At 72.6% G+C, this 113,110-nt stretch carries 113 protein-coding genes (1 of these 113 cut by a window edge); 61 read left to right on the forward strand and 52 right to left on the reverse strand.

What is annotated here, in order from left to right; genetic code table 11:
- The first annotated feature begins 7 nt into the window (after positions 1–7).
- Positions 8–3,016 carry a bifunctional [glutamine synthetase] adenylyltransferase/[glutamine synthetase]-adenylyl-L-tyrosine phosphorylase gene (locus CTE05_RS02185; protein ID WP_443092660.1) on the forward strand — a complete coding sequence of 1,003 codons (3,009 nt, stop codon included), beginning with the start codon at positions 8–10 and terminating at the stop codon, positions 3,014–3,016.
- On the opposite strand, the gene CTE05_RS02190 is transcribed toward CTE05_RS02185, so the two are convergent.
- Entirely contained in the window at positions 3,007–4,167 is a 1,161-nt protein-coding gene (locus tag CTE05_RS02190) for an AI-2E family transporter (RefSeq protein ID WP_246123203.1), read from the reverse strand. The two genes, CTE05_RS02185 and CTE05_RS02190, sit on opposite strands and share 10 nt — an antisense overlap.
- 225 nt (positions 4,168–4,392) lie before the next feature.
- Here CTE05_RS02190 and CTE05_RS02195 point away from each other — a divergent pair, with 225 nt between their 5' ends.
- A complete protein-coding gene (locus CTE05_RS02195; protein WP_246123204.1) occupies positions 4,393–5,994 on the forward strand; it encodes a hypothetical protein in 1,602 nt (533 codons plus the stop codon).
- A gap of 7 nt (positions 5,995–6,001) precedes the next feature.
- On the opposite strand, the gene CTE05_RS02200 is transcribed toward CTE05_RS02195, so the two are convergent.
- Both CTE05_RS02200 and CTE05_RS02205 read right to left on the reverse strand, forming a co-directional pair.
- On the reverse strand, positions 6,002–7,546 hold the full coding sequence (locus CTE05_RS02200; protein WP_246123205.1) for a DUF4153 domain-containing protein: 1,545 nt from the start codon (positions 7,544–7,546) through the stop codon (positions 6,002–6,004).
- 118 nt (positions 7,547–7,664) lie between these two features.
- The gene (locus CTE05_RS02205; RefSeq protein WP_146844493.1) at positions 7,665–9,647 is read right to left on the reverse strand and encodes a pectate lyase family protein; all 1,983 of its coding nucleotides are present in this window, start codon (positions 9,645–9,647) and stop codon (positions 7,665–7,667) included.
- A 104-nt stretch (positions 9,648–9,751) separates the two neighbouring features.
- Between CTE05_RS02205 and CTE05_RS02210 the strand changes: the two genes are divergently transcribed.
- Positions 9,752–10,294 carry an NUDIX domain-containing protein gene (locus tag CTE05_RS02210; RefSeq protein ID WP_146844494.1) on the forward strand — a complete coding sequence of 181 codons (543 nt, stop codon included), beginning with the start codon at positions 9,752–9,754 and terminating at the stop codon, positions 10,292–10,294.
- A 7-nt stretch (positions 10,295–10,301) separates the two neighbouring features.
- On the opposite strand, the gene CTE05_RS02215 is transcribed toward CTE05_RS02210, so the two are convergent.
- From CTE05_RS02215 to glnA, 4 genes are all read right to left on the reverse strand, one after another.
- Positions 10,302–11,069, reverse strand: a complete 768-nt coding sequence (locus CTE05_RS02215; protein WP_146844495.1) for a hypothetical protein — start codon at positions 11,067–11,069, stop codon at positions 10,302–10,304.
- A gap of 65 nt (positions 11,070–11,134) precedes the next feature.
- A complete protein-coding gene (locus CTE05_RS02220) occupies positions 11,135–11,344 on the reverse strand; it encodes a chemotaxis protein CheW (RefSeq protein WP_146844496.1) in 210 nt (69 codons plus the stop codon).
- Positions 11,345–11,479: 135 nt separating this feature from the next.
- Entirely contained in the window at positions 11,480–13,336 is a 1,857-nt protein-coding gene (locus tag CTE05_RS02225; protein ID WP_146844497.1) for a carboxypeptidase-like regulatory domain-containing protein, read from the reverse strand.
- Between the two features lie 266 nt (positions 13,337–13,602).
- Positions 13,603–15,027: a type I glutamate--ammonia ligase gene (gene glnA / locus CTE05_RS02230; RefSeq protein WP_146844498.1), complete on the reverse strand. Its 1,425-nt coding sequence runs from the start codon at positions 15,025–15,027 to the stop codon at positions 13,603–13,605.
- A gap of 264 nt (positions 15,028–15,291) precedes the next feature.
- Here glnA and CTE05_RS02235 point away from each other — a divergent pair, with 264 nt between their 5' ends.
- Positions 15,292–15,792 (forward strand): RDD family protein, encoded by a 501-nt coding sequence (locus CTE05_RS02235; RefSeq protein WP_246123206.1) that lies wholly within the window; start codon positions 15,292–15,294, stop codon positions 15,790–15,792.
- 15 nt (positions 15,793–15,807) lie between these two features.
- On the opposite strand, the gene CTE05_RS02240 is transcribed toward CTE05_RS02235, so the two are convergent.
- The 4 genes from CTE05_RS02240 to CTE05_RS02255 are packed head-to-tail and all read right to left on the reverse strand — an operon-like array spanning position 15,808 to position 18,767.
- Complete coding sequence (locus CTE05_RS02240) at positions 15,808–16,524, reverse strand: DUF4191 domain-containing protein (protein ID WP_146844500.1); 717 nt, start codon at positions 16,522–16,524, stop codon at positions 15,808–15,810.
- A gap of 40 nt (positions 16,525–16,564) precedes the next feature.
- Positions 16,565–17,566: a lipoyl synthase gene (gene lipA, locus CTE05_RS02245; protein WP_146844501.1), complete on the reverse strand. Its 1,002-nt coding sequence runs from the start codon at positions 17,564–17,566 to the stop codon at positions 16,565–16,567.
- A gap of 51 nt (positions 17,567–17,617) precedes the next feature.
- Complete coding sequence (gene lipB / locus CTE05_RS02250) at positions 17,618–18,280, reverse strand: lipoyl(octanoyl) transferase LipB (RefSeq protein WP_146844502.1); 663 nt, start codon at positions 18,278–18,280, stop codon at positions 17,618–17,620.
- Positions 18,281–18,290: 10 nt separating this feature from the next.
- On the reverse strand, positions 18,291–18,767 hold the full coding sequence (locus CTE05_RS02255; protein ID WP_146844503.1) for a MarR family winged helix-turn-helix transcriptional regulator: 477 nt from the start codon (positions 18,765–18,767) through the stop codon (positions 18,291–18,293).
- Between the two features lie 50 nt (positions 18,768–18,817).
- On the opposite strand from CTE05_RS02255, the gene CTE05_RS02260 reads away from it, so the two are divergent.
- Genes CTE05_RS02260 through CTE05_RS02270 form a run of 3 tightly spaced genes read left to right on the forward strand, consistent with a single transcriptional unit; the run spans position 18,818 to position 23,452 of the window.
- Positions 18,818–21,088, forward strand: coding sequence for an MMPL family transporter (locus CTE05_RS02260; protein ID WP_246123207.1), 2,271 nt, complete (start codon positions 18,818–18,820; stop codon positions 21,086–21,088).
- A 5-nt stretch (positions 21,089–21,093) separates the two neighbouring features.
- Positions 21,094–22,119, forward strand: coding sequence for a Gfo/Idh/MocA family protein (locus CTE05_RS02265; protein WP_146844505.1), 1,026 nt, complete (start codon positions 21,094–21,096; stop codon positions 22,117–22,119).
- Positions 22,120–22,174: 55 nt separating this feature from the next.
- Positions 22,175–23,452 carry a serine/threonine-protein kinase gene (locus tag CTE05_RS02270; protein ID WP_146844506.1) on the forward strand — a complete coding sequence of 426 codons (1,278 nt, stop codon included), beginning with the start codon at positions 22,175–22,177 and terminating at the stop codon, positions 23,450–23,452.
- A gap of 2 nt (positions 23,453–23,454) precedes the next feature.
- Here the strand turns inward: CTE05_RS02270 and CTE05_RS02275 are convergent, their stop codons facing one another.
- The 3 genes from CTE05_RS02275 to lpdA form a co-directional block, all read right to left on the reverse strand.
- The gene (locus CTE05_RS02275) at positions 23,455–24,345 is read right to left on the reverse strand and encodes a TIGR01777 family oxidoreductase (RefSeq protein WP_146844507.1); all 891 of its coding nucleotides are present in this window, start codon (positions 24,343–24,345) and stop codon (positions 23,455–23,457) included.
- A gap of 108 nt (positions 24,346–24,453) precedes the next feature.
- Positions 24,454–26,310, reverse strand: coding sequence for a 2-oxoglutarate dehydrogenase, E2 component, dihydrolipoamide succinyltransferase (gene sucB, locus CTE05_RS02280; RefSeq protein ID WP_146844508.1), 1,857 nt, complete (start codon positions 26,308–26,310; stop codon positions 24,454–24,456).
- Between the two features lie 30 nt (positions 26,311–26,340).
- Positions 26,341–27,726 (reverse strand): dihydrolipoyl dehydrogenase, encoded by a 1,386-nt coding sequence (gene lpdA, locus CTE05_RS02285; protein ID WP_146844509.1) that lies wholly within the window; start codon positions 27,724–27,726, stop codon positions 26,341–26,343.
- A 202-nt stretch (positions 27,727–27,928) separates the two neighbouring features.
- On the opposite strand from lpdA, the gene CTE05_RS02290 reads away from it, so the two are divergent.
- Positions 27,929–28,267, forward strand: coding sequence for an oxidoreductase (locus tag CTE05_RS02290; protein ID WP_146844510.1), 339 nt, complete (start codon positions 27,929–27,931; stop codon positions 28,265–28,267).
- A 6-nt stretch (positions 28,268–28,273) separates the two neighbouring features.
- Here the strand turns inward: CTE05_RS02290 and CTE05_RS02295 are convergent, their stop codons facing one another.
- Positions 28,274–29,758 (reverse strand): leucyl aminopeptidase, encoded by a 1,485-nt coding sequence (locus CTE05_RS02295; RefSeq protein WP_146844511.1) that lies wholly within the window; start codon positions 29,756–29,758, stop codon positions 28,274–28,276.
- Positions 29,759–29,829: 71 nt separating this feature from the next.
- On the opposite strand from CTE05_RS02295, the gene CTE05_RS02300 reads away from it, so the two are divergent.
- Genes CTE05_RS02300 through CTE05_RS02315 form a run of 4 tightly spaced genes read left to right on the forward strand, consistent with a single transcriptional unit; the run spans position 29,830 to position 31,887 of the window.
- Positions 29,830–30,189, forward strand: coding sequence for a hypothetical protein (locus CTE05_RS02300; protein WP_146844512.1), 360 nt, complete (start codon positions 29,830–29,832; stop codon positions 30,187–30,189).
- A complete protein-coding gene (locus CTE05_RS02305) occupies positions 30,186–30,605 on the forward strand; it encodes a hypothetical protein (protein WP_146844513.1) in 420 nt (139 codons plus the stop codon). The genes CTE05_RS02300 and CTE05_RS02305 overlap by 4 nt, the downstream gene beginning before the upstream one ends.
- A gap of 5 nt (positions 30,606–30,610) precedes the next feature.
- On the forward strand, positions 30,611–31,675 hold the full coding sequence (locus tag CTE05_RS02310; RefSeq protein WP_146844514.1) for a quinone-dependent dihydroorotate dehydrogenase: 1,065 nt from the start codon (positions 30,611–30,613) through the stop codon (positions 31,673–31,675).
- The gene (locus CTE05_RS02315; protein ID WP_146844515.1) at positions 31,675–31,887 is read left to right on the forward strand and encodes a hypothetical protein; all 213 of its coding nucleotides are present in this window, start codon (positions 31,675–31,677) and stop codon (positions 31,885–31,887) included. The genes CTE05_RS02310 and CTE05_RS02315 overlap by 1 nt, the downstream gene beginning before the upstream one ends.
- A 3-nt stretch (positions 31,888–31,890) precedes the next feature.
- On the opposite strand, the gene yczR is transcribed toward CTE05_RS02315, so the two are convergent.
- Entirely contained in the window at positions 31,891–33,351 is a 1,461-nt protein-coding gene (gene yczR / locus CTE05_RS02320) for a MocR-like transcription factor YczR (RefSeq protein WP_146844516.1), read from the reverse strand.
- A 63-nt stretch (positions 33,352–33,414) separates the two neighbouring features.
- On the opposite strand from yczR, the gene CTE05_RS20110 reads away from it, so the two are divergent.
- Both CTE05_RS20110 and yczE read left to right on the forward strand, forming a co-directional pair.
- Positions 33,415–33,561: a hypothetical protein gene (locus CTE05_RS20110; RefSeq protein ID WP_186814706.1), complete on the forward strand. Its 147-nt coding sequence runs from the start codon at positions 33,415–33,417 to the stop codon at positions 33,559–33,561.
- A 32-nt stretch (positions 33,562–33,593) separates the two neighbouring features.
- The gene (yczE, locus tag CTE05_RS02325; protein WP_443092659.1) at positions 33,594–34,226 is read left to right on the forward strand and encodes a membrane protein YczE; all 633 of its coding nucleotides are present in this window, start codon (positions 33,594–33,596) and stop codon (positions 34,224–34,226) included.
- Positions 34,227–34,262: 36 nt separating this feature from the next.
- On the opposite strand, the gene CTE05_RS02330 is transcribed toward yczE, so the two are convergent.
- Together CTE05_RS02330 and CTE05_RS02335 are read right to left on the reverse strand one after the other, a co-directional pair.
- A complete protein-coding gene (locus CTE05_RS02330; RefSeq protein WP_146844517.1) occupies positions 34,263–35,273 on the reverse strand; it encodes an aldo/keto reductase family protein in 1,011 nt (336 codons plus the stop codon).
- 21 nt (positions 35,274–35,294) lie between these two features.
- Positions 35,295–35,876 carry a DUF3043 domain-containing protein gene (locus CTE05_RS02335; protein ID WP_146844518.1) on the reverse strand — a complete coding sequence of 194 codons (582 nt, stop codon included), beginning with the start codon at positions 35,874–35,876 and terminating at the stop codon, positions 35,295–35,297.
- 32 nt (positions 35,877–35,908) lie between these two features.
- On the opposite strand from CTE05_RS02335, the gene CTE05_RS02340 reads away from it, so the two are divergent.
- Entirely contained in the window at positions 35,909–37,291 is a 1,383-nt protein-coding gene (locus tag CTE05_RS02340) for a dipeptidase (RefSeq protein ID WP_146844519.1), read from the forward strand.
- Here CTE05_RS02340 and CTE05_RS20115 read toward each other — a convergent pair.
- The 5 genes from CTE05_RS20115 to nadA all read right to left on the reverse strand — a co-directional run bounded on the left by CTE05_RS20115 (position 37,288) and on the right by nadA (position 40,199).
- Positions 37,288–37,455, reverse strand: a complete 168-nt coding sequence (locus CTE05_RS20115; protein WP_186814707.1) for a hypothetical protein — start codon at positions 37,453–37,455, stop codon at positions 37,288–37,290. The genes CTE05_RS02340 and CTE05_RS20115 overlap by 4 nt on opposite strands.
- A gap of 72 nt (positions 37,456–37,527) precedes the next feature.
- Positions 37,528–38,070, reverse strand: a complete 543-nt coding sequence (locus CTE05_RS02345) for an acyl-CoA thioesterase (protein WP_146844520.1) — start codon at positions 38,068–38,070, stop codon at positions 37,528–37,530.
- Positions 38,071–38,080: 10 nt separating this feature from the next.
- On the reverse strand, positions 38,081–38,410 hold the full coding sequence (locus CTE05_RS02350; RefSeq protein ID WP_146844521.1) for an antibiotic biosynthesis monooxygenase family protein: 330 nt from the start codon (positions 38,408–38,410) through the stop codon (positions 38,081–38,083).
- Positions 38,407–39,006 (reverse strand): DJ-1/PfpI family protein, encoded by a 600-nt coding sequence (locus CTE05_RS02355; RefSeq protein ID WP_146844522.1) that lies wholly within the window; start codon positions 39,004–39,006, stop codon positions 38,407–38,409. The genes CTE05_RS02350 and CTE05_RS02355 overlap by 4 nt, the downstream gene beginning before the upstream one ends.
- Positions 39,007–39,008: 2 nt before the next feature.
- Positions 39,009–40,199: a quinolinate synthase NadA gene (gene nadA / locus CTE05_RS02360; RefSeq protein WP_146844523.1), complete on the reverse strand. Its 1,191-nt coding sequence runs from the start codon at positions 40,197–40,199 to the stop codon at positions 39,009–39,011.
- A gap of 63 nt (positions 40,200–40,262) precedes the next feature.
- On the opposite strand from nadA, the gene CTE05_RS02365 reads away from it, so the two are divergent.
- Positions 40,263–41,444 carry a glycerate kinase family protein gene (locus tag CTE05_RS02365; protein WP_186814708.1) on the forward strand — a complete coding sequence of 394 codons (1,182 nt, stop codon included), beginning with the start codon at positions 40,263–40,265 and terminating at the stop codon, positions 41,442–41,444.
- Between the two features lie 111 nt (positions 41,445–41,555).
- Positions 41,556–41,918 (forward strand): iron-sulfur cluster insertion protein ErpA, encoded by a 363-nt coding sequence (gene erpA, locus CTE05_RS02370; protein ID WP_056026956.1) that lies wholly within the window; start codon positions 41,556–41,558, stop codon positions 41,916–41,918.
- A 48-nt stretch (positions 41,919–41,966) separates the two neighbouring features.
- On the opposite strand, the gene CTE05_RS02375 is transcribed toward erpA, so the two are convergent.
- Both CTE05_RS02375 and CTE05_RS02380 read right to left on the reverse strand, forming a co-directional pair.
- The gene (locus CTE05_RS02375) at positions 41,967–42,188 is read right to left on the reverse strand and encodes a sulfurtransferase TusA family protein (protein WP_246123208.1); all 222 of its coding nucleotides are present in this window, start codon (positions 42,186–42,188) and stop codon (positions 41,967–41,969) included.
- Positions 42,185–43,378 (reverse strand): cysteine desulfurase family protein, encoded by a 1,194-nt coding sequence (locus CTE05_RS02380; RefSeq protein WP_371863344.1) that lies wholly within the window; start codon positions 43,376–43,378, stop codon positions 42,185–42,187. Before CTE05_RS02380 ends, CTE05_RS02375 begins: the two co-directional genes overlap by 4 nt.
- Positions 43,379–43,624: 246 nt before the next feature.
- Between CTE05_RS02380 and ctaC the strand changes: the two genes are divergently transcribed.
- The 5 genes from ctaC to CTE05_RS02405 all read left to right on the forward strand — a co-directional run bounded on the left by ctaC (position 43,625) and on the right by CTE05_RS02405 (position 47,562).
- Entirely contained in the window at positions 43,625–44,506 is an 882-nt protein-coding gene (gene ctaC / locus CTE05_RS02385) for an aa3-type cytochrome oxidase subunit II (RefSeq protein WP_146844525.1), read from the forward strand.
- Positions 44,506–46,314 (forward strand): aa3-type cytochrome oxidase subunit I, encoded by a 1,809-nt coding sequence (gene ctaD / locus CTE05_RS02390; RefSeq protein WP_146844526.1) that lies wholly within the window; start codon positions 44,506–44,508, stop codon positions 46,312–46,314. The genes ctaC and ctaD overlap by 1 nt, the downstream gene beginning before the upstream one ends.
- Positions 46,311–46,709 (forward strand): cytochrome c oxidase subunit 4, encoded by a 399-nt coding sequence (locus CTE05_RS02395; protein WP_146844527.1) that lies wholly within the window; start codon positions 46,311–46,313, stop codon positions 46,707–46,709. The genes ctaD and CTE05_RS02395 overlap by 4 nt, the downstream gene beginning before the upstream one ends.
- Positions 46,710–46,780: 71 nt before the next feature.
- On the forward strand, positions 46,781–47,179 hold the full coding sequence (locus tag CTE05_RS02400) for an META domain-containing protein (RefSeq protein ID WP_146844528.1): 399 nt from the start codon (positions 46,781–46,783) through the stop codon (positions 47,177–47,179).
- Positions 47,176–47,562 (forward strand): META domain-containing protein, encoded by a 387-nt coding sequence (locus tag CTE05_RS02405; RefSeq protein ID WP_246123209.1) that lies wholly within the window; start codon positions 47,176–47,178, stop codon positions 47,560–47,562. The genes CTE05_RS02400 and CTE05_RS02405 overlap by 4 nt, the downstream gene beginning before the upstream one ends.
- Positions 47,563–47,621: 59 nt before the next feature.
- On the opposite strand, the gene CTE05_RS02410 is transcribed toward CTE05_RS02405, so the two are convergent.
- The 5 genes from CTE05_RS02410 to ctaE form a co-directional block, all read right to left on the reverse strand.
- Positions 47,622–48,248, reverse strand: coding sequence for a superoxide dismutase (locus CTE05_RS02410; protein WP_146844529.1), 627 nt, complete (start codon positions 48,246–48,248; stop codon positions 47,622–47,624).
- Between the two features lie 123 nt (positions 48,249–48,371).
- On the reverse strand, positions 48,372–50,108 hold the full coding sequence (qcrB, locus tag CTE05_RS02415; RefSeq protein ID WP_146844530.1) for a cytochrome bc1 complex cytochrome b subunit: 1,737 nt from the start codon (positions 50,106–50,108) through the stop codon (positions 48,372–48,374).
- Positions 50,105–51,145, reverse strand: a complete 1,041-nt coding sequence (gene qcrA, locus CTE05_RS02420; RefSeq protein ID WP_146844531.1) for a cytochrome bc1 complex Rieske iron-sulfur subunit — start codon at positions 51,143–51,145, stop codon at positions 50,105–50,107. The genes qcrB and qcrA overlap by 4 nt, the downstream gene beginning before the upstream one ends.
- Entirely contained in the window at positions 51,142–51,927 is a 786-nt protein-coding gene (gene qcrC / locus CTE05_RS02425; RefSeq protein WP_146844532.1) for a cytochrome bc1 complex diheme cytochrome c subunit, read from the reverse strand. The genes qcrA and qcrC overlap by 4 nt, the downstream gene beginning before the upstream one ends.
- Before the next feature lie 69 nt (positions 51,928–51,996).
- Complete coding sequence (gene ctaE, locus CTE05_RS02430; RefSeq protein ID WP_146844781.1) at positions 51,997–52,644, reverse strand: aa3-type cytochrome oxidase subunit III; 648 nt, start codon at positions 52,642–52,644, stop codon at positions 51,997–51,999.
- 299 nt (positions 52,645–52,943) lie between these two features.
- Between ctaE and CTE05_RS02435 the strand changes: the two genes are divergently transcribed.
- Together CTE05_RS02435 and trpD are read left to right on the forward strand one after the other, a co-directional pair.
- Positions 52,944–53,378 (forward strand): response regulator transcription factor, encoded by a 435-nt coding sequence (locus CTE05_RS02435; protein WP_146844533.1) that lies wholly within the window; start codon positions 52,944–52,946, stop codon positions 53,376–53,378.
- Complete coding sequence (gene trpD / locus CTE05_RS02440) at positions 53,375–54,442, forward strand: anthranilate phosphoribosyltransferase (protein ID WP_146844534.1); 1,068 nt, start codon at positions 53,375–53,377, stop codon at positions 54,440–54,442. The genes CTE05_RS02435 and trpD overlap by 4 nt, the downstream gene beginning before the upstream one ends.
- Positions 54,443–54,451: 9 nt before the next feature.
- On the opposite strand, the gene CTE05_RS02445 is transcribed toward trpD, so the two are convergent.
- Together CTE05_RS02445 and CTE05_RS02450 are read right to left on the reverse strand one after the other, a co-directional pair.
- Positions 54,452–54,733, reverse strand: a complete 282-nt coding sequence (locus CTE05_RS02445; protein ID WP_146844535.1) for an Lrp/AsnC family transcriptional regulator — start codon at positions 54,731–54,733, stop codon at positions 54,452–54,454.
- Between the two features lie 8 nt (positions 54,734–54,741).
- Positions 54,742–56,667 carry a DEDD exonuclease domain-containing protein gene (locus CTE05_RS02450; RefSeq protein WP_146844536.1) on the reverse strand — a complete coding sequence of 642 codons (1,926 nt, stop codon included), beginning with the start codon at positions 56,665–56,667 and terminating at the stop codon, positions 54,742–54,744.
- A 101-nt stretch (positions 56,668–56,768) separates the two neighbouring features.
- On the opposite strand from CTE05_RS02450, the gene CTE05_RS02455 reads away from it, so the two are divergent.
- From CTE05_RS02455 to CTE05_RS02470, 4 genes are all read left to right on the forward strand, one after another.
- On the forward strand, positions 56,769–57,710 hold the full coding sequence (locus CTE05_RS02455) for a LysR family transcriptional regulator (protein WP_246123210.1): 942 nt from the start codon (positions 56,769–56,771) through the stop codon (positions 57,708–57,710).
- A 103-nt stretch (positions 57,711–57,813) separates the two neighbouring features.
- Positions 57,814–59,307, forward strand: a complete 1,494-nt coding sequence (locus CTE05_RS02460; protein WP_146844537.1) for a S1 family peptidase — start codon at positions 57,814–57,816, stop codon at positions 59,305–59,307.
- 88 nt (positions 59,308–59,395) lie between these two features.
- On the forward strand, positions 59,396–60,685 hold the full coding sequence (locus CTE05_RS02465) for an NYN domain-containing protein (protein ID WP_146844538.1): 1,290 nt from the start codon (positions 59,396–59,398) through the stop codon (positions 60,683–60,685).
- A gap of 36 nt (positions 60,686–60,721) precedes the next feature.
- Positions 60,722–60,940, forward strand: coding sequence for a hypothetical protein (locus CTE05_RS02470; RefSeq protein ID WP_146844539.1), 219 nt, complete (start codon positions 60,722–60,724; stop codon positions 60,938–60,940).
- 4 nt (positions 60,941–60,944) lie between these two features.
- Here CTE05_RS02470 and CTE05_RS02475 read toward each other — a convergent pair whose 3' ends face one another.
- A complete protein-coding gene (locus tag CTE05_RS02475; RefSeq protein ID WP_146844540.1) occupies positions 60,945–62,759 on the reverse strand; it encodes an AMP-dependent synthetase/ligase in 1,815 nt (604 codons plus the stop codon).
- A gap of 209 nt (positions 62,760–62,968) precedes the next feature.
- Here CTE05_RS02475 and CTE05_RS02480 point away from each other — a divergent pair, with 209 nt between their 5' ends.
- A complete protein-coding gene (locus tag CTE05_RS02480; protein WP_146844541.1) occupies positions 62,969–63,916 on the forward strand; it encodes an ROK family glucokinase in 948 nt (315 codons plus the stop codon).
- A gap of 36 nt (positions 63,917–63,952) precedes the next feature.
- Here the strand turns inward: CTE05_RS02480 and CTE05_RS20120 are convergent, their stop codons facing one another.
- Positions 63,953–64,579, reverse strand: a complete 627-nt coding sequence (locus tag CTE05_RS20120; RefSeq protein ID WP_186814709.1) for a hypothetical protein — start codon at positions 64,577–64,579, stop codon at positions 63,953–63,955.
- A gap of 133 nt (positions 64,580–64,712) precedes the next feature.
- Between CTE05_RS20120 and CTE05_RS02490 the strand changes: the two genes are divergently transcribed.
- From CTE05_RS02490 to CTE05_RS02500, 3 genes are all read left to right on the forward strand, one after another.
- Positions 64,713–65,513, forward strand: a complete 801-nt coding sequence (locus CTE05_RS02490; RefSeq protein ID WP_235523116.1) for a lysophospholipid acyltransferase family protein — start codon at positions 64,713–64,715, stop codon at positions 65,511–65,513.
- A 79-nt stretch (positions 65,514–65,592) separates the two neighbouring features.
- A complete protein-coding gene (locus tag CTE05_RS02495) occupies positions 65,593–66,813 on the forward strand; it encodes a pyrophosphate--fructose-6-phosphate 1-phosphotransferase (RefSeq protein ID WP_146844542.1) in 1,221 nt (406 codons plus the stop codon).
- The gene (locus CTE05_RS02500) at positions 66,810–68,162 is read left to right on the forward strand and encodes a class II 3-deoxy-7-phosphoheptulonate synthase (RefSeq protein ID WP_146844543.1); all 1,353 of its coding nucleotides are present in this window, start codon (positions 66,810–66,812) and stop codon (positions 68,160–68,162) included. Before CTE05_RS02495 ends, CTE05_RS02500 begins: the two co-directional genes overlap by 4 nt.
- Positions 68,163–68,216: 54 nt before the next feature.
- Here the strand turns inward: CTE05_RS02500 and pknB are convergent, their stop codons facing one another.
- Both pknB and CTE05_RS02510 read right to left on the reverse strand, forming a co-directional pair.
- Positions 68,217–70,232, reverse strand: a complete 2,016-nt coding sequence (pknB, locus tag CTE05_RS02505) for a Stk1 family PASTA domain-containing Ser/Thr kinase (protein WP_146844544.1) — start codon at positions 70,230–70,232, stop codon at positions 68,217–68,219.
- A 48-nt stretch (positions 70,233–70,280) separates the two neighbouring features.
- Entirely contained in the window at positions 70,281–71,426 is a 1,146-nt protein-coding gene (locus CTE05_RS02510) for a LysM peptidoglycan-binding domain-containing protein (protein ID WP_146844545.1), read from the reverse strand.
- Positions 71,427–71,570: 144 nt separating this feature from the next.
- Between CTE05_RS02510 and CTE05_RS02515 the strand changes: the two genes are divergently transcribed.
- A complete protein-coding gene (locus CTE05_RS02515) occupies positions 71,571–71,984 on the forward strand; it encodes an Rv2175c family DNA-binding protein (RefSeq protein ID WP_146844546.1) in 414 nt (137 codons plus the stop codon).
- 9 nt (positions 71,985–71,993) lie between these two features.
- On the opposite strand, the gene CTE05_RS02520 is transcribed toward CTE05_RS02515, so the two are convergent.
- Together CTE05_RS02520 and CTE05_RS02525 are read right to left on the reverse strand one after the other, a co-directional pair.
- Positions 71,994–73,115 (reverse strand): polyprenyl synthetase family protein, encoded by a 1,122-nt coding sequence (locus CTE05_RS02520; protein ID WP_146844547.1) that lies wholly within the window; start codon positions 73,113–73,115, stop codon positions 71,994–71,996.
- A gap of 9 nt (positions 73,116–73,124) precedes the next feature.
- A complete protein-coding gene (locus tag CTE05_RS02525; RefSeq protein WP_146844548.1) occupies positions 73,125–73,679 on the reverse strand; it encodes a hypothetical protein in 555 nt (184 codons plus the stop codon).
- A gap of 142 nt (positions 73,680–73,821) precedes the next feature.
- On the opposite strand from CTE05_RS02525, the gene CTE05_RS02530 reads away from it, so the two are divergent.
- The 7 genes from CTE05_RS02530 to CTE05_RS02555 all read left to right on the forward strand — a co-directional run bounded on the left by CTE05_RS02530 (position 73,822) and on the right by CTE05_RS02555 (position 78,664).
- Positions 73,822–74,925 (forward strand): DUF4192 domain-containing protein, encoded by a 1,104-nt coding sequence (locus tag CTE05_RS02530; protein ID WP_246123211.1) that lies wholly within the window; start codon positions 73,822–73,824, stop codon positions 74,923–74,925.
- A 96-nt stretch (positions 74,926–75,021) separates the two neighbouring features.
- Positions 75,022–75,417, forward strand: a complete 396-nt coding sequence (locus CTE05_RS02535; protein WP_146844550.1) for a universal stress protein — start codon at positions 75,022–75,024, stop codon at positions 75,415–75,417.
- Between the two features lie 229 nt (positions 75,418–75,646).
- The gene (locus CTE05_RS02540) at positions 75,647–77,236 is read left to right on the forward strand and encodes an RNA polymerase sigma factor (protein WP_146844551.1); all 1,590 of its coding nucleotides are present in this window, start codon (positions 75,647–75,649) and stop codon (positions 77,234–77,236) included.
- Positions 77,237–77,381: 145 nt separating this feature from the next.
- The gene (locus CTE05_RS20540) at positions 77,382–77,558 is read left to right on the forward strand and encodes a hypothetical protein (RefSeq protein WP_246123212.1); all 177 of its coding nucleotides are present in this window, start codon (positions 77,382–77,384) and stop codon (positions 77,556–77,558) included.
- Entirely contained in the window at positions 77,555–77,908 is a 354-nt protein-coding gene (locus CTE05_RS20545) for an ArsR/SmtB family transcription factor (protein ID WP_246123213.1), read from the forward strand. The genes CTE05_RS20540 and CTE05_RS20545 overlap by 4 nt, the downstream gene beginning before the upstream one ends.
- Entirely contained in the window at positions 77,895–78,389 is a 495-nt protein-coding gene (locus CTE05_RS02550) for an SRPBCC domain-containing protein (protein WP_246123214.1), read from the forward strand. Before CTE05_RS20545 ends, CTE05_RS02550 begins: the two co-directional genes overlap by 14 nt.
- On the forward strand, positions 78,386–78,664 hold the full coding sequence (locus tag CTE05_RS02555) for a YciI family protein (RefSeq protein ID WP_222595395.1): 279 nt from the start codon (positions 78,386–78,388) through the stop codon (positions 78,662–78,664). The genes CTE05_RS02550 and CTE05_RS02555 overlap by 4 nt, the downstream gene beginning before the upstream one ends.
- A 3-nt stretch (positions 78,665–78,667) precedes the next feature.
- Here CTE05_RS02555 and CTE05_RS02560 read toward each other — a convergent pair whose 3' ends face one another.
- Positions 78,668–79,033 carry a PH domain-containing protein gene (locus CTE05_RS02560; protein WP_146844554.1) on the reverse strand — a complete coding sequence of 122 codons (366 nt, stop codon included), beginning with the start codon at positions 79,031–79,033 and terminating at the stop codon, positions 78,668–78,670.
- 104 nt (positions 79,034–79,137) lie between these two features.
- Complete coding sequence (locus tag CTE05_RS02565; RefSeq protein ID WP_146844555.1) at positions 79,138–79,347, reverse strand: DUF7455 domain-containing protein; 210 nt, start codon at positions 79,345–79,347, stop codon at positions 79,138–79,140.
- A gap of 161 nt (positions 79,348–79,508) precedes the next feature.
- Between CTE05_RS02565 and CTE05_RS02570 the strand changes: the two genes are divergently transcribed.
- From CTE05_RS02570 to CTE05_RS02580, 3 genes are all read left to right on the forward strand, one after another.
- Positions 79,509–81,635 carry a DNA gyrase/topoisomerase IV subunit B gene (locus CTE05_RS02570; protein WP_146844556.1) on the forward strand — a complete coding sequence of 709 codons (2,127 nt, stop codon included), beginning with the start codon at positions 79,509–79,511 and terminating at the stop codon, positions 81,633–81,635.
- Between the two features lie 49 nt (positions 81,636–81,684).
- On the forward strand, positions 81,685–82,716 hold the full coding sequence (locus CTE05_RS02575; protein ID WP_146844557.1) for a GNAT family N-acetyltransferase: 1,032 nt from the start codon (positions 81,685–81,687) through the stop codon (positions 82,714–82,716).
- A 106-nt stretch (positions 82,717–82,822) separates the two neighbouring features.
- Positions 82,823–83,569 carry a lysoplasmalogenase family protein gene (locus tag CTE05_RS02580; protein ID WP_146844558.1) on the forward strand — a complete coding sequence of 249 codons (747 nt, stop codon included), beginning with the start codon at positions 82,823–82,825 and terminating at the stop codon, positions 83,567–83,569.
- Positions 83,570–83,572: 3 nt separating this feature from the next.
- Here CTE05_RS02580 and CTE05_RS02585 read toward each other — a convergent pair whose 3' ends face one another.
- Positions 83,573–86,047, reverse strand: coding sequence for a DNA gyrase/topoisomerase IV subunit A (locus CTE05_RS02585; protein ID WP_146844559.1), 2,475 nt, complete (start codon positions 86,045–86,047; stop codon positions 83,573–83,575).
- A 105-nt stretch (positions 86,048–86,152) separates the two neighbouring features.
- On the opposite strand from CTE05_RS02585, the gene CTE05_RS02590 reads away from it, so the two are divergent.
- From CTE05_RS02590 to CTE05_RS02605, 4 genes are read left to right on the forward strand one after another with little or no spacing between them, the layout of a single operon-like run.
- Positions 86,153–88,879 (forward strand): GNAT family N-acetyltransferase, encoded by a 2,727-nt coding sequence (locus CTE05_RS02590; RefSeq protein WP_146844560.1) that lies wholly within the window; start codon positions 86,153–86,155, stop codon positions 88,877–88,879.
- Between the two features lie 49 nt (positions 88,880–88,928).
- Positions 88,929–89,504: a DUF5998 family protein gene (locus CTE05_RS02595; RefSeq protein ID WP_146844561.1), complete on the forward strand. Its 576-nt coding sequence runs from the start codon at positions 88,929–88,931 to the stop codon at positions 89,502–89,504.
- Positions 89,505–89,542: 38 nt separating this feature from the next.
- Complete coding sequence (locus tag CTE05_RS02600; protein WP_246123215.1) at positions 89,543–90,697, forward strand: alkaline phosphatase family protein; 1,155 nt, start codon at positions 89,543–89,545, stop codon at positions 90,695–90,697.
- Entirely contained in the window at positions 90,697–91,356 is a 660-nt protein-coding gene (locus tag CTE05_RS02605; protein WP_146844563.1) for a thymidine kinase, read from the forward strand. Before CTE05_RS02600 ends, CTE05_RS02605 begins: the two co-directional genes overlap by 1 nt.
- 7 nt (positions 91,357–91,363) lie before the next feature.
- On the opposite strand, the gene sepH is transcribed toward CTE05_RS02605, so the two are convergent.
- Positions 91,364–92,392 carry a septation protein SepH gene (gene sepH, locus CTE05_RS02610; protein ID WP_146844564.1) on the reverse strand — a complete coding sequence of 343 codons (1,029 nt, stop codon included), beginning with the start codon at positions 92,390–92,392 and terminating at the stop codon, positions 91,364–91,366.
- Positions 92,393–92,466: 74 nt separating this feature from the next.
- Here sepH and CTE05_RS02615 point away from each other — a divergent pair, with 74 nt between their 5' ends.
- The 3 genes from CTE05_RS02615 (at position 92,467) to CTE05_RS02625 (ending at position 94,504) form a co-directional block, all read left to right on the forward strand.
- Entirely contained in the window at positions 92,467–93,174 is a 708-nt protein-coding gene (locus CTE05_RS02615) for a trimeric intracellular cation channel family protein (RefSeq protein ID WP_307724276.1), read from the forward strand.
- Positions 93,175–93,197: 23 nt separating this feature from the next.
- Positions 93,198–94,043, forward strand: a complete 846-nt coding sequence (locus CTE05_RS02620; RefSeq protein WP_146844565.1) for an inositol monophosphatase family protein — start codon at positions 93,198–93,200, stop codon at positions 94,041–94,043.
- A gap of 161 nt (positions 94,044–94,204) precedes the next feature.
- A complete protein-coding gene (locus CTE05_RS02625; protein ID WP_056090713.1) occupies positions 94,205–94,504 on the forward strand; it encodes a DUF4193 domain-containing protein in 300 nt (99 codons plus the stop codon).
- Between the two features lie 66 nt (positions 94,505–94,570).
- Here CTE05_RS02625 and CTE05_RS02630 read toward each other — a convergent pair whose 3' ends face one another.
- Complete coding sequence (locus CTE05_RS02630; protein ID WP_146844566.1) at positions 94,571–95,050, reverse strand: DUF3093 domain-containing protein; 480 nt, start codon at positions 95,048–95,050, stop codon at positions 94,571–94,573.
- A gap of 38 nt (positions 95,051–95,088) precedes the next feature.
- Here CTE05_RS02630 and dut point away from each other — a divergent pair, with 38 nt between their 5' ends.
- The 4 genes from dut to CTE05_RS02650 all read left to right on the forward strand — a co-directional run bounded on the left by dut (position 95,089) and on the right by CTE05_RS02650 (position 97,498).
- Positions 95,089–95,559, forward strand: a complete 471-nt coding sequence (gene dut / locus CTE05_RS02635; RefSeq protein WP_146844567.1) for a dUTP diphosphatase — start codon at positions 95,089–95,091, stop codon at positions 95,557–95,559.
- Positions 95,560–95,623: 64 nt separating this feature from the next.
- Positions 95,624–96,382, forward strand: a complete 759-nt coding sequence (locus CTE05_RS02640; RefSeq protein ID WP_246123216.1) for a DUF3710 domain-containing protein — start codon at positions 95,624–95,626, stop codon at positions 96,380–96,382.
- Positions 96,379–96,747, forward strand: a complete 369-nt coding sequence (locus CTE05_RS02645; protein WP_146844569.1) for an OB-fold nucleic acid binding domain-containing protein — start codon at positions 96,379–96,381, stop codon at positions 96,745–96,747. The genes CTE05_RS02640 and CTE05_RS02645 overlap by 4 nt, the downstream gene beginning before the upstream one ends.
- Positions 96,740–97,498 (forward strand): DUF3159 domain-containing protein, encoded by a 759-nt coding sequence (locus CTE05_RS02650; protein WP_246123217.1) that lies wholly within the window; start codon positions 96,740–96,742, stop codon positions 97,496–97,498. The genes CTE05_RS02645 and CTE05_RS02650 overlap by 8 nt, the downstream gene beginning before the upstream one ends.
- Here the strand turns inward: CTE05_RS02650 and CTE05_RS02655 are convergent.
- Both CTE05_RS02655 and CTE05_RS02660 read right to left on the reverse strand, forming a co-directional pair.
- Positions 97,431–98,105, reverse strand: a complete 675-nt coding sequence (locus tag CTE05_RS02655; protein WP_146844570.1) for a potassium channel family protein — start codon at positions 98,103–98,105, stop codon at positions 97,431–97,433. The two genes, CTE05_RS02650 and CTE05_RS02655, sit on opposite strands and share 68 nt — an antisense overlap.
- A complete protein-coding gene (locus tag CTE05_RS02660; protein ID WP_146844786.1) occupies positions 98,102–98,752 on the reverse strand; it encodes a potassium channel family protein in 651 nt (216 codons plus the stop codon). Before CTE05_RS02660 ends, CTE05_RS02655 begins: the two co-directional genes overlap by 4 nt.
- A 101-nt stretch (positions 98,753–98,853) precedes the next feature.
- Here CTE05_RS02660 and CTE05_RS02665 point away from each other — a divergent pair, with 101 nt between their 5' ends.
- From CTE05_RS02665 to CTE05_RS02695, 7 genes are all read left to right on the forward strand, one after another.
- Complete coding sequence (locus CTE05_RS02665) at positions 98,854–100,857, forward strand: APC family permease (protein WP_146844571.1); 2,004 nt, start codon at positions 98,854–98,856, stop codon at positions 100,855–100,857.
- Entirely contained in the window at positions 100,847–102,115 is a 1,269-nt protein-coding gene (locus CTE05_RS02670) for a class I SAM-dependent RNA methyltransferase (RefSeq protein ID WP_246123218.1), read from the forward strand. The genes CTE05_RS02665 and CTE05_RS02670 overlap by 11 nt, the downstream gene beginning before the upstream one ends.
- 102 nt (positions 102,116–102,217) lie before the next feature.
- Complete coding sequence (locus CTE05_RS02675) at positions 102,218–102,388, forward strand: translation initiation factor 2 (protein WP_146844572.1); 171 nt, start codon at positions 102,218–102,220, stop codon at positions 102,386–102,388.
- A gap of 200 nt (positions 102,389–102,588) precedes the next feature.
- Positions 102,589–105,333 carry an aconitate hydratase AcnA gene (acnA, locus tag CTE05_RS02680; RefSeq protein WP_146844573.1) on the forward strand — a complete coding sequence of 915 codons (2,745 nt, stop codon included), beginning with the start codon at positions 102,589–102,591 and terminating at the stop codon, positions 105,331–105,333.
- A 124-nt stretch (positions 105,334–105,457) separates the two neighbouring features.
- A complete protein-coding gene (locus CTE05_RS02685; RefSeq protein WP_146844574.1) occupies positions 105,458–106,144 on the forward strand; it encodes a hypothetical protein in 687 nt (228 codons plus the stop codon).
- Complete coding sequence (locus CTE05_RS02690) at positions 106,141–106,782, forward strand: hypothetical protein (protein ID WP_146844575.1); 642 nt, start codon at positions 106,141–106,143, stop codon at positions 106,780–106,782. Before CTE05_RS02685 ends, CTE05_RS02690 begins: the two co-directional genes overlap by 4 nt.
- Positions 106,779–107,432, forward strand: a complete 654-nt coding sequence (locus CTE05_RS02695) for a hypothetical protein (protein WP_146844576.1) — start codon at positions 106,779–106,781, stop codon at positions 107,430–107,432. The genes CTE05_RS02690 and CTE05_RS02695 overlap by 4 nt, the downstream gene beginning before the upstream one ends.
- Here the strand turns inward: CTE05_RS02695 and CTE05_RS02700 are convergent.
- The 7 genes in view from CTE05_RS02700 to CTE05_RS02730 are tightly spaced (at most 43 nt apart) and all read right to left on the reverse strand, a layout consistent with a single transcriptional unit that may run on beyond the window.
- Entirely contained in the window at positions 107,429–108,745 is a 1,317-nt protein-coding gene (locus CTE05_RS02700) for a hypothetical protein (RefSeq protein ID WP_146844577.1), read from the reverse strand. The genes CTE05_RS02695 and CTE05_RS02700 overlap by 4 nt on opposite strands.
- A 43-nt stretch (positions 108,746–108,788) precedes the next feature.
- The gene (locus CTE05_RS02705) at positions 108,789–109,688 is read right to left on the reverse strand and encodes an arginase family protein (RefSeq protein WP_146844578.1); all 900 of its coding nucleotides are present in this window, start codon (positions 109,686–109,688) and stop codon (positions 108,789–108,791) included.
- Between the two features lie 29 nt (positions 109,689–109,717).
- Entirely contained in the window at positions 109,718–110,134 is a 417-nt protein-coding gene (locus CTE05_RS02710) for a DUF1801 domain-containing protein (RefSeq protein WP_146844579.1), read from the reverse strand.
- A 20-nt stretch (positions 110,135–110,154) separates the two neighbouring features.
- Positions 110,155–111,024 (reverse strand): aminoglycoside phosphotransferase family protein, encoded by an 870-nt coding sequence (locus tag CTE05_RS02715; RefSeq protein WP_146844580.1) that lies wholly within the window; start codon positions 111,022–111,024, stop codon positions 110,155–110,157.
- Position 111,025: 1 nt separating this feature from the next.
- Complete coding sequence (locus CTE05_RS02720; RefSeq protein ID WP_146844581.1) at positions 111,026–111,712, reverse strand: NUDIX hydrolase; 687 nt, start codon at positions 111,710–111,712, stop codon at positions 111,026–111,028.
- Positions 111,709–112,401, reverse strand: coding sequence for a type 1 glutamine amidotransferase (locus CTE05_RS02725; protein WP_146844582.1), 693 nt, complete (start codon positions 112,399–112,401; stop codon positions 111,709–111,711). The genes CTE05_RS02720 and CTE05_RS02725 overlap by 4 nt, the downstream gene beginning before the upstream one ends.
- A gap of 5 nt (positions 112,402–112,406) precedes the next feature.
- Positions 112,407–113,110, reverse strand: partial view of a GuaB1 family IMP dehydrogenase-related protein gene (locus CTE05_RS02730; RefSeq protein WP_146844583.1) — the final stretch only. Its footprint extends 751 nt past the window's final position; 704 of the gene's 1,455 nt are visible here — the last part of the coding sequence; its start codon lies off the right edge, out of view; it ends in the stop codon at positions 112,407–112,409.

Below are 113,110 nucleotides of genomic sequence, written 5' to 3' on the forward strand. Positions count from 1 at the left end.
CTCGTCGCTGGCCGGTCGGCTGACCCGCGTCGGGGTGTCCGACGCGGGCCGAGCCGAGCGGCTGCTCGCGGACGCCGCCCTCCTGCAGGTGGTCGAGGCACCTGCCGACCTGCTGATCCCGCCCCTGGCCGACGTCGCCGACCCCGACCAGGCACTGCTGGCGCTCGCGAAGCTCGCCGGAGCGGTCGTCGGGGACCCCGGGCTGCTGGAGCTGCTGCGCGGCATCCTCGAGGAGGACGGTGCGCCGCGCGCGCGGCTGCTCGCCGTCGTCGGCGCGTCCGTCGCCCTCGGGGACACGCTGGTCGCGCACCCCGACACGCTGCGGGTGCTCGTCGACGACGTGCCAGGAACGGGCGTCCCCGTCGCCGAGGTCCGGGCCGAGCTCCTCGCGGCGGTCGGCGCCGACCCGGAGGCGGAGGTCCCGGTGGCGACGCTCGGCGGAGCGCCGGGGACGGACGCGATGCGGTTGGCCTACCGGACCCGGCTCCTGCGGATCGCGGCCACCGACCTCACGAGCACCGACCCCCTGAGCCGCCTCCCGGGGGTCGCGGCCGCGCTCGCGGACCTCGCGGGTGCCGCGCTGGAGTCGGCGCTCGCGCTCGCCCGCGCCGATCTCGACGACCACGGTCTCGGTGTCCGGCTCGCGGTGATCGGCATGGGCAAGGGCGGCGGGCGCGAGCTCAACTACGTCAGCGACGTGGACGTCATCTACGTGGCCGAGCCGGTCGACGGGGTCGACGAGGCCGAGGCGCTCGCCGCGGCGTCGCGGCTCGCGGCGGGCCTCGCGCGGGTGTGCTCGACGCCGTCGGGCGAGCCGGCGCTGTGGCCGGTCGACGCGGCCCTGCGCCCCGAGGGCAAGGACGGGCCGCTGGTCCGCACGATCGCGAGCCACAAGGTGTACTACGAGCGCTGGGCCAAGACGTGGGAGTTCCAGGCGCTGCTCAAGGCGCGGCCGCTGGCGGGCGACGAGGCGCTCGGGCTGGAGTACGTCGCGATGACGCAGCCGTTCGTGTGGAGCGCGGTGACGCGCGAGCACTTCGTGGAGGACTCGCAGGCCATGCGCCGACGGGTCGAGGGGCACGTGCCCGCCGCGGAGGCGGACCGGCAGCTCAAGCTCGGGGTCGGCGGCCTGCGGGACGTGGAGTTCACGGTCCAGCTCCTCCAGCTGGTGCACGGGCGGGCGGACGAGTCGATCCGCAGCTCGAGCACGCTGACGGCGCTCGCCGCGCTCGCCGCCGGCGGGTACGTCGGGCGCAACCATGCGGCACAGCTGGCTGTCTGCTACCGCCTCCTGCGCGTGCTGGAGCACCGGATCCAGCTCCACCGGCTGCGCCGCACGCACCTCCTGCCTACGGCGGAGCAGGACCTGCGCCGGCTCGCACGCTCGATCGGCATGCGCGCCGAGGGTGCCGAGGGGCTGCTCGAACGCTGGCGAGCCACCCGCCGCGAGGTGCGCGGACTGCACGAGGAGCTCTTCTACCGACCGCTGCTGCCCGCGACCGCGCAGCTGTCCACCGCGGAGGCGAGCCTCGCCCCGGAGGCCGCCAAGGCCCGGCTCTCGGCCATCGGCTACACCGACCCGGCCGGCGCCATGCGCCACATCGCGGCGCTGACCGAGGGGGTGTCCCGACGCGCGTCGATCCAGCGGCAGCTGCTCCCGGTGATGCTCGGATGGTTCGCGGACGGCGCCGACCCCGACGGTGGCCTGCTGGCGTTCCGTCGGCTGTCCGACGAGCTGGGCACCACCCACTGGTACCTCAAGCTGCTCCGGGACTCCGGCACCGCGGCCCGCCGGCTCGCGCAGGTGCTGTCGACGTCGCGCTACGTCGCGGACGCCCTCACGAGGTCGCCAGAGTCGGTCACGTGGCTGGCCGACGACGCCGACCTCGTGCCCCGCACCTTCGAGCGCCTCACCGCCGAGGCGGACGCGATCCTCACGCGGTCCGACGAGCCGGTGCCGGCGGTCACCGCCCTGCGCGGGCTGCGGCGCCGGGAGCTGGCGCGGACCGCCGCCGCCGACGTGCTCGGCGTCGTCACCGGGGAGCGGGCGTCGCGGAGCCTGAGCGTCGCGGCGGACGTCGTCCTGGTCGGTGCCCTGCGCGTGTCGGAGTGGGAGGCGCGTGCGGACAAGGGCCTGGAGACGAGCCCGACGCGGCTGCTCGTCGTCGCGATGGGCCGGTGGGGCGGTGGGGAGATGGGCTACTCCTCCGACGCCGACGTGCTCTTCGTGCACGACCCCGTCGAGGGCGCGGACCCGCAGGCGGCGCAGGAGTTCGCGCTCCACGTGGCGACGAAGCTGCGCACGCTGCTGGGGACCGTCGGGCCGGAACCGACACTGGAGGTCGACGCCGACCTGCGTCCGGAGGGGCGCAACGGGCCCCTCGCGCGGTCGTTCGACTCCTATGCCGAGTACTACGAGCGCTGGTCCTCGCCGTGGGAGAGCCAGGCGCTGCTGCGGGCCCGCCCCGTGGCCGGCGACGACGAGCTCGGGATGCGGTTCCTGCGGCTGATCGACCCGTTGCGCTACCCGGCCGGGGGCGTCGAGCCGGCGGTCGAGCGGGAGGTGCGCCGCATCAAGGCGCGGGTCGAGTCCGAGCGGCTGCCGCGAGGCGTGGAGCCGGCCCGGCACCTCAAGCTGGGCCGCGGTGGCATCGCCGACGTCGAGTGGACCGTCCAGCTCCTCCAGCTCCAGCACGCCTACGAGGTGCCCGAGCTGCGGACCACCGCCACGCTCGCCGCGCTCGACGCCGCCACCGCGGCCGGCCTCCTCGACGCCGACGACGCGCGGGTGCTGAGCGAGGCGTGGCTCCTGGCGAGCCGGTTGCGGGACGCGAACGTGCTGTGGAGCGGACGCGGGGGAGCGCATGCGGACGTCCTGCCGCACGACCGGCAGGCGCTCGCGGGGCTGGCACGTGTCGTCGGGTATCCCGCGGGGTCCGGCGGGGAGCTCGAGCAGGACTACCTGCGGGCCGCGCGGCGGGCGCGTGCCGTCGTCGAGCGCGTCTTCTACGGCTGACCGGCCGGGCGGTCCGGCGGGCTGTCGTGCTCGTCCTCGTCCTCGTCCTCCGGCACGTCCACCCAGCCGCGCTTCCGTCGCATCTCCTGCTCGTCCTCGCGGAGCAGCTCGTCGTCGACGAGGTCGTGCCGGCGGACGTACGTCGAGGAGACGGCCTGGATCGTCGCGGCGACCGGCAGGGCGAGGAACGCCCCGATCGGGCCGAAGACGGCACCGAACGCGATCACCGCGAGGAACGAGATCGCCGGGTTGATCTCGAGCGACCGTGCCGACACCTTGGGGGAGAAGATCAGGTTCTCCACCTGCTGGTAGCCGAGGATGAACGCCAGCGTGAGCAGGCCCTTGACGGGATCGACGGCGAGCGCCACCGCGATGGGCAGCGCGCCTCCGATGTAGGTGCCGATGGTGGGCACGAACTGCGACACCACACCCGTGAACGCCGCGAGGGGCAGGGCGTACGGGATCCCGAGGATCGTCAGGAAGATGAACGTGAAGACGGTCGACAGGGCTGCGAGCACGATGCGCGAGTTGATGAAGTCGGCGACCTTCTCCTGCGACACCTCCCACAGGCGCAGCACCTCGCGCTGCCGGGCGGGGGCGAGGAGCCGGCAGATCGCCGCCCGGAGCTTCGGGCCGGCGCTCGCCATGTAGTACACGACCAGCAGGATGGCGCTGGCGGTGAACAGCCCGCCGAGGATCGTCGACCCGAGGCCGATCAGGCCCGGCGCCAGCTGCTGCCAGTTCTCGCTCAGCCCGGCGAGCAGGTCGTCGGCCTCCGGCATCTCCACGGGGAACCGCTGCGTGACCCAGTCGACGAGCTGCTCGTAGTACTCGGGCAGCGACTGGACGAGCTCGATGACCTGCGTGACGAACAGCCCCCCGAACAGCGCGATCACCGCGAGGATGCCCACCAGCGAGGTGATCATCACCAGGCCCGTGGCGCGCGTGCGCCGCAGGCCGCGGGCCACCAGCCAGCGGATCGGCGGCTCCATCGCCAGTGCCAGGAACCACGAGATCACCACGATGAAGATGACGTTGCCCAGCAGCGACAGCGCTCGCCACGTCGCGAGCCCGAGGAACACCGCGATCCCGGTCATCAGCAGCGCGCGGGGGAGCCACTCCGGGGGCTTGCGGGGATCGCGGCGAACCACGCCCGTCGTGCGTGTCGCAGGGCTGTCGGACATCGGTTTCCCCCGTGCGGGCGGGCGAGCGGGCTCGCGGGCGGCGTTCGTCTCGGGAGGCACCGTACCGGTCGCCGTGGCGCGCCGCCGGGCTCCCGCGCCGTGCCGGTGGGAGCCCGCCTCTCGCGCTCTGAGCAGCGCAACTGCCATGCTCGGCGGGTACCTGCATGTCGGACATGTCGGGAGGGCACTGTCGTGGTCGAGAACAAGCCGTCGCCCCGCAAGCCGCGCCGTACCGGCGCCGAGCCGCCGGACCCGTCGGCGGCGGCCACGGCCGACGAGCCGACCGAGACGCCCGACACGTCGTCGCCCTACGTGACCCCGGACGACCAGACCCCGGACGACACGGGGCCGTCGGACGCGGTGGAGGCGCAGGACGACCGGACCGACCCGAACGACACCGAGGAGATCCCGACGAGCATCGACGTCGAGGTGCCCGCCTCGTCGCCGACGGAGGACCGTGCCGTCCTGCTGGCGCGCCTCCAGCTCCTCGAGACGGAGAACGCGCGCCTGCGCGCGGCCGCGACCGTCCCGCCGCCTGCGCCCGCAGCGCCGCGTCCCCGCCGCAAGGTGGGCCGCTCGACGGCCGCCGTGGTCCTGATCCTGATCGGTGCGCTGCTCGCTCCGGTGGCGGTGGTGGGCAGCTGGGCGCGCGGGCTGGTGGTGGACACGGACCGGTACGTCGACACGGTGGCGCCGATCGCGGAGGACCCGCTGGTGCAGTCGGCCGTGGCGAACCGGATCACGCTCGCGGTCGTGGACGCGCTGAACGTCGAGCAGCTGACCACGCAGGCGACCGACGCGGTGGCGGGGCTGGACCTGCCGCCCCTGGTCGGTCAGGCGGTCACCTCCCTGCAGGCGCCGCTGCAGGAGGCGATCACCGGGTTCATCCGCAAGAACGTCACCAGGATCGTCAGCTCGGACGCGTTCGAGAACACCTGGGAACAGGCCAACCGGGCCGCGCACGAGCAGATCGTGGCCACTCTGCGCGGGGACCCGGACGCCCTGGCGCAGATCAGCGACAGCGGACAGCTCACGCTCGACATCACGCCGATCATCGAGGAGGTCAAGACGTCCCTGGCAGCGGCGGGCTTCACGCTGGTCGAGCGGATCCCGACCATCACCGTGACCTTCCCGATCGCGTCCAGCGCCGACCTCGTGCGGCTGCAGAGCGCGTACCGGCTGATCGACATCGTCGGCGGGCTGCTGCCGTACCTGTCGCTGGCGCTGCTCGCCGCTGGCGTCCTGGCCGCCCAGCACCGGTCGCGGGCGCTGGTCGTGGCAGGGCTGTCGCTGGCCGGGGCGATGCTGCTGCTCGGCGTCGGCCTGGCCGTCGGCAGGTCGGTGTACGCGAGCTCACTGCCACCCGAGGTGCAGCGCGTCGACACCGCCGTGTCGATCTACGACCAGTTCGTCTCCCTGCTGCGCATCCAGCTGCGGGTCGCCCTGGTGCTCGGTCTGCTCCTGGCGGTCATCGCGTTCGTCGCGGGCGGCACGACGGCGGCCCGGCAGCTGCGCGCGTCGGCCTCACGGGCGTCGGCGTCGCTGCGGTCCGCGGGCGACCGCCGCGGCATCAGCACCGGACCGGTCGGGGTGTGGCTCGACCAGCAGCGCACCCTCGTGCGCGTCGTGGTGATCTCCCTGGCCGCCCTCGCGCTCGTGCTCGCCGACCGGCTCACGCCCACGTATGTGATCGCAGTGTTCGTCGTCGCCCTGCTGGTCCTCGGCCTGGCGACCCTGGCCGCCCGACCGCGCGACGCCACGACCGTGGACGAGGAGGACGCCGTCCTCGTCTGACCGCGGCTCACCGGTCGGACGTGCACCACCGGTCGCTGTCGGGCTGCTCGGTCGCCAGGACCTGGGCGGCGCGCTCCCGGCCGAGGTTCCAGTCAGCGATGCCCGTGGACGTCGCGACGGCGGCCGTCGCGAGCAGGCAGCGGCGCAGCGCCGGCTCGCCCTCGATCTGGTCGAACGCCGGGACGGCGTCCGCGGACAACCCCGCGAGGTAGTCCGCGTCCAACGTCGACTCCAGGTCGGCCGTGGTGTTGTGGCGGACGATCTGCGCGTCCGGGTTGACCAGCGCGAGGCCGAGCATCGCGACGCCCACCACTTGGAGCACGGCCCGCGGCAGCCAGGCGCCGCGCCACCGGACTCCCGCGACGAGCAGCAGGACGAAGATCGCGGCGAGCGCGATCTCCGTGACGGACACGACGATCCTGAGCCGGGTGAGCCCGAACGCCTCGACGTACAGGTCCATCCGGCGCAGGGCGGACGCGACGACGCCCAGGGTGCCCACGCACAGGGTGCCGAGCGCCAACCGGGACATCAGCAGGTCTCTCGGGGTCTCGCGGGGCGCCCGTCGCGCGGCGACCGCGACGACGACGAGGGTGAGGACGGTGACGGCCACGAGCTGGGCGAAGCCCTCCCGTGCGTACTCGGCGTACGTGAGGCCCTCGGTCTCCAGCACGTGCCGGTGCCCGCCGAGCAGGGCGCCGACCTGGACCAGCACGAACAGCAGGACCAGCGTGTCGAGGGCGAGCACCGGGAGGAGCCACTCCCCGCGCTTCGCGGCCGGACGCGGTGCCAGCCGGGCGTCGGACCAGCTGGGCGGCGCGAGCGCGAGGTGCGCGAGAGCCGCCGCGACGACGGCCGCCAGCACGCCGACCACGACCTGGCCGGGCACGAGCTCCGCGTCGACGCGTGGCATGAGCCGGGCGAAGACGCGGTCGGAGCTGGCGAACAGGAACCCGAACACCAGGAGCAGTCCCACGGTGATCGCGACGCTGCGCAGCGCGACCAGCAGCTGCCCGCGACGCGAGCCGCTGAGGGTCTCCACGCCCTTGGCGACCCACGGCATCGCCCGGACGGTGCCCGCAGCCCACGTCAACGGTGCGAGCACGGCGGCCGGTGCCGACCGGGCCGACGTCACCGCGACGACGCCGGTCCACGCGGCCACGAGCGCGCACAGGACGACGACCCAGCCCGCGTCGCGCACGGCGACGACGGCGAAGAGCGCGATCGACAGCGCAGCGGTGACCAGGTCGTTCACGTCGCGTCGACGGAAGAGCGCCGGGGCGGCCGCCGCCCACACGACGAGGCCGATCAGCGCGGCGCCGAGTCCCGGCCGGTGACCGACGAGCAGGACGCCACCGAGGACGCCGACCACGGCGCACAGGACCAGCGTGCTGGTCGCGACAGGCTGTCGCCGCCCGGCCCAGAACGCGACCAGGACGCGTGCGAGCCGCCCCGCCTCACGGGGGACGGGAACGCCGCGGCCCGCCACCCAGGAGGGTGGCGGGCCGGGGAGTGCAGTGGTGTCAGAGGGTGTCGGTGCTCCGCTGTCGCTCATGGACGACACGCTAGGCATCGCCCATCTCTGCACGTCAGCGACTTGGGCGAGGGTCCGGTGCACGTTGTGTGCAGTGGCGACGAGACCCTCCACAACTGGCTCCCAGCGCGCGCACAGGTCAGCGCCGCACCGTCACCACGCGTTCAGCGGTGGGGGTGCTCCCGGCGTCGTTGCTGAGCACCGCGACGAACCGGTACGTGCCCGGCTCGAGGCCGGTCACGACGGTCCGGACGGTCTGACGCCGTGGGGTCGCAGCCACGAGCTCCTGCTCGTCGACCAGCACCCCGTCGCGGTAGAGCGCGTAGTGCGTCGCGTTGGTGCCCCACCAGAGACTGGTGGTGACCGTGAACGAGCCGTCACCGTCGCGGTTGTCGTCCGACAGGACCGCGACAGCGGGCGACGCGTCCTTGACGACGACGGTGTGGGGGCGCGAGGTGCTCGTGCCGTACGGGTTGAGCAGCTCGACGACGTAGGTGTAGGTCCCGTTCACCTTGCCGGTGACCGGGAACCGCACCGTCTGGCGCCGCGGCGTCGTGCCGGTGAGCCACTCGGCGTCGACGAGCGCGCCGTTCTCGTAGAGCTTCGCGACCGTGGCGTTCTGGCCCCAGTAGAGGTTCGCGGTGACCGTGTAGGACCCGTCGAACAGCCCCGTTCCCTGGCCGTTGTCGTCGGAGAGCACCGCGACGCCGGGTGCGGCGGTGGCCACCGGGGTTCCCGAGGAGAGCACTCCCGCGCCTGCCGAGGCTCGCACGAGGGCGGGGACGTCCTCGACCGGGTCGAGCGTGTAGTCGTAGACGTCGGCGGGGCTCCATCGCGCTGTCGGAGCGAGCGGCACGGGTGCCGTCGCGTTGAACGCCGCGAGGAGGTCGGTCGGCTCACCGTTCACGGTCGAGCCGGTCTCGAACAGCTGGGTGCCGGCCCAGCGCGTGATGATGCGTCCGGGGTCGACGCCCGGCGCGAGCTCGAACGCGTTGTTCTCGGCGTAGATGCTCGACTCGATACCGGCGCCCCAGTAGTACTGGAACAGCCCCTCCTGGGTCTGCGTGTACAGGTTGTCGTAGAGGTGCACGTCGCCGAACCGCACGCGCGGTGCCCGCTGGCCGATGTCGACCCAGTGGTTGTGGTGCAGCGTCACCCTGTGCTGGCCGCGGTCCTGGAGCCGGGAGTCCGACGAGCCGATGAGCTCGGTCTTGTCGTGGTTCTCGAGCCTGTTGTAGCTCACCGTCACCAGGTCGGAGCCGTGCGTGATGTCGAGCAGGCCGTCGTGCGTCTCGAACGGCCGGCCGAACACCACCGGCAGCGCCGAGTGCGGGTGTGCGCCGTCGTGGAACGTGTTGTGGTCCACCCACACGCTCGTCGACGTCCACACCGAGACGTTGTCGTAGGCGGAGTTCCAGTTGCCGACGGCCGTGTCGGTCGGGTCCCACACCGGGAAGCAGTCGTACGCGTCGGCGATCGTCAGGTTCCGCACGATGACGTTGTGCGCGTCGCGGATCCGCACGCTGGCGCCCACGATCGCCGCGTCGTCGCCGACACCGACCAGCGTGACGTTGGAGCCGACGTGCTGCAGCGTCGTCGCCGCCTGCACGGCCGCCGCGGCGATGCGGGCAGTCTCGAGGGGTCCGCTGGGCCTGACCTTGCCCCACGGCCCGGCCGGGTCGTAGTACGCGATGTAGTCGGCCATGCGGAACGGCTTCCCGGTGTCGGACACCGTGACCTGCCGGGCGAAGTCGTCGCAGGTCGCCGGGTCGAAGGCGGTGATGGTGCCCGTGACGTAGATGATGCGGGGAACCGTGTTCGTCCGTGCGTCCGTCTGGCTGCCGCCGGGCTTGCCGGCGAGGGCGTCGCGCAGCTCCTGCCAGGTGTCGACGACGTACACCTGGGAGGGATCGGCAGCGGCGCCTCCGGTGGTGCCGGTGGCGACCGTCGGCTTGCCGTCGGGGACGGTCGGTCCCTCATAGGAGGCCCACCCGTCGCCGGGCGGGAGGACCTCGCGACCGAGGTCGACGGCAGGGGGCGGGGGAGCGGCGCTCGCGGCCGTGGAGGGGAGCAGCAGGGCTCCTGCGGCGAGCGTGACGACGAGGGTGTGACGAGCTCTCATGAGACGTCCTTGTCTCCGACAGGTGGGTGAGAAACCGGTTTCCGTACCGTGTCACAGAATGTCCGGTAAGCGCAATCCCTGGGATCGTCTGGCAGGCTGCCGTCATGACGCTCTGGCGCACGCGCAGCTCGACGACCGTGTACGAGAACCCGTGGATCAGGGTCCGGGAGGACGCGGTTGACCGCCCCGACGGCAGCGCCGGCATCTACGGCGTGGTGGAGGTCCGCAACCCGGCGGTCTTCGTCGTGCCCGTGACCGCCGACGACGAGGTGGTGCTCGTCGAGGTGGACCGCTACACCACCGGTGTGTCGCTCGAGGTCCCCGCAGGCGGGTCCGACGGTGAGGACCTGCTGCTCGCAGCGCAGCGCGAGCTGCGCGAGGAGACCGGTCTCGTCGCGGACGCCTGGGAGCACGTCGGGTCGATGTTCGCGCTCAACGGGATCAGCGACGCGCCGGAGCACGTGTACCTCGCGCGCGGCCTGCGTCCCTCGGACGAACCCGCCGAGCACGCCGTCGAAGGCATCACCGCGGTCCGGACCGTCTCGTGGAGCGACGTCGTGGCGATGGTCGCGGACGGCACGATCACCGACGGCGAGACGGTCGCCGCGCTCATGTACGCGGCGATCGCCCTGCGCCGGATCGCCTGACCCCGCGTCAGGGCTGCGGTGTCACGGTCCAGGCGCCGTCGGTGCGGATGGCGAAGATGCCCGGCATCGGCAGGTCCACCACCTCGGTGAACGCCTCGTCGTCGCCGAACAGCGACTGGTCGCCGACACCGAAGAAGCGGCCGGAGAAGTCGTCGTCCGGCCCCGCCGGTGCCCAGGTCACCTCGGCGTGGGCGCCCTCGTCCGCCAGGCGCAGCACGGTGGACCCGGTGCCGCTCTGCGGCCCGGTCGTGCTCGGGAGGTCGTTCCAGCTCTCGAACCGGAGCGACCAGGGACCGTCCGCCTGCAACCACACCGACTGCTCGGGCGCGCTGCCCTCGAACACGTCCATGAGGTACGACCCGGCGAGCGGTCCGGCGCCCTCGTCGTACGGGGTCATCCGACCCGGTCCCGTCAGGACGGTGGGCACCGTGCCCGCGGTGCACGAGGCGCAGTCGAGGGCGATGACGACGGCGAACTCACCACCTCGGGTGTAGGTCACCGCCGCGCTGCCGACACCCGTGGCCTGTGCCGGCACCCCTTCCGCGACGACCCCAGCGGTGACGACCTGCCCAGGGGCAGCCGTCGGGCGCCCCGAGTCGACCGTGACCGACGGGGTCGGCGTGGCGGCCTCCGGCGTCGGGGCCGGCGCTGCGCTCGTCGACGCGGTGGCCGTCTGGTCAGGGGCGTCGCCCGGCCCGCAGGCCGTGACGAGGAGCAGGACGGGGACGGACGCCGCGAGTGCCAGTGCCGGACGACGGGTGCGCGAAGAGGTCATGCCGTCACCCTGCCGGTCGGTCGAGACGCGTGTGCCGCATGTCGCTGTGACGTGCGGCACCCCGGTCAGACGACGAGGCTGAGCACCGACCCGATCAGCGCGGCCATCACCAGCCCGGCCACGGCCCAGGCGAGCATGCTCCCCGCGAGGTACACCGAGAAGCGCGTGTGCTCACCGCTCGACTCGCCCCAGACGGGTGCGGGCGCCCACCGCACCGTCTCGACGAGACGACGGACACGGTCGCGCGAGGTGGTGGACGGGTGGACGGTGGACATGATCGCTCCTGGTGGGTGCGGACGGGCAGAGCCGGGGGTTGCCGGTACCACCATCGTCACACCGCCGGGGCCGCGCGCGGACGGGCCTTTGGTCCTGCTCGGGGCGCCCGGTGCACCCGGACGCCCCGAGCGGTGTCAGTGGCAGTACAGCCGCTGCAGTGTCTGCCCCGTGTCGAGGTACCGACGCGTCACCCAGCCCAGGTTGACGGCATAGGCGCACGCCGGGTCCATGGACACGTCGATCGGGACGCCGCCCGTGCTCGTGCCGTTGTGCGGGCCCGAGGCGCCGCCCCGGAACGTGTAGTCCCCCGGCGTGAACGCTGCCGACGGCGTCTCCGGTGGCAGGTGGCCCGCCGTACCGTTGCTGGTGATCGACACCGAGAAGTTCCTCAGGTGCGGGTGGTCCACCGTGTAGAGCAGGTGGACCGTGGTCGCGCTGGACAGCGGGTTGCACTCGTTCAGCCGCAGCTCCTCGAGGTCCAGCGTGGCGATGACCGCCGAGTTGTCGAAGATGATCGCGTCGAGCTGGTCGGTGTGGGTCGTGGCGTTGGTGACCGCGTCCCGCACCTCGAAGCCCATCCGGTAGCGGCGGACGGGTTCCTGCTCGGCCGTCGGGAGGGTCTCTCCCGCCTGCTGGATCGGCAGACCACCAGGCTTCTTCGGTGGGTGCAGCGCCGTGAACGCTGCCGTGTTGAGCTCCAGCAGGTCGAACGTGCGCAGGAAGTTCGACCCGCTCACGTTGACCACCGCGGTCGAGCCCGGCGGGTTGAACATCGGCACGGTGACCGGCAGGCCGGCGACCTGCACGAAGCCGTCGGCGTCGAGGTCCGCTGCGGACACGACGACCGCCGACGACTGCGCCTGGCCGTTTCCGTCGGTGTAGAACACGTACCCGACGTGCGTGCCGACGACCTGCGTCGTCACCGGTGCCAGGCTCGCCGGGGCGACCGTCGGCGGGTTCGCGGGATCCTCCGTGCCGCCGGTCCAGGTGTACTCGCCCACCAGGAACCGGTACTTCAGCGGGTTCCCGGTGACGACGTCGGTGAGCGGGCAGTTGCCCTGCAGCGTCACGGTGCCCCCGAACACGTAGGCGCCGCCCGCCGGGTCGGCGTAGCCGAGCGCGTCGAACGTCGAGCCCGGCAGGCCGTTGCCGGGATGGATGTCGAACGCCTCGACCTGCTGCCAGTGCGGCACCGTCTCGGGACCGCCCACCACCTTGTCCGTGCACAGGTCCAGGCAGAAGCAGTGCCCCACGTTCTGCCGGCCCGGCTTGCGACCGTCCGCCTGCGTCTCGGTGATGATCGGCTGCCCGGCGAGCTCCACCGTCGCGTAGACGTCCGGACCCTCGGTGAGCTCGACGTTCACGTACGGCGAGAACGGCGTGCGTCGGAAGTCCGACGCGAGGTACGTGAGGACGTAGTGACCCGTCCCGTCCGTCGTCGCGGTGCCGAGCGGGTCGTCCTGCAACCAGTCGGCGTCGAACGCCGTGACGACCGCCCCCGGGATCGGGGTCTTGGTGTCGCACGTGGTGATGCGGCCGCTGATCGTCCAGATGCCGAACAGCGCCAGGATGTGGCACCAGAACCGGTTCGGGATCGCGTACTCCCAGACCGCGACGACGTTCTTCCTGGTCTGCCGCCAGCGCGGCTGGAGCGTGGTCACGGCGAACTGGCGTGGCTTCGCGGCCGGGTCCTGCCGTGGCCGTGGCGCCTTCTCGACGTACAGGTCGAGGTCCAGCGGACCGCCGTCGTACTCCTTGTCGTCGATCGTCAGGACGTACGCCCCCGAGTCGTCGACGCGGGTCACCGCGACAGGGGCTCCCGTGCGCTCGCCCTCGGCGACCTCGTGGAACGTCTCCTTGTCGGCCGCGACCGCCTGCTCGGTGGCACGGTCGCCGGTCGAGCGGTAGGCGCGCAGCTCCAGCCCGGCCAGCGGCTCCCGCACGTCGTGACACAGCGTTCCCCACAGGGATCCGCGGATCTCGTATGCCATGGTCTTCTGCCCCCTGATGAGTGCAGGCACCTCGGTGTGCCCGCGTGCTGAGAGGAGCAGGGGCGGTCGGGGGGAGATACGTCCCGCACCGATCGCGGACAGCTCCGCGAGGGCGGCGCGAGCCGGTCAGCCAGGCGATCGCGCTCGAACCCTCGCCGTCGCCACGTTCCTCGGCCGAACGTGCGGCACCCCCGCCGCCACGAGGGCGACGGGGGTGCCGTCACTGCAGGTCACCGCCTCACGGGAGCAGCCGCGAGGCGGGACGATCACACGTCGTAGTACAGCTCGAACTCGTGCGGGTGCGGGCGCAGACGGATCGGGTCGACCTCGGCGTTGCGCTTGTAGTCGATCCACGTCGCGATCAGGTCGGGCGTGAAGACGTTGCCCGCCGTGAGGAAGTCGTGGTCGGCCTCGAGGTGGTCGAGCACCTCGCCGAGCGAGCCGGGCACCTGCTGGATCTGGGCGTGCTCCTCGGGGGGCAGCTCGTACAGGTCCTTGTCCACCGGGTCCGGCGGCTCGATCCGGTTCTGGATGCCGTCGATGCCGGCCATGAGCATGGCCGCGAACGCCAGGTACGGGTTCGACGACGGGTCCGGCACGCGGAACTCGATGCGCTTGGCCTTCGGGTTCGAACCGGTGACCGGGATGCGGATGCACGCGGAGCGGTTGCGGGCCGAGTAGACCAGGTTGACGGGCGCCTCGAAGCCGGGGACCAGGCGGTGGTAGGAGTTCACCGTCGGGTTGGTGAAGGCCAGCAGCGACGGGGCGTGCTTGAGCAGACCGCCGATGTACCAGCGCGCGACGTCGGACAGGCCGCCGTAGCCCTTCTCGTCGAAGAACAGCGGCTCGCCGTCCTTCCAGAGGGACTGGTGGACGTGCATGCCGGAGCCGTTGTCACCGAAGAGCGGCTTCGGCATGAAGGTCGCCGTCTTGCCGTTCTCGTGCGCCACGTTCTTCACGACGTACTTGAAGAGCATGACCTTGTCGCCGGAGATGGCGAGCTTGTCGAAGCGGTAGTTGATCTCCTGCTGGCCGGCGGTGCCGACCTCGTGGTGGGCGCGCTCGACACCGAGGCCGAGGGCGTCCAGCTGCAGGCTGATCTGGTCACGGATGTCGGAGAACCCGTCGACCGGGGGCACGGGGAAGTAGCCGCCCTTGTAGGGGATCTTGTGGCCGAGGTTGCCGCCCTCCTCCTCGCGGCCGGTGTTCCAGGCCGCCTCGAAGGAGTCGATGGAGTAGAACGACTCGTTCTGCTTCGTGTGGAAGCGGACGTCGTCGAAGATGTAGAACTCGGCCTCGGGGGCGAAGAAGGCCGTGTCCGCGATGCCCGTCGACTTCAGGTACGCCTCGGCCTTCGCGGCGACCTGACGCGGGTCGCGGCTGTAGGGCTCGTCGGTGTACGGGTCCACGATGTGGAAGTTGATGTTCAGCGTCTTCTCGACCCGGAACGGGTCCAGGTACGCGGTGCTGATGTCGGGGATGAGCTTCATGTCCGACTCGTGGATCGCCTGGAAGCCGCGGATCGAGGACCCGTCGAACATCTGGCCGTCGGTGAAGAAGTCCAGCTCCAGCGAGTAGGCCGGGACGTTGAAGTGCTGCATCGTGCCGGGCAGGTCACAGAACCGGACGTCGACGAACTTCACGTCCTCGCTCTTGATGAACGCCAGGACTTCCTCTGGCTTGCTGAACATCCGCTGCTCCTCGGTCGGTGGTACCCGTGGGGTCGGGCAAGGCGAGGCTACGAGCGCCTGGTTTCTCTGTCGTGTACCAAGTGTTTCGACAGCGTTACGGGGCCGTCCCTCGTGTAACGAATGATGACCCTATGCCCCTGGGGGAGGGCGCGGGCGGGGGTCTCACGAGCGGACGGCGAGAGGCCTCGTCGCGGTCTCACCGTACGGAGGGCTCGTGGCGGGGACGTTTCCGAGGCGTTGCCGTCCGTCGCCTACCCTTGCCGGGTGGCAGATCGTGGAGACCTCAGCTCGTGGCTCGGCGGCGGACCCGCACCGGATCCCGGCAGCAGCCGCGGTCGACGGCTCGGGCTCCCCGACGAGGGCCCCGGATCGCTGGCGCCGCTGGGGCGACGGGTCGTGGCGCTGGCCATCGACTGGATCGCGTGCCTGGCCATCTCCGGAGCGTTCTTCGCGAGCGTGCCGGACGCGTTCCTGCTGGGCCGGGGCAACCCGCTGGCGACCCTGGGGATCTTCGCCCTGGAGAACGTGCTCCTGGTGGGCTCGCTCGGTCACACCCTCGGGCATCGGCTGCTCGGCCTGCGGGTCCGCCGCGTGTTCCCCGGTCAGGCGCGGGCGGAGGCCGGCTGGGCGACGATGGCGCCGGGGTTCCTCAGCGCCCTGGCCCGCACGGTGCTCCTGTGCCTCGTGATCCCGGCGGTCGTGTGGGACTCGGACGGGCGGGGGCTGCACGACCGCGTGGCCGGGACGGCGATCGTCCGGCGGTGACGGCCCGTACGTCGGTCAGCGGCCGCGCATGCCCTTGCGGTCGGGGCGTGCACGCATGGGGTCGACGCCCTTCGGCACCGGCAGCCTGACGCCACCGAGCGCCGTCAGGCGCTTGTTGACCTCGGCGACCTCCTGCTTGGTCAGCTTCGGGCGCAGCTTCTGCACGGCACGCGGCAGCTTGCGCAGCGGCACCTGGCCGTCGCCGTCGCCGACCTGGATGAGCGTGATCGGCGCCCCGGAGATGACGCGGGCGGTGCGCTTGCGCTCCGACTCGAGGAGCTTCGCGATGCGGGGCGCCGGACCCTCGCCGACGAGGACGACGCCCGGACGACCGACACCCCGGAAGACGAGGTCCTGCGAGCGGGGGTCGATGGCGACCGGCTCCTGGGTGAACGTCCAGCCGCGCCGGATGGTCCCCAGGGCGGCGTACGCGGCACCGGGCTGGCCCTCGATCTGCGTGTACGCGGCCGTCTCGGCGCGACGGGCGAGGACGAACATCGCGGCGAGCAGCGCGAACGGGATGCTGAGCAGCAGGACGTAGACCAGCGTGTTGACCAGGAACCCGATGACGACGCCCAGCGCGATGATGCCGAAGAACACCGCCAGGATGATCCAGGTGACCGCCGGATCGTTCTTCCGGGTCATCTGGTACGCCTGCCACACCTGGTGGTACCAGCGGGTCTTCTTCACCTTGGGCGTCGGTGCAGCGTCGGAGGTCTTGTCGCGGGCCATGGGCCCGAAGTCTACCGACGGATCGGCGCGGTCCTGACCCTCAGCGGGCGAGCAGGCTCGCGGCTTCCTGGCGCGACGTCGTCGGCTCCGCGAGGTGCGCGAGCGCCTCGGGGATCGGCCGGCCGTAGCGGCGCATGGCCTGGCCCCAGAGCCGCCCGGCGCGGTACGACGACCGGACCAGAGGACCGCTCATGACGCCCAGGAACCCGAGACGCTCGGCCTCGGCCGACAGCTCGACGAACTCCTCCGGACGCACCCAGCGGGACACGGGGTGGTGGCGCACGGACGGGCGCAGGTACTGCGTGATCGTGATGAGGTCGCAGCCGGCCTCGTGCAGCTCGGCGAGCGCCTCGACGACCTCCCCGGTGGTCTCGCCCATGCCGAGGATGAGGTTCGACTTGGTGACGAGCCCCTGCTCGTGCGCCCGGGTGATCACCGACAGCGACCGGTCGTACCGGAATCCGGGGCGGATCGTCTTGAAGATGCGCGGGACGGTCTCCAGGTTGTGGGCGAGCACCTCGGGCTGCGACGAGAAGACCTCGTCCAGCAGCTCGGGCGTCGCGTTGAAGTCGGGGATCAGCAGCTCGACGCCGGTCCCGGGGTTGACCGCGTGGATCTGGCGGACGGTCTCGGCGTAGAGCCACGCACCGCCGTCGGGCAGGTCGTCGCGGGCCACGCCGGTCACGGTGGAGTACTTCAGGCCCATCGCCTGCACGGACGCGGCGACGCGGCGGGGCTCGTCGGCGTCGAAGGCCGCGGGCTTGCCCGTGTCGATCTGGCAGAAGTCGCACCGCCGCGTGCACTGGTCGCCGCCGATGAGGAACGTCGCCTCGCGGTCTTCCCAGCACTCGAAGATGTTGGGGCAGCCCGCTTCCTCGCACACCGTGTTCAGGCCCTCGCGCTTCACCAGGCCCTTGAGCTCGGTGTACTCGGGGCCCATCGTCGCGCGCGTGCGGATCCACTCCGGCTTGCGCTCGATGGGGGTCTCGGCGTTGCGCGCCTCGATGCGGAGCATGCGTCGGCCATCGGCTGCGATCGTCACGTCGGTCAGACTAACCCGCCGTCACGGTCTGGGCTGCGGGGGAGTCGCGCGTCACACCGCGACGACGGGACGCGCGTCGAGGATCGGTACCAGCGTCTCGACCAGGTGGCCGCGGATCAGGGGGAGCACCTCGGCGATCGTCACGCGCCGACCGGTCTCCACCGAGAGCGAGGTGACGTCGGCGTCGTCGATCCCGCACGGGACGATGCGGTCGAACGCCGTCAGGTCGGGCTCGCAGTTCAGCGCGAACCCGTGCATGGTGACGCCGCGCGAGACGCGGACGCCGATGGCGGCGACCTTGCGCTCGCGCCGGTCGTCGTCGGCGGCGAACCACACGCCGCTGCGCCCGTCCACGCGGATCGCGGTCAGGCCCAGGTCGGCGCAGGTCCGGATGAGGGCTTCCTCCAGGACGCGCACGTAGCGGACGACGTCGACGGGCGTGCCCAGCTTGACGATGGGGTAGCCGACGAGCTGACCGGGGCCGTGCCACGTGATGCGGCCGCCGCGGTCCACGTCGACGACGGGGGTACCGTCGACGGGGCGGTCCCACGTCGCCGTGCGCTTGCCGGCCGTGTACACGTCCTCGTGCTCGCACAGCAGGACGGTGTCCTCGCGCGTGCCGTCGACGACCGTGGCGTGCACCTCGCGCTGGAGCTGCCAGGTGGGCTCGTAGGGGAGCAGGCGTGCACCGAGGTCGAGCTCGTCGAACCGCATGCCCGTCAGGCTAACCCTGCGCGGCGGGAGAGTCGTCCGGCTGCGGTTCGCCTGCGACGACGGCGAGCAGCCGGCGCAGCTGCTCGGTCTCCTCGGGAGTCAGCCCGCGCGTCACCATCGTCTCGGCGAGCTCGCGGTCGGACGCGACGAAGAAGGTGGAGCGGCCAGCATCCGTGATGGTGATCACGTGCCGGCGCCGGTCGTCGTCGTGAGGCGTCCGGGTGACGTAGCCGCTGCGCTCCATGCGGGCCAGCACGCGGCTCATCGTCTGCTCGGTGACACCGCTGGCGGCTGCCAGCTCGCGCTGGGACATGGGCGCCCGCAAGAGGTGGGCGAGGACCGCCTGGCTGGCGTGGTTCAGGTCCCACGCGGCGAGGTGGGCGTTCCAGTCGCGCTCGACGCGGCGCGCGGCCGAGGACAGGAGCCGACCCACCGGCCAGTGTGCCGGGTCGGGGGAGGCGGGATCGAGCCGGCTCTCCTCGTCCACGCTCCCGCCTCCGTTTGCTGTTTCGACGAACAGCCCCAATGATACTCAGCATGCTGAGTAATCGCCGGTCCACCGTTCTCCGCGCCGTGCTCGTCGGCGTCGCCCTGGTCGTGTGGCTCGGAATCGGGTCGGTCGGCGGGATGGCGCAGGGCAAGCTGTCGCAGGTCCAGACGAACGACGCGTCCGCGTTCCTGCCGTCGTCGGCCGAGTCCACCCGGGCCGCCGAGGAGAGCAAGGGCTTCGTCGACACCGAGACCCTACCCGCGCTCGTGGTGCTCCAGCCCGCCGACGGGAGCGACGTCACCCCCGACCAGCTGGCCGCCGTGCAGGACTGGGCGGAGGCGTTCCCCGACGAGGCGCTGCCGCCCGGGAACGACGGGACGTGGTCCGACTACCTCGTCGGCGAGGTGGCGGTCGTGCCGTCCGAGGACGGCGAGGCCGTGCTGGTCGCCTACTCGCTCGACGGTGCGACGGCCGACGAGCTGCTCGCTGGCGAGGAGGGCGTCACCGAGTCGTTCGTGACGGCGCTGCGGGAGTCGCTGGAGTCCGAGCTCGGCGCCACCGCCACGTCCGCCGGCGAGCTCGGGCTCCAGGCGTGGGTGACGGGCCCCGCCGGGTTCGTCGCGGACCTCGTCACCGCGTTCGGGGGGATCGACGGCGTCCTGCTGCTCGTCGCCCTGGGTGCCGTCCTGCTGATCCTCGTGCTCGTCTACCGCTCACCGTTCCTGCCGTTCGTCGTGATCCTCACGGCGGTCTTCGCGCTCAGCCTGGCCGGCCTGGTCGTCTACAACCTCGCCGCGAACGGGACCCTCGTGCTCAACGGGCAGTCCCAGGGCATCCTGTCGATCCTCGTGGTCGGTGCGTCGGTGGACTACGCGCTGCTCCTCGTCGCGCGCTACCGGGAGGAGCTCGCGCACGTGGCGCACCCGGCGGACGCCATGAAGCGCGCGCTGCGGGCCTGCGTCGAGCCGATCGCCGCCAGCGCGGGCACCGTCATCGCCGGTGTCCTGTGCCTCCTGCTGTCGGACCTCGGCTCCAACCGCAGCCTCGGCCCGGTCGCCGCGATCGGTATCGCCTCCGCGCTGCTCGGTGCGCTCACGCTGCTGCCCGCGCTGCTGCTCGTCTTCGGCAAGCGGTCGCGCATCCTGTTCTGGCCGCGCGCGCCCCGGCCGACCCCCGTCGTCGCGCACGCGACCGACCACGCGCACGTCGACACGACCGTCGAGCCCGACCCCGCCGACGGCACAGGGCTGTGGCCGCGGCTCGCCCGGTTCGTCGGCCGCAGGGCCAGGCCGGTGTGGATCGTCACCGCGCTCGCCCTGGCCGTCGGTGCGGCCTTCCTGCCCACCCTGAACGCGTCCGGGACCAACCAGGTCGACATCTTCCTGACGGACGTGGACGCGGTCGCCGGTGAGGAGGTGCTCGCCGAGCACTTCCCGGCCGGTTCCGTGCAGCCCGCGATCCTCATCGTCGACGAGGCCGACGTCGACGCCGTCACGGCCGCGGCCGAGGGCGTCGACGGAGTCGAGTCCGTGACGCCGTACACCGGTGCCCCGGCCGGCACAGCCGACGACGCCCCGCCGGTCGTGGTCGACGGACGCGTCCGTCTCGACGTCGCGACCACCGCCTCGGCCGACACCCAGGCCGCCGTCGAGACCGTCGAGGACCTGCGCACGGCCGTGACCGAGGTGAGCCCGACCGCGGTCGTCGGTGGTGCCGCCGCCGAGACGCTCGACACCAACCGCGCCAGCGAGCGGGACCTGCGCGTCATCGTCCCGGTCGTGCTCCTCGTCATCGGCGTGATCCTGATGTTCCTCCTGCGGTCGATCGCCGCTGCCGCGCTCCTGCTCGCCGCCAACGTGCTCTCGTTCGCCGCCGCGCTGGGCGTCTCGGCGATCGTCTTCAACCATGTCCTCGGCTTCGCCGGTGCCGACCCCGTCGTCCCGCTGTTCGCGTTCGTGTTCCTCGTCGCCCTCGGGGTCGACTACTCGATCTTCCTCATGACCCGGGTCCGCGAGGAGTCGCTGAAGATCGGGACGCGCGCGGGGGTGGTCCGCGGGCTGGCCGTGACCGGCGGCGTGATCACCTCCGCGGGCGTGGTGCTCGCCGTCACGTTCGCCGCGCTCGGGGTCATCCCGCTGCTGTTCCTCGCGCAGATCGCGTTCATCGTCGCGTTCGGCGTGCTGCTCGACACGCTCGTGGTGCGCAGCCTGCTCGTCCCGGCACTCGTGCACGACCTGGGGCGCCGGACGTGGTGGCCCAGCGCCCTGTCCCGGCACCAGGAGCACGGGCTGCACAAGGTCGCACCCGACCTAGAGTGAGGCGCATGGAGGCGCTGCGGGTCGGGCTGGTCGGGTACGGGGGAGCGGGCCGGGGGATCCATGCCCGGTTGCTGCGGGAGGCCGGTCAGCGGGTGACCGTCGTGGTCACCCGCAGCCGGGCGCAGCAGGTCGAGGCCGACTGGCCGGGCGCGCGAGTCGTCCCCGACGTGGACGCGCTGCTCGCGCACGCCGACGAGCTCGACCTCGTCGTCATCGCCAGCCCGACCGGGGAGCACGTCGTGCACGTCCTGGCGTCGCTCGACGCCGGGCTGCACGTGCTCGTCGACAAGCCCCTGGCGACCACCGCCGACGACGCGGAGCGGTTGGCGTCGCGCGCCGACGGGCGCCTGACGGTGTTCCAGAACCGCCGCTGGGATCCCGAGCAGCTGACCCTGCTCGGGCTGCTCGCGAGCGGGGAGCTGGGCACCGTGCACCGGTTCGAGCGGCGGTGGGAGAGGTTCCGGCCCGTGCCGCAGGACCGGTGGAAGGAGAACGACCCGGACTCGGGCGGCCTCCTGCTCGACCTCGGCGCCCACCTCGTCGACTCCGCGGTCCAGCTGTTCGGGCCCGTCACACAGGTCTACGCGGAGCTGCACGCCCGCACCACGCCCGCCGTCGACGACGTCTTCCTCGCGCTCGTGCACGCCGGCAACGGCGTCGTCAGCCACCTGCAGGCCGGCGCGGTCGTGGGCGCTCCCGGCCCGCGCACGCGCGTGCTCGGCGACGGCGGCGCCTACCTCGTGACGAGCTTCGAGGGCGAGCCGACCCCGTTCGCCGCACTGGACGACGCGTACGAGGAGACCCGCCGGCCGGGCGAGCCCGTGCACGAGGGCTGGCTCGTCCGGGGGGCGGACCGGCAGCCGGTGCCGCAGGCGCGCGGCGGACACGTCGACCTCTATCGCGCGGTCGTGCGGTGGGTCGTCGACGGGGGGCCGCCGCCGGTCGACCCGGTCGACGCGGCGCGGACCGCTCGGGTCCTCGACGCGGCCCTCGTGTCGGCCGCGGAGCGACGGGTGGTCGTGCTGCCCTGACCGGGGCTGTGGACGGCCGACGACGGGCCCGCGCCGACCGGGCTTGGATGTCCCGATGGACAGGTTCGTGGTGCCGACCGACGTCGAGACCGCTCTCGTGGACGCAGGCTTCCACCCCGTCGACGTCGCGGGGTCGGGGTGGCTCGCCGTCGCACTGGACGGGTCCGACCGGCGGCTCGAGCTGCACGTCGTCCCCGCCCTCGCCGACGCCGGGACCTCCGCGCGCGCCGCCCGGCTCCGCGCGGTCCGGCACGAGCACCTGCCGCAGGTCCTCGACGTCGTCGAGCTGTCGTCCGGCCGGCTGGGGCTGGTCGTCGAGCACGTCGACGGGTCGTCCCTCGCACAGATCCGCTCCGCACGGGCGCCCCTGGCCGACGGCGAGGCCGCCACGGTGGCGATACCCGTGGCCGGTGCCCTCGACGCGCTGCGTGACGCCGGTCTGTCCCACGGCGCCGTGAGCGCGTCGACGATCGTGGTCCGGCCCGACGGCCGGCCGGTGCTGACGGACCTGCGCGGAGCCTTGGGCGGCGCGGCCGACGTCGAGGCGGACGTGCGCCACCTGGTCGCCACCGTGCTGGACCAGATGCCCGGCGCGGACGTGCACCTGGTGTGCGACCAGCCGGAGCGGGGGAGCCTGCGGGAGGCTCTCACCGAGCTGCTGACCGTGCCCGGCCTGGACGCCCGCCGCGTGGTCGACGCCTGCTACGACGCAGCGGACCCCGAACCGGTCCGGATCCCCGACGCCGGCGCCCGGGCGTCCTCGGCGCTGACGGCCATGGCCCGTGACGGCGCACTCCTCCGCGTGCAGGGCACGACCCGTCGGCAGGACCGGGAACGTCGCCGTCGGCACGCGGCCCGTGCCGGCGTGGGCCTGGTGACCGCCGTGCTGGTGCTGGGGGCCGCGTTCGGAGCCTGGCGCCTCCTCGACCGGACCGCTCCGCTCCCCGTGGCCGACGACCCGGTCCAGGCCGCCGTCCAGCTCAGCCAGGTGCGGGCGCAGATCCTCGGATCGGGAGACGGGTCTCGTCTCGGGACGGTCGACGTCGCCGACGGTCCTGCGTTCGTGGCGGACGCCCGGCTGCTCGCGGGACTGGACGGCTCCCGCGTCGACGGGCTCACGGTCGACGTGCAGGACGCCTGGCTCGTCGAGGAGGACGGCAGTCGCGGTGACACGACGGACGTGGCCGTGACGTCCGCGATGTCCGCGCACTCCCGGGTGCCGGCCGACGGTGGAGCCGCGGTCCCGGTCGCGGCCTCCGAGGCGCGGACCGTGGTGCTCGGCCTGCGGTGGACCGACGACGGCTGGCGGGTCTGGGACGTCGTCGAACCCTGACGTCAGTCGCGGTGCGCGACCCACTCCGCGGCGCTCTCCAGGTCCGCGTGGACCGGCGAGAAGCCGCTGGCGTCGAGCGCGGCCGGGATCGCGCGGATCGACCCGAGCACCTCCGACGAGAAGTCGCCGAGCACGAGGCGCAGCGCGAACGCGGGCACGGGTACGACGGCGGGCCGGTGCATCGCCCTCGCGAGCGCCGCGACCACCTCGGCGTTGCGCGCCGGGGCGGTCACCAGGTTGACCGGGCCGTGGACCGGGGCGGTGAGCAGGTGCTCGACGGCTCGGACGTGGTCGAGCAGCGTGATCCACGGCCAGAACTGCCGACCGGACCCGAGCCGTCCCCCGACGCCCAGCCGGATCAGCGGCAGCAGCGGACCGAGAGCGCCACCACCCTGGCCCAGCACGATGCCGGTCCGCAGGTGGACCACCCGCACGCCGGCGTCCTGCGCGGGAGCGGTCGCGGCCTCCCAGTGCCGGACGACGTTCGCGAAGAACGTGGTGCCGAGCGGCTCGTGCTCGTCCAGCACGTCCTCGCCGCGGGAGCCGTACGCCCCGATCCCCGACGCCTGGAGCAGCACCTGCGGCCCGTCGTCCAGCGCCGCGAGCGTCCGGGAGAGCAGACCGGTCGTGTTCACCCGGGACGCGAGGACCTGACGCTTGCGCGCGGTCGTGAGCGGTCGGGAGCCGGGGTTGACCCCCGCGAGGTTGATGACGGCGTCCGCGCCGGCGACGGCACCGGGGTCGAGGCGCCCGGCGTCGGGGTCCCAGGAGATCTGGTCCGGGCCCTGCGCGGGACCGCGGACCAGCAGGCGGACGTCGTGCCCCCCAGCACGCAGGCGAGGGACGAGCGTGGACCCGATGAAGCCGTGCGACCCGGCGATGACGACCTGCATGGCGCTCACCCTACGGTCGCCCCGCACAACCGGCCCGGTGGGCGGACGCACGACGGCCCGGCCCCTCGCCGGGGAACCGGGCCGTCGTGGTGCGTCAGGTGTTGCGGGTCAGAGACCGACCTCGGACTCGAACGCGCCCTCCTCGATGCGGTTCTTGACCGCGCTGAGGTAGCGCGACGCGTCGGCGCCGTCGACCAGCCGGTGGTCGTACGACAGCGACAGGTAGCACATCGACCGGATGGCGATGACCTCGGCGCCGTCGGCGTCCTGGATGACGACGGGACGCTTGACGATGGCGCCGGTGCCGAGGATCGCGGACGTGCCGCCCGGGACGATCGGGGTGTCGATGATCGCGCCGCCGGAGCCCGTGTTGGTCACCGTGAAGGTGGCCCCGCTGAGCTCGTCGGGCGTGACCTTGTTCTGGCGCGTGCGGCCGGCCAGGTCGACGATCTTGCGCGAGATGCCGGCCAGGTTCAGGTCGCCCGCGTCGCGGATGACCGGGACGAGGAGACCCTTCTCGGTGTCGACCGCGATGCCGACGTTCTCCTGGGCGTGGTACGTGATCTGGTTGCCCTCGAGCACGCCGTTGATCTTCGGGAACGCCTTGAGCGCCTCGACGGCGGCCAGCACGAAGAACGGCAGGAACGTGAGGTTGACGCCCTCGCGTGCCTTGAAGTCCTCCTTGGCCCTGGCGCGCAGCCGGGCGACCCGGGTCACGTCGACCTCGACGACGGTGGTGAGCTGCGCCTGCGAGTGGAGGGCGTCGACCATCCGCTCGGCGATGATCTGGCGCAGCCGGCTGGCCTTCTCCGTCGTGCCCCGCAGCGGCGAGACGGCCGGGACGGAGGCGGCGGGCTTGGCGGCCGCGGCCGGCGCCGCTGCAGCGGGCTGGGCCTTGGCGGCCTCGGCGGCAGCCTTCTCGGCCTCAGCCTTGGCCGCGGCGTCGAGGACGTCCTCCTTGCGGATCCGGCCGCCCACCCCGGTGCCTACGAGGGACGACACGTCGACGCCCTTCTCGGCCGCGAGCTTGCGGACGAGGGGAGTCAGGTACGTGCCCGAGACCGCGGCGGACGCGGCCGGGGCCGCGGCGGGTGCAGCCGGTGCAGCCACCGCCGGGACCGGTGCGGGCGTCGGGGTCGCGGGGACCGGTGCAGGCGCGGCCGGGGCTGGCTCCTGCTCGGCCGACGGCTCGGGCGCGCTCGCCGGCTCAGGCTCGGGCGACTTCTCCGGCTCCGGAGCCTTCTCCTCGGCCGGTGCCGACTCCTGCGGGGCGGCGGCCGCGGGGGCCGATCCCGAGCCGATGACGGCGAGCACCGCACCGACCTCGACGGTCTCGTCCTCCTGGACGAGGATCTGCTGCAGGGTGCCCGCGAACGGCGACGGGATCTCGGTGTCGACCTTGTCCGTCGAGATCTCCAGCAGCGGCTCATCGACCGCGACCTCGTCGCCGACGGCCTTGAGCCAGCGCGTGACGGTGCCCTCGGTGACGGACTCGCCCAGGGCGGGGAGCGTCACGTTCTCGCTCGCGCCACCCTGCTCGGAGGCAGCCGCAGCGGGAGCCGCCGCGGGCTCCTCGTGCTCCTCGACCGGCTGCTGGGCGGGAGCGGCCTCGGCGGCCGGCTCCTCGGCGGGCGCCTGCTCGGCGGCAGGCTCCGGCGCGGGCTCGGCCTGGGCCTCAGCCTCGGCCGGGGCGGCCTCCGCCGCCGGCTCCTGCGAGGACGAACCCTCGCCGGAGCCGATGACGGCGAGCGTGGCGCCGACCTCGACGGTCTCGTCCTCCTGGACGAGGATCTGCTCGAGCACGCCGGCGAACGGCGACGGGATCTCGGTGTCGACCTTGTCGGTCGAGATCTCGAGCAGCGGCTCGTCGACCTCCACCGTGTCGCCCACGTTCTTCAGCCAGCGGGTGACGGTCCCCTCGGTGACGGACTCACCGAGTGCGGGCAGCTGCACGTTGTCGGACATGACCGCTCGTGTCTCCTTCGAATCGTGAGGTCAGTTGTGGGCGTGCAACGGCTTGCCGGCGAGCGCGAGGTGCGCCTCCCCGAGGGCCTCGTTCTGCGTGGGGTGGGCGTGGACGAGGGAGGCGACGTCCTCGGGGTAGGCCTCCCAGTTCACGATGAGCTGTCCCTCGCCGATGAGCTCGCCGACGCGCGCGCCGATCATGTGGACGCCGACGACGGGGCCGTCCTTCTGCCGGACGAGCTTGATGAAGCCCTGCGTCCCGAGGATCTGGCTCTTGCCGTTGCCGCCCAGGTTGTACTCGAGCGTCTCGACGGCGTCGGCCCCGTGGACCTCCTTGGCGCGCGCCTCCGTGAGACCGACCGAGGCGACCTCGGGGTCGGAGTACGTCACGCGCGGGATGCCCGACTCGACGATCGCGGCGGGCTTGAGCCCGGCGATCTCCTCGGCGACGAAGATGCCCTGCGCGAACCCGCGGTGCGCGAGCTGCAGGCCGGGGACGATGTCGCCGACCGCGTAGACGTTGCCCACGCCGGTGTGCAGGCGCTCGTCGGTGATGACGAACCCGCGGTCGAGCGTGATGCCCTGCTCCTCGAAGCCGACACCGGAGGTCCGGGGCCCGCGGCCCACCGCGACGAGCAGGAGGTCGGCGTCGAACGTCTTGCCGTCCTCGAGCGAGACGTGCACGCCGTTGTCGTCCTGCGTGACGCCGGAGAACCGGACGCCGACGTTGAAGTTGATGCCGCGCTTGCGGAACGCGCGCTCGAACGCCTTCGACAGCGCTTCGTCCTCGTTGGGGACCAGGTGGGGGAGCGCCTCGATGATCGTGACGTCCGCGCCGAACGACTTCCAGACGGAGGCGAACTCGGAGCCGATGACGCCGCCGCCGAGGATGATCGCCGACTTGGGCACCCAGTCGAGCTGCAGCGCCTGGTCGGACGTGATCACGCGGCCGCCGATCTCCAGACCGGGCAGCGAGCGCGCGTACGAACCGGTGGCGATGATGACGTGCCCGCCGGTGACGCGCTCGCCGTTGACCTCGACGGTGTCGGGAGCGACGAGCTTGCCGAAGCCCTCGAAGACGGTGATCTTGCGGGACTTGATGAGTCCCTGCAGGCCCTTGTAGAGGCGGCCGATCACCGTGGACTTGTACTCGTTCACACCGTTCATGTCGATGTGGTCGAGGCTCGTGTGGACGCCGAAGTGGGCGCCGTCACGGGCGTTGTCCGCCAGCTCGGCGGCGTGCAGCAGGGCCTTGGTCGGGATGCACCCGTAGTGCAGGCAGGTGCCGCCCACCTTGTCGGCCTCGATGAGGGCGACGGTCTTGCCCAGCTGTGCGGCGCGCAGCGCAGCCGCGTAGCCGCCGCTGCCTCCGCCCAGGACGACGATGTCGAAAGCGGTGCCGTTCGTGTCGGCCACGTGCAGACTCCTCATACGCAGACTTGGTGGTCTCGAGCTCGCCGACCATCCTGTCATCCCCACAGGCATGGAACGACCCGGACGACGCGCGCGACCATGTGACACTCAGAACAGTCGTCCCATGACTGCTGTTCCGTCTCCTGCATCACGTCGAGATCAAGCACCCGCAGATCGACAGGTTCGCAGGTTACCCTCGTGCGCCATGGGCCTGTTCTCACGCCGCAAGCCGGCCGCCACCGACGCGCCGACGGACCGGGACGCGCGCGAGGCCACGGTCGCCCACCTGAAGGACTTCGTCGCCACCCGGGTCGGGGTCGAGGCCTACGTCGAGCCGCAGACCAACTCCACCCCGACGACGATGATGCTCGTCGCCACGGACGGCGAGTGGACGCGACGCCGGGTGCCGGACCCGAAGACCGCCTGGGAGCTGGCCCGGGACATGGGCATCCCCGTGTACGACGTGCAGCGGACCGGCTACCCGCAGCGCGTCCGGGACTGGAACTCGCGCCAGCGGCTCGCGCGCAAGCGCAAGCACGCCTAGCGCTGCCTACGCGGTCGGCGCCCGGCCCTCGAGCAGGGCCAGCAGCGTCCGCACCCCGACCCCGGTGCCGCCCACCGGCGTGTAGCCGTGCGCGGTCCGCTCGTTGTAGGCGGGTCCGGCGATGTCGAGGTGCGCCCACGGCGTCTGCCCGACGAACTCCTGCAGGAAGATCCCCGCGGTGAGCATGCCGCCGAACCGGTCGCCGATGTTCGCGAGGTCCGCGACCTTCGACTTCAGGCCCGCGCGCAGGTCGGCGGGCAGCGGCATGGGCCAGAACTGCTCGCCGCTGACCTCGGCGGCGGTGACGACCTCGCCGCGCACGTCGTCCGTGCCCATCACGGCGGAGACGCGGTGCCCGAGCGCGACGAGCTGGGCGCCGGTCAGGGTGGCGATGTCGAGGACGACGTCGGGCTTCTCCTCGATCGCCGCGACGAGCCCGTCGGCCATGACGAGCCGGCCCTCGGCGTCGGTGTTCAGCACCTCGACGGTCTTCCCGCCGCGGATCGTCAGCACGTCCGACGGGCGCTGGGCGGTCCCGGACGGCATGTTCTCCGCGAGGCACAGCCAGCCGGTGACCGCGACGGGCAGCCCGAGGCGGGCGGCGGCGACGACCGTGTGCAGCACGGCGGCGGCGCCGGCCATGTCGGACTTCATCGCCTCCATCCCGGCGGCCGGCTTGATCGAGATCCCGCCGGAGTCGAACGTGATGCCCTTGCCGACGAGGGCGACCTTCGCCTGGGGACGCGACGGTGTGTAGGAGACCTTGACGAGGCGCGGCCCGCGGACCGAGCCCTGGCCCACGCCGATCAGGCCGCCGTAGCCGCCGGCGGCGAGCGCCTTGTCGTCGAGCACCGTGACCTTGAGCCCCTTGGCGCCGGAGTCCTTGACGGCGGCCTTCGCGGCCTCGGCGAACGCGGCGGGGTAGAGGTCGTTCGGGGCGGCGTTCACCAGGTCGCGCGTGCCGTGCACCGCAGCGGCGACGACCTCGGCGCGGGCGACGGCTGCCAGGGCGGTGCGGTCCTTCGGGTGCGCGGTGACGATCTGGATCGCGGCGACGGGTGCCTGCTTGGCGGCCTCGGAGGCGCGGTAGCGGGTGTAGGAGTACGCGCCGAGGAGCGCGCCCTCCGCGACGGCCGCGACCGACTCGACGTCGTCGGCGGGCAGCGCCAGCCCGACGCTCGCGGTGCCGGCGAGCTCGCGGGTCGCTGCGCCCGCGGCGCGCCGCAGCGTCTCGGCGGAGACCTTGTCGGCCGGTCCGATGCCGGTGAGCACGAGGATCGTGGCGCTTAGCCCGGTGCCGGGGAGCCGTCGGACCTCGTCGGCCGCCCCGGTGACGCCGAGCGCGGCGGCGTCGGCCAGCTGGGCGCGCAGCTCCTTGGGGAGCCGCTCGAGCCCGAGGACGGCCGGCGCGCCGTCGTGCTGGGCGACCGCGACGACGAGGGCGTCGACGGCGAGGCGGGCAGGGTCGTGGGAGGTCAGCGAGACGGTCACGCGTCGATGATAGGCACGGGCGCTGTCGTGCCGGTCGGCTCTGTCGCGCTGCGCCGGTACGGTGGGGCATCGTGATCGTCCCCCTCGCGCTGCTCGTCGGCGCCCTGTGCCTGGCGCTCGGCGCGTGGGCCGCCTGGTTCGTCGTCCGGGACCGCGCCGTGGTGCTGCGACAGCTGTGGGGTGCTGCCGTCATCGAGGGCGTGCTCGTCCTGCAGGCCGCCATCGCCGGCATCCTCGCCGCGACCGGCTCGCCCGACGTCGACGGCGTCCTGCTGTGGGGCTACGTCCTCACCCAGGCGCTCGTCCTGCCGATCGCTGCCGCGTGGGCGTTCGCCGAGCGCACCCGGTGGAGCTCGGTGGTCCTGCTCGTCGCGGCGGTGACGGTCGCGTTCCTCGAGTTCCGACTGCTCCAGATCTGGGGGACCGTATGAGCGACCGACGGACGGGGAGCGGCCCCGGTCGCCTCCTGGTGGCGGTGTACGGGATCCTCGCGCTCGCTGCGACGGCCCGCGGGATCTACCAGGTGGCCACCAAGCTCGACGAGGCGCCGCTCGCGTACCTGCTCTCGCTGGGCGCGGGACTCGTGTACGTCGTCGCGACCGTCGCGCTGGCCACGGACCGGCGCACGCTCGCGTGGTGGGCGGTGTCCATCGAGATGCTCGGCGTGCTGACGGTGGGGGTGCTGTCGCTGGTCGACGTGGGGGACTTCCCCGACGAGACGGTGTGGTCGGCGTTCGGGCAGGGGTACGGCTACGTCCCGCTCGTGCTGCCGTTCCTGGGCCTGGTGTGGCTGTGGCGCACGGGGCGGACACCCGCCGTGCCGCCGGCGTCGGACGACCTAGGGTGAAGAACGTGTACCGACTGCTGTTCGACCTCGTGTTCCGACGCATGGACCCGGAGCGCGCGCACGAGGTCGCGTTCCGGCTCATCCGCGTCGTCGCCCAGGTCCCGCTCCTGCGCGGCGCCGTGCACCGGGTCTTCCGGGCCTCCGACGAGGGCGGGGTGGAGGTCTGGGGTCGACGGTTCCCCTCGCGGTTCGGGCTGGCGGCCGGTTTCGACAAGAACGCGGTCGGGGTGGCCGGTCTGACGATGCTCGGCTTCGGCTTCGTGGAGGTGGGCACGGTCACCGCGCACCCGCAGCCGGGCAACGAGCCGCCGCGGCTCTGGCGCGTCCTGGAGCAGCGGGCGCTGCGCAACCGGATGGGCTTCAACAACGAGGGCTCGGCGGCGGTGGCGGACCGGCTGCGGCGGCTGCGCGCGACCCCGGCGGGCCGGCGGCTCGTCGTCGGCGTCAACATCGGCAAGACCAAGGTGACCCCGGCGGAGCACGCGCCGGCGGACTACGCGACGAGCGCGGGCCGGCTCGCCCCCTACGCCGACTACCTGGTCGTGAACGTGTCGTCGCCGAACACCCCGGGTCTGCGCGACCTGCAGTCGGTCGAGGCGCTGCGCCCGATCCTGGAGGCCACCCGGGTCTCGGCGGACGAGGCGACCGCGGCGGCCGGTCTCGCTCCGGTGCCGTTGCTGGTCAAGATCGCCCCCGACCTGTCGGACGACGACGTGGACGCTGTGGCCGAGCTCGCCGCCGAGCTGGGACTCGACGGGATCGTGGCGGTCAACACCACCATCGGGCACGACCTCGGGCCGGGCGGGCTGTCCGGCCCGCCGGTGCTCGCGCGCGGTCTCGACGTGGTCGCGCGGCTGCGCAACCAGCTGGGTCCCGATGCGGTGATCATCGGCGTCGGCGGCATCACGACCCCCGCCGACGCCCGCGAGTACCTGGCCGTCGGCGCGACGCTCGTGCAGGGCTACACGGGCCTGGTCTACGAGGGTCCGGCGTACGCGTCGCGGATCGCCCGCGCGCTCGCGTCCGACGAGGCGCTGCGTGGTCCGGCCCGACGGAAGGCGGTCGCGTGATGGTGGTGCGCCCGCAGTGGGAGTGGCGGTTCGACGGTGCGGACGGTGCCGTGCTCGACCGGCCGGTCAGTCCGGTGTTCACGACGCAGTACGACGCCGAGCAGTGGCTCGGGGAGCACTGGCGCACGCTGGCGGCGCAGGGCGTCCAGTCTGTGGGGCTGCTGCACGAGGGCGCCCAGGCGACGCCGACCCTCACGCTGCCGCTGATCTGACCGTCACACCAGCGCGTGCACCCGGTCGGGTCCCGCGACCGGCGCGGTGACCCCGAGACCCGCCCACGCCGCCGCCAGCCCGGTCACGGCTCGGCGCAGGTCGTCGGGTGACGTCGTGTACGGCAGGCGCAGGTTCCGCTCGAAGCTCCCGTCCACCCCGAACGCGGTCCCGGGGACGACCCGGACCCCGTGCCGGCTCGAGATGGCCGCGAGCGCGCTGGACACCGGTGCCCCGAGGTCGACCCACAACGACAGTCCGCCGGCGGGCACGTCGAAGCTCCATGACGGCAGCTGGTCGAGGAGCAGGCCGACCAGCAGGTCTCGCCGTGCGCGCAGCTCGGCCCGCCGCCGGGCGAGGAGGTCGGTCGGCTGCGCGAGCAGCTCGGCCACGACCAGCTGCTCCAGCACGGCGGTCCCGATGTCGGTGTGCGCCCGTGCGGAGGCCAGGCGGGCGACCAGGTCGGGGTGGGCGCGGACCCAGCCGACGCGGAGGCCGCCCCAGTAGCTCTTCGACGCGGAGCCGATCGAGACGACGTAGGCCGACGCCGTGCCGTCGCCCGCGTACGAGCCGGGCGCCGGCCCGTCCAGCGTCAGCTCGGTGAGGACCTCGTCGCCGACGATCGCCGTGCGGTACCGCCGGGCCAGGGCGCGGACCTGGGCGCGCTCCTCGTCGTCGAGGCTGGTGCCGGTGGGGTTGCGGTGGTCGGGGATCAGGTAGACGAGCCGTGGGGACACCTGCCGCAGGGTCGACTCGAGCAGGTCGATGTCCAGACCGGAGCCACCCGACGGCACCGGGACGGGTCGGGCACCCGTGGCGCGGACGACGTCGATCGCGTGCGGGTACGTCGGGTGCTCGACGGCCACGCGGTCGCCCGGGCCGGCGTGCGCCGTGACCAGGAGGTGGATCGCCTGCTGGGCTCCGGTCGTGATGAGGACGTGGTCCGGGCTCGTGGGCGTACCGCGGCCCGTGTACCAGCGCGCGACGGCCTCGCGCAGCACCGGGAGCCCGAGGGGGGAGTAGCCCGTGCCGGACAGGTGGCGGGGGAGCGCGTCGAGCGCCGCGAGGTATGCGCCGTGCAGCGACGAGGGAGCCGACGGTGCTGCCATCGCCAGGTCGACGACGCCGGGCTCGTGCCCGACGGACTCCGCCATCGAGACGCGTGCCCCCGGGCCTGACGGGAGGGTGGTGACCGTGCCGGACCCGCGCCGGCTCACGAGGTAGCCCTCGTCGCGCAGCAGGCCGTAGGTGGCGGTCGTGGTGGTCCGCGAGACGCCGGCCGCGTCGGCGAGCTCGCGCTCGCTCGGCAGGCGGGTGCTCAGCGGGACGGTTCCGGACAGGATCGAAGCGCGGAGCGCGTCTGCGAGCGCGACGTAGGCCGGTCCCGGCCGTTGCCACGCACCTAGGACCGCGTGCAGGCGGAGCCCGCTGATGCGGCGGTCGGCGGGAAGATCCTCGGCGTTCATGAGGCCACTATGCCAGAAGTGGCTATTGGAGACGATGCCATTGAGGGGCCAGGGTTGCTGCCCATGGAGATGTGGTGGGTGATCCCGGGTGCGGTGTTCGTGGGCCTCCTCGTGCCGCTGTGGCACGTGGTCCGGCAGGACGGTCTGGGGCACCGGCTCCCGCCGCCCTCGCACGCCACGTGGTCCGACCGGACCGAGTCCCTCACGTGAGCGCCGCGGACGAGCGCACGTATGCTCGCGCGGTGCCGTCCTGGATGCGTCCCGACGCACGCCCTGTGCGCCGGGCCGTGCAGCTGCTGGTCGGCCTCGTGCTGTACGCGGCGTCGATCGCGATGCTCGTCGACGCCGGCCTGGGCAGCATGCCGTGGGACGTGCTCACGCAGGGGATCGTGCGGCGCACCGGCCTGTCGTTCGGGCTCGTCACGCTACTGGTCGGGCTGGTCGTCCTCGCGTGCTGGATCCCGCTGCGCCAGCGCCCCGGCGTCGGGACCGTCGCGAACGTCGTCGTGATCAGCGCACTCGTGGACCCGTTCCTCGCGCTGCTCGACGCCCTGCCCGACGCCCTCGGCACCCGGATCGCGCTGGCCGCCGCCGGGATCGTGCTCAACGGGCTGGCGACGGGCCTGTACGTCGGTGCGCGCCTCGGGCCTGGCCCTCGAGACGGGCTCATGACCGGTCTCGTGCACCGGACCGGCCGCTCGGTGCGACTGGTCCGCACCAGCATCGAGGTGACCGTCGTGTCGGTCGGCTGGGCCCTGGGCGGCACCGTCGGCTTCGCGACCCTCGCGTACGCCCTGGCGATCGGGCCCCTGGTGCACCTGTTCCTGCCCCGGTTGACCGTCCCGGTCGTCGTCGAGGAGCCGGTGACGGTCTGACGAGACCCGGCCCCGTCGCCGGGGCCGGGTCGTCGGTCAGCGCGCCGGGGGAGCGTTCTTCGCGGTCTCCGCCGGGTCGGACACGACGGAGTCGCCCAGGATCGTGTCGATCCGTGCGAGCAGCTCGGGCGGGATGGTGACACCGGACGCCTTGACGTTCTCGGTGACCTGCTCCGGACGCGACGCCCCGATGATGGCGGCCGCGACGTTCCGGTTCTGCAGCACCCACGCGATGGCCAGCTGGGCGAGCGAGAGGTCCAGCTCGTCGGCGACGGGCCGGAGGTCCTGCACACGCTGCAGGACGTCGGGCCGCTCCAGGAAGCGGCCGATCATGCGCGCGCCGCCCTTCTCGTCCGTGGCCCGAGACCCGGCCGGAGGCGCCTCGCCCGGCTTGTACTTGCCGGTCAGCACCCCCTGGGCGACGGGCGACCAGACGATCTGCGAGAGGCCGAGCTCCTCCGACGTCGGGACGACCTCCCCCTCGATGACCCGCCACAGCGCCGAGTACTGCGGTTGGTTCGAGATGAGCTGGATCCCGAGGTCCTGCGCGAGGGCGTGCCCCGCGCGGATCTGGTCCGCGGTCCACTCGCTGACGCCGATGTACAGGGCCTTGCCCGAGCGCACGACGTCGGCGAACGCCTGCATCGTCTCCTCGAGCGGCGTCGACTCGTCGTAGCGGTGCGCCTGGTACAGGTCGACGTAGTCGGTCTGCAGGCGCTGCAGCGAACCGTCGATGGACTCGAGGATGTGCTTGCGCGAGAGCCCCGAGTCGTTGGCGCCGCCCGGCCCGGTGGGCCAGTAGACCTTGGTGAAGATCTCGAGCGACTGGCGCCGCTCGCCCTTCAGTGCCTCGCCGAGGACGGTCTCGGCCTTCGTGTTCGCGTACACGTCCGCGGTGTCGAAGCTCGTGATGCCCGCGTCGAGCGCGGCGCGGACGCAGGCCTTCGCGGTGTCGTTCTCGACCTGCGAGCCGTGCGTGAGCCAGTTGCCGTAGGTGATCTCGGTGATCTTCAGGCCGGAGCGGCCCAGGTAGCGGTAGGAAACCATGCCCGCCACCCTACGGCGGGGTCAGACGGGTCGCTGCCCGTGCTTGACCTGCGGCTTGGGCATGCGCGACGGACGGATCTGGAACGCCCGCAGGACGCCGTACATGGCGGCCCCACGGGGGATCTGCTCGATCCCGAACTTGGCGACGAGGCGCTTCTTCAGACCACGCCACATGAGCCAGCCGTCGATGACGGCCGCGATGATGTAGACGTACAGCGCGAGGATCGCGTAGATGGCGATGGCGGTCTGCGACAGGGCGAACTGCAGCACCAGGAACACTGCAGCCACCGGCAGGAAGAACTCGCCGAGGTTCCAGCGGGCGTCGACCCAGTCGCGGACGAAGCGGCGGACGGGTCCGCGGTCCTTGGCCGGCATGTTGCGCTCGTCACCGGTCTGCATCGCCCGGTACTCGAGGTCGCGCTGCGCCTTGGCCCGCTCGCGGCTGGCCTTCTTCGTGGCAGGTGCCACGAGGGGGCGCTTGTTCGCCGCCTCGGAGACCTTCCGCTTGGGAGTCGGGCGGCCCTTGCCCGCGTCCGTGGGCGGCGGCGTGCTCTCCGACAGGGCGGGAGTCACGGGCTGGGAGTCGTTGCTGCGTCCGAACACCCCGTCAGGGTAGTCGAGTAGCGTGCTTGTCCGTGACCGACGCAGCCCCCTCCTCGTCCCTCTCCTCCGACGACCGGACGGTCGCGCTGCGCGCGCGCACCGCGGCCGCCTTCGGCGCCCTGCGCACCGACCTCGAGGCCCTCGTCCGCATCCCGAGCGTGTCCAACGCCGAGTTCGACCAGGCGCACGTCGCCGCCAGCGCGGACGCCGTCGTGGCGCTGCTGCGCGGTGCCGGTCTCGACGACGTCCAGGTCCTGTCGGTGCCGTCGGGCGCCCCTGCGGTCGTCGGTCGTCGGCCCGCTCCGGAGGGCGCACCGACGGTGCTCCTGTACGCGCACCACGACGTGCAGCCGCCCGGGGAGGACGCCGACTGGGACAGCCCGCCCTTCGAGCCGACCGAGCGTGGCGGACGCCTCTACGGGCGTGGCGCCGCGGACGACAAGGCGGGCGTGATCGCGCACGTGGGCGCGCTGCGCGTGCTCGGCGACGAGCTGGGCGTGGGCGTGACGGTGTTCATCGAGGGCGAGGAGGAGATCGGGTCGCCGACGTTCACGCAGTTCCTGCACACCTACCAGGACCTGCTGCGCGCCGACGTCATCGTCGTCGCCGACTCCTCCAACTGGGCGATCGGGGTCCCGGGACTGACCACCTCCCTGCGCGGGCTCGTGGACTGCGTGGTCGAGGTGGCCGTGCTGGAGCACGCCGTGCACTCGGGCATGTTCGGCGGTGCGATCCTCGACGCGCCCACCCTGCTGGCGCGCCTCATCACCTCGCTGCACGACGACGAGGGCGACGTCGCCGTCGCCGGCCTGGTCCAGGCGCCGGACCCCACCGTCGACTACGACGAGGCGACGTTCCGCGCCGACGCCAGCGTGCTCGACCGGGTCCGGCTCGCGGGCACCGGACCGATCACGGCCCGGCTGTGGACGCGCCCGGCGATCGGCGTCATCGGGTTCGACGCCCCGCGCGTCGCGAGCGCGTCGAACACGATCACCCCGCGCGCGTCGGCCAAGCTCTCCGTCCGGCTCGCACCCGGTCAGGACCCGGACGCCGCGATGGACGCGCTGCGGACGCACCTGCTCGCCCACGCGCCGTTCGGCGCCCACGTCACCGTGACGGACGGCGAGAAGGGCAAGCCGTTCCGGGCGCCGACCGACTCGACGGCGATGCAGGCGGCTCGGTGGGCGTTCGCGCAGTCGTGGGGGACCGATCCGGTGGACATCGGCGTCGGCGGGTCGATCCCGTTCATCGCCGACCTGCTGGAGGTCTACCCGGACGCAGCGATCCTGGTCACCGGCGTGGAGGACCCCGACGGACGGGCGCACGGCGCCAACGAGTCTGTGCACCTGGGCGAGCTGGAGAAGGTCGTCCTCGCCGAGGCGCTGCTGCTCGAGCGCCTGGCGTCGGGCAGCTAGAGGTCGGTCGCGAGCTCCCGCGCCCCGGCCAGCGCCGCAGCACCCGCCACCCGGTCGTCGACGGCCAGCGGGAGCGCCTCGAGCCGGTCGAGCGTGGCCCGGGCGGCGGCGTCGTCCAGACGCACCTGCAGCTCGGCGAGGAGGGCGAGAGCCGCGAGCCGCACGGTCAGCGGCGTGGAGTCGTCCGCGCGGCGTTCCGCGCCGGGCGCGGGCCATGACCCCGTCCGACCAGCGCGTCAGACGGCGGGTTGGTCCCGGTGCGCGACGCCGACGGCCTCGGCCCACGCCCGCACGTCGGCCGGAAGCTCGGGTGACGGCCCGTCGTGCGTCCCCAGCAGGTCGATGACGGCCGGGGCCGGGACGCGGGAGCCGTCACGGGAGAGGAACCTGCCGGCGATCACGCCGCGGGCGACGTGCTCACCGCTGCGCGTGAAGGTCTGCTCGAGGTACGCGCAGCGCGGGTCCCAGCCGAGCAGCCGCGTGGTGATCTCGAACCGCTGGCCGAGGGTCAGCGACCGGCGGTAGGACATCGTCGACGAGGCGACGACCGGATACCAGCCCCGCTCGTTCAGCAGGGAGAACGCGCCGAGGTCGGCGAGGTAGTTGCTCCGCGCGACGTCCATCATCTGCAGGTACACGCCGTTGTTCACGTGCCGGTAGAAGTCGAGGTCGCCGAGGCGGACCCGCATCCGGGTGACCGACGGGTCGAGCACACCCCGGCCAGGCACGGCGCGACGGGGGCGGGTCGTGGCCAGCGCGAGCTGGATCATCCGGGTCATTCCGGCGATGTTACTCGCGAGTAGGTTCGACCGGAACCGGTACGAAGTGCTCGACGAGGGGGAACGGCTCGTAGAACCGGTGCAGGAGGTCCCGCCAGCGCACGTACTGCGGTGACGTGCGGAACCCCACCTCGTGCGCCTCGACCGAGTCCCACCCGATCAGCAGCAGGTACGTCCCCGGCTGCTCGACGCCGCGCGAGACGCGGATGCCGCGGAAGCCCGGGATGCTCGACACGAGAGGCACCGCCTCGGTCATCGCCGCCTCGAACGCGTCCTGCTCACCCGCGCGCACCGGCAGGAGGGCGTGCTCGAGCACGGGGGCGTCGAGCGGACCGCTCATACGGGCGGCTCGGGGTCGTACTGGATGCCCCTGCGGACCCCGCGGGCCGCGTCCACCGACTCCAGCCGGGCCACGAGGTGCAGCGCCATGTCGATCCCCGCGGACACCCCGGACGACGTGACGATGTCGCCGTCGTCGACGAACCGCGCCTCCGTGTCCGCCAGGACGCTCGGCTCCAGCACGGCCAGCTCGTCGAAAGCCTGCCAGTGGGTGGTCGCCGGGCGCCCGGAGAGCAGCCCCGCGGCCGCGAAGACGAGCGCGCCCGTGCAGACGCTGGTCATCAGCGGGGTCGTGGCGCGCAGCGTGCGCACCCACTCGAGGTGGGCCGGGTCGCGCAGCAGCGCGCGTGTGCCGAAGCCCCCCGGGTAGACCAGGACGTGCAGCGGGCCGACCTCGTCGGCGCTCGTGTCGGGGACGAGGCGGAGCCCCTTGGCGCACCGGATCCCGTTGCCGTCGAGCGAGAACGTCACGACCTCGGGACGCAGCTCCGAGTGCCGGGACCAGGCCGCGAGGACCTCGTAGGGGCCGACGACGTCGAGCTCCTCGGCGTCGTCGAAGACGAAGATGCCCACCCGCAGGTGGTGCCCGGTCGACATCCTCAGTACCCCGGCAGCGCGAGCATCTGGTCGAGCGCCACGCGCGCCCAGTTTGCGTCGTCGGCGTCCACGACGATCCGGTTCACCGGCCGCCCCGCGACCAGGGACTCCATCGCCCACACCAGGTGCGGCAGGTCGATGCGGTTCATGGTCGAGCAGAAGCACACCGTCGAGTCGAGGTAGTGGATGTTCTTGTCCGGGTGCGCGGCCGCGAGCCGGCGGACCAGGTTGAGCTCGGTGCCGACGGCCCAGGAGCTGCCCGGTGCGGCGGCGTCGAGCGCCTTGACGATGTACTCCGTCGAGCCCACGAGGTCGGCCGCGAGGACCACCTCGTGCTGGCACTCCGGGTGCACGATGACGGTCACGTCGGGGACGGCCGCGCGGATGTCGGTGACGTTGCGGACCGAGAACCGGCCGTGCACCGAGCAGTGGCCGCGCCACAGGATCATGCGCGCGTCCCGGAGCTGCGCGGTGGTCAGACCGCCGCCGGGCTTGCGCGGGTCGAACACCACGCAGTCGTCGAGCGACATGCCCAGCTGCTGGACGGCGGTGTTGCGACCGAGGTGCTGGTCCGGCATGAAGAGGACCTTGCCGGTGCCCCCGAGGCCGCCCACCTTGTCGAACGCCCACCGCAGCGCCACGTGCGCGTTGGACGAGGTGCAGATGGTGCCCCCGTGCCGGCCGGTGAACGCCTTGATCGACGCCGCGGAGTTCATGTACGTCACGGGCACGGTCGACTCCGCGACACCCGCGTCCACCAGCACGTCCCACGCGTCCTCGACCTGGTCGATCGCGGCCATGTCCGCCATGGAGCAGCCCGCGGCGAGGTCCGGCAGGATCACCTGCTGGTGGTCGGAGGTGAGGATGTCGGCGGACTCGGCCATGAAGTGCACGCCGCAGAACAGGATGAACTCGGCCTCGGGCCGTGCGGCCGCCTCCCGCGCGAGCTTGAAGGAGTCACCGGTGACGTCGGCGAACTCGATGACCTCGTCGCGCTGGTAGTGGTGTCCCAGGACGAACGCGCGGGACCCGAGGGCGGCACGGGCGGCCCGGGCGCGCTCCACGAGGTCAGGGTCGCTCGGTGCGGGCAGGCCGCCGACGCACTCGACGCCACGCTCGGAGGCCAGGTCGACACCGCGGCCCAGCAGCAGGAGGGCCGACGGGGCAGGCTCGGAGAAGGTGCTCGCGCTCACGCGGCGATCCTCGCACACGGGCGGCTGCACGATCTCGGCGTCAGACCGTGCCACGATGCGGCCGTGCGCGTGCTCATCGCCCCCGACAGCTTCGGCTCGAGCCTGACGGCCGCCGAGGCCGCCGAGACCATCGCCGGAGCCTGGCGGGCGACCGCACCGGACGACGAGGTGACCGCGCGACCGCTCTCGGACGGCGGCCCCGGCTTCGTCGCGACGCTGCAGTCGGCCCTCGGCGGTGAGCTCCTGCCCGTGACCGTCGCGTCGCCCGTCGGGACGCCCGTCCCTGCCGTGGTCCTCCTCGTGGGGACGACCGCGTTCGTCGAGTCGGCCCAGGCCGTCGGCCTCCCGCTCGTCCCGGAGGAGCTGCGCGATCCCACCCGCACCTCGAGCCGGGGCGTGGGGGAGCTGGTCGCCGCCGCACTCGGCACCGGTGCGCGCCGCATCGTCGTCGGTCTCGGGGGCTCGGCGACCAACGACGCCGGCGCGGGCGCCCTGGTGGGCCTGGCCCGCGCTCTCGGGCTGCCGGGACCGGCGGACGTCCTCGGTGCCGGCGGCGGGGCGCTCGGCGACGTGACCCCCGACGACCTGGACGGGCTGCGGGCACTGCGTGACCGGCTGCGCGGCGTGGAGCTCGTCGTCGCGACCGACGTCGACGTCCCGTTGCTGGGCCTGCACGGCGCGAGCGCCGGGTTCGCCGCCCAGAAGGGAGCAACGCCTGAGCAGGCGCAGGACCTCGAGCGGGCGCTCGGACACTTCGCGCACGCCGCCACCGCGGCCCTCGGCGACGCGGTGCGGCCGGACCTGCTCGCCGGCGCACGGGCGTCGTCGACGGCGTCCCGGCTCACGGCCGCACCCGGCGCGGGCGCGGCCGGGGGGCTCGGCTTCGGTCTCGCCCTGCTCGGGGCCCGGCTCGTGCCGGGCTCGGTGTTCGTGGCGGACGCCGTCGGGCTGGGGGACCTGATCGCCGACCACGACGTCGTCGTCACCGGCGAGGGCCGGTTCGACTGGCAGTCCCTGCACGGGAAGGTCGTCTCCGAAGTGGCGTCCCGCGCGCTCGCCCACGCGGTCCCGACCGTCGTCGTCGCGGGGGAGGTGCTGGTCGGTCGTCGCGAGCTGTCCGCCGCGGGGATCACGGCCGCCTACGCGGTGAGCGAGAGCCCCGAGCAGGTGGTCGCCGCGCTCGCCGCGCCCGCGCCGACCCTCGCCGCGCGCGTCACCCGCGTAGCGAGAACCTGGTCACGTTGACCGGAGGTCCGGCGTCGGGGTCGTACCCTGGACGGGAACAACCTCGCGTTCGGTGCTGTTGCCGAGGTTGACGCACCAGATCTGCTGTCCAGCGAGCACCCAGGAGAGACCATGAGCGAGACCACCGCGACGCAGAACGCGACCGAGACGCACGGCGTCCTCCTCACCGACTTCGCCGCCTCGAAGGTTCGCAGCCTGCTCGAGCAGGAGGGCCGCGACGACCTGCGTCTGCGCGTCGCCGTCCAGCCCGGTGGTTGCTCCGGCCTGATCTACCAGCTCTACTTCGACGAGCGGGTCCTCGACGGCGACGTCGTCAAGGACTACGACGGCGTCGAGGTCGTGGTGGACCGCATGAGCGTCCCGTACCTCGACGGCGCCACGATCGACTTCGCGGACTCGATCGAGAAGCAGGGCTTCACCATCGACAACCCCAACGCCGGCAGCGCCTGCGCGTGCGGTGGCTCGTTCAGCTGATCTGAGCCGACGACGAAGGCCCGGCTCCCCACGGGGGCCGGGCCTTCGTCATGCGTGCGTCCGCACGGTCAGCGCGTGCACGCCGTCCTGCTCGGTCGCGCCGACCATCTCGTGCCCGCGCATGCGCGCCCACGCGGGCACGTCGTGGACGGCGGCCGGATCGGTGGCCAGCACGGTGAGCTCGGTCCCGGGCGGGACGCCGGCGGCGGCCCGCGCCAGGCGGATCACGGGTGCCGGGCAGCGCAGCCCTCGCGCGTCGACGGTCGTCACAGCCCGCCGACCCCCCACGCCTGCCGGACGTCGGCGACGATGCCGGGCAGCTCTTCCAGGAATCGGTCGACGTCCTGTGCTGTCGTGCCGCGGGGGAGCGCCAAGCGGATGTTCCCGTGGGTCAGCGCCCCCATCGCAGCAAGGACGTGGCTCGGCTCCAGCGCGCTCGACGTGCAGGCCGACCCCGAGCCGACGGCGAACCCGCGCTCGTCGAGCGCGGTCAGGAGGGCCTCTCCCTCGACGTACAGGCACGAGAAGGTCAGCACGTGGGGGAGCCGGTCGACGGGGTGACCGACCACGTCGACGTCCGGGACGTCGGCCGAGACCCGCGTGCGGACGGTGTCGACGAGCCGGCGACGGGCGGCGTCGTCGGCGGACCTCGTCGCGACCGCCACCTGGAGCGCGACCGCCGCCGCCAGGGCAGCGGGCACGCTGACGCCGCCCGGGAACCACCGGTCCTCGTCCTCGGGCCAGTCGGGGGAGCGACGGACCCCGGACCGTGACACGAGGACGCCGAGACCGCCGGGCCCGCCCCAGTCGCCGGCGTCCGCCGCGAGCAGGTCCCAGGCGTCGCCGACGTCCAGGTGCCCGAGGCTCGCGCCCGCGTCCACCAGCAGGGGGACACCCGCGGACCGTGCCGCGTCGTGCACCGAGGCGACGGGCTGCAGGGTGCCCACCTCGCCGTTGGCGTGCTGCAGCGCGGCGAGCGCCACGCCCGGACGCGCGAGCGCGGCGGAGAACTCGTCGGGGTCGACCCGGCCGTCCCCGTCGACCCCGACGGTCTGGCGGTCACCCGCGAAGTCGGCCGCGTTGAGCACCGCCGCGCGCTCGACGGCACCGACGACGACCTGCGTCCCGACCCGGCGACGCCCCCGGACGACCGACCGGACGGCACCGTGCAGCGCCGCGGTGTGCGACGGGGCCAGGTCGACCTCCTGCGTCCGCGCGCCGACCGACGCGGCGATCGCCTCGCGCGCACCGTCGAGCAGCATCCGCGCCCGCCGGCCCTCGGCGTGCAGGCGCCGGGGGTCGGCCCAGCCCTGGTCGAGCGCCTCGAGGAACGCCGTCCGGGCCTCGGGCAGCAGCGGCGCCCGTCCGCCGGCGTCGAGAACCACGCGACGGGCAGTGGCGTGCGTCACAGGGGGCGCCGCCGGGCTGTCGGTGGGATCGCGGTCGGACGGGCTGCTCACGGGGGCACCGTAACCCCGCAGAGCCGCGACCAGGCGCGGGACCACCGGGATCCGCCCCGGCGCGGTCGTCGGGTCTCGTGAAGGTGACGCGGTGTGATGGTGCTGACACGGTGTCGTCAACGGGTGTCGTCAGCACGAAAGGATCTGGACGGCGCGCTAGGCTGCACAGGTCGAGGACGAAGGTCCCGCACGGTGCCCTTCTGCAATGCAGGGGTGTCGACGGGACGCGAGTGAGAGGTCCCCCCGTTGCACCCGGACACCCCCCGTCGCACGCGGCGACCAGCCGCGTTGCTGGCCGGTCTGCTTGGCGTCGTCGCCGTCGCACTCAGCGGTTGTTCCGCAGAGGTGCAGCGCGGCTGGCTCCCCGGCAACTCCGACGCCGAGATCACGGACCAGACAGGTCGCATCACCAACCTGTGGGTCGGCTCCTGGATCGCCGCGCTCATCGTCGGCATCATCACCTGGGGTCTGATCCTGTGGTGCGTCGCGGTCTACCGGAAGCGCAAGGGCGACGACACCCTCCCGGTGCAGCTGCGGTACCACGTGCCCCTCGAGGTCATGTACGTGATCCTGCCGATCATCATGGTCGGGGTGCTCTTCTACTACACCAACCGTGACACCTCCGCGATCGTCGCCACCGACGCCGAGGCGGACCTCCACGTGCAAGTCATCGGCAAGCAGTGGAGCTGGGACTTCAACTACCTCGACGACGACGCGTACGACACCGGCCAGCACGCGCAGGACGTCGGCTCCGCCGGCACCGGCGTGCTCCGTGACCAGGTCACGCTGTACCTGCCGGTCGACGAGCGGGTCGAGTTCACGCTCGACTCCCGCGACGTCATCCACTCGTTCTGGGTCCCCGCGTTCCTCTTCAAGATGGACATGATCCCGGGCAAGACGAACACGTTCCAGGTGACGCCGACCGAAGAGGGCGAGTACCTGGGCAAGTGCGCCGAGCTCTGCGGCGAGTACCACTCGTCGATGCTGTTCAACGTGAAGGTGGTGTCGCGCGAGGAGTACGACGCACACATCGAGGAGCTCAAGGCCAAGGGCCAGGAAGGCTCGCTCGGTCTCGAGTACAGCCGCCAGCAGGTCCTGGACGAGGCTCCGAAGGAAGGCGAGAACTGATGGCCGCCGTCGCGGAGCACATCCCCGGGCTGGCGCCCTCGCGCCAGACCCTCGGTCGCACGGTGATCAAGTGGATCACCTCGACCGACCACAAGACGATCGGCTACCTGTACCTGATCACGTCGTTCGTCTGGTTCGCCATCGGCGGCATCCTGGCCCTGCTCATCCGCGCCGAGCTCTTCGCTCCCGGCATGGACGTCTTCCAGTCCCGCGAGCAGTACAACCAGGCGTTCACCATGCACGGCACGATCATGCTGCTGCTGTTCGCCACCCCGCTGTTCGCCGGCTTCGCCAACGTGATCATGCCGTTGCAGATCGGCGCGCCCGACGTGGCGTTCCCGCGGCTCAACATGCTCGCGTACTGGATGTTCTTCTTCGGCGGCTCGATCGCCGGGGCCGGGTTCTTCACGCCCCAGGGCGCCGCGTCGTTCGGCTGGTTCGCCTACGCGCCTCTGTCGAACACCGTCTACTCGCCGGGTCTCGGCGGTGACCTGTGGGTCTTCGGGCTCGCGCTCGCCGGATTCGGCACCATCCTCGGCGCCGTCAACTTCATCACGACGATCGTCACCATGCGCGCGCCCGGCATGACGATGTTCCGGATGCCGATCTTCACCTGGAACACCCTGGTGACGTCGCTCCTGGTGCTCATGGCGTTCCCGCCGCTGGCCGCCGCGCTGTTCGCCCTCGGCGCCGACCGGCGCCTCGGGGCCCAGGTCTTCAACCCCGAGAACGGGGGCGCCATCCTGTGGCAGCACCTGTTCTGGTTCTTCGGGCACCCCGAGGTCTACATCATCGCCCTGCCGTTCTTCGGCATCGTCACCGAGATCCTGCCGGTGTTCAGCCGCAAGCCGATCTTCGGCTACAAGGGTCTGGTGTACGCGACGATCGCGATCGCGGCCCTGTCCGTGACCGTGTGGGCGCACCACATGTACGTCACCGGCTCGGTGCTCCTGCCGTTCTTCGCCTTCATGACGATGCTCATCGCCGTGCCGACCGGTGTGAAGTTCTTCAACTGGATCGGCACGATGTGGCGCGGCAAGCTCACGTTCGAGACGCCGATGCTCTGGACCATCGGCTTCCTCGTCACGTTCCTGTTCGGTGGCCTGACGGGCATCATCCTGTCCAGCCCGGCGCTCGACTTCCCCCTGTCGGACTCCTACTTCGTCGTGGCGCACTTCCACTACGTCGTCTTCGGCACCGTGGTCTTCGCGATGTTCGCGGGCTTCTACTTCTGGTGGCCCAAGATGACGGGCCGGATGCTCGACGAGAAGCTGGGCAAGATCCACTTCTGGCTGCTGTTCATCGGCTTCCACACCACGTTCCTCATCCAGCACTGGCTGGGCGTCAAGGGCATGCCGCGCCGGTACGCGGACTACTCGCCCGACGACGGCTTCACGTGGATGAACCAGCTCTCCACCGTCGGCGCGGTCATCCTCGCCGCCTCGACGCTGCCGTTCCTCTGGAACGTCTACACGACGTGGCGCAACGCACCCCTCGTCACGGTCGACGACCCGTGGGGCTACGGCGCGTCGCTCGAGTGGGCCACCAGCTGCCCGCCGCCGCGGCACAACTTCACGTCGCTCCCGCGGATCCGGTCCGAGCGCCCGGCGTTCGACCTGCACCACCCCGAGGTCGCCGCGATGGACCACGTCGAACCCAACCCCGGGCCGCTGGACTGGGAGGCGGACCGCCGTGGCGAGAGCGAGGTCGCCGTCGACCGCGTCGTCAACGACAAGGGTGAGCCGGAGCAGTCGTCCGCGACGATCGTCGACGACACCCCGCGCACCGACGAGGAGGGCACCCGATGAAGCTCGAGACGAAGCTCTTCCTCTACGGCGTCCTCTTCTTCGTCCCCGTCGGACTGATCTACGCGGCCTGGAGCGGGGGCGAGGCTGTCGGCACCGTCGGGATCCCGCTCGTCGGGGGTCTCGTCGGCATGATCGGCGCCTACTTCGCCCTCCTGTCGCGCCGCATCGACGACCGTCCCGAGGACGACCCGCTGGGCGAGATCGAGCAGGGCGCCGGCGACCAGGGCGTGTTCAGCCCGTGGAGCTGGTGGCCGCTGGTGCTCGGGATCGCCGGCGCGGTCACGTTCGCCGGTCTCGCGATCGGCTGGTGGCTGTCGTACATCGGCATCGCTGTCGGCGTCATCGGGCTCGTCGGCTGGGTGTTCGAGTTCTCCCGCGGACAGCACGCGCACTGACGACCTGCCCGAGAAGGCCCTCACCGTGGCGGTGGGGGCCTTCTCGCGTCCTCTGCGCTAGCGTCGGCGGTATGAGGCATTCGCGTCGTCCTGCGGCCCGTTCCTTGGCTCTCGTCGTCGTCGCGGGTGGGGTGCTCGCGGGGTGCGCGAGCACCTCCGGGTCCGGCGCCACGCTGTCCGACTCCGACGTCGCCGGCGAGTGGTCGCAGGTCGACGCAGAACCGCGGGTCTACCTCGAGCTCGGCGAGGACGGTGCGCTCACCGGAAGCGACGGCTGCAACCAGCTCAGCGGGACGTGGCAGGTCGACGGCACCGAGGTCGACTTCAGCGAGCTGGCTGCGACGATGATGGCGTGCGACGACGTCGACACGTGGCTCTCCGGCGCCGAGTCGGCCACGATCGACGGCAGCGAGATGACCGTGCTCGGCGAGGGCGACCAGGAAATCGGGACCTTGGAGAAGTCTGAGTGAAGCGACACCGGAGGGCCACGGCGTTGGTCATGCTGACGCTCGCGGGCGCGGCCCTGGGGGCGTGCGCGGACGGCTCCCCGAGCAGCGCCTCCGTCGACGACGTGGCCGGGATCTGGGGCATGCAGGACACCGAGGGGATCGCCTCGCTCGAGCTGGCCGAGGACGGCACCGCCACCGGGACCGACGGGTGCAACCGGATGACGGGCACCTGGGAGCAGAACGGCACCCAGGTGGCCTTCGGGGAGTGGGCGACGACGCGGATGGCGTGCCAGAGCGTCGACACCTGGCTCTCGCTCGCCGTGAAGGCCACCGTCGAGGGCGAGAACCTGGTCTTCGCCGACGAGAACGGCATCGAGATCGGGACGCTGCAGCCGAACTCCTGACCCCTGACATGCCTGAGGGCCGCCCCCCATGAGGAGACGGCCCTCAGGCACGCAGACGGTCAGACGGGGACGATGAGTCCCGCAGTCTGCGTCCGTGCGCGGTCGAAGCGCGCGGCCGCGTCAGCCCAGTTGACGATGTTCCACCACGCCTTGACGTAGTCCGCCTTGACGTTGACGTAGTCGAGGTAGAAGGCGTGCTCCCACATGTCGAGGACGACGACGGGGACCAGGCCGAGCGCGATGTTGCTCTGCTGGTCGTACAGCTGCACGATCACGAGCTTCTGACCGATGGAGTCCCACGCGAGGATCGACCAGCCGGAGCCCTGGATGCCGATCGCGTTGGCGGCGAAGTGCTTCTGGAAGGCCTCGAACGAGCCGAAGAACTCGTCGACCGCGGCACCCAGCTCACCGGTCGGCTTGTCGCCGCCGTCCGGGGAGAGGTTCTGCCAGAACACGGAGTGGTTGACGTGACCGCCGAGGTTGAACGCGAGGTTCTTCTCGTGCAGGTTCACGGCGGCGAAGTCGTCGGCCGCGCGAGCGGCGGCGAGCTTCTCGAGCGCGGTGTTGGCGCCGGTCACGTACGCGGCGTGGTGCTTGTCATGGTGCAGCTCCATGATCCGGCCCGAGATGTGCGGCTCGAGCGCCGCGTAGTCGTAGGGCAGATCCGGAAGCGAGTAGTCAGCCATGCGTGAGTACACCTCTCCTGCGTCGGTTCTGGGACCACGTGTCGCGGTCCGCTCTGTACAGAGGAACGGGCGGCCCGCCGTTACGGCGAGCCGCCCGACTCCACGGTCAACTCTTGTCCAGGATCAGCGATTCCGCCCGTCGAGGGCCGTCTCATCCTGCGGATCCACCAGGTGCTGGCCGCCGCCCACGGCTCCGGTCAGCTGGGCCGGGGCCGGCTCACCGGCGGGCGCGATCGCGTCGTGCTGGCCGTGCGAGTGCGACGCGGCCAGCTCGGCGGGCGTCACGGGCTCGATGCGGTCCTCGTAGAACGTCTGCGAGAGCCGCTGGCGCATCCGGTCGAGCCGGTAGCCCTTGCGACGGACACCGCGCGAGTCCTCCGCCGGCTCGATCTCCAGCGGGCGGATCGCGTCGTGCTGCACCCGCAGCCAGCGCTCGTGGGCGTCCAGCGGCTTGTGCACCTCGATGTACTCACCGTTGGCGAACCGCACGATGCGGCCCGTCTCGTGACCGTGCAGGACCAGCTCGCGGTCCTTGCGCTGCAGGCCGAGGCAGATGCGCTTGGTCACCCAGAACGCGAACCAGGGGCCGACGAAGATCAGGACCCGGAACGCCCACGTGATGTCGTTGAGCGACATGTGGAAGTGCGTGGCGATCAGGTCGTTGGAACCCGCGAGCACGAGGATGAAGAACGCCGTCAGGATCGAGACGCCGAAGGCGGTCCGGAACGGGCGGTTGCGGGGGCGGTCCAGGACGTGGTGCTCCCGCTTGTCGCCGGTCGCGAACGCCTCGATGAACGGGTACGCCGCCAGCAGTGTGAACAGGATCCCCGGAACGACCATCGCCGGGATGATGACGTTGAGCGACAGCGTGTAGTGGCCGATGACGACCTCGGTGAACCCTGGCATGAGGCGCAGGGATCCCTCGAGGAAGAGCATGTACCAGTCCGGTTGGGCGCCCGCCGAGATCGGTGAGGGATCGTACGGGCCGTAGTTCCACACCGGGTTGATCGACATCGTCGCCGCCATGAGCGCGATGACGCCGAAGACGGTGAAGAAGTAGCCGCCGGCCTTCGCCACGTAGATCGGGAAGAGCGGGTAGCCGACGACGTTCTTGTCCGACCGGCCCGAGCCCGGGTACTGCGTGTGCTTGTGCAGCACCACGAAGAACAGGTGCAGGCCGATGAGCGCCAGGATGATGCCCGGGACCAGCAGGATGTGCACCGTGAACAGGCGGGGGATCAGGTCCTGGCCCGGGAACTCGCCGCCGAAGATGAAGTACGACGTGTAGCTGCCGATGATCGGGACGGCCTTCACGACTCCGTCGGTGATCCGCAGCCCGTTGCCCGACAGGACGTCGTCCGGGAGCGAGTAGCCCGAGAAGCCCGCCGCCAGGCCGAGGATGAGCAGCAGGAAGCCGACGACCCAGTTGACCTCGCGCGGCTTGCGGAACGCGCCCGTGAAGAACACGCGCATCATGTGCGTGACGATCGCGGCCATGAAGATCAGCGCGGCCCAGTGGTGGATCTGCCGCATGAGCAGACCACCGCGCACCTCGAACGACAGCCGGAGCGTCGAGGCGAACGCCTCGGACATCTCGACGCCGTTCATGGCGGCCCAGGGGCCCTCGTAGTGGACCTCGGTCATGCTCGGTACGAAGAAGATCGTCAGGAACACGCCGGAGATGAGGATCGTGATGAAGCTGAACAGCGCGATCTCACCGAGGAGGAAGGACCAGTGGTCCGGGAAGATCTTGCGCGCGAACGTCTTGACGAACGTCCCGATGCCGGTGCGCTGGTCGAGGTAGTCCGCGGTACCGCCGGCGATCTTCTCGACGGGGGTCGGGGTGGCTGTGGTCGTCATCGGGCCAGACGCTCCCAGTAGCTCGGGCCGACGGGCTCGGTGAAGTCGCTCTGCGCGATCAGGTAGCCCTCGTCATCGACAGTGATCGGCAGCTGCGGCAGGGGCCGCTTCGCCGGTCCGAACACGACCTTCGCTCCGTCCGCCACGTCGAACGTCGACTGGTGGCACGGGCACAGGAGGTGATGGGTCTGCTGCTCGTACAGCGCGACCGGACAACCCACGTGGGTGCAGATCTTCGAGTATGCGACGATCCCGTCGTAGGACCAACCCTTGCGGTCCTCGGCCTCGGTGAGGTCGGCGGGGTCGAGACGGACGAGCAGGACGACGGCCTTGGCCTTCTCGTCGAGCGGGTGCTCCGCCTCGTGCAGGTCCTCCGGGATGACGTGGAAGACCGAGCCGATGGTGACGTCGGCGGCCTTGATCGGCCGGCCTGTCGGGTCCGTCGCGAGCTTGGTGCCCTTGCGCCACATCGTGTGCCGGAACTTGGAGACGTTCCAGTCGTCGCCGATGTTGCCGACGAACGGCACGACGATCGCGAGCGGAAAGAGCGCCAGGGCCGAGATCATCGCGCCCTGGAGCACGCCGCGACGACCGATGGCGGAGTCCGCCGCACCGTCCTTCAGGGCGGTGACCGCGGCGGCGCGGTTCTCGTCCGAGCTGCGCTGCAGGTGCCGGTCCTCGGACTTCTCGTGGTCGTTCATGAGCGCCTTGGCCCAGTGCACGGCCGCGAAGCCGATCCCCAGCAGGCTGAGCGCGAGGCCGAGGCCCAGCGCGAGGTTCGAGCGGAGCATCGACTCCGGGGTCTCGCCCGGCGGGAGCGCGAAGTACGCGACCAGGAAGCCGATCGTGGCGATCACGGAGATGCCGAACAGCGCGACGACCTGGCGCTCGGCCTTCTTGTTCGCCTTCGGGTCGTTGTCGCCGAGGCGGTCGTGGTGCTCCGGGTGGCCCGGGTCCTCGAAGCGGTCGGGCAGGGCGCCCGGCTCGTGCGTGACGAGCTCGTTGCTGGCCTCGTGGCCGGTGTCGTGGTTGCTCACGAGGACTTCGCTCCGATCCAGACTGCTGCGCCGATGAGCAGGCCCATGCCGACGACCCAGGCCCACAGGCCTTCACTCACCGGTCCCAGGGCACCGAGGTCGAGCCCGCCGGGTGAGGTACCACCCTGCTGGTCGATGAACGCGATGATGTCGCGCTTCTCCTCGGGCGTGATGTTCGCGTCGTTGAAGACGGGCATCGACTGCGGGCCGGTCAGCATGGCCTCGTACAGGTGGGTGGGCGTGGTCTCCCAGAGGTTCGGCGCGAACTTGCCCTGCGAGAGCGCACCGCCCGCGCCGACGGCGTTGTGGCACATCGCGCAGTTGGTGCGGAAGATCAGCATCCCGTTGGCGACGTCACCGAGAGCGGGGTCGACCTGCTCCGCGGTGGGGATGGCCGGACCGGCACCCAGCGACGCGACGAACGCGGCGAGCTGGTTGATCTGCTCCTGGTCGAACTGGACCGGCTTCGGGAGCGCCTGCGGACCGCTCATCTGCATGGGCATGCGACCCGTGCCGACCTGGAAGTCGACAGCCGCGGCGCCCACCCCGATGAGGGACGGACCGCTCGCCGTGCCGGACGCGGCCGGCCCGTGGCAGGAGGCGCAGTTGGCCTGGAACAGCTTCTCGCCGGTCGCGATGTCGTTCGTGCTCGCCTGCACGGGCGCCGCGTCGGCCGACGTCGGTGCCAGCACCGCGTACAGGCCACCGGTGAGCAGCAGCGCCAGCAGGAGCAGCACGATCGGCGCACGCCGATCCTGCCTGCGGGCTGCGAGTGCCTTCACGGATCGATCCTCGTCTCGCACATGGGGGATAGGGGACTACGAGGCGTCGGGCGGGGGCGCCCGTCGCCCCTACTTCAGGAGGTAGATGACCGCGAAGAGCGCGATCCAGACGACGTCGACGAAGTGCCAGTAGTACGACGTCACGATCGCGGTGGTGGCCTCGTGGTGACCGAACCGCTTGGCGCTGAAGGAGCGACCGAGCAGGAACAGGAAGGCGATCAGACCGCCGACGACGTGCAGACCGTGGAACCCGGTCGTCAGGTAGAAGACCGAGCCGTACGGGCTCGACGCGATGGTCAGACCCTCGTGGACGAGCTCGGCGTACTCGTAGATCTGGCCGCCGATGAAGAAGGCGCCCATCAGGTAGGTGAGGGCCATCCACTCGTTCATGCCCCACCGGTTCACCTGGATCAGCGACCCGGTGCGCACGGGCTGGAACCGCTCCGCTGCCCACACACCCATCTGGCACGTCACCGACGACAGCACCAGCACGGTCGTGTTGATGGCCGCGAAGGTGATGTTGAGCTTGGGCGTGTTCTCGGCCCAGGCCTCGGGATCGGCGCCACGGAGCGTGAAGTACATGGCGAAGAGGCCGGCGAAGAACATGAGCTCGCTGGCCAGCCAGACGATCGTCCCCACCGAGACAGGGTTCGGCCGGTTGACGCTCACGTGGGGGCTGGTGCGCGGGGCAGCCGTTGCGGTCGACACGATCGCCATTATGGCTGATGACACCCGTGCATGGGACGTCGGACCCTCAGCGTCGCCACAGGGAAATGTCACACCGTCATGATCCGGAGCCTCGCGCGCGAGGAGCCGGCCCGAGATCATGCGGATCTGCCCGGTCCACGGCGGCCCGTGCGCGCGATTGCGCGGGTTCGTCGCCCCGGCGCGCACGGGCGCGTCGCACGCCTCGTGATATGCGTCCGTGCGACCCGACGGCGGTCCTGCCCTCCCCGGCCCGACGAGCCGTGCCAGAATCCCCCCGGACGCACGTCGACGACGAGTGAGGACCTTCCATGAGCACGGCGCAGCCCGAGAACGCAGGAGCAGGCACCACCCCTGGCCCGCGGATCCTGCTGTACAGCGACGACGTGGACGCCCGCGCGCAGGTGCGCCTCGCGGTCGGGCGCAGGCTCCGGCGCGGCGCGCCCGACATCGAGTGGGTCGAGGTGGCCACCGCCGCCGCGGTGATCGCGCAGACCGAGTCGGGCGGGCTGGACCTGCTCATCCTCGACGGCGAGGCGGACAAGGTCGGTGGCCTCGGGCTCGCGCGCCAGCTCAAGGACGAGATCTTCCGGTGCCCCCCGACGCTGGTCCTCACCGGACGCCCGCAGGACGCCTGGCTCGCGTCCTGGTCGAACGCCGACGCCGTCGTGAGCCGGCCCCTCGACCCCGTCGAGCTGCACGGGGCCGTCGCGGCGATCGTCGAGTCGTCGGCCGTCACCCGATGACGGACGGTCCCACCGCACCGGTCCCGCCCACGTGGCCCGATCTCTTCGCCACGCTGGCGTCACGCCAGGACCTCTCGGCGGCCCAGACGTCCTGGGCCATGTCCGAGATCATGAGCGGCGCGGCGTCGACGCCGAAGATCGCCGCGTTCCTGCTCGGGCTGAAGACCAAGGGCGAGTCCGTCGACGAGCTCACGGCCCTGGCCGACACGATGCTCGCGCACGCCGTCCGCATCGAGGTCCCGGGCCGGACCCTCGACATCGTCGGTACCGGCGGCGACCGCTCCCACACGGTCAACATCTCGACGATGTCCGCCCTCGTCATCGCCGGCGCCGGGATCACCGTCGTCAAGCACGGCAACCGCGCCGCGTCCTCGTCGTCCGGCTCGGCCGACGTGCTCGAGGAGCTCGGCATCCGGCTCGACCACTCGCCCGCCCGCGTCGCGGAGCTCGCCACCGAGGTCGGCATCACGTTCTGCTTCGCGCAGGTGTTCCACCCCTCGTTCCGGCACACCGCCGCGGCACGCACCGAGCTGGGCATCGGGACCGCGTTCAACTTCCTCGGGCCGCTCACCAACCCCGCCCAGCCCCGGTCGGCAGCGATCGGTGTCGCGGAGGCGCGGATGGCACCGCTCCTGGCCGGCGTGCTCGCCCGGCGCGGTGCCGGAGCGCTCGTGTTCCGCGGGGAGGACGGGCTCGACGAGATCGCCCCGACCGGTCCGACCCGCATCTGGGAGGTCCGGGACGGCGGCGTCACCGAGTCGGTGATCGACTGGCAGACGGACCTCGGGGTCGAACGGATCGCTCTCGAGTCGCTGCGCGGGGCGAAGGCGGACTACAACGCCGAGGTCGCGCGGCGGCTGCTCGACGGTCAGACCGGACCCGTGCGCGAGACGGTGGTGCTCAACGTCGCGGCGGCGCTGGTCGCGGACGGCACCCTGCCGGGCACCGCGGAGGGCACGCTCGTCGAGCGGCTGGCCGCGGGGAGCGAGCACGCACGCGCGTCGCTGGACAGCGGCTCGGCGGCCGCGGCCCTGGCGCGTTGGCACGAGGCCAGCGCGCGCTGACGTCGGCCGTCAGTCCTCGAGCCCGAGGGAGAACGCCTGCTCGAGGTCGTGCTGGGAGTACGTGCGGAACGCGATGTACGTCTGGGTACGCAGGACGCCCTCGATCTTGCTCACCTTGTCCGCGATGACGTCGGCGAGGTCGTCGTGCTCGCGCACGCGCACCATGGCTATGAGGTCGACCTCCCCGGTCACGGAGTAGACCTCGCTGACGCCCGGCAGGTCCGCGATCGCCGCGGCGACCTCCGGGATCCTCGCGGCGTCCGAGTCGATGAGAACGATGGCGGTCAGCATGGTCGTCATCATGCCGTGCGCGGCGGACGGGCGCTGATCGGGATGACCCGGGCGGCGTCCAGCTCGAGCGTCACGGGCCGCGCCTCGGCGATGTCGAGCTCCCGCTCCCCGGCGCCACCGTCGGACGCCGGCACGAGCTGCACGACACGGCCGTCCACGGTGGTGGCCAGACGTGGCCGCACGAGGGAACCGACGGCCGCGGCGGGATCGCCCAGCGCCTCCGCCGACCGCACGGGGCACGCCCACGGGGTGTCGACGGCGACGAGCCGGACGCCGGGCTTCTCCAGCCACGCGAGGATCAGGTCGGTCTCCTCCGGATGGGCAGCCGTGGCCGGCGCGACGGCGGGCTCGACCTGCTCACCGGTGGCCTGCAGGGTGGCGATCGTCGGCCGGGGGTCGGTGCGGCGGTCGACGCGTGCCGTCCCCGCGAGCCGTCCGAAGCGCACGAGCACGATCTCCCACCCGCCGTCGTCGGCGCGACGTGCGGCGACCAGCTCCGAGCAGGCGGCGAGCGGTGCGAACCGCTGGGCCCGTGCCGCACCGCGCAGGAAGCCGCCGAGCCGGTCCCGGACCGTCGCGGCCTCCTCGAACCTCTCCTGCGCCGCGAGCCAGGCGATCCGGTCGGCGTGGGCCTCGACGACCGGGCCGGCGTCGGCGAGCATCGCGTGCCGGACCCGCTCGACGACGTCGGCGTAGTCGGGCGCGCTCTGATGGCCCGTGCAGGGAGCGCCGCACCGGCCGAGCTCGGCGAGCACGCAGGCCGAGGAGCCTGCGAGCGCCACCAGGGGGAGCCGACGCGTGCACTGGCGGATCGGGAAGCTCTCGTGCAGGGCCTCGACGGCGAGCTGCGCGGTCGACGCCGAGGAGAACGGACCGATGTAGGTGGCGCCGAGCTCGTCCTTGACCTCGCGGACCACGGACAGGCGTGGGTACGGCTCGGAGGTCAGCCGGACCCACGGCATGCGTTCGGGGAACCGGGAGCGGCGGTTGTACCGGGGGGAGTGGGCGGCGATGAGCCGCAGCTCCCGGATGCGTGCCTCGAGCGGGGTGGCGCACGGGATGGGGTCGACGCGGTGCGCGACCCGGACCATCTCGATCATCCGGCTGCGCTTCTCGGCGGACGTGAAGTACGAGCGGACGCGCTGGCGCAGGGACGTCGTGGACGTGCCGACGTACAGGACCTCGTCGCCAGGTCCGCGGAACAGGTAGACGCCGGGGCTGTCGGGCAGCCCGTCGGCGAGGGTGCGCTTGCGGCGCACGTCCTGCGGCACCGGGTCCGTCGCGGTGGCGAGGTCCTCCAGGTGCGTGACGCCGAGGGGCGCGAGCCGTGACAGGAGGGCGTGCAGCACGTCGACCGTCGCTTGCGCGTCCGACAGGGCCCGGTGGTTGGGCGTCACGGTGGCGTGGAAGAGCCCGGCGAGGGTGGAGAGCTTGTGGTTCGGTGCCTCGTCGCGCGTGACGACCCGCCGGGCGAGCCGGACGGTGTCCACCACCTGGTTCCCGGGCCACGCGTGGCCGGTCCGGGCCGCGGCCGCCTTGAGGAAGCTGATGTCGAACGGTGCGTTGTGCGCGACGAGCACGGCGCCGCGCGAGAACTCGAGGAAGCTGGGCAGCACCTGCTCGATCGGCGGGGCGCCGATCAGCATGGTGGTGGTGATCCCGGTGAGGACCTGGATGAACGGCGGCACGGGGCCGCCGGGGTCCACGAGCGTCTGGAACTCGCCGAGGACCTCGCCGCCGCGCACCTTGACCGCCCCGATCTCGGTGATCGCGCAGTCCGCCGGGGTGCCCCCCGTGGTCTCCAGGTCGACGACGACGAACGTGACGTCCGACAGCGGCGTCCCCAGGTCCTCCAGGCTGAGCTGGACCGGCTGCCCGACGGGGTGGGGCGAGGCGTCCGCCCAGACGGGGCGCAGGCGGCGGACGGTCGACATGCCCCGGACGCTACCCACGGCCACCGACACGACCGGGACCTGGAGGCGGTGGGTCGTGGCCGGACCTCCCCTCGAGGGTGACAGGTCGATAGTTTCGACCGATGGAGCTCGAGCTGCGTCACCTGCGCCTGATCGTCACCGTCGCGGAGCAGGGCTCGGTGACGCGTGCGGCCAGCGCCCTCGGTCTCTCGCAGCCGGCCCTGACCGCCCAGCTCAACCGGATCGACAAGACGTTCGGGGCCGCGGTGTTCACCCGCGACCAGCGCGGGGCGCGTCCGACGGCGTTGGGGGAGTTCGTCCTCGGCCGGGCCAAGGTCCTGCTCCCGGCGATGGCGGCGCTCGTCGAGGACGCGCACCGGATCGTGGCCGGCACGCAGGTGCGGACCCGGTCGGTGCGGGTGGGCACGGCGAGCACCGCGCTGGGCGGCCTCTTCGTCAACCGGCTGATCTCGGAGCTGGACGTCGAGGTCACGAGCGTGACGCTGCCCGACGTCGACGGTGTCTCCGACCAGCTGGCGTCGGGGTCGCTCGACGTCGGGCTCGTCGGACTGTGCGGGACGGCCGAGCCGCCGGTCGTGGACGGGGTCCGGTGGTCGCGGGTGAGCACCGACCCGGTGTTCGTGCTGGTCCCCGACGACCACCCGCTCGCGGCGCGTCCGATGGTCACCCTGGGGGACCTCGCGGACGCGGAGTGGTTCGGGGTGACCGGCGCGGGCTGCTTCCAACGGTGCTTCGTCACCGCGTGCGCACGGGCGGGCTTCACACCGGGAAAGGTGAGCGAGGCGGACCGTGCTGCGTGCGTCGACCTGGTGCGCGCCGGGCACGGTGTCGCCCTGGTGCAGCCGACGTTCCCGGACACCCCGGGGGTCTCGGTGGTCCCGCTCGCGGGCGCCCCGCTGGTGTGGGCGCACCACGTCGGGTGGCGGGACGAGAGCGCGGCGCTGCCGGTCGCGGGTGTCGTCGACGCCGCCGCCGGCGCGCACGCCGAGGCGGTCAGCCGCAGCAGCCCTCGCTTCGTCGACTGGCTGACCCCCAGGGCATAACCGCGGTGCTATGGCCCGCGAGTGATCTAGCGCTTCGACAGCTGTCATCCGTACTGTGACAACCGGCCTACCCGGCCGAAGTGACGACGGAGGGACGACAGAGATGACGCGACACACCTGGCGAGCGTTAGTCACGGCCTGTGCGGCCGGTGCGCTCGTCGCCGGACCGCTGGCGGTCGGATCGACTGCCGCAGCGTCCGACCCCGGATCCACCAGCCCCCACGACCTCGGCATCGTGCAGAAGGTCGACCCCGGCATCGCCCGCGCCCTGGAACGGGACCTCGGGATCAGCAGGTCGGACGCGGCAGCGCGGCTGACCTTCCAGTCCCGGGCGGCAGGGATCGAGGACGCCCTGGAGCGCAAGCTCGGCGCCAGCTTCGCAGGCGCCTGGGTCGATCCCACGAAGAACGTGCTGTACGTCGGCGTCGCCGACCGGAGCGCCGCGCCAGCAGTTCAGGCCTCGGGCGCGAAGGCGGTCGTGGTCGACGACACGCTGGCCGAGCTGCAGAGCTGGCAGGCGTCTCTCGACGCGGCGATCCCGGCCACCGCCGACCAGGTCCCCAGCTGGTACGTGGACGTCGCCACCAACTCCGTCGTCGTCTCGGTGCGCGCCGGTGGTGAGGCCGCGGCGCAGGCCCTGGTCGAGCGCGCGGGAGTCCCGGCGGGGTCGGTGACGTTCGAGGCCACGCAGGAGGCGCCCCGGACCTACATCGACATCATCGGCGGGAACGCCTACTACATCGGCAGCGGCTCGCGCTGCTCCGTCGGGTTCGCCGTGACCGGTGGGTTCGTCACCGCGGGACACTGCGGCCGGTCGGGCGCGACGACGACGTCGCCGAGCGGGACGTTCGCCGGGTCGAGCTTCCCCGGCAACGACTACGCGTGGGTCCGGGCCGCCTCGGGCAACACGCCCGTCGGGGCGGTGAACCGCTACGACGGCTCCCGGGTCAGCGTGGCCGGGTCGACGGACGCGGCGATCGGCGCCTCGGTCTGCCGGTCCGGGTCGACCACGGGGTGGCGCTGCGGCACGATCCAGGCCCGTGGCGCGAGCGTCACGTACGCGCAGGGCACGGTGAGCGGGCTGATCCGCACGAACGTGTGCGCCGAGCCCGGTGACTCGGGCGGCTCTCTGATCGCAGGCACGCAGGCGCAGGGCGTGACGTCCGGCGGGTCCGGCAACTGCTCCTCGGGCGGCACCACGTACTTCCAGCCCGTCAACGAGATCCTCTCGGCCTACGGCCTCACGCTGACCACCGGTGAAGGAACCACGCCGCCTCCGACGACGTCGTGCTCGGGCTACTCGGCCAGCTACCAGGGCTCGCTCAGCTCCGGGGCAGCGGTCGCGCAGCCGTCCGGCGGGTCCGTGACCGTGACACGCAGCGGCACCTTCCGCCTGTGCCTCGCGGGACCGTCCGGCGCCGACTTCGACCTCTACCTGCAGAAGCGCAGCGGGTCGTCGTGGTCGACCGTCGCGCAGGGCACGACCTCGTCGAACAACGAGGCGTTCACGTACAACGGCACGTCCGGCACCTACCGGTACGTCGTGCTGGCGTACTCCGGCTCCGGCTCGTACGTCCTGGGCGCCACGACCCCCTGACGTCGGCACAGGACGCGGCCCGACGTCCACCCTCGCCGGGGTGGCCGTCGGGCCGCGTCACGTCGTGGGGCGACCTAGGGTGCAGGGCATGGGTGGTGCGGGAGCGGCCGGCGACGACGCCGGCGAGGTGCCGTCGGCGCTGCGCGCAGCGCTCGTGCAGGTCGCGGCGGACGTGCTCGGTGCGGCCGAGCCGGCCGAGGTCCCGCAGTCGCTGCGCGCGGTGCACCGGTTCGCGCCACGACGCCGCGCGACGGCGGGCGCCGGGCCGCTGTGGGTGGCGCTGCAGGACGACGCCTTCCGCGCCCGGGTGGCGCGGGTGTGGGCGCAGGACAACCCCGAGCTCGCCGGGAGCCTCGCCGCCGACGCCGACGAGCCCACCCGCCCGGCCATGCGGGCGGCCGTGGGTGCCTGGCTCCTGGGCGCCGCGGTGTGGCGCGACCTGCTGCCCGCGGACGAGTCCGACGCCGGAGCCGACGCCGCACAGGTGAGGGCCCGGCTCGAGCGTGCCCAGGCCGAGGCAGAACGGCTCCGGTCGGACGCCGCCGCGGCACGGGACGAGGCACGCGCTGCCCAGGAGCAGCTCGTGGCGCTCCAGCGCGAGCTCCGGCGGCTGCGCTCGGACGCGGACCGCGCACGCAGCGAGGGGCGACGGGCGGCCGACGACGCCCGAGCCTCGCTCGACGCGGCCGAGGTCGCGCGGTCCCGTGCCGAGGCCGACCTGCGGCAGGCGCTCGACGAGCGACGTTCCGCGAACGCGGAGCGCACCGCTGCCCGCGCGGAGCTGCGTGCGGCGCGCAAGCTCGCCGACGTCCGGGTGCGTCTGCTTCTCGACACCATCGTCGACGCCGCGAGCGGCCTGCGGTCCGAGCTGGCACTGCCGCCCGTGGCGGACCTCCCCGCCGACCTCGTGAGCCCGCCCACCGAGCGGGCCGTGGTGCGGCCGGGCTCGCGCGGACGCTCGGTGGACGACCCCGCCCTCCTCGACGAGCTGCTGCGCCAGCCCTGGGCGCACCTGGTCGTGGACGGCTACAACGTGTCCAAGTCCGGGTTCGGGGAGCTGTCCCTGGCGGAGCAGCGACGCCGCCTCGTCGACGGCCTCGCCGTGGTCGCCGCCCGCACGGGCGCCGAGGTGACGTGCTGCTTCGACGGCCAGGAAGGTCAGACGCACCCTCCCGGCGGGTACGCACGAGGGGTCCGCGTGCTGTTCGCGGTGGGGGAGATCGCCGACGACCTCATCCGCCGGCTCGTCCAGGCGGAGCCGCCGGGACGCGTGCTGGTCGTCGTGACGAGCGACCGGGAGGTGGTCCGCGACGTCGAGACCGCGGGCGCGTGGGTCGTGCCGTCGAGCACCCTCGTCGCTCGCCTGCAGCGGCTCTGAGACCCGGTGTCGGTGGTCGTGGCTAGCGTCCGACCCATGATCATCGACTGCGACACCTGCACGGCGCGCGCCACCGCGTGCGCGGACTGCGTCGTGACGTTCCTGACCATCCCTGTGCGCGCGGCTCCGCCCGTGCCGGTCTCCGCGGCCACGGCCGCAGGGGCGGTCGAGCTCGACGCCGCGGAACAGCACGCCATCGGCGTGCTCGCGGCCTCGGGACTCGTCCCGCCCCTGCGACTGGTGCGTGCCGTGTGAGCCGTCAGTCCTGCGCCGGCCCCTCGTACAGCGCGTCGACCTCGCCTGCGTAGTCCTTCAGCACCTCGCTGCGGCGGATGCTCAGCTTCGGCGTGAGGTAGCCGTTGGCGATGGTGAGGTCCGTGTCGAGGATGCGGTACTTGCGCACCGACTCCGCTCGCGACACCGCCTTGTTGGCCTTCTCGACGGCCTTGTCCAGCGACGCCAGGACGTCGGCGTCCTTGCTCGCCTCCGCGAGCGTCATCGTCGGCTTGCCGTGGGCGGCCAGCCAGCCGGGCACACCCTCGGGGTCGAGCGTGATGAGCGCACCGATGTAGGGGCGCTGGTCGCCGACCACGACGACCTGGCTGACCAGCGGGTGCGCACGGATACGGTCCTCGAGCACCGCGGGGGCGACGTTCTTGCCGCCGGCCGTGACGATGATCTCCTTCTTGCGTCCCGTGATCCGCAGGTAGCCCTCGTCGTCGAGCGATCCCAGGTCCCCGGTCCGGAACCAGCCGTCGTGCATGGCCTCCGCCGTCGCGGCCTCGTTGTTGTGGTAGCCGCGGAACACCTGGATGCCCTGCAGCTCGATCTCCCCGTCGGCAGCGATCCGGACGCCGCTGCCGGGCAGCGGGAGCCCGACCGTGCCGATCTTGGTGCCCCGGCCGGGCCGGTTGACGGTCGCGGGAGCGGTGGTCTCCGTCAGGCCGTAACCCTCGAGGACGTTCAGGCCGAGGCCACGGTAGAAGTGGCCCAGGCGCTCGCCGAGGGGCGCGCCGCCCGACACGGCCCAGCGCGCCTGGCCCCCGAGCGCGTTGCGCAGCTTGTGCAGCACCAGAGCGTCCGCGACCTTGTGCTGGAGGCGCAGCCACGGGCTCGGTCCCCGCGGGTTGTCCAGAGCGCGCGAGTACACGATCGAGGTCTTGGCGGCCCGCTGGAAGATCGATCCCTTGCCGGCGGCGGCGGCCTTCTGCTCGGCGGAGTTGTAGACCTTCTCGAACACGCGGGGCACCGCGAGGATGAACGTCGGCCGGAACGTGCCGAGGTCCTCCAGGAGCGTCACGGTGCTGGGGCTGTGCCCGAGGACCGCGCCGGCCGGGATGCACAGCACCTCGATGAACCGCGCGAAGACGTGCGCGAGAGGCATGAACAGCAGGGTGCGGGCACCGGGCTCGCTGAACACCTCGTGCAGGTCCGCGACGGCGTTGACGGTCAGCTCGTAGAAGTTGCCGTGCGTGAGCTCGACGCCCTTGGGGCGGCCGGTGGTGCCCGACGTGTAGATGATCGTCGACACGTCGCTCAGCGACGCGAGCGCACGGCGCCGGGCGATCTCGTCGTCGGTCACCTCGGTGCCGCCCGTGACGAGCGTGTCGACGGCGCCGTCGTCGATGACGAGCAGCTCACGCAGGTGGGGCGCCTCGGCGCGGACCTCGTCGACGACGGCCGCGTGCGCGGCGGACTCGACCACGAGCAGGGAGACGTCCGCGTCCGTCAGGATCCACAGGACCTGCTCGGCCGACGAGGTCTCGTACAGCGGGACCGGCACGGCGCCGGCGGCCCACACGGCCCAGTCGAGCAGCGACCACTCGTAGCGGGTGCGCGACATGATCCCGACGCGGTCCCCGGGCTCGACGCCACGCGCGACGAGACCCTTCGCGACGGCCACGATCTCGGCGTCGAACTCCCGCGCGGTGAGCGGGATCCACGGGCCGTCCTGCTGCGACTTGTGCTCGACGAGCACTCCGTCGGGCGTGCTGGCGACGCGCTCGGCGAACAGGTCGTTGAGATTCTTCGAGGGGTCGACCTCGACGCGCAACGGGAGGTGGAACTCGTCCATGCTGGCTCCAGTGACAGAGGGGCGAAGTGTGCCCTGAGGATACGGGACGTGCGGCCCGGCGCAGGGAGCACCCGAATGGGTACGCTCTGCGGCGGGCAGGTGGCGGTCCCGTCGGGCGTGTGAGCCCAGGGCCGCGCAGGCGGATAGCGTGGGAGCCCGCACCGGACGGTAGCGAGCACGGGTACGAGCGCGTAGGAGCACACACGAACATGCACGCCATCGGTGTGGACATCGGCGGGACGAAGATCGCGGCAGGCGTCGTCGACGAGGACGGCACGATCCTTGCCAAGACGCGTCGCGACACGTCCCCGGACGACGTGGCGGGCATCGACAGGGCGATCGCCGAGGTCTACCTCGAGCTCAGCACCTCCTACGAGGTCGGCGCCGTCGGCGTGGCGGCGGCCGGGTTCGTGTCCGCGGACCGCTCCTCGGTGCTCTTCGCGCCGAACATCGCGTGGCGCGACTACCCGCTGCGGCAGAAGGTCCAGGCGATCCTCGGCGACGAGGACGTCCTGATCGTGGTCGAGAACGACGCCAACGCGGCCGGCTGGGCCGAGTTCCAGTTCGGTGCGGCGCGCGACGTCGACGACATGCTCATGCTCACCGTGGGCACCGGTCTGGGCGGTGCCATCGTCTCCAACGGGAAGCTCGTCCGTGGTGCGTGGGGTGTCGCCGCCGAGATCGGCCACATGCGCGTGGTCCCCGGCGGGCACTACTGCGGCTGCGGTCACGAGGGCTGCTGGGAGCAGTACGCCTCCGGCAGCGCGCTGGTCCGGGACGCGCAGGCGACCGTGATCATCAACCCGGAGCGGGCGACGCGCCTGCTCGAGCTCGCGGGCGGCAACGTCGACAAGCTCACCGGCCCGCAGGTCACCCAGGCGGCGCAGGAGGGCGACCCGCTCGCCGTCGAGCTGCTCACCGAGCTCGGCCGCTGGGTCGGCGAGGGTGCCGCGTCCGCCACGGCGCTCCTCGACCCCGCCCTGATCGTCGTCGGCGGCGGCGTGGCCGACGCGGGCGACCTGCTCCTGGCGCCCGCACGCAAGGCCTTCGCCGAGCAGCTCTCGGGCCGCGGCCACCGTCCGGAGGCGGCGATCGTCGTGGCGTCGATGGGCAACGACGCGGGCCTGGTCGGCGCGGCCGACCTCGCGCGCGGCTGACGACGGGGTGCCGGTCACGACGGTCGCCCGAGCCGGTCAGACCACCGCGCCGGTGTCGTCGTCGTCGGGGTCCCGCCGGTGCGGCATACGCCACAGCAGCACGCCGACGCCGACGACGAAGAGCGCTGCCGCCGCCTGCACGAGGGCGGGGGGAGCGTCACGCCAGACCACGAGCACGACGAGCAGGAAGATCGGCACACCCGCCGCAGCGCACCATGCCATCGTGAGCAGCGGGTCGCCGCCCAGGACGGGTCCGGGGTCGGGCGGCACGAAGTGCTCCTCGGCGTCGATGCTCGCCTCGGCGTCGTCGATCTGCGCGGTGCCGTCCCAGTCCCGACCGCTGAGCTCCGGCGACGCGTCCGCGGCGGGACGCACGACACGCCGGTCAGCGACCCATGGAGCGACCGGGAAGGACAGGCCCGAGGCGGGCTCCGTGCCGGCACCTGCGGGCGGGACGCTCTCGGGCTCCGGGGACTGCTCGACGCCGTCGTACCCGTCGAGCTCGCCCAGCTCGGCGACGATCGCCGCCCAGACCTCGTCGTCGGTGGGGTCCGGTGGTGCGGCATGATCGGGCAGCTCGCCGGAGGCGTCGGGCGACGGCGGCGGGACGTCGGCGCCCGTCGGCTGGACGCCGTCGTCGGAGTCGTCAGGGCGAGGTGCCATAGGAGCACTCTAGAGTCGGACCGAGCAGTCGGGGTGCTTCGCGCTCGGCTCCGGTTGCTGCAAGGGGTCGTCAGGAGCGAGCACCAGGCTCGGGTGGACGGACAGTCCGTGTGTCGGGTCGAGAGGTGAGCCGTTGTTCTACTGGTTGATGAAGCGGGTGTTCGTGGGCCCGCTGCTGCACCTCGTCTACCGGCCGTGGGTGCGCGGCGCCGAGAACGTGCCGGAGGAGGGTGCCGCCATCCTGGCGAGCAACCACCTCGCGGTGATCGACTCGTTCTTCCTGCCCCTGGTCCTCGACCGTGAGCTCGTGTTCATCGGCAAGCAGGAGTACTTCACCGGTGCCGGGATCAAGGGCCGGCTGACCGCGGGGTTCATGCGCGGCGTCGGGACCATCCCGGTGGACCGTGGGGGCGGCAAGGCCAGCGAGGCCGCGCTGCGCACGGGCCTGCGCCGCCTGGCGGACGGGGACCTCTTCGGCATCTACCCCGAGGGCACCCGCAGCCCCGACGGCCGCCTGTACCGCGGCAAGACGGGCATCGCACGGCTGGCCCTGGAGTCGGGCGCCCCGGTGATCCCGGTCGCGATGGTCGGTACCGACGAGGCGCAGCCCCCCGGCCGGCGGATCCCGAAGGTCATGCGCATCGGCGTCGTCATCGGGGAGCCGCTCGACTTCAGCCGCTACCAGGGGATGGAGAACGACCGGTTCATCCTGCGGTCGGTCACCGACGAGATCATGTACGCGGTGATGAGCCTGTCCGGTCAGGAGTACGTGGACGTCTACGCGGCCACGCAGAAGGCCCGGATCGCGACCGGTCACCCCGCCGTCGCGGGCGACGCCGCCGACCACCTGCCGGCCGCCCCGGGCGGTCGTCCCGTGCCGGACGTCCAGGTGCCGGTACCGCCGCAGGACGAGAGCGGGACGTCAGTAGGATGACGCGGTCGGCCGCAGCGCCGACGTCGTGGTGCGCCGCCGTTGCGGGTGTGCCGAAGGTTGTCTACGAGAGGTGTGTCTCATGTCGGTTCGTCGCGTCGCCCTCCTGACCGCAGGTGGCTTCGCCCCGTGCCTGTCGTCCGCCGTCGGCGGGCTCATCGAGCGGTACACGGAGATCGCTCCCGACATCGAGATCATCGCCTACCAGCACGGCTACTACGGCCTCCTGCGCGGCGACAAGATCGTCGTCGACGACGAGACGCGCGCGAAGGCCGGCCTGCTGCACAAGTTCGGCGGCTCGCCGATCGGCAACTCGCGCGTCAAGCTCACCAACGCGAAGGACTGCGTCAAGCGTGGGCTCGTCCAGGAGGGCCAGGACCCGCTGCAGGTGGCGGCCGAGCAGCTCAAGGCCGACGGCGTCGACGTGCTGCACACCATCGGTGGCGACGACACGAACACGACCGCCGCAGACCTCGCCGCCTACCTGCACGAGAACGGCTACGACCTGACCGTCGTCGGCCTGCCCAAGACGATCGACAACGACGTCGTGCCCATCAAGCAGTCCCTGGGCGCCTGGACGGCGGCCGAGGAGGCCGCCGGGTTCGCCGCGAACATCATCGGCGAGCACCGGTCCGGCCCGCGCATGCTGATCGTGCACGAGGTCATGGGCCGGCACTGCGGGTGGCTCACCGCCGCGGCTGCCGCTGAGTACCGCAAGTGGCTCGACACCCAGGAGTGGGTGCCCGGCATCGGTCTCACGCGGGAGCGCTGGGACATCCACGCCGTCTTCGTGCCGGAGCTCGCGCTCGACATCGACGCCGAGGCCGCGCGCCTCAAGGCGATCATGGACGAGCAGGGCAACGTCAACATCTTCCTGTCCGAGGGTGCCGGGATGCACGAGATCGTCGAGCAGCTCGAGGCCGCCGGCACGCCCGTCGAGCGCGACCCGTTCGGGCACGTGAAGCTCGACACCGTGAACCCGGGACAGTGGTTCGCCAAGCAGTTCGGGGAGAAGCTGGGCGCCGAGAAGACGATGGTGCAGAAGTCCGGGTACTACTCGCGCGCCGCGGCCGCGAACGCGGAGGACCTGCGGCTCATCAAGTCGATGACCGACCTCGCCGTCGAGTCCGCCCTGCGCGGCGAGTCGGGCGTGATCGGGCACGACGAGGAGCAGGGCGACGTGCTGCGTGCCATCGAGTTCCCGCGCATCGCGGGCGGCAAGGCGTTCGACGTCTCGCAGCCGTGGTTCGGTGCGCTCCTGCAGGACATCGGTCAGCCCCTGGTCCCGGCGAGCCACTCATGAGCGTCGAGCCGGACCCGCAGGTCGTCGCCGGGCTGGACGCCTGGCGCTCGATGGGGGCTCTCCAGCAGCCCCAGTGGCCGGACGCGACGGCCCTCGACGCCGTGACCGCGCGGCTGTCCACGCTCCCCCCGCTCGTCTTCGCGGGCGAGGCCGACCACCTGCGCGCCCAGCTGGCCGCCGCCGGTCGCGGTGAGGCGTTCCTGCTCCAGGGCGGGGACTGCGCGGAGACGTTCAGCACCGCGACCGCGGACAACATCCGCAACAAGATCAAGACGATCCTGCAGATGGCGGTCGTGCTCACGTACGGCGCGAGCCTGCCCGTCATCAAGATGGGCCGGATGGCCGGGCAGTACGCCAAGCCCCGCAGCTCGGACACGGAGACCCGTGACGGGGTCACGCTGCCGGCGTTCCGCGGCGACATCATCAACGACTACGAGTTCACGCCCGAGGCCCGCACGCCGGACCCGCAGCGGCTGCTCGAGGCGTACCACACGTCCGCGTCGACGCTGAACCTCATCCGGGCGTTCACCACGGGTGGCTTCGCGTCGCTGCTGCGCGTGCACGAGTGGAACCGCGGCTTCATGGCCAACCCGTCGTACTCGCGCTACGAGGAGATCGCGGCGGAGATCGACCGGGCCATCCGTTTCATGGCCGCCTGCGGTGCCGACTTCGACGCGCTCCGGTCGGTCGACTTCTTCTCCAGCCACGAGGGTCTGCTGCTCGACTACGAGCGCCCGCTGACCCGCATCGACTCGCGGACCGGGCTCCCGTACGACTGCTCGGCGCACTTCGTGTGGATCGGTGAGCGGACCCGTCAGCTCGACGGCGCGCACGTCGACTACTTCTCGCGCGTGCAGAACCCGTTGGGCATCAAGCTGGGCCCGACGACGTCGGGTGACGACGCGCTCGCGCTTATCGACAAGCTGAACCCGCAGGGCGAGGCCGGCCGCATCACGTTCATCACCCGCATGGGCGCCGGGAAGGTCCGCGACCTGCTGCCCGCGCTGGTGGAGAAGGTGACCGCGGACGGTCGACCGGTCACCTGGGTCTGCGACCCGATGCACGGCAACGGGATCACGTCGGCGTCCGGGTACAAGACGCGACGGTTCTCCGACGTCATGGACGAGGTCGCCGGCTTCTTCGAGGTGCACCGCGGGCTCGGCACCGTGCCCGGCGGGCTGCACATCGAGCTCACCGGCGACGACGTCACCGAGGTGCTGGGTGGGTCCGAGGAGATCGACGACGAGGGCCTCGCGCGGCGGTACGAGACGCTCGTCGACCCGCGCCTGAACCACCAGCAGTCGCTGGAGATGGCGTTCCAGGTCGTGGAGCTGCTCCGCGCGTCCTGAGCTCTGGTACGGACGCAGCCCGGCCCGCCTCGCGCGGTGCCGGGCTGCGTCGTGTCAGACGACGGTGAGGAGGATCTCCGTCCCGACCTTCACGGGCTGGTCCGCCGGGGCGCTCTGCACCCGGACGGTGCCGAAGATGCCACCGAGGACGTTCTCTCGCTTCACCGTGAGCCCCAGCTTCTCCAGCTGGGCCTTGGCGGCGTCGAACTGCTTGCTGACGACGTTCGGCATGGTGACGAACTCCGGGCCCTTGGACACGTTGACCGCGATGGTGTCCCCGCGGTGCCCCTCGGCGCCCGCGACGGGGCTCTGGTCGACGATCAGGCCGGGAGCGACGGTGTCGCTGTAGACCTCCGTCGGCGCGAGCGCGAGCCTGTCGGGCTCGAGCTGGGCGGTCGCGTCCGCGACGGTCATGCCGACGACGGACGTGATCGTGACCGGCTCCGGCCCCTTGGAGACGGTGAGCCGCACCTCGGTGTCCCGGATCGTCTGGGCACCGGGCTCGGCGGCGGTCCCGTCCGGGAGGGTCGCGCTGATGATCGTGGTGTTCGGCGCCGTGTCGCTGTATTCGGGCTCGGCGTAGGTGGCCTTGAGGCCCGCGGCGACGAGGGCTGCCTCGGCGTCGGCCTGCATCGCGCCGACGACCCCCTCGGGGAACGCCACGTAGTCGGGGCCCTTGGACACCGTGAACGCGACGGTGCCGTCCTTGCGGATGCGGTCGCCCTGGCCGGGGTCCGTCGCGACGACCTCGCCGGCCGGCGCCTCGGCGTCGAACGCGGCTGTCGGGTCGGCGGCGAGCCCGGCGCGGTCGAGGATGGTGATCGCCTCGGCCTCGCTCTGGCCGATGATCGTCGGGACCGTGGTGTAGGCGCCCGGCCCGACCTGCAGGTACCACCACGTGCCGGCGCCGACGAGGGCTGCGAGCACCGCCAGCAGGACGACCCAGCGGGCGCGGTGCCGGGTGCGCGGCGGGTCGGCCGGGGGAGCGGTCAGCACCTCGACGCCGACGCCGAGGCCGATCGGCAGCGCGACCGTCGTCCCGCGCCCGTCGCCGGTCTCGATGAGGGTGGTCTCGTCATCGGCGCCCGCCACGGACTCGTCGTCGCGGGAGTCGTCGTCCGACCCGGGCGCCTCGAGGTCGGTCTCCGCGGGGTCGGTCGCCGTGGGGAGCACGATCGACGGGGCGACCGCGGCGTGACGCGCCAGGGTGTCGTCGTCGAGGGCGGCGCGGGTCCGGCGGAGCAGCGCGAGCGCGGCCGCGGCGTCCACCGGTCGGTCGTCGGGGTCGCGGGCGGCGAGGGCCCGCACGGCGTCGTCGATCTCGATGGGGAGCCAGCCGACGAGCTCCGAGGGTGCCGGGACGTCGTTGTTGACGTGCTGGAACGCCACCTGGATGGGGGTCTCGCCGGTGAACGGCTGGCGGCCGGTGAGCATCTCGTACAGCAGGATCCCGCAGGCGTACACGTCGGTGCGGGCGTCGCTGTCGCCACGGACGACGAGCTCGGGCGCGAGGTACGCCACGGTGCCGAGCACGGTCCCGGTGGTCGTCGCGGTGACCTCGGTGACGGCGCGCGCCAGGCCGAAGTCCGCGAGCTTCACGCGACCGTCGGAGGCGAGCAGCACGTTCTCGGGCTTGATGTCCCGGTGCACCAGGCCCACGCGGTGCGCCGCCGCCAGCGCGTCGAGCACGCTCTCGCCGATGCGCAGCGCGTCGCCCACCGTCAGGGCACCGCGCTCGCCGATGTGCCGGCGCAGGTTGCACCCGTCGATGTACTCCATCGTCAGGTAGCTGGTCTCGCCGTCGACGCCCTGGTCGTACACGCCGACGAGACCGGGATGCGTGAGGCGGGCGGCCGTCCGGGCCTCGCGCCGGAACCGGGCGACGAAGTCGGAGCCCGACGTGCCCTCGGCGAGGTGCGCGTGCATGACCTTCAGTGCGACGTCCCGGTCCAGGCGACGGTCGACGGCCAGGTAGACGGTGGCCATGCCCCCGCGCGCGATGCGGGACACGACCTCGTACCTGCTGTCGACCAGGCGGCCGACGAACGGATCGGTGACGGTGGCTCCCACGCCAGGGAGTCTACGGTCGCGGGTGCCCCAGATGCCGTAGGCGGGGCCTCAGCGGAACCGCGTCATGTGCGTCTGGACGTTGGCGACGTAGCGCCGCGTGTCCGCGAACATGCCGTTCTTCTTCACGGAGGACGCGCCCTGGTAGTACCCGGCGATCGCCGTGGGCAGGTCGGGGGCGTTCCCGACGAGCGCGCGCAGGATGGCGACGCCCGCCGTCACGTTGTCGTCCGGGTTCACGAGGTTGAGCTGGCGACCCACGAGGTCCGACGCCCACTGTCCCGACGTGGGGATGACCTGCATGGTGCCGATCGCGTTGGCGGGGGAGACGACCGCGTGCTTGAACCCCGACTCCTGGAACGCGACCGCCTGGGCCAGGGCCGGGTCGACCCCCATGGCGCGGGCCGTCGCGACGATCTTGGCCTGCATCTCTGCCTTCGACGGCGTCGGGGAGCTGCGCAGCGTGGTGAGGTTCGCGTTCGCGGCGGCGACGACCGAGTCGGCATAGGTGCGCCCGGCGAACGTGTTGCCGACCGTCGCCGTGGACGGCGCGGCGACGGGCACCGGCACGGTGAGGGTCTGCCCGATGCGGATCATGGCCCGGGAGTCGAGGCCGTTCGCCGCGACGACCGCGGCGACGGTGGCGCCGTGCTTTGCGGCGATGGCGGTGACGGTGTCGCCGGACCGGACGGTGTGCGAGACGGACCCTGCGGCCTGAGCCGCGGCGGCAGGAGCGGGCGCGGCCGCTGCGGCGCCACCGGCTCCCGGGATCGACAGCATCTGGCCGATGCGGATGAACGCCCGGGAGTCGAGGCCGTTCGCCGCGACGACGGCCGCGACGGTGGTGCCGTGCTTCGCGGCGATCCTGCTGACGGTGTCACCGGGGACGACCTTGTAGGCGGCGGCCACGGGCGCAGGCGCCACGGCGGCGGGAGCGGGGGCGGCGGCGGTCGGGATGGTCAGCACCTGACCGATCCGGATCCGGGAGGCGTCCCCCAGCGCGTTGGCGCGAGCGATCGCGGCCACGGTGGTGCCGCTGCGGGTGGCGATGTGGCTGACGGTGTCGCCGCTGCGGACCGTGTACGACTCGTCGGCGTGGGCCGCACCTGCGGTGGCGGTCACCCCGACGACAGCCAGCGCGAGCGTCGCGCCGGTCCCGGTGGCGACGCGGCGGGCGGTGGCCTGGTGGTGCGACATGGTGCCTACCTCATGGTGCGGAAGTGAACGGATGGTGCCTGTGTGACTGGAGTGACAGAATGCGAACGTATCCGAATACTGCACGGGGGGAAAGCGCGCGGGGGAATTGCGGGGGTGTAATTCAACGATGCGTACTCTTGTCGGGTGAACGATTCTGCAGAGACCCTCGACCGGCTGGTCGACGAGTGGCTCACCATCCCTGATGTCGCCGACCGGCTCGGCCTCGACGCCTCGAAGGTGCGCCGGATCGTGCAGGAGCGCCGCATCATCGGCGTCCGGCGCGGCGACCCGCGCATCTTCGTCGTGCCCGCCGCGTTCCTCGTGCCGGGGCACCTCGCCAACCCGGCTCAGCCGACCACCCCCGACGCGGGGCAGCCGTGGACGGTCCTCGCCTCCCTGCAGGGCACGCTGACGGTCCTGTCGGACGCCGGGTTCTCCGACGAGGCAGCCATCGAGTGGCTCTTCACCCCCGACGACTCCCTGCCGGGGACGCCGATCGAGGCGCTGCGCACGGGGCGCAAGACCGAGATCCGGCGCAGGGCCGCAGCAGAGCTCTGACCCGCCGGCTCAGGCGCGCCGGTCGACGGCCGCGTGCGCGAGCCCGATCAGCTGCGTGCGCGCCGGCTCCTCCCAGGGCCGCGCGTCCATGAGGGCGAAAGCGCGGCCGGCCAGGTCGTCGATGAGCGCCTCGACGTCGTCGGGGGCGCCGGTGTCGCGGATGGCCGTGGCGAGCGTGACGACGTCGGCGTCCGTGAGCGCACGGTCGCCGAGACGCGTGCGCAGCAGCTCCACGGTCGCCTCGTCGGCCGAGGCACGTGCCCGGGCCATGGCCCGGGCGGCCAGGATCGTGCGCTTTCCCTCGCGCAGGTCGTCCCCCGCGGGCTTGCCGGTCGTCCGCGGGTCGCCGAACACCCCGAGCAGGTCGTCGCGGAGCTGGAACGCCTCACCCAGCGGCAGCCCGAGCGTGCGGCAGGCCTGGAGCTCCTCCTCGCCGGCGTCGGCGAGGGATGCGCCCAGGACGATGGGGTGCTCGACGCTGTACCGGGCTGCCTTGGCGCGGATGACCTCGCGTGCGCGTGCCTCGTCCGACGCCGGGTCGTCACCCCACGGCAGCGCCTGCGCCAGCACGTCCAGGTACTGCCCGACGGTGACCTCGGTCCGCATCAGGTCGAACACGGCGCGGGCCCGCTCGGCCCGAGCGAGCGGTTGCAGGGCCAGTGCCCCTGCGAACTCCTGCTCGCTCGCGATGAGGGTGAGGTCGCCGAGCAGGATCGCGGCCGACATCCCGAAGCGCTCGGCGTCCCCGGTCAGGCCGCGCTCGGCGTGCAGGCCGGCGAACGCCCGGTGCGCGGCGGGGAAGCCGCGGCGGGTGTCGGAGTCGTCCATGACGTCGTCGTGGAACAGTGCGGCCGCCTGGAACAGCTCGAGCGCAGCGCCGACGCGCAGCACCGCGTCCGCCTCGGGGGTCCCGGCCCGGCCGCCGTGGGCTCGCCAGGACCAGTAGCAGAACGCCGCCCGGAGCCGCTTCCCGCCCGTGAGGATCTGGGCGACCGCGTCCGCGAGCACGTCCGCGTCGCCGCTCGCCGCGCAGAGCACGGAGCGCAGGCTGGTGACGTGCCTGGTCAGCACCTCGTCGATGCGGGTTCGGACGTCCTCGACGTCGACGAGGGACGGGGTCGCGGGGCTCACGCGGGCAGCCTACGGCGCCGCCGCGCGGACCCGCCCCCCGAGCGTCAGGGTGCGCTCGTCGTCCCGGTCGAGGATGCCGACGACGAGCAGCTCGGAGCCGTCGCCGCGGGAGAACGTGGACTGCGCCGCCAGGCCCGGCTCGGCGGCAGGTGGCGCGTTCTCGACGAAGCCTGCTGCGACGAGCGGCGCCCGGACGGCGTCGAGGAGCCCGGCTGCGTCCTGGGCCGTGCGCAGGTTCAGGCTGACGGCGGTCAGGTCGGTGCCGTCGACAGGCGCCGCCGACGAGAGCAGGACCTCGGCACCGTCCGGGACCGGGACGAGTGCGGTGGGGAAGCCCGTGACCAGCTCGCCGACCGCGGAGTGGGCGTCGTCGTCCGTCTCGGGCAGCAGCGTCTCCGAGGGAGCGGCCTCCGGGGTGGCCAGGGCGGCGGCGCTCCCGGTGGGAGGGCTCTGCCCGGGGCTGCTCGTCGTGCACGCCGTCGTGGAGACGCCGAGAGCCAGCGCCACGACGGCGGCGAGAAGGCCGGAGCGGGCGCGCGCTGGGAGGGGCGCGGGACGGGGCATCGCGACAGGGTAGTCGCACCCCGGGACGCCGAGACGCCCACATGCCTGTCCTCGGCAGAGGCCGTGCACAGATCCGACGACGGGCGTCCCCGGTCGGTCGACGCTGCGATGGGCTGGCGCCATGCAGACCACCACGCTCCGGGTGAGCGAACCCCAGGAGATCCTCGCGCTCGTCCCGCACCGGCTCGGCTTCCGGCCCCGGGACAGTGCGGTCGCCGTCAGCCTGCGGCCACCGCGCGGGGCGGTCGGGCTCGTCGTCCGCGTCGACCTGCCCCACCTTGCCCACCCGGCCGACGGTCCCCTGCTCGCCCGGACGCTCGTCGCACACCTCGGCCGTGACGGGGGCCGCCGCGCGATCCTCGTGCTGTACACCGACCGGGACCCGCGTGAGCAGGACGGCATCGCCCAGGTGGCTGCCCGGCACTTCCGTGAGGCGGCGGAGGATGCGCTCGGCGACGTCCTGGTCTGGGTGGTCACCCCGACCGGCTACCTCTGCCTGGACTGCGCCGAGGACTGCTGCCCGCCCGGTGGCAGGCCGCTGCGCGACCTCGACTCCACCCAGGTGGGTGCCACGCTCGTGCTCGCCGGCTCCGCCGTCGCGGACTCCCGGGAGGACGTCGCGCGGATCCGGCCGCAGCGCGCCGACGTCCGCCGGTCCACGGCGCGGGTCCGGCGCCGGTGGGAGGACCGGTGCGCCGAGGCCGTGGTCGCAGGCGACGACGCCGTCGGCCGGTGGCGGGAAGACTCCCTCGCGGCCTGGCGACAGGCGGTCGCGATCGTCGGGGCGGGCGAGCCGGGATCCGGGGGAGCCCCGTGGGGACGCGTCGAGGCCGGGCTCACCGACCGCCGCGTGCGCGACGGCGTGCTGGTCGCGCTGGTCCCCGGCACCTCCGACCTGCCCGAGCGCTGCGTCCGCACCGTCCCGTCCACACCGGAGCTCGACGCCGCGCTCGGCGGTGCGCTGGCGCTCATCCTCGACCCGCGCCGTGGCATCGTCCCGCCTGCCCGGCCCACGGCGGTGCACGAGGCGGTCCTCGAGGCCGTCGTGGCGCGGGGCAGGACCGGGGCGCAGGCTCCTGCGCTGACCCTCCTGGCCCTGCTCGCGTGGTGGCGCGGCGACGGCGCGCGGGCGCGTCTGCTGCTCGACGGTGCGCTCGACGCCGACGCCGAGTACCACCTCGCGGAGCTCCTCGACGACGCGTTGGCGGCCGCGATCCCGCCCGGGTGGGTCCGGCACACGGACTGACCTGCGAGGAGATCCCACCGGTGAGGTCGTCGCGGCCCGTCGCCTCCGGTAGCGTCACGGTCACGGCGGTGTTGCCGCGGGACGAGGGGAGGACCGATGGGCATCGTGGTCGGCTATCTGGCCACTCCGGAAGGTCGGGCGGCCCTCGGGGCGGCGATCGAGGAGGCACGGCAGCGCGACACGCGGGTCGTGGTCGTGGTGAGCACGCGCCCCGATGCTCCGGAGGAGCAGCGCGGCGCGCTCGAGTCGGACCTCGAGCAGGTCCGGGCGGACCTCGCGTCCGCGGGCGTCGACCACGAGGTGCGGCTGCTCAGCGGCGGTGACGTGGCGGACGACCTCATCCTGACCGCGGAGGAGGTCGGCGCACAGCTGGTCGTCCTGGGCCTGCGGCGCCGCAGCCCCGTCGGCAAGCTCATCCTCGGTGCCAACGCGCAGCGCGTGCTCTTCGACGCCCCGTGCCCGGTGCTCACCGTCAAGCCCGGCCCCGCCTGACGCGACCGCCGACACACCCGGACGGCTGATCGTCGGGATCGGCCGAACGTGCTCGTCCGCGCGGGAATCTCTGGCGTCCGCCGCTCGTTGAGCACGAGAACCCCATGACCGCCGTCCGCGACGGCCGAGTCGTCGTGCCCGTGATCGCGCCGACCGGCCCCCGGGGTCGGTACAATATCCATCTACCTCCCGGCCCCGTTCCGGGTGTCGCGCTGCCGAAAGGTCGTTCGTGTCGTCCCAGACCCCGCATCCCGCTCTTCCGCGTGAGTTCGAGCACCCCGCCCTGCAGGACCTCGTCCTGCGCGGGCGTACTCACGGCACCGTGGGCGCCGAGGAGCTGCGTACCGCGTGCGAGCAGGCGGACGTCCAGGACGCCAAGCGCCTGCGTGCCGTCGTCCGTGGCTTGTCGACCGCCGGCATCGGCGTCCGTGAGCCCGCTGCCCCGGCGGCGCCCTCCCGTGCCGTCGCCGCGACCAGCGCGAAGGCGCGCCCCTCGACCAAGGCCGTCGTGACCCCCGCGGAAGGTGCTGCCGCACCCGCCGCCACCGCTCGTGCCAAGGCGCCGGCGAAGACCACCGCGGCCAAGACCACGGCAGCCAAGACGGCCGCCGCGAAGACGGCCGCCAAGTCCGCCGCCACGTCCGCCACCGCGAAGAAGGTCGCGGACGACGTCGACGAGGTCGAGGTCATCGAGGGCGACGAGCCGGACATCGAGTCGATCGAGGAGGTCGTCGTCGAGGCGGTCGAGGTCGTCGAGGTGGTCGACGAGGCCGCCGACTCGGACGACGAGGACTCCGAGGACGGCGAGAAGAAGCCCGCGGCGAAGGAGGAGGAGAGCGAGGACAGCGGCTTCGTCTACTCCGACGCCGACGACGACGACGCTCCCGCCCAGCAGGTCGTCACGGCCGGCGCGACAGCCGACCCGGTCAAGGACTACCTCAAGCAGATCGGCAAGGTCGCGCTGCTGAACGCCGAGCAGGAGGTCGACCTCGCCAAGCGCATCGAGGCGGGCCTGTTCGCCGAGGAGCGCCTGAACGCGGGCATCACCATGGAGCCCAAGATCAAGCGCGAGCTCGAGTGGATCGCGAACGACGGCCGGCGGGCGAAGAACCACCTGCTCGAGGCCAACCTGCGCCTGGTCGTCTCCCTGGCCAAGCGGTACACCGGTCGCGGCATGCTGTTCCTGGACCTGATCCAGGAGGGCAACCTCGGTCTGATCCGCGCGGTCGAGAAGTTCGACTACACCAAGGGCTACAAGTTCTCGACGTACGCGACCTGGTGGATCCGTCAGGCCATCACGCGCGCCATGGCCGACCAGGCCCGCACCATCCGCATCCCGGTGCACATGGTCGAGGTCATCAACAAGCTCGCCCGCGTCCAGCGGCAGATGCTCCAGGACCTGGGCCGTGAGCCCACTCCGGAGGAGCTGGCCAAGGAGCTCGACATGACGCCCGAGAAGGTCGTCGAGGTCCAGAAGTACGGTCGCGAGCCCATCTCCCTGCACACCCCGCTCGGCGAGGACGGCGACAGCGAGTTCGGCGACCTCATCGAGGACTCCGAGGCGGTCGTCCCCGCGGACGCCGTGAGCTTCACGCTCCTGCAGGAGCAGCTGCACCAGGTGCTCGACACGCTCTCCGAGCGTGAGGCAGGCGTGGTCTCGATGCGGTTCGGCCTGACGGACGGTCAGCCGAAGACGCTCGACGAGATCGGCAAGGTCTACGGCGTGACGCGTGAGCGGATCCGTCAGATCGAGTCGAAGACCATGTCGAAGCTGCGGCACCCGTCGCGCTCGCAGGTCCTGCGGGACTACCTGGACTGACAGCGAGCGCTCGACCACGACGAAGGCCCGGACCGGGATCGGTCCGGGCCTTCGTCGTGCGCTCAGGGAACCATACCGTCAGTCTTGACTAACGGTTAGCCATCACTGACGATGGACGGCAGGCCAGCCGGACCGGAGGTGGATCGTGCACAGACCCGTCGTGCGGTTCGAGGTCGCGAGGACGGACCCCGAGCGTGGACGTGCGTCCTGGCTGCAGCTCGTCGTCAGGATGGGGGAGGCACCGCTCGAGCCCTCCGTCGGCAAGGGCAGCATCGCGGTCCTCGCCGACCCGGACGGACGTGCGGTGGGGCTGTGGGCGTGAGTCAGACGGACGTCGTCCTGCGCGCGCTGGCCGAGCCCCGGCGTCGCGAGATCCTCACCCTCCTGGCGCACGACGAGGTCCCCGTCGGCCGGCTCGCGGAGGCGTTCGACGTGAGCCGCTCCGCCGTGAGCCAGCACCTGCGGGTGCTCGAGGACGCCGGTCTGGTGACGCGTCGAGCCGAGGGAACCCGCAACTTCTACCGCTCCCGACCCGAGGGCCTCATCGGGTTGCGCGCCTACCTCGACGAGACCTGGGCGGCGTCCCTCGATGCCGCACGGAGGATCGTCGAGGGGGAGGCGGGAGTGCTGGACGCCGACGGCACCGAGAGGGACTCCCGTGCGACGGCCTGAGCCCACGCTCGCGGCCCCGCCGGTCCGGCAGGCGACGACCGTGCGCGCGGACGTGACGACGACGTTCGACGTGTTCGTCCGCGAGATCGGCCTCTGGTGGCCGGTCGAGCCGTTCTCGACCGGCGGTGACCGGGTGCGCGACGTCTCGGTGGAGCGCCGTCTCGGCGGGAGGGTCATCGAGACCTGGGACGACGGCACCGCGCACGTCTGGGGCGAGCTCGTCGCCTGGGACCCGCCCCACGGGTTCACGATGTCGTGGCTGCTCACCCCGGAGCCGACGGAGGTCGAGCTGACGTTCCGGTCGCTGGGCGCCGCGCTCACGCGGGTCAGCGTCGAGCACCGGGGCTGGGAGCGGATGACCGAGGAGCAGCTCGGCGGCGCGTGCGCGCTGCCGGAAGGCTACCGCGGCGGCTCGTACGTCCGGGGGTGGGCGACGATCCTCGGCCGACTGGTGGCACACGTCGAGGACGGTGCCCGGTGACGCAGGTGTGGTACGTCGTGCTCTACGAGTCGGGACCCGACGTGCTCACGCTCGCGCCCGTGCACATGGCGGCCCACGTCGCCCACTACGAGGGCTTCGCCGCCCGCGGCCTGCTGACGGCCATCGGGACGTTCGAGCAGCCGGAGGTGAACGGGTCGATGTGCGTGCTGACGACGCGGGAGGCCGCGGAGGAGTTCGCGGCCACCGACCCGTTCGTGCTGCACGGCGTCGTCCGGGCCTACCGCGTGCACGCGTGGAGCGACGTGCTGGCCTGAGGGTCAGCGGGTGATGTACCAGAGGATCAGGTCGTGCGCCTTGTGCGCCTTCTCCACGCCCCGGAAGTCGGCCTCGTGCACCACGCCGCCGACGTCGATGGCGATGCTGCTGCTGGACGTGAACTTGCCGGCGAACGACGTGTTGCTCACGACCGACACGGAGCGCACGTGCCGGTAGGGGATCGACGTGATCGCGACCCGCTTGCCGACGAAGCTCTTGTCCTGCATGACGATCCGCAACGTCGTCAGCCCGACGAAGCCGGTACCGGTCCCGATGCAGTCGTAGACGGCGAGCACCTCCTCGCCCTGCAGGAGGCCACGGCTGACCAGCTCGAGCTGTTCGGACTTGTCGACGTCGGGCTGGGTCACGGACGGCTCCTGATCGCTCGGACGGCACGGTGTGGGCCGAGCATAAGACCGCGAGGCCCGGACCTGTCGGTCCGGGCCTCGCGTCGTCGTGGTGCTGCGCTGCGTCAGATCGCGGCGCCGGCTCCGGCGCCGTGCTCGGCGAGGAGGCGGTCGGTCTCGTCCTGCACGTGGGTCGCCAGCTCGGCGAACTTCGGTGCGTGCTCGCGCGCGTGGTGCGCGCAGAACAGCAGCTCGCCCACCGCGAGGACAACTCGGACATAGGCCTGTGCGCCGCAGCGGTCGCAGCGGTCGGCCGCGGTCAGTGGTTGCGTCATGGTCCCGGTCACAGATCAATAGAACCATCCCGGCGCCGGATCCACGGCACCGGGGGCGGGTGGTTCGCTCACCGCGTAGCAGACCTGACACGCCTGAAACATGCTCGTTGCCGACGGCCGGGTTCCCGCGGCCCGTCGGGCACGGCGACTACCATCGCCCCGTGACGACGACCTCCCCCCAGTCCGGCTACACCGCCCGGCACCTGTCGGTGCTGGAAGGGCTCGAGGCGGTGCGCAAGCGCCCCGGCATGTACATCGGCACGACGGACAGCCGTGGGCTCATGCACTGCCTCTGGGAGATCATCGACAACTCGGTCGACGAGGCCCTCGGGGGCCACGGTGACCGCATCGAGATCGTGCTGCACGCTGACTCCTCCGTCGAGGTGCGCGACAACGCGCGCGGCATCCCCGTGGACATCGAGCCGAAGACCGGGCTGACGGGCGTCGAGGTCGTGTTCACCAAGCTGCACGCGGGCGGCAAGTTCGGCGGCGGCTCCTACGGTGCGTCCGGCGGGCTGCACGGCGTCGGCGCGTCGGTGGTGAACGCCCTGTCGGCGCGTCTCGACGTCGAGGTCGACCGCGGCGGTCGCACCCACCGGATGACGTTCCACCGCGGCGAGCCCGGCATCTTCGACGACAGCTCCGGGATCGGCCCGGACAACCCCTTCGAGCCGTTCGTGTCCGGGTCGGAGCTCACGGTGGGCGGCAAGGTCGCCCGGGGCCGGACCGGCACCCGCGTGCGGTACTGGGCGGACCCGCAGATCTTCCCCAAGACGGCCGTCTTCGCGTACGACGAGCTGGTCACGCGTGCGCGCCAGACGAGCTTCCTGGTGCCCGGCCTCACGCTGACGGTGCGCGACGAGCGCGGCATCGCGGGCACACCCGGTGCCGACGGTCCGCACGAGGAGACGTTCCTGCACAGCGGGGGCGTCGTCGACTTCGTGGACCACCTCGCGCCCGACACGGCGGTCACCGACACCTGGCACCTGACCGGGTCGGGGGCGTTCACCGAGACGGTGCCGGTCCTCGACGAGCGCGGCCACATGACGGCGCAGGAGGTCTCGCGGACCTGCGACGTGGACATCGCGCTGCGCTGGGGGACGGGCTACGAGACGGAGGTCCGCAGCTTCGTCAACATCATCTCCACGCCCAAGGGCGGCACCCACCTGGCCGGGTTCGAGGCCGGCCTCCTGCGCACGATGCGCAAGGCGGTCGACGCCAACGCGCGACGGCTCAAGATCTCGTCGCGCGACACCTCGGAGCGCATCGAGAAGGAGGACGTGCTGGCGGGGATGACCGCCGTCGTCACCGTCCGGCTGGCCGAGCCGCAGTTCGAGGGGCAGACGAAGGAGGTGCTGGGCACCGGACCGGTCCGCGCCATCGTCGCCAAGGTCATCGACACCGAGCTCGCGGCGATCTTCAGCTCCCCGAAGCGGGACCACAAGGCGCAGTCGTCGTTGCTGCTCGACAAGGTCGTCGGCGAGATGCGTGCCCGGCTGTCCGCGCGCAAGCAGAAGGAGATCTCGCGCCGTAAGAACGCGCTCGAGACGTCCTCGCTGCCCGCCAAGCTGGCCGACTGCCGCAGCGACGACGTCGAGCGCAGCGAGCTGTTCATCGTCGAGGGCGACAGCGCGCTGGGCACCGCGAAGCTGGCGCGCAGCTCGGACTTCCAGGCGCTCCTGCCGATCCGCGGGAAGATCCTCAACGTCCAGAAGGCGTCCGTCACGGACATGCTCAAGAACGCCGAGTGCGCGGCGATCATCCAGGTGGTCGGCGCCGGGTCCGGCCGCTCGTTCGACCTGGAGGGCGCGCGCTACGGGAAGATCGTCCTGATGACCGACGCCGACGTCGACGGCGCGCACATCCGCACCCTGCTGCTCACCCTGCTGTTCCGGTACATGCGACCGCTGGTCGAGGCAGGCCGCGTCTACGCCGCCGTCCCGCCGCTGCACCGCATCGAGGTCATCGGGGGAGGCGGGCGCAAGAACGAGTACGTCTACACGTACTCCGAGGCGGAGCTCGTCGCGACCCTGAAGAAGCTCGACCGCGCGGGCAAGCGGTACAAGGACGACATCCAGCGGTACAAGGGCCTCGGGGAGATGGACGCGGACCAGCTGGCGGAGACCACGATGGACCCGCGGCACCGCACGCTGCGCCGGGTGACCGTCGAGGGCGCCCAGCGGGCCGAGGAGATCTTCGAGCTGCTGATGGGCTCCGACGTCGCACCGCGCAAGGACTTCATCGTCGCCGGCGCCGACGGTCTGGACCGCAGCCGCATCGACGCCTGACCTGCTTTTCGCTTGCCGTCACGGTGGAGAGCCGGGGATCGTGGTCGTCGTGACCACGACCGATCTCGCTCCCATCGCCGTGCGCGCCGCGGCTCCCGCAGAGGTTCCGCTGCCCACCGGCACGGACGGCCTGACGTGGCGTCCTCTGACCCGCGACGACGTCCCGGCGCTGGCACGGCTCGTCACGGCGGTCGAGGACGCCGACGAGGCGCCCTACCGGACCTCCGCGGAGGAGATCGACGACGAGTTCGACGGTGACTGGAAGGACCACGCCCGCGACACGATCGCGGGCGTCGACGACGACGGGGTGATCCGCGCCTACGCGCGCGCCAACCAGCCGCCGGGTGACACGCGGGTGGTGAGGGTCTTCCTCGACGGCGCCGTGGACCCGGCGTGGCGCGGCCGGGGGATCGGCCGGCAGGTGCTGGCGTGGGAGACGGCGCGCGGTCGTCAGCTGCTGGCCGCCTCGGGCAAGGAGCTGCCCGCACGGCTCGCGGTGTTCCTCCACGACAACGCCGACGCCGCGATCCGGCTGGTCCGCGCGGGCGGCTTCACCCCGGCCCGCTTCTACGCGGAGATGCGTCGCCCCCTCGACGTCGAGCTCCCGCCGATCGAGGTGCCGGACGGTCTGCGCATCGTCCCGTGGACGCCCGAGCTGGACGAGCAGGTGCGACTCGCGCACAACGAGGCGTTCGCCGACCACTGGGGGAGCGAGCCGCGCACGGCGCAGGAGTGGGTCCAGGGCCGGAGCATGTTCGCCCCGACCTGGAGCTTCGCCGCGATCGACGACGCCACGGGCGAGGTGGCGGGGTACCTGCTGTCCGCCCGGTTCGAGCACGACTGGCCGCTGCTCGGCTACAAGGCGGGCTACACCGACCTGCTCGGCGTGCGGCGCGCCTGGCGTGGTCGGCGGCTCGGGTCGGCGCTGCTCGCGACCGTGATGGCCGCCTACCGTGCGGACGGGATGGACATGGCCGAGCTCGGGGTCGACACGGCGAACCAGTCCGGCGCGCACCGGCTCTACGAGGGCCTGGGGTACTCGGTGTTCCACAGCTCCACGATGTTCTCCATCGAGCTCTGAACCGGCCGTGACGGCGCCCCGCGCGCGTTAGCATCGGCGCGGCAGGACGACGACGTCCTGCCGTCGCTGTCGCCGGACGAGGACGTCCGCCGTCGAGGAGGTCGTCGTGGGGCGCTCGCTGTCCATGGCCGCGCGGGTGTGGGTCGCGGTCGCCGTCGTGCTGGTGCTCGTGCACCTGGTGGCGCAGCTCGTCGGGGCCGAGGACCTCGCCCGCGTCACGCAGTGGACGCTCATGCCGGCGTTCGCTGCGGTCGTCGTGACCGCGACGCGCTGGCCGCGGGGCCACGTCGTGGCGTGGACGCTCGTCGCGCTCGGGTTCTCCTGGCTCGGCGACCTCGTGCCGTCGCTGGTGGGCGAGGACGCCGCCTTCCTCGTCATGGTCGGGTTCTTCCTGCTCGCGCAGGTGGCGTACGTCGTGGCGTTCGCGCCGCTGGTCCGCCGGTCGGTGGTGCACACCCGCCCGGTCCTGCTGCTGCCGTACGCGGTCGTGCTGGTCGTGCTGGTCGCGCTGTGCGCGCCGGGTGCGGACGCCCTGCTCGTGCCCGTCGCCGTGTACGGCGGCGTGCTCGTCGCGATGGCCGTCCTTGCGACGGGCCTGGGCCGTCTCGCGACGGTCGGCGGTGCCGTCTTCGTGGTCAGCGACGGCCTGATCGCGCTCGAGGCGTTCGTGCCCTGGTGGGACCTCGCCGGGCAGGGCTTCTGGGTCATGCTGACGTACACCGTCGGCCAGGGGCTCCTCGCCGCGGCGGTGATCGGGCGCAACGTCGCGGAGCGTCAGGCGCCCGAGCCGCGGCCCGTGCGCACCTACGCCCAGCGGCCGCCGATCCCGGACAACGTGGTCGCGCTCGTCTGACGCTCAGCCGATGGCGTGCACGGGCGCGGACAGCGCCGTGCCCGACATGTCGCGCCGCTGGTCGACCGGGGGCAGGTCGATCGGCTGACCCGCCGATCCCGTCGCCCACGCCGGAGCAGCACCGACCCAGCCGAGCAGCAGCGCGTCCTCGTTGCGCAGGAACCGGTGGGCCCGGACGCCACCGGTCGCGCGTCCCTTGCCGGGGTACACCTCGAACGGGGTGACCTTGGCGGACCCCGGCTGCGTGCCCGGGAGCGCGCCGGACGCGCCCGCGACGGTGACCACGACCGCGTCGGCGACGGCATCCGCCGGGACGCTGCCGAACGCGACCACACGCTGGCCGGCGGCGAGCTTGATGCCCGCCATCCCGCCCGCGGAGCGGCCCTGCGGCCGGACCGCCGACGCGGGGAAGTGCAGCAGCGAGGCGTCGGAGGACAGCAGGACCAGCTCGTCGGTGTCGCGCACCGCGACGGCGCCGACCACCTCGTCGCCGTCCTTGAGCGAGATCGCCTCCCAGGCGTCGCGGTTGCCCGGCACGTCACCGGACGTCACCCGCTTCACGGTGCCCTGGACCGTGGCGAGGGCGAGGGTCGGCGCGTCGGCCGCGAGCGAGGCCAGACCCACCACCCGCTCGCGGGGCAGCAGCGTCACCACCTCGCCGAGCGGCACGCCGCCGGAGAGCGAGGGGGCGCCGTCCGTCGGCGGCAGGCCGGGCAGGTCGAGCACGGAGACACGCACGATCCGGCCCTGCGACGTCACGACACCGATCTCCGCACGCGCGGTGGCGGGGACCGACGCGGACACGACGTCGTGCTTGGCCCGGCGCGCCCCGTCGCCGCGTGCCGGCAGCTCCTCGGTCGCGGTGCGCGCGAGCAGCCCGGTGCCCGAGAGCAGAACCCAGCAGGGGGTGTCGGCGATCTCGAGCGGGGCCGTCGCACCGCGGGCCGCGGGGGCACCCGTGATCGACGTGCCGCCGGCCGACTCGAGCAGGATGGTGCGGCGCGGGGTGCCGTACGTGGCGGCGACCTCGGCCATCTCGTCGGAGACCAGCCCGCGCAGCCGGGACTCGTCGGCGAGGATCGCCTGCAGCTCGGCGATCTCCTCGACGAGCTGCTGCTGCTCCTTCTCCAGCTCGATCCGGGAGAACCGGGTGAGCCGGCGCAGGCGGAGCTCGAGGATGTACTCCGCCTGGGGCTCCGACAGGTCGAACACGCTGCGCAGGCGGGCCCGGGCCGTGTCGGCGTCGTCGGACGTGCGGATCACCTGGATGACCTCGTCGATGTCGAGGATCGCGACGAGGAGACCCTCCACCAGGTGCAGGCGCTCCAGCCGCTTGGCCAGCCGGAACTGCGAGCGGCGGCGCACCACGACCAGGCGGTGCTCGACCCACACGACCAGCAGCTCGCGCAGCCCGAGGGTGCGCGGCTGACCGTCGACGAGCGCGACGTTGTTGATGGAGAACGAGTCCTCGAGCGGCGTGTAGCGGTAGAGCTGCTCGAGCACGGCCTCCGGGACGAAGCCCGTCTTGATCTCGATGACGAGGCGCAGGCCGTGCTGGCGGTCGGTCAGGTCGACCGCGTCGGAGATGCCCGAGAGCTTCTTGCTCTGCACCCCCTCCTTGATCTTCTCGATGACCTTCTCCGGGCCCACCGTGTACGGCAGCTCGGTGATGACGATGCCCTTGCGCTTGGGCGTGACGTTCTCGATGCGTGCGGTCGCGCGGGTGCGGAACGCCCCGCGGCCGGTGCGGTAGGCGTCCCGGACGCCCTCGAGGCCCACGATCTTGCCGCCCGAGGGCAGGTCGGGGCCGGGCACGAAGCGCAGCAGGTCCTCGAGGGTGGCGTCGGGGTGCAGGACGAGGTGGCGCGCCGCGGCGACGACCTCGACCAGGTTGTGCGGGGCCATGTTGGTCGCCATGCCGACCGCGATGCCCGACGCGCCGTTGACCAGCAGGTTCGGGATCGCCGCCGGGAGCACCTCGGGCTGCGTGAGCTTGTTGTCGTAGTTCGGCACGAAGTCGACGACGTCCTCGTCGAGCCCGGTCGTCATCGCGAGCGCGGCCGGCGCCATCCGCGCCTCGGTGTACCGCGGCGCGGCCGGGCCGTCGTCGAGCGAGCCGAAGTTGCCGTGCCCGTCGACGAGCGGCAGGCGCAGGGAGAACGGCTGCGCGAGCCGGACCATCGCGTCGTAGATCGCCGCGTCGCCGTGCGGGTGCAGCTTGCCCATGACCTCGCCGACGACGCGCGCCGACTTCACGTACGGACGGTCGGGCCGCAGGCCCATGTCCGACATCTGGTAGAGGATCCGCCGCTGGACGGGCTTGAGGCCGTCGCGGGCGTCGGGCAGCGCCCGCGAGTAGATGACGGAGTAGGCGTACTCGAGGAACGAGCCCTCCATCTCGGTCGCGACGTCGATGTCGACGATGCGCTCGACGAGGTCCTCGGGGGGGAGGTCGGGGGTCGCGGGGCGACGCGCCATGCTGCTTGCTCCTCGGGGCCGGTCCTGCTGTGCGGCGACCATTGTGGACCCGTCCGGGACCTTTGACGGGCGCGGCGCGCGGCTGCCCGCACTAGCGTGACCGTCATGGCAGACGTCACGGCTGACGGCCGCCCCCGACCGGGCCTCCCGTACCCGGCCGCGTGGGAGGCCGACGTCGTGCTGCACGACGGCTCGACCACGCACGTGCGACCGCTGCGCCCCGACGACGCCGACGCGCTCCAGGCGTTCCACGTCGGGCAGTCGGAGCGGTCGACGTACCTGAGGTTCTTCGCGCCGCTCGAGCGGTTGTCCGACCGGGACCTCGCGCGGCTGGTCAACGTCGACCACGTCGATCGGGTGGCCCTGGTGGCGGTGTCGAGCGGGGACGACGGCGACCAGATCATCGGCGTGGCGCGGTACGACCGGATCGGCACCGACGAGGCCGAGGTCGCGTTCAACATCGCGGACGCCCACCAGGGCCGCGGCCTGGGGTCCGTGCTGCTGGAGCACCTCGCGGCGGCGGCGCGGGAGCGGGGTGTGCGACGGTTCGTCGCGGAGGTCCTGCCGCAGAACGGCCGCATGATCTCCGTCTTCAAGCAGGCCGGGTACGAGGTCCGGCAGCGCACCGAGGACGGGATCGTGGCCGTCGGGTTCGACATCGACCCCACCGACAGGTCGCTCGCGGTGATGGCGGACCGCGAGCACCGCGCGGAGGCACGGTCGATGCGCGGGGTCCTGCACGCGTCGTCCGTGGTGGTCGTCGGCCCGGGGGCGGACGCGGCCGACACGTTCGCCGGTCGGCTGGCCTCGCGCGTGCTGGCCAACCTCCTGGTGGGCGACCCGTCCGTGGTCGTGCACGCGGTCGGCGTGCCGGGCGACGTTCCGACGCCGGTGTACGAACGCCTCGCGGACGTGCCCGGACCGGTCGGGCTCGCCGTCGTCGCCGTCCCGGCCGCGACCGCGACGGACGTGACCCGTGACCTCGCGCGCCTGGACGTGCACGGCGTCGTCGTGCTCACCGCCGGGTACGCCGAGGAGGGCCCCGACGGCCGGGACCGGCAGCGCGCGGTGCTGCGCGCGGCGCACGGTGCGGGGATGCGCGTGGTCGGACCGAGCTCGTACGGGATCGTCTCGACGCGGGAGGGCGGGCTCCAGCTCAACGCCTCCCTGGCCGAGGTGCCGCCGCCGCCCGGGCGGATCGGCCTGTTCTGCCAGTCCGCACCGCTGTCGGTCGCGCTGCTCGCCGCGGTCCGCCGGCGGGGGATCGGGGTCTCGCAGTTCGTGTCCGCCGGGCACCGCGCCGACGTGTCCGGCAACGACCTCATGCAGTTCTGGGCGGACGACGACGGCACGGACGTCGTCGGTCTGTACCTCGAGTCGCTGGGCAACCCGCGCAAGTTCTCCCGGGTGGCCCGGCGCCTCTCGCTGCTCAAGCCGGTGATCGTCGTGACGGCCGGCCGGTCCGGTCAGGTGGTCCCGCCGGGCCACGCTGTCCGACCGACGCACGCACCGCCCCGCACCCTCGCCGAGGTGCTGCGCCAGTCGGGCGTGGTCCGCGTGGAGAACACGCACCAGCTCCTCGACGTCGCCCAGGTTCTCGCGCACCAGCCGCTGCCCGCGGGCCGTCGCACCGCGATCCTGGCCAGCTCCGCCTCGGTGGCGGCGCTCGTCGCCGAGGCGGTCGCGGCGGCCGGGCTCGTGGTCAGCGGGCACGTGCAGCTGCTCGCCGAGGACGCGCCACCGGACCGGGTCCGGGCGGCCGTCGACGCCCTGTACGACGACGCGGACAGCGACGTGGTGGTCGTGGTCCGCATCCCGACCGTCGGCGGGCCCGACACCGTCCTGCAGGACTGCGTCGCACAGCGGGCCGCGCGGTCCCGTCGGACGACCGTGGCGTGCATCTACGACCTGCACGGGCTGACCCCCGAGCTGACCGCCCGCGACGACGACGGCCGGGAGTGGACGGTCCCGGCGTACAGCACGCCCGAGGACGCGGCGCTGGCGCTCGGCCACGCCGCCCGCTACGCGCGCTGGCGCGCCGGCGACCGGGGGCGGCCCCTGCACCCGGAGGGCGCCGATACACGGTCGGCCCGACGGCTCGTCGCGGGCTGGCTCGCGGCGGAGGCGTCCGGGGACGGCGCGATCGCGCTCGACGCCGACCGGACCGCCCAGCTGCTCGCCACGGTCGGGGTGAAGCCGCTGCCCTCGACGCGTGTGCGCGACGCCGACGAGGCCGTGGCCGCGGCGGAGCGGATCGGGTGGCCGGTCGCGCTCAAGACGACCGTCGCGGCGCTGCGCCACCGTGCCGACCTCGGCGGGGTGCGCCTCGACGTCGCCGACGAGGCCGAGCTGCGGGCGGACGTGGCGCAGGTCCTCGCGCTCGCGGCGGGGTTCGAGACGACGGACGGCGACGAGCCCCTCGAGGTGCAGGCGATGGCCCCGCACGGGTCCGCGTGCGTCGTGCGCTCCGTCGAGGATCCCCTGTTCGGCCCGATCATCAGCTTCGGGCTGGCCGGCGACGCGTCCGACCTGCTGGGCGACATCGCGTACGGCGTGCCGCCCCTGACCGACGTGGACGTCTCGGAGCTGGTCCGCACGGCGCGGGCGGCACCCCGGCTGTTCGGCTACCGGGGGCTCCCGGCGCTCGACGTCGCCGCGCTGGAGGACCTCATCGCGCGTGTCTCCGTGCTCGCCGACGACCTGCCGGAGCTGCGCTCGCTGGAGCTCAACCCGGTCGTCGTCTCCGAGCATGGTGCGGCGGTCCTCGGCGCCCGCGCGTCGATCTCCCGCGCGGACCGTGCGGACGCGACCCGACGCCTGCCGAGGGTGTGACCCGGTGCGCGCTCGCCGGAGACGGCTTGCGAGGTGGGAGGATGGGCGCGTGCCTGCTGCTGCTCCCGCCCTGCACCACGACCTCCACCGTGCCGGCTACTACCCCGAGCTCGTCGTCGACGTGCTCGACGTGGCCCTCGCCGACGAAGAGGTCGTGGCTCACCTGGTCCACCCCGAGACGACGTTCGACGCCGCGGAGGTGCGCCGCCACGTCACCGTGCTGGTGCTGACGCCGACGCGGCTGATCGTCGCCCACGTCGACGACCACCCGGCCGACTCCGAGCACCCGTCGGCCTCCGCGTCGGCCACGACCGAGGCGGTGCCGCTGGCGGAGCTCACCTCGGTCGCGCTGACGCACGTCGTGCCGCTGCCGGAGAAGCACGAGCGCGGCCGGCCTGCGCAGGAGCTGACCCTGGTGGTCGGGTGGGGCGCGGTCTCCCGCGTGGACCTGGAGCCGGCCACGTGCGGTGACCCCAGCTGCGACGCCGACCACGGCCTGACCGGGACCCTCGCGCCCGACGACGTGGTCGTGCGGGTCAGTGCGGCCGCGGAAGGTCTGGACTCGGTACGCGCCGCCACGGCTTTCGCCCGGCAGCTCTCAGCGGCGAGCGCCCGGGCCCGATGACCGGCCTGGAGGCGCCGGCGTCGAGGGTCTCGACGGGGGTGCGCGCACAGGTCGAGGCGGCGGACCTCCTCGTGCCCGGCTCGGGCCACTCGTGCCTGGGCAGCGTGCTGCCCGCCGTCGCCGGTGCGCTCGGGCTGACCGACGTCCCCGGGGCGGGCGACGCGCAGCTGCTCCTCCGGCTCCCCGACGCGAGCCGGGTCTGCGTGGTGCTCGTCGACGGGCTCGGGCACACGAACCTCGCCGAGCGCGCCGGTCACGCCCCGTTCCTGCGTCGCCGACTTCCTGACTCCACGCCTCTGACCAGCACGTTCCCCTCGACGACCGCCACCGCGATGGGCACCTTCGGGGTCGCGCTGCCGCCCGGGCGCACGGGCATGCTGGGGTACACGGTCCGCGACCCGGCCACGGGCGAGCTGGGCAACCTGGTCAGCTGGACGGGGCTGCCGCCCGCCCGGCAGTGGCAGCGCGAGGCGACCGTGTTCGAGCGCCTCGTCGCGGCCGGGACCAGCGTGACGAGCATCGGCCCGGCACGGTTCGCAGGGTCGGGGCTCACGGAGGCGGCGCTGCGCGGGCCCACGTACAAGGCGGCGGAGTCCTTGGCCGCGCGGGTCGACGCCACGGTCGATGCGCTGCGGCGGCCCGGCGTGGCGTACCTGTACTGGGGAGACGTGGACAAGGCGGGCCACCACCACGGCTGGGGGTCGTGGCAGTGGGGCGACGCGCTCGCCGAGCTCGACGCCGAGCTGGGCCGGCTCGCCCGCATGCTGCCGCGGGACACGGTGCTCGTCGTGACCGCCGACCACGGGATGGTGGACGTGGACCGGTCGCAGCGGTGGGACGTGGGGACGGATGCCGTGCTCGGTGCAGGCGTCGCGCTGGTGGCGGGGGAGCCCCGTGCGCTGCACCTGCACCTCGAGCCGGGCGTCGACGCGGCGCTCGTGGCGGACCGGTGGCGAGACACGCTCGGCTCGGCCGCGGTCGTCGCGACCCGCGACGACGCGACGTCCGACGGGTGGTTCGGGGAGGTCGCCGACCACGTCCTGCCCGTGATCGGGGACGTGGTGGTGGCGATGACCGGCCGCGCGACCGTCGTCGACTCCCGGACCCAGACCGCCGCGTCACTCGACCTCGTCGGGGTGCACGGGTCGCTGACGCGCCACGAGATGCTCGTGCCCTGCCTGGTGGTGGCCTGATGGCCGAGCTGGTCTTCTTCTCCGGCACCATGGACAGCGGCAAGTCGACGCTGGCGCTGCAGATGCACCACAACCACGCGGCGCGCGGCCGTGACGGTGTCCTGTTCACCCGCCAGGACCGTGCCGGCGCGGCCACCATCTCCTCCCGCCTGGGGCTCACGCAGCAGGCGCACGAGGTGGACGACACGACGGACTTCTGGTCCGACGTCATCTCCCGCCGTACGCGCGGTCGACCCGTCGACTACCTCATCGGGGACGAGGCGCAGTTCTACACCGCCGAGCAGGTCGAGCAGCTGGCACGCGTCGTGGACGAGCTCGGGGTGGACGTCTACGTCTTCGGCATCTCGACGGACTTCCGTGCCCGGCTCTTCCCCGGTGCCGCGCGGCTGGTCGAGCTGGCCGACCGGGTGGAGATCCTGCAGGTCCGCGCGCTGTGCTGGTGCGGCTCCCGGGCGACGCACAACGCCCGCACCATCGGCGGGACCATGGTGGTCGAGGGTGCGCAGGTCGTCGTCGGAGACGTCGAGGCGGGTGCCGACGAGGTCGGCTACGAGGTGCTGTGCCGCCGGCACCACATGCGACGGATGACGGCCGCGACCGCCCGGGCGTCCTCGCCGAGCCCGCAGACGCTCACCTCCGCGGAGGAGCTGAGCATCTGACGGCGGTCTACTCGGGCTTCGCCCCGAAGACGATCTCGTCCCAGCTGGGCACCTTGGCACGGCCGCGCCGCGCCGCACGGGGTCGGTCGCCGTCCTCGTGCTCGGCGGCCGGCGTGGTGACCGGCTCCGGCACGGCGGCCGGCGCCGGGTAGACCTGGGCCTCCGCGGCAGGGTCGGCGTCGGCGGGATGGGCGCCGGGCACGGTCGCGTCGGGCCGGCCGAAGTCGAACGCGTGCTGCGGCCCGAAGCCCTCGAACTCCTCGGCGTCGTCGTCGAGCTCCACGGTCTGCCGGACCCCGCGCCGGCTGCGCAGGTCGTCCAGCAGCGACGCGGTCTCCTCCTGCGGGTCGGGGGCGGGCTCGGGCTCCTCGGACGGGAGATCCTGCGGGACGGGCAGGATGCCGTCGCCCTGGAAGTCGAAGACCACGTCGCGCACGGCCGCGAGATGACGGCGTGAGACCGGCTCGTCGGGCAGCTCCGTCTCGGAGAGCCAGCGGGCCTCGTCCTCGTCGGCGACCACGGTCCGCTTGGCCAGGTCGAAGGTCCACCGCGCCTCGTGCTCGACGTCACCCACCGCGAACCGGGCGAGGACGACCCACGGCCCCGACGTGTCGCGGGCGGCGTCCCACGCGAGGGACGCGGGGTCGACGCCGCGGGCGGCGAGACGGTCCGTGACGAGGTCGCCGAGCGTCGGTGCGCCGACGTCCCGGCCGACGCGCGTCCCCCGGGCCTGCTCCGCGACGTGCTCGCGCTCGGCGAGCACCGGACCCTCGTACCGGCGGACGCGCTCCACGGGTAGACCGGCGGAGTCCGCCACCTCCTGCGTCGTCGCGCCCGCACGGATGCGTGCCTGGATCTCGCGCGGGCTCAGCGTGCCCGCGCTCTCCGCGCGCAGCTGCTCGAGCTGCGGGCGGTCACGGCGCACGGCGGCGCGCAGCGGTTCGTCGATGCGCACGCGAAAGCGCGCCCCGTCCGGGGCCACCAGGACGAGGTGCTCCCCGTCCTCGTGCAGACCCACCAGCTCCAGCTCACCCATGCGACCTCCCGGGAACTCGGCACGAGCCTGCCACCGATCGGCCCCGTCGGCGTGCACCCGGGACGGTGCGGCGCATGATCGTGCTCCGCACCGGCCCGTCGCGACCCGCGTTCGACGCCTGCGGGGCTCCCGCTGCGATGATCGGCGCCGTGGACACCGACATCCCCCTGGAGCCCGTGCTCGAGCTGGTCGGGGTCTTCGTCGGGGCGATGTCCGGTGCGCTGGCCGCGGTGCGCAAGCAGTTCGACGTGTTCGGGATCCTCGTGCTCGCCTGGGCGGCCGGACTGGGTGGGGGCATCCTGCGCGACGTGCTGATCGGCGCCGTGCCTCCCGTCGGGATCTCGAACTGGCGGTTCATCGTGACGGCCCTCGCCGGCGCAACCGTCATCTACTTCTTCCACCCGCGGCTCGAGCGGGCGCGTCGCTTCATCGTGGTGCTGGACGCCGGGGCCCTGGCCCTGTTCAGCGTCGTGGGCACGATCAAGGGGCTCGAGTACGGCACGACGCTGACCGCCGCGGTCATCGTCGGCGTCATGACCGGCGTCGGCGGGGGAGTGCTGCGCGACCTGCTCTCGGGTGAGGTGCCCGTGGTCCTGCACCACCGGCAGCTCTACGCGATCCCGGCGCTGCTCGGGTCGACCATGACGGCGATCCTGTGGTGGCAGGGCGCCGTCTCCACCGCGACGAGCGTCGTCGTGGTGGTCGCGGTGTTCGTCCTGCGGGTGATGGCGCTGCGGTTCCAGCTCAAGGCGCCGGGGCCGTGGCGCGGGTCGGTGCGCTGAGCCCGCGCTGAGAGGATGGCCGGGTGAACCCCGACTCTCCTGACCAGGTCCGCACGCTCGTCGAGGTCGCCGAGGCGCTCGCTCGGGAAGCGGGAGCGCTGATCCGGGACGGACGACGGCAGCTGGTGACCGTGGCGGCCACCAAGTCGAGCGACCAGGACGTGGTCACGGCGATGGACCTCGCGTCGGAGTCGCTCCTGCGCAGCCGGCTCGCCGAGCTGCGGCCGCACGACGCGATCCTCGGCGAGGAGGAGGCCTTCCGGCCCGGCACCTCGGGGATCACCTGGGTCGTGGACCCGATCGACGGCACGGTCAACTACCTGTACGGCTCGTCGGCGTACGCCGTGTCCGTCGCTGCGGTGATCGGTCCCGACCCGGTGGCCGCGCCGGACCCGGCCACGTGGACGGCGCTCGCCGGGTGCGTGCACGCCCCCGAGGACGGCCGGACGTTCACCGCCGGACGCGGGCTGGGGGCGACGCTCGACGGGACCGCCTTGCGCGTGGGTCCGGCGCGACCGTTGATCGACTCGCTCGTGGGTACGGGCTTCGGATACGTCGCGTCCAGGAGGCGGGTGCAAGGACGAATCGTCGCGGAACTGTTGCCGCAGGTACGTGATATTCGTCGTGTGGGTTGCGCCTCACTCGACCTGTGCGCGATCGCCGCCGGAACGCTCGACCTGTACTACGAGCGAGGGCTGCAACCGTGGGACGTCGCGGCCGGGGCACTGGTCGCACAGGAGGCAGGCGCGCTGGTCACGGGCCTTCGGGGGCAGGCGGCGCAGGAGTCGATGACCGTCGCGGGACCGCCCGGGAGGGTCGAGGAGCTGAGGGCGTTCCTCGAGGCCCTCGATGCCGACTCCGACGGATGAAAACGCTCCCACAGCACCTGTGACGAAATCGGTCGCGCGTCCGGTTCGCACAGGGCTCGAAAGTGGTGCAGAATCCCACCGCGCGCGGGAACAAAAAGCGCGTCGCGTGCATTGATCCCGCGTATGAGTTTCCATCAAGACCACGGAGTGTGACGCCACACATGGCTACCGACTACGACGCCCCGCGCAAGACCGAGGAGGACCTGAGCGAGGACTCGCTCCAGGAGCTCCAGGCTCGGCGTTCCGACAAGAACTCGGGCGTGGTGGACGAGGACGAGACCGAGGCGGCCGAAGGGTTCGAGCTCCCGGGCGCGGACCTGTCCGGCGAAGAGCTCTCCGTGCGCGTGCTGCCCCGGCAGGCGGACGAGTTCACCTGCTCGAGCTGTTTCCTGGTCCACCACCGCAGCCAGCTGGCCTACGAGCGCGACGGTCGTCCCGTGTGCTCGGAGTGCGCTGCCTGACGACGGCTCCGAGAACGCGCACGGCTCCCTGAGGGTCGGCCGCCCGGAACGACGGGCGGCCGACCCTCAGGCGTGCAGCGCGGCGGCGAGCGCCGTCGGCCGGCGGGTGGACACCACCCAGTACGGCGTCGGGTCCTCCGGGTCCTGGACCTCGACCCGGACGGCGGTGTGGATCCAGCCGCGCAGGCACACGTGGGCGCGTGCGTCGAGACGGGTGTCCAGCTCGGCCCTCGTCTCGTCCGCATCGAGCGCCCGCGCGGCGCCGAGGAGCTCCACCGGGATGTGCGCACCACCGGCGCGGAAGACGCCGTCGCGCACCTCGACCCGCGGTGCCAGCCCCACCAGGGCCACCGCACCGGCGACCAGGACGCCCGCGCCGACGAGGGCGGCGACGCGCGGGTCCAGCGGGACGAACGCGATCGACATCATGGCGGCGAAGACGACCAGCAGGACCCAGCCCAGCGGACCCAGCCACAGCCGTTCGGTGTACGTCGGCGCAGCCGCCCGGGACGAGGGCAGCGGGGTTCCACGAGGAGCTTCTGGCATGCACCCAGCATCCCATCCGGCGGGTAGGGTCGGGCCCCGTGACGGCCGACCCCAGCATCGAGGTGCTCCTGCTGCGCCTCGACCCCGAGCTTCCCGCACCCGCCTACGCGCACCCCGGCGACGCCGGTGCCGATCTGGTCTCCAGGATCGACGTCGTGATCCCGCCGCAGGGCCGCGCGACCGTCCCCACCGGGGTCGCGATCGCCCTGCCCGACGGGTTCGCCGCGTTCGTGCACCCACGCTCCGGGCTGGCCATGCGGCACGGTCTGACGATCGTCAACGCCCCCGGGACCGTCGACGCCGGCTACCGCGGCGAGATCGCCGTGACGCTGCTGAACACGGACGTCGAGCACGCGATCGAGCTGCACCGGGGTGACCGGATCGCGCAGCTGGTGGTCCAGCGCGTCGAGCGGGTGCGCTTCGTCGAGGCCGAGCAGCTGCCCGGGTCGCACCGTGGCGACGGCGGCTTCGGGTCCAGCGGTGGCTGGAAGGCTGCGCCGACGCGCTAGGTCGGGACTACTGTCGATCTGTTGGCAACTGATGCGCGCGAGCGCGTCGAAGAGGAGTGAGCACGTGGCGCTGTTCCGGCGTGGTGGGAAGGATCCTGCCCCCCAAGACGCGGTGGAGACCGAGGTCGACGAGCTGTCCGTCGACGACGGGCCCGAGCCCAAGGACGTCCCGACCGCACGCACCAGCGGCCCGTGGGACGCCTCGCAGGTCGACGACGACGTGCCGCGCGTGGACCTCGGTGCCATCCTCCTGCCCGGCGTGCAGGGCATGGAGCTGCGCATGGAGATCGACAAGGCGACCAACGTGGTGTCCGCCGCGTCGATCCTCCTGGACGGCTCGTCGCTGCAGGTGCAGGCGTTCGCGGCGCCCCGCACCGACGGCATCTGGGACGAGATCCGCGCCGAGATCGCCGAGTCCGTGACCCAGCAGGGTGGCTCCGCCGACGACCTGCCGGGCCCGTTCGGGCGCGAGCTCCTGGCCCGGCTCCCCGTCCGGACGCCGGAGGGGCGCACCGGGCACCGACCGGCCCGCTTCATCGGTGCCGACGGTCCGCGGTGGTTCGTGCGCGGTGTCGTCACCGGGCGCGCGGCGGTGGACCCGTCGGCCGCGACCGCGCTTGAGCAGCTCTTCGCCGGGATCGTCGTGGTTCGTGGCACGGACGCCCGTCCGCCCCGTGACCTGCTCACACTGACGCTGCCGGGACCGGGGACGCCCAACCTGAAGTCCTCCGACGAGACCGCGCAGGGCGCCGTCGCCGAGGCTCCCGCGGCCCCGGACTTCGACCCGCTGACCCGCGGCCCGGAGATCACGGAGATCCGATGAGCCTCAAGGAGCGCCTGAAGAAGGCGGTCGCGTCGCAGGCCGAGATCGAGGCCTCCGAGGAACGTGCCGACGCGCACCGTTCGGTCGGCTGCACCCCGGTCGACCAGCTGGCGGACCGCTCGCGCGCCAGCGTCTCCGGTGTCATCCGGTCCGTCACCCTGCGGCCGCGTGAGGGCGTGCCGGCGCTGGAGGCCGAGCTGTACGACGGCAGCGGTGCGCTCGACCTGGTCTGGCTCGGCCGGCGCGAGATCGGCGGCGTCACCCCGGGTCGCCGGCTGAAGATCGAAGGGCTCGTGTGCCTCATCGACGGTCGCAAGACCGTGTTCAACCCCCGCTACGAGCTCAGGCCGCGTCCCGGTGAGTGAGTCGGAGCGCAGGGACCCGGACGACGTCCTCGCTGCCGTCGACGACGGCGCAGACCCTCAGGACGGCCCCGCGCGCGGGATGAAGGTGCTGACGTCGGACACGTTCTCGGCGTCGGACGCCGTCGGGGGCGTGCGCGGGATCATCGAGTCCGTCGCCCCGGGCATGCTGTTCGTCGTCGTGTACATCGCCGTCGGGCAGCAGCTCGCACCCGCGCTGATCGTCGCCCTGTCGGCCGCGGTGATCACCGTCGTCGTCCGGCTGGTGCAGCGCCAGGCCCCGACCCAGGCGTTCGGCGGCTTCCTCGGCGTCGCCATCGGGGTGCTGTGGGCGTGGCGGACGGGCGACGCGAAGGACTTCTTCGCGTACGGCCTCTGGGTGAACGTCTCGTGGTTCCTCGGGACCCTGCTGACCATCGTGATCGGCTGGCCGCTCGTCGGTCTCGTCGTCGGGCTGTTCTCGAAGGCCGGTCCGCTCAACGAGGGTGGCTCGTGGGCGGGAGCAGTCGCGTGGCGGAAAGACCGCCCGCTGCGGCGGCGCTACGCGCTCGCGACCGTGCCGTTCGTGGCGCTCTTCGGTCTGCGCCTGGCGGTCCAGCTCCCGCTCTACTTCAGCTCCGAGGTCACGTGGCTGGGCACCGCGAAGCTCGTCATGGGGGTGCCCGGCACGGCGCTCGCGCTGTGGGTCAGCTGGTTGCTGGTCCGTGGGTCAAGAGCTGCTCCAGAGCTGCCTCGTCCGACTCCCGAGCGGTGACGAACAACAGCTCGTCCCGGCCCTCGAGCGTGTCGTCGGGGCTCGGGGCGATCGGCCGCGCGTCCCGCACGATGCACGCCAGCACGGTGTCGGTGGGCCACTCGATCTGACCGACGCGCACCCCTGCCAACGGGGAGTCGTCCGGGAGCGTGAGCTCGAGGATGTCGGCCCGTGACTGGTGGAACGTGAAGATCCGCACGAGGTCCCCGACCGTGACGGCCTCCTCGACCATCGCCGTCATGATCCGGGGCGTGGAGACCGCGACGTCGACGCCCCACGCCTCGTCGAACATCCACTCGTTCTTCGGGTTGTTCACGCGGGCGACCGTGCGGGGGACGCCGAACTCGGTCTTGGCCAGCAGCGAGATGACCAGGTTCGCCTTGTCGTCGCCGGTCGCCGCCACGACGACGTCGCACTCCTCGGTCTTGACCTGGCGCAGGGTGGGCAGCTCGCACGCGTCCGCCAGCAGCCAGTCCGCCTCGGCGACCTGCGAGACCCGCATCGCCGACGGCTGCCGGTCGATCAGGGTGACCTCGTGGCCGTGCCCGAGGAGCTCGCGCGCGATGGAGCGACCGACCGAGCCGGCGCCCGCGATGACGACCCTCATGCGGTCACCGCCGGCGCGCTGGTGAGGATGCGTTCGACCAGGGCGGAGGAGTCCGCCCGCATGAGCACGTGCACGGTGTCGTTCTCCTGCAGGACGGTGGTCGGCGTCGGCAGGAGGCCGTCGCCGTAGCGGGTCACGTACGCGATGCGGGCGCCGGCGGCGTCCTCCAGGGTGCGCAGCGGCTTGCCGACCCAGCCCGGGTGGACGTCGACCTGGGACAGCTGGATCTGGCCGGAGGCGTCCCGGTACTCGTCCGTGGCACCCATGGGGAGCAGCCGGCGCAGGACCTGGTGGGCGGTCCAGCGGACCGTCGCGACCGTCGGGATGCCGAGGCGCTGGTAGATCTCGGCCCGGTGCGGGTCGTAGATCCGGGCGACGACGTTCTCGATGCCGAACGTCTCGCGCACCACCCGGGCCGCGAGGATGTTCGAGTTGTCACCGTCGGAGACGGCCGCGAACGCGAACGCCTCCTCGATCCCCGCCTGCTTGAGCGTGTCCCGGTCGAAGCCGAGGCCGGTGACCTTGTTCCCGCCGAACTCGGGGTCGAGCCGCCGGAACGCCTCGGGGTTCTGGTCGATGACGGCCACCGAGTGCCCGTTGTCCTCGAGACTCTTCGCCAGCGTCGCACCGACCCGGCCGCATCCCATGATCACGAAGTGCACAGTGCGGCACGCTATACCGTCCACCTCACCCGGCGCGCCGGGTGGGGTGGTGTGGGCGACGGTTCACAGGCCTAGCATTGCGGATCGTGTCGGACCTCTCGGATGCCGCCAAACGCCTGTTGCTCGGACGCCCTGTCCGCAGCGACCGGCTCGGCCACACGCTCCTGCCGAAGCGCATCGCGCTCCCGGTGTTCGCGTCGGACGCGCTCTCGTCGGTGGCGTACGCGCCCGACGAGATCCTCCTGACGCTCTCGCTCGCCGGGATGGCGGCGCTCGTCTTCTCGCCGTGGGTCGGCCTGGCGGTCGTCGCGGTGATGGTCGTCGTCGTCGCGTCGTACCGGCAGAACGTGCACGCGTACCCGTCCGGTGGGGGTGACTACGAGGTCGCGACCACGAACCTCGGCAAGAACGCCGGCGTCACCGTGGCCAGCGCCCTGCTCGTCGACTACGTCCTCACGGTCGCCGTGTCGATCTCCTCGGGTGCCCAGTACGCCGCGTCCGCGTTCCCGGCGCTGCGCGGGCACGAGGCGACGTTCGCGGTCGGGCTGGTCGTGCTCCTGACGGTCGCGAACCTGCGTGGCGTGAAGGAGTCGGGACGGGTGTTCGCGCTCCCGGTCTACCTGTTCATGCTCGCCATCGGCTCGATCGCCGTCATCGGCTCCATCCAGCTGCTCACGGGCAACCTGACCATGGCGGAGAGCTCCGGCTACGAGCTGGCGCCGGACGCCGCGTTCGACCAGGGCCTCACGGGGCTGGCCGGGTTCTTCCTGATCCTGCGGGCGTTCGCGTCCGGGTGCGCGGCCCTGACGGGTGTCGAGGCGATCAGCAACGGCGTGCCGGCGTTCAAGAAGCCGAAGTCGAGGAACGCGGCGACGACGCTGGCCCTGCTGGGCGGCCTGTCGATCGTCATGATCATGTCGATCCTGCTGCTGTCCCGCGCGACCGGCGTGGTGTTCGCCGACGACCCCCAGACGCAGCTGCTGGAGGACGGCGTGCCGGTGGGGGAGAGCTACGTGCAGCACCCTGTGATCAGCCAGCTGTCGTCCGCGGTGTTCTCCGGCGTGCCCGTCGTCGCGGTGCTGGTGGCCATCGTCACCGGGCTGATCCTCGTGCTCGCGGCCAACACGGCGTTCAACGGGTTTCCCGTGCTCGGCTCGATCCTGGCGCGCGACGGCTACCTGCCCCGCCAGCTCCACACCCGCGGCGACCGGCTGGCCTTCTCCAACGGCATCGTCACCCTCGCGCTCGTCGCCATCGCACTCATCTGGGCGTTCGACGCCCAGGTCACCCGCCTGATCCAGCTGTACATCGTCGGCGTCTTCGTGTCGTTCACGGTCAGCCAGCTCGGCATGGTCCGGCACTGGACGCGGCACCTGCGCACGGAGCCGGACCCGGCCCGGCGGACGCGGATGAAGCGGTCGCGGATCATCAACTCCGTCGGCCTGGCGATGACGGCGACGGTGCTCGTCGTGGTGCTCATCACCAAGTTCACGCACGGCGCGTGGATCGCCATCCTGGCGATGGTCATCATCTACGTCCTCATGCAGTCCATCCACCGCCACTACGCGCTGGTGCGCGCCGAGCTGGCGCTGGGCACCGACGCAGAGGCGGCTCGTGCGCTGCCCAGCCGGGTGCACGCGATCGTGCTGGTCTCGCACCTGCACCGGCCGACGATGCGCGCGCTGGCGTACGCGCGCGCGTCGCGCCCGCAGGTGCTGGAGGCCCTCACCGTCGGGGTCGACCCGGAGGACGTCGTGGTGCTGCGGGAGCAGTGGGAGGCGATGAACATCCCGGTGCCGCTACGGGTGCTCGACTCGCCGTTCCGGGAGATCACCCGACCGGTGCTCACGTACGTGCGCTCGATCCGACGGGACAGCCCTCGGGACCTCGTGGTGGTCTACATCCCCGAGTACGTGGTCGGGCACTGGTGGGAGCAGCTGCTGCACAACCAGTCCGCGCTGCGGCTCAAGGGCCGGCTGCTGTTCACGCCGGGCGTGGTCGTGGCGTCGGTGCCGTGGCAGCTGGCGTCCTCCGAGGGGCAGACGGGGCTCGAGGAGCCGGTCCGGGGTACCGTTCCGCGTGGCTACTGACCCTGCACAGGACGTGTCCGGCGAGCTGGTCGAGCTCGAGATCGGCCCGGTGGCGCACGGCGGGCACTGCGTGGCCCGCCACGAGGGTCGCGTCATCTTCGTCCGGCACACGCTCCCCGGCGAGCGCGTCCGCGCGCGGCTGACCGACGCGGGGGAGACGGCGAAGTTCTGGCGCGCCGACGCCGTCGAGGTGCTGGAGGCGTCGCCCGACCGGGTCGAGTCCGCCTGGCCCGCGGCCGGCGCCGGCGGCGTGGGCGGGGGAGAGCTCGCGCACGTGTCGCTGCCGGCCCAGCGGGCGTGGAAGGCGGCGGTGCTGTCCGAGCAGCTGCGCCGGCTCGCCAGGCTCGACCTCGACGTGCCGGTGCAGGCGGCTCCGGGCGACGACGAGCGTGGCGGCCTGGGCTGGCGCACCCGCATCGACCTCGTCACCGACGCGGAGGGGCGTGCGGGCATGCACGGCTTCCGGTCGCACGACATCCACCTGCTGGACTCGATGCCGCTGGCCAGCGAGGCGATCGCGGCGCTCGACCTGTTCGGCCGGCGTTGGTCGGGTGGCGCGCGCGTCGAGGCGATCGCCCCCTCCAGCGGTGACACCCCGCTCGTCCTCGTCGACGGTGCACCGTTCGACATCGGCCGAGGCCGCATGGACGGCCGGCCGAACGCCCGCACGGCGGTCAAGGAGCACGTGCAGCGCGGCGAGGTCGGGTACGACTTCCGCGTCGCCGGAGCCGGCTTCTGGCAGGTCCACCGGGAGGCGCCCGACCTCCTGGTCGCGGCGGTGCTCGCCGGGCTGGGTGACGTCGACGGCGCTGCGGTCCTGGACCTGTACTCCGGTGCCGGGCTGTTCACCGCGCCGCTGTCCGACGCGGTCGGGGAGACCGGGGAGGTGATCTCCGTCGAGGGGGACGCCCGAGCCGTGAAGGACGCCCGCCGCAACCTGCACGACCGTCGCAACGTCGAGCTCCACGCCGGGGACGTCGCCCAGGTGCTCACAGGTCGGCTGGACGCCGACTCCGACGTCGTGCACGCGGACGCGGTCGTGCTCGATCCGCCGCGGACCGGCGCGGGACGCAAGGTCGTCGCCGGGATTACCGAGCTGCGCCCGGAGCGGGTGGTCTACGTGGCGTGCGACCCGGCGGCGCTGGCCCGCGACATCGCGCTCTTCGCCGACGCCGGGTACGTGCTGACGGACCTGCAGGCCTACGACCTGTTCCCGATGACGCACCACCTCGAGGCCGTCGCCGTCCTGACGCGCTGACGCCGGGCGTCGGGCGCTGACGCGGGTGCACAGGCCCGCGCCCGCGACTAGCGTGGAACGCGTCGCCGGACCGGCCACGGCCCGGCAGGGAGGAGCGGCACGGTGAGCGAGAAGGATGCGGTCAGCCGGCTGGCGGAGGCCAAGCGGCTGGTCACCCAGGAGCTGCACAAGCAGGGCACGCCCGAGTACGACCCGCGGTCGCACGAGCGTGCGATCGAGGCCGAGCGCAAGGCACAGGACGCCGTCGACGCGGAGCGGGCCGCGCGGAGCTGAGCACCGGTCCTGCGGGCCCCTGCGCACGCGGCGCGCCGATGTGGGACGCGCGTGCGCGGGGGCCCGCGAGCATGTATCTTGATGTCGAGATAAATCGTGATCCCGGCCGCCTAGGCTGAGAGGTCGCACCGCCCTGCGGTCCGGGTGACTACCCATCCCCGGCAGCACCATCGGCAGACTCGCCAGCGAAGGAGCCCCCCGTGAGCAGCGTCGACAGCTTCGGTTCGAAGGGAACACTCGAGGTCGGTGACGCCTCGTACGAGGTGTACCGGCTCTCGGCCGTCCCGGGGGTGGAGCGCCTGCCGTTCAGCCTCAAGGTGCTCGCGGAGAACCTCCTGCGCACCGAGGACGGCGCCAACATCACGGCCGACCACGTGCGCGCGCTCGCGGAGTGGGACCCGGACGCCCAGCCCGACACCGAGATCCAGTTCACGCCCGCGCGCGTGATCATGCAGGACTTCACCGGCGTGCCCTGCGTCGTCGACCTGGCCACGATGCGTGAGGCCGTCGTCGACCTCGGCGGCGACGCCAGCCGGATCAACCCGCTGGCACCCGCCGAGCTGGTCATCGACCACTCCGTGCAGATCGACGTCGCGGGCCGCGCCGACGCGTTCGAGCGCAACGTCGAGCTCGAGTACGAGCGCAACCGCGAGCGCTACCAGTTCCTGCGCTGGGGCCAGACGGCGTTCGACGACTTCAAGGTCGTCCCGCCGGGCACCGGCATCGTGCACCAGGTCAACATCGAGTACCTGGCCCGCGGCGTGATGGTCCGTGACGGCAAGGCCTACCCGGACACGTGCGTCGGCACCGACTCGCACACGACCATGGTCAACGGCCTCGGCGTGCTGGGCTGGGGCGTCGGCGGCATCGAGGCCGAGGCGGCCATGCTCGGCCAGCCCGTGTCGATGCTCATCCCGCGCGTCGTCGGCTTCAAGCTCACCGGCACCATCCCGCCGGGCGTGACCGCGACCGACATCGTGCTCACGATCACGCAGAAGCTGCGTCAGCACGGCGTCGTCGGCAAGTTCGTCGAGTTCTACGGCGAGGGCGTCGCGGCGGTGCCGCTGGCCAACCGCGCGACGATCGGCAACATGAGCCCCGAGTTCGGCTCGACCGCCGCGATCTTCCCGATCGACTCCGTGACGATCGAGTACCTGCGCCTGACCGGGCGCTCCGAGGAGCAGCTCGCGCTCGTCGAGGCGTACGCCAAGGAGCAGGGCATGTGGCTGGACCCGACCCTGGACGGCTACGTCCAGCCGGTGTTCTCGGAGTACCTGGAGCTCGACCTGTCGACGGTCGTGCCGTCGATCGCCGGCCCGAAGCGCCCCCAGGACCGCATCGAGCTGTCGCGGGCCAAGGAGCAGTTCCAGCGGGACCTGCCGACGTACGCCCCCGAGGTCACCAACGGGGTCGACGAGGCCGAGCGCGAGTCGTTCCCCGCGTCCGACTCCCCGGCGATCACGTCGTCGGCGACCCGCGTGTTCCCGACGACGGACACCGAGGGCCGGTCGTTCGACCTGTTCCACGGCGCCGTCGCCATCGCGTCCATCACGAGCTGCACCAACACGTCGAACCCGTCGGTGATGATCGCGGCGGCGCTCGTCGCGAAGAAGGCCGTCGAGAAGGGCCTCTCGGCCAAGCCGTGGGTCAAGACGTCGATGGCGCCCGGCTCGCAGGTCGTCACCAACTACTACGAGAAGGCCGGCCTGTGGCCGTACCTCGAGAAGCTGGGCTTCCACCTCGTCGGCTACGGCTGCGCGACGTGCATCGGCAACTCCGGCCCGCTCGACGAGAAGGTCTCGGAGACCGTGCAGGAGCACGACCTCGCGGTCGCCGCGGTGCTGTCCGGGAACCGGAACTTCGAGGGGCGCATCAACCCCGACATCAAGATGAACTACCTGGCCTCCCCGCCGCTGGTCATCGCGTACGCGCTGGCCGGGACCATGGACTTCGACTTCGAGTCGGACCCGCTGGGCCGCGACGAGGCCGGTCAGCCGATCTTCCTGCGGGACATCTGGCCGACGCCGGACGAGGTGCAGTCCACGATCGACGCGTCGATCGACCGCGCGATGTTCACCAAGGACTACGCGGACGTGTTCAGCGGGGACGACCGCTGGCGCGCGCTGCCGACCCCCGAGGGCGACACGTTCGAGTGGGACCCCGAGTCGACCTACGTCCGCAAGCCCCCGTACTTCGAGGGCATGCAGGCGGAGCCGGCTCCGGTGGTCGACTTCCACGGTGCGCGCGTGCTGGCCAAGCTGGGCGACTCGGTGACCACCGACCACATCAGCCCGGCCGGCTCGATCAAGGCCGACAGCCCGGCCGGGCTGTACCTCGCCGAGCACGGGGTGGGTCGTCGTGACTTCAACTCCTACGGCTCGCGCCGTGGCAACCACGAGGTCATGATCCGCGGCACGTTCGCCAACATCCGGCTGCGCAACCAGCTGGTCCCCGGTGTCGAGGGCGGGTTCACCAAGAACCTCCTGACGGGTGAGCAGTCGTCGATCTACGACGCGTCGCAGGCGTACCAGCAGGCGGGCATCCCGCTGGTCGTCCTCGGCGGCAAGGAGTACGGCTCCGGCTCGTCGCGCGACTGGGCCGCCAAGGGCACCAGCCTGCTGGGCGTGAAGGCCGTCATCACGGAGAGCTTCGAGCGGATCCACCGCTCGAACCTCATCGGGATGGGTGTGCTCCCGCTGCAGTTCCCGGAGGGGGAGTCGGCCGACTCGCTCGGCCTGGACGGCACGGAGACGTTCGACATCACGGGCGTCACCGCGCTGAACGAGGGCACCACGCCGCGCACGCTGGCGGTCACGGCCACGAAGGACGACGGCACGGTCGTCGCGTTCGACGCGGTGCTGCGCATCGACACCCCCGGCGAGGCGGACTACTACCGCAACGGCGGCATCCTGCAGTACGTGCTGCGCTCGCTCGTCAAGGCCTGACGCGGGTCAGAGCCCCGAGCCCGGTCCCCTCAGCGGGGGCCGGGCTCGCGGCGTTCTCGGGGGTCCGGCCAGCCGCGTGGGCGTCGCCGTCGCGCACGCCGTCGGCGCCCCTACACTCGCACCCGTGTCCGGACCCGCCGCCCCGCCCGACCTGCGCGCCCGTGCGCGGGCGAGCGGCAGCCTGGTCGCGCGACGCGCTCTCGACCAGCCGCTGCGGCGCATCGGGATCGGCGGCGCCCTCGTGCTCCTGGCCGCCACGGCGGCGTTCGGCGGGCTGCGCGAGCAGACGCAGGACGGTCCCGAGGTGCTCGTGGTCGACGCCCCCGTCGACGTCGCACCGTTCGAGCTGACCGTGCACCGCGTCGTGTGGACCACGGAGCTGCCGGGGCAGTACCTGTCCGACGACGGCAACCGCTGGGTGGGCGTCGTCGCCACGGTGCGCAACACGACCGACGCGGGCGTCCTCGGACACACCCTGAGGGACGCACTCACGCTCACCGACGTCGACGGCCTCGTGCAGGAGCCCAGGACGCTCGTCCCCGGTGTGGCGGCCAGCTCGATCGCGGTGCTGGCGGACGGCTCGTCCCTCAGCCCCGTCCAGCCGGGTCTGACCTACGAGGCCGCGTTCCTCTTCGAGCAGGACGGGTCCGTCGCGCCGCCCACGAGCGCGACCGTGCTCGTGCAGCGGCAGAGGTGGGGCACCGGCATCCTCGACCCGACCGTCAGCTGGCGGGAGCCGACGACGACGCTGCGGGGCGAGCTCGACGTCCGCGAGGCCCGCTCGGACGCGGATGCGGAGGGCGGGTCGTGAGCGTTCCCGATCCCACGGCACCGGTGGTTCCCGCCACGCGGGTGCGCCGGTCCCGCGGGCAGACCGTCGGCGCAGCTGCGGCCGTGCTCGCTGCCCTGGCCGTCGGCCACGTCGTCGTCAGCGCCTTCCCGGTCGACGACCGCGTGTCCGCGCCGTTCGTCCGGCCGACGGTCGTCGGGGAGACGGTCGAGCTCCGCTACGCGCGGCTGACGGCCGGCGAACCGACCGGCTCGACCGTCGTGAGCCCGGTCGCCTCGTCGCTGCTCTCCACACCCGGCGTGTTCCTCACGGTTCCCCTGACCATCGTGGCGAGCGGGCAGCCGCGCCTGATCTCCTTCGCGGAGCTGCTCGGCGGCGACGGTCGCACCTACACGGTGTTCACGAGCGGGCGTTCCTCGTTCCTGGCGGGGACCGCGCAGCCCGGTGTGCCGCGCTACGCCACCGTGAGCGTCGAGGTCCCGCCCGAGGCCCTGCCGGGCGCGCACCTGCGCATCGGGCTGAACCAGGAGGACCAGCGGGCCGACGACCTCGCCGACATCGACCTCGGTATCACGCAGGCCGACGCGGACGCGTGGGCTGCGGACGACACACCCGTGCCGGTGCCCCCGCGCTCCGACGAGCCCCCGGAGCAGCCGTGAGCACCCCGAGCGTCCCGCCGGCACCAGAGGCACCTGTCGTCGGGTGGTGGCGCCGCAACCGGTGGGCGCTGGTCACCCTGCCCGTGGCGCTCGCGCTCGCGCTCGTCGCGTCGGGTGACCGCGTCCGCACCCTGTGGTGGGAGCAGGACCTGCGTCGGCCCACGACGGTCGCTGCCGGCGGTACGGGTGACTTCCACCAGCGGGTGTACGACGGGCTGGGCGGCACCCTGCCGATCGACGTGCAGGTGCACCTCGACGGCGTCGACGACGCGACGACCCTGCCCGACCAGATGGAGCTGCCGGACGGCACCCGTGCGGTGCAGGTGGACCTGACCCTGAGCGCCAACCCGGACAGCGTGCTCTCCGGGTGCGTGCTCGCGGTGCGCGACGCGACCGGCACGCGGTACGACTACGTGTCGAACGCATGGGGTGCGTTCCAGGCCGTGATCCCGTGCGTCCCCGAGGACACCCCCGGTCCGCGGGCATCGTTGGGTGACCTGGACGAGAAGCTCAGCGACCCGGAGACGGCGCCCCGGCCGGCCACGTGGTCCGTCTCGCGGGTGGTCGTCGTCCCCGAGGAGACCGAGGTCACCGAGGTGGTGCTGTGGTGGCAGAAGCCGCAGTACCTGCTGCTCGAGGTGCCGGGCTAGACCTCGGTCGCCACCGGCTCCGGTGCCGCAGCGGCCGCCTGGCCCGCGAGGATGCGGTCCACACCGGCCGCGAGCAGCGCCATCGTCACCGTCAGGCCGACGGCGGTCGCGACGGAGGCCACCATGGGGAAGAACGCGTGCCACGTGAAGAGGTCCTGCGGACCGACGATCGCGCGGCCGAGCAGGAGGATCCCTTCCTCGATGCGCGTGGCGGCGAGGAACGCGAGCGCGAACACGAGCATGGGTCCGAGCCCGGCGACCGCGAGGCGGCGCAGCCCGTCGGTGAGGGCGGTGAAGCGGCTCCGCACGTCGCCGACGACGGGTGCGGCGGCCTCGGTCGTCCAACGACGCACCGGAGCCGGCAGCCGCTGCCACGCGGCCAGGCGGACGCGCGGCTGCAACGGCGGCGGTGCCGCCAGCTTGTGCCCGTAGACGACCGCACCCACGGTGAGCCACGCGAGCGGGATGACGACGAGGTCGTCGAGGTTGCCCAGCACCCCGGCGACCACGTCGACGACGGCGTCGACCGGCGCGGCGACCGGGCCCAGCGCGTCGAGCAGCGTGAGCCACCAGTCGAGCACGATCGACACGGCCCGCCTGCTCTCGACCCATGCCCAGAGCTCGTCGATCAGCTCCGTCGCGAACGCCGCCACGGCCAGCAGCCAGAACGCCTCGACGTACGCACCCGCGAAGCCGAGCACCCGGCGGTGGCTCCGCCCCTCCCACCGGCCGAGCAGCCAGCGGAGCACGACCGCCACCACGACCAGGGCGACCAGGCCCCAGCCGGTGGCGAGCTCCGAGAACCCACCGTCGGGACCGTCCCCGGTCAAGGAGAACCCGTTCTCCCGGAACTCCCGGAACGCCGCCGTGTTGAGGAACCGCGACCGGTCCTCGTCCAACAGCCCGTACGAGGCGTACAGCGCGAGGAACGGTACGAACACCGAGGCGAGCACGTCGATCAGGCCGCGCTCGTGCCCGGACGCGGCGTCCGCGGGACCGGCCGTGCGCCCGATGGCGGCCAGCGCAGGCAGGTCACGCCGCAGCACGTGCAGCATGGCGACGATGCCGGCGACCATGCTCAACGGAGCGAGCACGAGCACCGCCCAGCCGAGCGTGTTGTTCACGGTCGAGGCGTTGACGGCTGCCCACCCGGCGGCGTGCCGCCCGGCCACGGCGAGCAGCGCGATCACCAGCAGCAACGGCCACGAGCGGGCCCAGAGCCGTGCGCCGCGCGCCACGACGGCACCGAGGTCGCGCAGCCAGGGGCGCAGGCCGGAGGCCGGTGCGGGGGCGGTGGTCGGTGCGTCGGTCACGGCGGACATCATCCCCCGCGGGACTGCTGGTGGGGCGGCGATCTCAGGAGGTGGTGAGCGCAGCCTCCAGCAGGCCGACGAGGGTGCGCGTCGACGTCCCGTGCTCGTCGTCGCGGTCGGGGTTCGCCTCGGCGACGACGAGGCCGGACCAGCCGGGGGCGGCCGCGAGCGTGGCGAGCAGGTCGGTCAGCACCGGCGGGGTCAGGCCGCTCCGGTACTGGGGGATGTCGGCGAGCGCCAGCGTGAACATGTCGAGGACGTCGACGTCGAGGTGCACGAGGAAGCCGTCGGCGGCAGCGCCGACGGCGGTCACGGCCCGGTGCGCGGCGGCGGCCGGGTCCGCCAGCACCGTCGACGCGGGGATCCGGACGGACGGGACGAGGCCGTGCACGTCCTCCTCGGCGTCGGCGAAGCCCACGAAGCACAACCGGGCGGCGGTCAGGAGCGGGCGACGAGGTCCGAGCCCGGCGAGGACGTCGTGGGTGCCCGGCAGGTCCAGCAGGTGGGCCACGCCCATCGAGTCCGCGATGGGCTCCTCCGGGTGGTCCGCGGGCAGCTGCAGGTCCTGACCGCCGTCGACGTAGACGAGCCCCAGGTCGCGCCCGGCGTCCGCGCACGCGGCGAGGACCGCGAGGGTCACCGTGCACTCGCCGCCGAGGACGACCGGGACGTGCCCTGCCGACAGCACCGGAGCCAGCGCAGACCGGGCCTCCTGGAGGACGGCGGCGACCCGGTGCACGTCGTGCGGCGTGGTGTGCTCGGGCGGGTCGGGGCGCCAGCGGGCGAGTGTCGTGTCGCCGTGGTCGACCACGCGACGGCGGGTGCGTTCGAGTGCGGGCACCAGTCCGGCGGCACGCAGCGCGGCGGGGGAGCGTTCCAGGCCGGGGGCGTGCGCGGCGGCGCTGGACGGCACCCCGAGGACGCCGAGGGTTCGGGTCGGCATCCCGCCACGCTAGGAGGTCGGTCCGACACTCACCGGGACGTCACGGCCGCGTACGAGCGGCGGACCGCCTCCTCGAGGACGCCGAGGTCGATCGCGTCGAGGTCCTTGATGTAGAGGCAGCTCGCTCCGGTCGTGTGCGGGCCGAGCCCCGCGAGCAGGTCGGCGTGCGACTCGGTGCCGTCGGCGAGGTACACCGTCGTGGCGGCCTTGCGCGGTGAGAAGCCCGCGGCGATCGCGTCGCCCTGCCTGCCCGACGCGTACTCGTAGTGGTAGCTGCCGAAGCCGACGATGGACGGCCCCCACATCTGCGGCTGCTCACCGGTGACGCGGGTCATCAGCTCGACGAGGCGGCGGGCGTCGCGGCGACGCACCGGGTGCTCCACGGCCGCGAGGAACGCGTCGACGTCGGCGTCGGTCGGGGTGGTCTTGTTGGGCTCGTTCGCCATGGCGCCAGTATCCCGCGAGATCAGTCGGCGAGCGCCTGCGCGATCCCGTGGCGCCCGATCTCCGCGAGGGTGGGGTGGTCCACGGGGTGCATCTGCAGGACCACCGCCATGTGCAGCGCCCACGCCTGCGCACGCCGCCACGTCGCGTCGTCGGTGGCCAGCCGCTCCCGGAACGCCGCGCGTCCGTCGGCGTCGAACGTCAGCCACGCGGTCGACAGGTCGGAGGCCGGGTCGCCGGACGTCACGTCGCCGAAGTCGATGACCGCGCGCAGCACACCGTCGTGCACCAGCAGGTTGGCCGGGTGGGGGTCGCCGTGCAGCCACACGGCCGGACCGTCCCACGCCGGGGCGGCGGCCAGGTCGCGCCAGCGCTCGAGGACGCGGTCGGCCTCCGGCAGCCCGAGCCGGTCCAGCCGTTCGCGCAGCGGCTGCTCGCGCGGCGCGACGGGGACGCCGCGGTACGGGTTCACCGGCGCGTCGTCCGGGGCCGGGCGGTGCAGCGCGGCGAACACGTCGGCCAGCGCCGGCGCCCACGCCGAGCGGCCGGCGACCGGCGTGTGGTGCGCGGCGACCGCGTCGAACCAGGGGACGACGCTCCACGCCCACGGGTAGGTGGACGACGGCACGCCCACCCGGACGGGGGTCGGGACGTCGACCGGGAGCAGCGGCGCGAGCACGGGGAGCCAGCGCTGCTCGTGCACGACGAGAGGAGCAGAGACCGCCCGGACGGGGAACCGCGCGGCCAGGTGCTCCCCGACGCGCCACAGCGCGTTGTCCCACCCGGTGCCCGCCCAGGTCAGTGGCAGGTCGGCCAGGTCGGGGTGCTGCTCGCGCAGCAGGGTGCGCGCGAGATCGGCCGTGACCTCGATCTCCGGGACGGGATGCACCACGTCAGCGGGCCAGCACCGTGCGGTGCACGTCGTAGGGCACGGCCCAGCCGAGGGCGTCGAACATCCTCGCCAGGACGATGCCGGTGAACCCCCAGACCAGCACACCGTCGACGGTGAACGCAGGCGTGCGTACTGTCCGGCCCCAGCGGGTGTGCTCGACGCTCGCCCGGTTGGCCGGCTCCAGCAGGTCCGCCACCGGGATGCGGAACACGTCCACCGTCTCGGCGTGGTCGACGGCCGCGACCTGCGAGGGACGCGTCCACCACGCCGGGACGGGCGTGACCAGGTGGTTGCTGACCGGCACGGGCATGGGCGGCAGGGTACCGAGCACCTCGACGCCCGACGCGTCGAGACCGACCTCCTCGACGGCCTCCCGGAGCGCGGCCTCGCGCGGTCCGGCGTCCGCGGGCTCGAGCCGACCCCCCGGGAAGGCGATCTGCCCGGCGTGGTGCCCGAGGGTCCGGGACCGCCGCTGGAGCAGGACGTCGAGGTCACGGGCGACCACCGGGTCGTCGGTCCGCGACGGGGTCGCGTCGAGCTCTCCGAACAGGACCAGCACCGCGGCCGGCCGGGCGGTGGACGGGTCCTCCAGCACCCGCGCGGGGTCGACGCGCCAGTCGAGGCCGCGTGCGCACAGGTCGAGCAGCTCGGCGCGCGCCCCACGCACCGCCGGGGTCGGGTCCGTCATCCGCGGGCCCGCGCGAGCTCCCCGAAGGCGGCGAACATCTTCGTCGCGGCAGGCACGAGCCCGGGCAGGTGCTCGGCGCCGGCGGCGCGGATCTCGTCGATCTCCTCGGGGGAGAGGTCCCCGACCATGTCCGGTGTCGAGAGCCACAGGTCGAGCATCCCGGCGTCGAGCTCGGGGTGGAACTGCACCCCCAGGGCGCTGCCTGCGCGGAACGCCTGCACGGGGGTGGCGGGCGTCGAGGCCAGCAGCGTGGCGCCGGCCGGGAGCTCGACGGTGTCGGAGTGCCAGTGCAGCACCGTCGGCCGCTCGCCCAGCGCCCCGAGCATCAGGTCCTCCGCGACGACGTCGACCGGCGCGAACCCGATCTCCGTGGCGGCGCGCAGGTGCAGCGGGGAACCGAGTGCCATGGCCAGGAGCTGCATGCCGAGGCACACGCCGAGCACCGGCACGTCGGCGTCGACCGCCGCGGCGAGCAGCGCGCGCTCGGCGGCCAGCCCGGGATGACCGGCCACGTCGTCGGCGTCCATCGGACCACCCATGACGACCACACCCGACACCTCGTCGAGGTCCGGGAGCCGGGCGTCGTCCAGGTCGAGGACCGTGCGGACGCGCACGGGTGCGTCGATGCCGCGCGCGATCAGCCCGGGGCCCTCGTGCGGGGCGTGCATGACCACCAGGACGGGACGCATGCCGCTCACCAGCCGTCGGGCAGCGGACGCCCCTCCTCGTAGCCCGCGGCCGACTGGATGCCGACCACGGCGCGCTCGTGGAGCTCGTCGAGGGAGGTGGCGCCGACGTAGGTCGCCGCCGAGCGCACGCCCGCGGTGATGTGGTCGATGAGGTCCTCGACACCAGGGCGCCGGGGGTCCAGGTACATCCGGGAGGACGAGATGCCCTCCTCGTAGAGCGCCTTGCGCGCCCGGTCGAACGCCGAGCCGCCCCGGGTACGGGCGGCGACGGCCCGCGCGGACGCCATGCCGAAGCTCTCCTTGTACAGGCGGCCGGTGCCGTCCTCGTGCAGGTCGCCCGGCGACTCGTGCGTGCCGGCGAACCAGGACCCGACCATGACCTGCGACGCACCGGCCGCGAGCGCGAGGGCGACGTCGCGCGGGTGCCGGACGCCCCCGTCGGCCCAGACGTGCTTGCCCAGACGGCGTGCCTCGGCGGCGCACTCCAGCACGGCGGAGAACTGCGGCCGGCCGACGGCGGTCATCATCCGGGTGGTGCACATGGCGCCGGGGCCGACGCCGACCTTGACGATGTCCGCGCCCGCGGCGATCAGGTCCCGGGTGCCCTCGGCGGTGACCACGTTGCCCGCGACGACGGGCACGTCCGGGTCGAGCGAGCGCACCGCCCCGAGCGCGTCGAGCATCTTGCGCTGGTGCCCGTGGGCCGTGT

It is taken from the genome of Cellulomonas terrae (assembly GCF_007990265.1).
GTDB classification, from domain to species: domain Bacteria; phylum Actinomycetota; class Actinomycetes; order Actinomycetales; family Cellulomonadaceae; genus Cellulomonas; species Cellulomonas terrae.

Bases quoted from the DNA above. Each gene is read 5' to 3' on its own strand.
- CTE05_RS02400 (WP_146844528.1), top strand. From the start codon at position 46,781: ATGAGGCATTCGCGTCGTCCTGCGGCCCGTTCCTTGGCTCTCGTCGTC.
- CTE05_RS02330 (WP_146844517.1), bottom strand. From the start codon at position 35,273: ATGGTTTCCTACCGCTACCTGGGCCGCTCCGGCCTGAAGATCACCGAG.
- CTE05_RS02470 (WP_146844539.1), top strand. From the start codon at position 60,722: ATGATCATCGACTGCGACACCTGCACGGCGCGCGCCACCGCGTGCGCG.
- CTE05_RS02215 (WP_146844495.1), bottom strand. From the start codon at position 11,069: ATGACCTCTTCGCGCACCCGTCGTCCGGCACTGGCACTCGCGGCGTCC.
- sucB (WP_146844508.1), bottom strand. From the start codon at position 26,310: ATGTCCGACAACGTGCAGCTGCCCGCACTCGGTGAGTCCGTCACCGAG.
- CTE05_RS02725 (WP_146844582.1), bottom strand. From the start codon at position 112,401: ATGCGTCCCGTCCTGGTGGTCATGCACGCCCCGCACGAGGGCCCCGGG.
- lipB (WP_146844502.1), bottom strand. From the start codon at position 18,280: ATGCGGTTCGACGAGCTCGACCTCGGTGCACGCCTGCTCCCCTACGAG.
- CTE05_RS02480 (WP_146844541.1), top strand. From the start codon at position 62,969: ATGCACGCCATCGGTGTGGACATCGGCGGGACGAAGATCGCGGCAGGC.
- CTE05_RS02345 (WP_146844520.1), bottom strand. From the start codon at position 38,070: ATGACCCGGATGATCCAGCTCGCGCTGGCCACGACCCGCCCCCGTCGC.
- CTE05_RS02350 (WP_146844521.1), bottom strand. From the start codon at position 38,410: ATGAGCGGTCCGCTCGACGCCCCCGTGCTCGAGCACGCCCTCCTGCCG.
- CTE05_RS02450 (WP_146844536.1), bottom strand. From the start codon at position 56,667: ATGTCGACCGTCCGCCGCCTGCGCCCCGTCTGGGCGGACGCCTCGCCC.
- CTE05_RS20110 (WP_186814706.1), top strand. From the start codon at position 33,415: ATGGAGATGTGGTGGGTGATCCCGGGTGCGGTGTTCGTGGGCCTCCTC.
- CTE05_RS02445 (WP_146844535.1), bottom strand. From the start codon at position 54,733: ATGCTGACCGCCATCGTTCTCATCGACTCGGACGCCGCGAGGATCCCG.
- CTE05_RS02625 (WP_056090713.1), top strand. From the start codon at position 94,205: ATGGCTACCGACTACGACGCCCCGCGCAAGACCGAGGAGGACCTGAGC.
- CTE05_RS02200 (WP_246123205.1), bottom strand. From the start codon at position 7,546: ATGAGCGACAGCGGAGCACCGACACCCTCTGACACCACTGCACTCCCC.
- yczR (WP_146844516.1), bottom strand. From the start codon at position 33,351: ATGAACGCCGAGGATCTTCCCGCCGACCGCCGCATCAGCGGGCTCCGC.
- CTE05_RS02205 (WP_146844493.1), bottom strand. From the start codon at position 9,647: ATGAGAGCTCGTCACACCCTCGTCGTCACGCTCGCCGCAGGAGCCCTG.
- CTE05_RS02210 (WP_146844494.1), top strand. From the start codon at position 9,752: ATGACGCTCTGGCGCACGCGCAGCTCGACGACCGTGTACGAGAACCCG.
- ctaD (WP_146844526.1), top strand. From the start codon at position 44,506: ATGGCCGCCGTCGCGGAGCACATCCCCGGGCTGGCGCCCTCGCGCCAG.
- CTE05_RS02395 (WP_146844527.1), top strand. From the start codon at position 46,311: ATGAAGCTCGAGACGAAGCTCTTCCTCTACGGCGTCCTCTTCTTCGTC.
- CTE05_RS20120 (WP_186814709.1), bottom strand. From the start codon at position 64,579: ATGGCACCTCGCCCTGACGACTCCGACGACGGCGTCCAGCCGACGGGC.
- CTE05_RS02590 (WP_146844560.1), top strand. From the start codon at position 86,153: ATGGCAGACGTCACGGCTGACGGCCGCCCCCGACCGGGCCTCCCGTAC.
- CTE05_RS02270 (WP_146844506.1), top strand. From the start codon at position 22,175: ATGGACAGGTTCGTGGTGCCGACCGACGTCGAGACCGCTCTCGTGGAC.
- CTE05_RS02660 (WP_146844786.1), bottom strand. From the start codon at position 98,752: ATGGGATGCGGCCGGGTCGGTGCGACGCTGGCGAAGAGTCTCGAGGAC.
- CTE05_RS02305 (WP_146844513.1), top strand. From the start codon at position 30,186: ATGAGCGACCGACGGACGGGGAGCGGCCCCGGTCGCCTCCTGGTGGCG.
- CTE05_RS02315 (WP_146844515.1), top strand. From the start codon at position 31,675: ATGGTGGTGCGCCCGCAGTGGGAGTGGCGGTTCGACGGTGCGGACGGT.
- CTE05_RS02410 (WP_146844529.1), bottom strand. From the start codon at position 48,248: ATGGCTGACTACTCGCTTCCGGATCTGCCCTACGACTACGCGGCGCTC.
- CTE05_RS02290 (WP_146844510.1), top strand. From the start codon at position 27,929: ATGGGCCTGTTCTCACGCCGCAAGCCGGCCGCCACCGACGCGCCGACG.
- CTE05_RS02220 (WP_146844496.1), bottom strand. From the start codon at position 11,344: ATGTCCACCGTCCACCCGTCCACCACCTCGCGCGACCGTGTCCGTCGT.
- CTE05_RS02240 (WP_146844500.1), bottom strand. From the start codon at position 16,524: ATGGCCCGCGACAAGACCTCCGACGCTGCACCGACGCCCAAGGTGAAG.
- trpD (WP_146844534.1), top strand. From the start codon at position 53,375: ATGACGGACGGTCCCACCGCACCGGTCCCGCCCACGTGGCCCGATCTC.
- CTE05_RS02500 (WP_146844543.1), top strand. From the start codon at position 66,810: ATGAGCGTCGAGCCGGACCCGCAGGTCGTCGCCGGGCTGGACGCCTGG.
- CTE05_RS02510 (WP_146844545.1), bottom strand. From the start codon at position 71,426: ATGTCGCACCACCAGGCCACCGCCCGCCGCGTCGCCACCGGGACCGGC.
- CTE05_RS02535 (WP_146844550.1), top strand. From the start codon at position 75,022: ATGGGCATCGTGGTCGGCTATCTGGCCACTCCGGAAGGTCGGGCGGCC.
- CTE05_RS02645 (WP_146844569.1), top strand. From the start codon at position 96,379: ATGAGCCTCAAGGAGCGCCTGAAGAAGGCGGTCGCGTCGCAGGCCGAG.
- CTE05_RS02265 (WP_146844505.1), top strand. From the start codon at position 21,094: ATGGAGGCGCTGCGGGTCGGGCTGGTCGGGTACGGGGGAGCGGGCCGG.
- CTE05_RS02435 (WP_146844533.1), top strand. From the start codon at position 52,944: ATGAGCACGGCGCAGCCCGAGAACGCAGGAGCAGGCACCACCCCTGGC.
- CTE05_RS02605 (WP_146844563.1), top strand. From the start codon at position 90,697: ATGGCCGAGCTGGTCTTCTTCTCCGGCACCATGGACAGCGGCAAGTCG.
- CTE05_RS02260 (WP_246123207.1), top strand. From the start codon at position 18,818: ATGCTGAGTAATCGCCGGTCCACCGTTCTCCGCGCCGTGCTCGTCGGC.
- CTE05_RS02710 (WP_146844579.1), bottom strand. From the start codon at position 110,134: ATGGCGAACGAGCCCAACAAGACCACCCCGACCGACGCCGACGTCGAC.
- sepH (WP_146844564.1), bottom strand. From the start codon at position 92,392: ATGGGTGAGCTGGAGCTGGTGGGTCTGCACGAGGACGGGGAGCACCTC.
- CTE05_RS02705 (WP_146844578.1), bottom strand. From the start codon at position 109,688: ATGCCGACCCGAACCCTCGGCGTCCTCGGGGTGCCGTCCAGCGCCGCC.
- CTE05_RS02630 (WP_146844566.1), bottom strand. From the start codon at position 95,050: ATGCCAGAAGCTCCTCGTGGAACCCCGCTGCCCTCGTCCCGGGCGGCT.
- CTE05_RS02585 (WP_146844559.1), bottom strand. From the start codon at position 86,047: ATGGCGCGTCGCCCCGCGACCCCCGACCTCCCCCCCGAGGACCTCGTC.
- CTE05_RS02225 (WP_146844497.1), bottom strand. From the start codon at position 13,336: ATGGCATACGAGATCCGCGGATCCCTGTGGGGAACGCTGTGTCACGAC.
- glnA (WP_146844498.1), bottom strand. From the start codon at position 15,027: ATGTTCAGCAAGCCAGAGGAAGTCCTGGCGTTCATCAAGAGCGAGGAC.
- erpA (WP_056026956.1), top strand. From the start codon at position 41,556: ATGAGCGAGACCACCGCGACGCAGAACGCGACCGAGACGCACGGCGTC.
- CTE05_RS02655 (WP_146844570.1), bottom strand. From the start codon at position 98,105: ATGAGGGTCGTCATCGCGGGCGCCGGCTCGGTCGGTCGCTCCATCGCG.
- CTE05_RS02720 (WP_146844581.1), bottom strand. From the start codon at position 111,712: ATGACGGACCCGACCCCGGCGGTGCGTGGGGCGCGCGCCGAGCTGCTC.
- qcrB (WP_146844530.1), bottom strand. From the start codon at position 50,108: ATGACGACCACAGCCACCCCGACCCCCGTCGAGAAGATCGCCGGCGGT.
- CTE05_RS02615 (WP_307724276.1), top strand. From the start codon at position 92,467: ATGATCGTGCTCCGCACCGGCCCGTCGCGACCCGCGTTCGACGCCTGC.
- CTE05_RS02475 (WP_146844540.1), bottom strand. From the start codon at position 62,759: ATGGACGAGTTCCACCTCCCGTTGCGCGTCGAGGTCGACCCCTCGAAG.
- CTE05_RS02460 (WP_146844537.1), top strand. From the start codon at position 57,814: ATGACGCGACACACCTGGCGAGCGTTAGTCACGGCCTGTGCGGCCGGT.
- CTE05_RS02275 (WP_146844507.1), bottom strand. From the start codon at position 24,345: ATGCAGGTCGTCATCGCCGGGTCGCACGGCTTCATCGGGTCCACGCTC.
- CTE05_RS02355 (WP_146844522.1), bottom strand. From the start codon at position 39,006: ATGTCGACCGGGCACCACCTGCGGGTGGGCATCTTCGTCTTCGACGAC.
- CTE05_RS02565 (WP_146844555.1), bottom strand. From the start codon at position 79,347: ATGACGCAACCACTGACCGCGGCCGACCGCTGCGACCGCTGCGGCGCA.
- CTE05_RS02525 (WP_146844548.1), bottom strand. From the start codon at position 73,679: ATGCCCCGTCCCGCGCCCCTCCCAGCGCGCGCCCGCTCCGGCCTTCTC.
- CTE05_RS02455 (WP_246123210.1), top strand. From the start codon at position 56,769: ATGGAGCTCGAGCTGCGTCACCTGCGCCTGATCGTCACCGTCGCGGAG.
- CTE05_RS02465 (WP_146844538.1), top strand. From the start codon at position 59,396: ATGGGTGGTGCGGGAGCGGCCGGCGACGACGCCGGCGAGGTGCCGTCG.
- CTE05_RS02495 (WP_146844542.1), top strand. From the start codon at position 65,593: ATGTCGGTTCGTCGCGTCGCCCTCCTGACCGCAGGTGGCTTCGCCCCG.
- ctaE (WP_146844781.1), bottom strand. From the start codon at position 52,644: ATGGCGATCGTGTCGACCGCAACGGCTGCCCCGCGCACCAGCCCCCAC.